We start from the raw sequence: 112,169 nt of genomic DNA on the forward strand, positions 1-112,169 counted from the left end.
CGCCTCACCCTTGGCGCCGGGCTAGAGAGTGACATGCTGCAGCTCTTCGAGCGCTTCGGCTGGTCCGGGCATGCGCCGGTTGCGCATGCCACACTCCATGCCACGGCCCATGATCCGCTATCAACGACTACCCTGACCCTATGACCGACACAGACGCCACACCCCGCAACGACGATTACGACTTTCGCTTTGGCGGCATCCGCCGTCTCTATGGCACGCTAGCCGCAGATGCCTTTCGCCGCGCCCATGTGGTGGTGGTCGGCGTCGGCGGTGTGGGAAGTTGGACGGTGGAGGCGCTGGCGCGGGCCGGCATCGGCAAGCTGACGCTGATCGATCTCGACGACGTCTGCGTCTCCAACATCAATCGCCAGCTGCATGCGCTTGACGGCACCATCGGTCGCCCCAAGGTCGAGGTGCTTGCCGAGCGCTGCCGGGCGATCCATCCCAGTATCGAAGTGATCGCCGACTGCGCCTTCGTCACTCCCCACAACCTGGCCGAACGCATCCCCGAAGATGCCGACCATCTGGTCGATGCCATCGATAACGTCGCCGCCAAGGCCGCGCTGATCGCCTGGTGCAAGCGCCGCAAGCTGCCCATCACCGTGACCGGCGCCGCTGGCGGCCAGAGCGACCCGACCCGTATTCGCATCGCCGATCTCTCACGCACCGAGCACGACCCCCTGCTGGCCAAGGTGCGCGCTCGGCTGCGCCGCGACCACGGCTTCTCGCGCAACCCCAAGCGGCGCTTCTCGGTGGAGTGCGTCTACTCCGACGAGCAGCTCGTCTACCCCGACAACAACGGCGAAGTGTGCCTGCAAAAGCCCGGCGGCAACGAGCCCACCCGCCTGGACTGCGCCAGCGGCTTTGGCGCGGCCACCTTCGTCACCGGCAGCTTCGGCTTCACTGCGGCGGCCCGGGTGATGGAGCGTCTGGCCCGCCGCGCCAGGCAAGCCGCCACGAATGAGACAGGAGAAGACGCGTGAACGACGCTGCACGCCCGGTTCCGGGCATCTATCGCCACTACAAGGGGGCACGCTATGAAGTGCTCGGCATCTCGCGTCATAGCGAAAACGAGGAGGAGCTGGTGGTCTACCGTGCGCTCTACGGCGACTACGGACTGTGGGTCAGGCCACTTGGGATGTTCTGCGAGGGTGTCGTGATAGAGGGCGAAACGCGACCGCGCTTCGCCTTGGAGATACCTTTCACCTGACACACCTCACCGCTCGATATCATCGGTGCGCATTCTGTCCGCTACGAAGCGCCCGCTTTGACCGATGAAAAAAAGGCACTTACGCTTTCCTTGAAAGACGCAGCCAAGCACACGAACAAGAATCGACCTCCCGCGCACCTGAACAGAGGTGCCTGATGGGTAACGATTTGGCAAGGAGAGCCGCCTATGCGGATCGTGTACATTGCTGGCGGGCTACTGCTGGCCGTGGCAGCAGGTGGAGCCGGTGTCGCGGCACTTGCCTGGCAGCCCGAAATCGATCCGACCCCTCCTCCCGAACGAACCACCTTCGATCCCGCGATGATCGCCGAAGGTGAAAGGCTGGCAGCCATTGGCAACTGCCTTCACTGTCATACCGCTCCTGATGGCAGACCCTATGCGGGTGGATATCCACTGGAGACGCCATTCGGCACGATCTACGGTACCAATATCACGCCCGACCCGGACACCGGGATCGGCAACTGGTCGGAAGCGGCCTTCCAGCGCGCCATGTCGGAAGGCGTGGATCGCTCAGGCCAACACCTCTATCCGGGCTTTCCCTACGACCACTTCACCCTGGTCAGCCAGCGCGACAACCAGGCCCTCTACGCCTACCTGATGACCCGCGAGCCGGTGCGCGCCGAGACGCCGCCGAACGAGCTGCCCTGGCCGCTGCGCTTTCGCCCGCTGCTGGCGGGCTGGAAACTGCTGTTTCTCGACGACGAGAGGTTCCGTCCGGACCCGGACCGCTCGGATGAGTGGAACCGCGGCGCCTATCTGGTCGAGGGGCTGGCCCACTGCGGCGCCTGCCATACCCCGCGCAACTTCCTCGGCGCGCGCCAGAGCGGCCGGCCCCTGGCCGGCGGGGAGTCGGAAGGCTGGCACGCCCCGGCCCTGAACGACGCCTCCACGGCGCCGGTGCCCTGGAGCGAGGAGAGCCTGTTCGCCTACCTGCGCGAGGGGCTTAGCACGAACCACGCGCAGGCGGCCGGGCCGATGGCCCCGGTGGTGCGCAACCTCTCCCTCGCGCCGGACAGCGACATCCAGGCGATGGCCCATTACATCGCCGACCGGATGGGCGCAGCGGAGGAGGCCGAGGCGGCCCCAGCGGCCGAACAGGTGCGCAACGCATCGCCGCCGGGGCAGGAGCGGGCCGCGACGCTCTATGCCGGTGCCTGCGCCACCTGCCACGAAGCGGGCGGCCCGCTGCGGTTCCAGACACAGATCAGCCTGGAGCGGGCGACCTCCCTCGCCCTGCCCGACCCGCGCAACGCCATCCAGGTCATCCTGCACGGCATCGACACGCCGACGCTCGAGGCGGAGCCGCTGATGCCGGGCTTCGCCAACGCCTTGAGCGACGAGCAGGTGGCGGACCTGACGGCCTATCTGCGCGCCCGCTTCACCGATCTGCCCGCCTGGGACGACCTGGAAGACGAGGTCGCCCGTGCCCGCGCCTCGGACGCCGAACAGGAGACCACATCGCGATGATCACCTTGACCGTGAACGGCCGGGAACACCGCATCGACGCCGATCCGCAGACGCCGCTGCTCTACGTGCTGCGCGAGGACCTCGAGTTGAACGGGGCGAAGTTCGGCTGCGGCCTGGGGCAGTGCGGCTCGTGCATGGTGCTGGCCGACGGCGCGCCGGTGATCTCCTGCGTCACCCCGCTGGCGGCCATGCAGGGTCGGAGGATCACGACCGTCGAGGACCTGGGCACCCTCGACGATCCGGGACCGCTGCAGCGCGCCTTCATCGAGGAGCAGGCAGCCCAGTGCGGCTACTGCATCCCCGGTTTCATGATCAGCGCCCAGGCGCTGCTCGAGCGCACCGCCTCGCCCACGGACGAGGAGATCGGCGATGCCCTGCACCCGCACCTGTGCCGCTGCGGCACCCACCTGAGGATCTTCAAGGCGGTACGCCGCGCCGCCCAGCTCATGCAGGCCGAGGGTGCGCGGGAGGAGACATCATGACCCGGCCCGCGAACGCCTTCTCCCGCCCGCTCTCCAGGCGCGCCTTCCTCGGCGGCGGCGCGCTGCTGGTCGGCTTCATGATGATGCCGGGACGCCTGTGGGCGCAGCAGGACGACGCTGCGCTACCCGGCTCCCTCGACGACGACCCGTTGCTCGACTCGTGGATTCGCATCGATGACGACGGCGCGATCACCGTCCTCACCGGCAAGGCGGAGCTGGGCCAGGGCATCAAGACGGCGCTGCTCCAGGTCGCTGCGGAGGAGCTCGGCGTCGGTCCCGACGCCATCGAACTGGTGACGCTGGTCACCGCCGACACCGCCAGGACGCCGGACGAGAGCTTCACCGCCGGCAGCCAGTCCATGCAGGACAGCGCCACCGCCATCCTGCACGCCGCGGCGCAGGTGCGCGGCATCCTGCAGGCGCTGGCGGCGCAGCGCCTGGGCGTGCCGGCCGAGGAGCTGCGTGCCGGGGGCGGCGCCATCGTGGCGCCGGACGGCACGACGCTCGACTACGGCGAGCTGGTGGCCGGGGGGCACCTGGAGGGGATCGAGGCACGCCCCGACTCGCCATTGAAGGACCCCGGCGACTATGCGTTGATCGGGCGCGACGTGCCGCGGGTCGACATTCCGGCGAAGGTCACCGGCGCGCCGGCCTACGTGCAGGACATGCGCCTGCCGGGCATGGTGCATGCCCGCGTGGTTCGCCCGCCGAGCTATTCCGCCCGTTTGCGCGAAGTCGAGACCTCCGAGGTCGAGGACATGCCCGGCGTGGTCGGCGTTCACCGCGACGGCAACTACCTCGCCGTGGTCGCCGAGCGCGAGTGGCAGGCGATCGTCGCCGCCCGCGTCCTCGCCCGTACCGCGCGATGGGACGAGGCGCGGAGCCTGCCCGACGAGACCGCGCTGTTCGAGGCGCTGCTCGCCCTTGAGTCGGAGGACGACGTGGTCCACGACCGGCGGGAGATGCCGGCCGCGGCGGAAAGCGTGCACCGGCTGGAGGCGGAGTACCGGCGCGGCTACCAGATCCACGGCTCGATCGGCCCCTCCTGCGCCATCGGCCTGTTCGAGAACGACGCGCTGACGGTGTGGTCGCACGCCCAGGGCATGTACCCGCTGCGCGAAGCGCTGGCCGAGATGCTGGGCATGCCGGAGGAGCGGGTGCGCTGCATCCATGTCGAAGGCTCCGGCTGCTACGGCCACAATGGAGCCGACGACGCCGGGGCCGACGCCGCGCTGCTGGCGCGCGCGTTTCCCGGGCGGGCGGTGCGCGTGCAGTGGATGCGCGAGGAGGAGCACTGCTGGGAGCCGTTCGGCCCGGCCATGCTGTCGCGGGTTCGCGGCGCCCTCGACGCCGAGGGCCGGATCGTCGACTGGGACTACGAGGTCTGGAGCAACGCCCACTCGACCCGGCCCGGCGGCGCCGGGGCGCTGATGCCCGCCTGGCACCTGGCGCAGCCGTTCGAGCCCGAGCCCCCCACGCCGATCCCGCAGCCGACCGGCGGCGGCGATCGCAACGCGATCCCGCTCTACGCCCTGCCCAACGCGCGCGTCACCCACCACTTCATCCCGCAGATGCCGCTGCGCGTCTCGGCGCTGCGCGCGCTGGGCGGCTACATGAACGTCTTCGCCCTGGAGAGCTTCATGGACGAGCTGGCGCGGGAGGCCGAGCTCGATCCCGTCGAATTCCGGCTACGCCATCTGCAGGACGAGCGGGCCCGAGACGTGATCGCGCTGGCGGCCGAGCGCTTCGACTGGGCAAACGGTGCGACTCTTCCATCCGGACACGGCCGAGGCTTCGGCTTCGCCCAGTACAAGAACCTGGCGGCCTACTGCGCGGTGGCGGTGGAGGTGGCGGTCGAGCGGGAGACCGGGACCGCGCGCCTGGTCCGCGCGGTCGCCGCCATCGACAGCGGACAGGCGGTCAACCCCGACGGCATTCGCAACCAGACCGAGGGCGGCATCATCCAGGCCACCAGCTGGACCTTGCTGGAGCAGGTCCGCTTCGACCGGACCCGCATCACCAGCCTCGACTGGAGCCGCTACCCGATACTGCGCTTCGACCAGGTGCCCGATCCCGACCGCGTCGAGGTGCATGTGATCGACCGCCCGGGGGCTCCCTACCTGGGCACCGGCGAGGCCGCCCAGGGGCCGACCGCCGGCGCCATCGCCAACGCGATCGCCGACGCCACCGGCGTGCGGCTGCGCGAGCTTCCCATCACCCGTCAACGCATCAAGGCGGCGATCGGTCCATGACGTCTCGATGCGCCATGCGGCAGCGTCCACCTGCTAGCGATTCTGGCCGCGATGCGCCCACCCCGTCATGCGCTTCTCCAGAAAGGCGAAGAGCTCGTACATCACCATCGCCATGGCGCTGATCACCACTAGTCCGGCAAACACCAATGGCATCCGCATCTGCGAACCGGCGCTCATCATCAGGTAGCCGATGCCCTGGTTGGAAGCCACCGTCTCCGAGACCACCGTACCGACGAAGGCCAGCGTGATGGCGATCTTGAGCGAGGCGAAGAAGTAGGGCAGCGAGCGTGGCAGGCCGACCTTGAGCAACACGTCCAGCCGACGCGCGCCCAGTACGCGCAGCACATCCTCGAGCTCCGGCTCCAGGGTCGCGAGCCCGGTGGCGACGTTGACCACGATGGGGAAGAAGCAGATCAGGAAGGCGGTGAGGATCGCCGGCACCGAGCCGATGCCGAACCACACTACCAGGATCGGCACGAAAGCGACCTTGGGTATGGCGTTGAAGCCCACCAGCAGCGGATAGCAGGCGTGGTAGAGAAAGCGCGACGAGCCGACGACGAAGCCCAGCGCCAGCCCCACCACCACGCCAAGGGCGAAGCCCGCCATGGTGGTCCAGAAGGTCTGCCAGGAGTGCACGCCGATGGGCCCGGCGAAGGTGACCAGTGCCTGGGCGGTGGCCCAGGGGCCGGGGAAGATGAATTCGGGCACGCCCATGATCCGCACGATCGCTTCCCAGATCGCGACCAGCCCGACGACGGCCACCCAGGGGGCGATCCGCTCACGTGTCCTTGGGGTCATGTCCGCCCTCCTCTTATCTCGCCTATCCTGGCACGCAGCTCGAGCACCAGTTGAGTGAAGGGCTCGCTGTAGGTCACCTCCAGCTCACGGGGGCGGGGCAGCTCAATCTCGCGACATTCCAGGATACGACCGGGGCGCTTGCTCATCACGTAGACGGTGTCGGCCAGAAAGGCGGCCTCGCGCAGGTCGTGGGTGACCAGCACCACGGTGAAGCGCTGCGCCTCCCACAGGTCGCGCAGAATGCACCACAGCTCCTCCCGGGTGAAGGCGTCCAGCGCCCCGAACGGCTCGTCGAGCATCAACAGGCGCGGCTCGTGGATCAGTGCTCGACAGATCGAGGCGCGCTGCTGCATGCCACCGGAGAGCTGCCACGGGTACTGGTCTTCATACCCCTCCAAACCCACGGTCTTGAGCAGCTGGCGGGCGCGCTCGCGAAACTCCTCCTTGCGCTTGCGGAACTGCGAGCGATACGGCTTGACGATCTCCAGCGGCAGCAGCACGTTGTCCAGCGTGGTGCGCCATGGCAACAGATTGGCATTCTGGAATGCCATGCCGCTAATCTTGAGCGGCCCGCTGACCGGCTCGCCATCGACCGTCACGCATCCTTGCGTGGGGCCGTGTAGCCCCGTACATAGCTTCATGAAGGTGGACTTGCCGCAACCGCTCGGCCCGACGAAGGCGACGAATTCACCCTCCTCGATATCGAGGGTGATCTCCTCGATGGCGTTGCCGCTGGTGTCGTAGGCCAGACTGACCCCATCGAAGCGCACGAAGGGCGTGAAAGCTGCCAATGTCGTCACTCCGAGCGCTCGGGGAAGATCATGCGCGCTTCCTGTTGAGGCAGGAAGCGTGAGGTAAAGACCTGTTCGGCCTCAGGGACGGCAGCCAGCCCGTAGGCATCGGCCACTTGTTGGATCGACTCGCGCAGGCGCGCCTCATCGACGGCACCGGCACCATTGGCACGCGCCTCCTCGGTATCGATGGAGCCCTCGATGGCGAGCTTGAGCCGCCGCGTCTCCATCTCCACATCGATCAGCCCATCGCGGGCGCGCACGTATTCGATGGCGGCGTCGGGATCGGCCAATGTCTCCTTCAACGCCCGGTTGAAGGCGCGCAGGAAGCCCTCCACTGCCTCGGGGTTCTGCTCGGCGAAATCCTGGCGAGCCATGATCGCGTTGCCGTAGAGCGGTACGCCGTAGTCGGGGAACGGCATGATGGTCAGCGCCTCCTCGCTCATGCCGCGCCCTTCGAGATTGAGCAGGCTGGTGAAGTAGAAACCGGTGATGGCATCCACGTCGCCACGCTCGAGCAGCGTCTCGCGCAGCGCCGGATCGACGTTCTGCCAGGTCACGCTGTCGGTATCGATGCCATTGGCGTTGGCGAAGATCCCCCAGGCCCGGTAGCCGGTATCGAAGGCCGGCGCAGCCAGGGTCTTGCCGACCAGATCAGCGGGCGTTTCGATGTCTCGATCCTTGCGTGCCAGTACCGCTGCCGGCGAACCGTCGTAGACTACGTAGACGCCCTGGATGCCCGGGGCATCGGGGTTCTCGGCGAGGAACTCGACCAGGGCGTTGAGATCGCCGAAGCCCATCTCGTAGGCACCGGAGGCGATACGATTGATCGCCCCGGCGGAGCCGCTGCCGGAATCGACCTGCACGGACAATCCTTCGTCGGCGAAATAGCCCCGGTCGACCGCCATCAGGAAGGGCGCCGAAGGCCCCTCGAAGCGCCAGTCGAGTTGGAAACGGATACGTGTCTCATCGGCATGCGACAACGAGGCGGAGCACAGGGAGAAGCCAAGCAGCCCGGCGATCAGCGCCTGGCGGGAACGGAAGCGACTCATGAAGAAGATCTCTACATTAGGTGGTCGCTTTTGTAATGCAGTTTTCTTGCCAATGTCTCGCGAAACACCAAACGTCAATCTTTGCGCGCCATCTTGGGGCACCGTACTCCGGGCGACACTACTCGGGACGCACTAAAATGGAACGCACAGAAAACAACAAGGCACCAATAGGATGCCTTGTTGTGTATGACAGTTAACTGAAAGGGTGCACGCTAGCCGGATGTATATCGCACCCGGCCATGCAGCCCATTAACGGATCACTCGTCGCCCGCTTCCTGCATCTGGCGCAACATGTAGTTCTCGATACCGACCTTGTCGATCAGACCCAGCTCGGTCTCGATGTGATCGATGTGCTCCTCTTCATCGGCGAGGATGTCGCGGAACATGTCGCGGGTGACATAATCCTTGACCTGTTCGCAGTAGGTGATCGCCTCGATATAGTCGTTGCGACCCTCGTGCTCGATGCGCAGGTCAGCCTCGAGCATCTCGCGCACGTTCTCACCGATGTGCAGTTTGCCGAGATCCTGTAGATTGGGCACGCCTTCCAGGAACAGGATACGCTCGATCAACTTGTCGGCGTGCTTCATCTCGTCGATCGATTCTTCGTACTCCCACTTGGCCAGTGCCTTGAGGCCCCAGTCCTTGTACATCTTGGCATGTAGGAAGTATTGATTGATGGCTACCAGTTCGTTGCCGAGGGCAATATTAAGGTAGCTGATAACCTTGGCGTCGCCTTTCATTGACGGTTCTCCTCAAGACGTGGTCATGACAAAACATAGACATGAGTGTCGCCTGTGTTGGCGACGACTGGAAGAGTATTGCCAAAAAAAGGGAAAAAGTCTAATAAAACAGTATCTTGGGACAGAGTCGCATTTGCCAGGAATTAGCGCCTGCCAATCGCAATAACTCAGAGGCAGGAACCTCGTACGAGGCGAGCCCTTCGATCAGACTGCGTAGGCAAGATTGCTGTCTGCAAAGGTCATCTCGGCACTGACCGCATCACGGGTAATCGTTTTACCCACACAGGCACATTTGCCGCACTGGGTGGCACAGCCCGTCTGCTCGCGCACTTCACGCCAGCTGCGTGCACCGTCGCTGACAGCCTCACGAATGGCCCGATCGGTTACACCCTTGCATAGACATACGAACATCACATCACCTCGCTACGCATCGCTGAGGTGAATGTAAATGATTCGCAGAAGCTCTTGCAATAGCGGGTTACGACTTTTTACGTTTTTCCGCCTTGGGCAGCACCACGACCTGGGTGCCGGAGGCAATATCCGACCAGCTACGACGCTGCGAATCGAACAGAACCCACCAGTAGCCGAGCCCAAACGCAGCGAGCGAGACCCCGGCCACCAGGAAGCGCACCAGGCACTGCGTCAGCGTCAGGCTGGTCCCCTCCGGCGTCTGGACGCGCAGGCGCCATGCCTGCATGCCCAGCGTCATGCCGGCACGCATCCAGAAGAAGGCAAAAAAGGCAAAGGTGACAATGAACAGCAGGCTGTGAAATAGCGGCGTCTCGTTGGCCTCACCATGATTGAGCGCCACACCGACGAAACCGATCATCATCCAGACGGCGACGATCAGCAGCAGGTCATAGAGCATCGCGGCAAGCCGGCGCAGCAGGCCTGCCGGCCAGGTATTGTCGAGTTCAGTGAAACGTCTTCGCATCAAATCTCATCCACTTCGGCGTAACAGATAGAGTCCCGTGCCTGCGGAGAGCAGGATCGGGACCAGTACCGCCCAGGCCGGCGAAAAGCCGAATACCATGGAGGCCGGTGCCAACAGGTCCTGCATGTACTTGAAGCACAGCCCAGTGATCACGCCATAGAACACACGCGTGCCGGCGGCCACGCTACGCAGCGGGCCGAACACGAAGGAGGCCGCCACCAGAACCAGCGACCCCATGGTCAGCGGCATCAGCATCTTCTGCCAGAAGAACAGCAGCGGCTGGGTGGCCTCCTGCCCTTGCGCGGTCAGAAAGCGTGCATAGGCCCATAGCTCACTGGGCGCCTGACTCTCTACCCTGCTCAGCAGTCGATTGAGCTGCTGGGGCGTCAGGTTGGTCTCCCAGCGCAGATGCTGGTAATGGCTTGCCTCGGTACGCTCCTCTTCGAAGCGGGTCATGGCGACATCCTCGAGCAGCCAGGCGTCCTCCCGCCAGACGGCCCGAGCAGCGCGGGAGGCAGAGCGCAACGTCTCGCCGTCGAACTCGTAGCGCAGCAGGTCCAGCACGGTATCGTCGGCGCGAATGGCGCCAAACCGATAGAAGGCATCGCCCTCGCGCTGCCATCCGCCATGCTGGGTCAATACCGCCCCCTCCCCCTGGAGCTGCTCGATCCGCCAGGCTGCGGCGTACTGCTCGGTGCGGGGACTGACGTATTCGGCGATCCACAGCACCACGATCACAACCACAATGATCGGCTTCATCACGCCCCACACGATGCGCGCCAGCGAGCGCCCGGCGGCACGCATCACCGTCAATTCATTGCTTGAGGCCATGGTGCCAAGACCGATCAGTGCCCCGATCAACACCCCTACCGGGGCATACTGGTAGAAGCGCCACGGCAAGCGCAGGATCAGGTAATAAAGAACATGAAAAGCGCCATAGTCGCCCTCCACGTCGCTCAGATCGTTGATGTAGGAGATCACCAGGTCGAGGCCCAGCAGCACCACCTGGACGACGATGATCGCCGCCAGGACGTTACGGGCGATATAGCGGTCGAGACGATCGAGCAGCATCAACGCATCCCCCTCTTCTGAGAGCGACTCGTCAGCCACAGCCCGAACAGTAGGTAGACGGCATGGATGGGCCACATGCCGATCGCCGGTGGGAGAGTGCCGCGCTCGATGGCATCGAGCGCCGCCAACATCAGGCTCAAATAGCTGATATGCAGAAAGATCGCCGGCAGCAACTTGGCGAAACGCCCCTGGCGCGGGTTGACCTTGGCCAGCGGCTGAGCGATCAGGGTCAGGATGAATACCGCAATCGGCATGCTGAAGCGCCACTGCAACTGGGCCTTGGCCGCCAGCGTATCGCTCTGCAGCAGACTGCCGGTGGTGGCATACTCCGTCGAATCGAGCTCGCGCATCTCCTCGGCTCGCGACAGGCGTACCGCATAGGTCTCGAAGTGCAGATGCTCTGCGTCGAAGCGCCCCGGCTCGACGCTGAAGCGCTCGCCATCGCTCAGCACCAGAAAGCGGCTGCCGGTTTCGCTATCGACGGTCTGGTACCCGCCTTGCGCACGCGTGACGGCGGCCTCCGGTGTCCCGTCGTGACGTTGCTGGCGCTCGCTGATGAAGACGCCCCGCATGCGGGTCTGGTTATCCTCGAGCCCCTCGATGTAGGCCGTCCGGCCACCACCAAAGTCCTGGAAGCGCCCTGGCCCCAGCACCGAGAAGTCGAGCTGGCTGCGCTGCTCCTCGAGCATGATGGCATTATTGAGCGCGCCAGCCGGCGTCAGCCACAAGCTGCACAGCGCCACCATTGTCGCCACCAGCGTGGCCGGCAGCAGGCTGATCTTCGTCAGCCTGCGCGGACTGATGCCGCAAGCCACCAGGACCGTGATCTCGCTATTGAGATAGAGCTGGCCGTAAGCGAGCAGGATACCGAGAAAGAATGCCAGCGGCAGAATGAGTTCGAGAAAACCCGGCAGGTGATAGAGCATCAGGGTGCCGAGAATGTGGGCAGGAATATCGCCTTCGGCAGCGTCGGTGAAGTAGCGAATGAAGCGACTGCCCATGATCACCAGCAGCAACACCCCCGCCACCGCAGCCATGGTCAGCAGGATCTCACGGGCCAGATAACGAAATATGATCAATCCACTCTCCCGGTACTCCTTGGCACGGCATGTGCCGATCTCCATGCAATGGCGAAGCGCTTTGCGTACACTGAAGTCATTCGGCAGCGGCCAACGCCGTGCCGGCATTATCCAGAATCCTCTTTCGCTTGTCTTGTGGAGACGTCATGGAATTCCCTGTTCAGACGGCCAATCCGGCCAAGGCCGAAGCGGCGTGTCTCGTGGTTCCGGTATTCAAGGATGGCGACCTGTTGCCGGTCGCCGCCAAGCTCGACGATGCCAGCGAGCGGCTGATTGGACAACTGATCGAGCGTGGTGACTTCACCGCCGAGCTGGGTAACGTGCAGATGATTCCCTTCGCCCCGGGGTTGAATGCCGAGCGCATGCTGCTGGTAGGGCTTGGCGCTCGCGGCAAGTGTCACGAGGGCAGTTTCCGCAAGGCACTGGATGCCGCCTTCGGCGAGCTGGCCAAATTGCCGGTGGGCGATGCCGCCGTTGCCTTTACCGATGTGCCGGTCCCCAACCGCGACAGCCAATGGAAAGCGCGCATGACGGCCGAAGCTGCACTGCGCGCCATCTATCGCTTCACCGAGTTCAAGTCCGAGCCAGCGCCTGCACCCAAGCTCGAGAGCGTGACGCTGCTGGTCAGCGAGAGCGGTGACGCCAGCGCTGCCAAGGAGGGGGCTCGTCTCGGTGCCGCCATCGGCGAGGGCATCAACTATACCCGCACGCTGGGCAACCTACCCGGCAACGTCTGCACGCCGCGTTACCTGGCCGAACAGGCCGAGCAGCTGGGCAAGGGCTCCCGGGGCGCGCTCAGCGTGGAGATTCTCGACGAGGAGGCGCTGGAGACGCTCGGTGCGGGCTCGCTGCTCTCCGTGGGCCGCGGCAGCGAGGAGCCGTCGCGACTGATCGTGATGCGCTACCAGGGCGCCGGGAGTGCCGACGAGGCGCCCCACGTGCTCGTCGGCAAGGGTATCACCTTCGATACCGGCGGCATTTCGCTCAAGGCCGGCGAAGGCATGGACGAGATGAAGTTCGACATGTGCGGTGCGGCCAGCGTGTTCGGTACCGTCAAGGCGGTGCTCGCCATCAAGCCCAGGATCAATTTGGTGGCCATCGTCGCCGCCGCAGAGAACATGCCCGATGGCCGCGCCACCAAGCCCGGCGACATCATCAAGACCCTCAAGGGGCTGACGGTGGAGGTGCTCAACACCGACGCCGAGGGGCGCCTGGTGTTGTGCGATGCGCTGACCTACGCCGAGCGCTTCGAGCCGGCAAGCGTGGTGGATATCGCCACCCTGACCGGGGCGGTGATCGTCGGCCTTGGCCACCACGCCACCGGACTGCTCTCCAACGACGACGACCTGGCGCTCGACCTTCTGGATGCCGGAGAGACCGCCTGGGATCGTGCCTGGCACCTGCCCCTGTGGGAGGAGTATCACCAGCAACTCGAGTCCAACTTCGCCGACCTGGCCAACATCGGCGGTCGTCCGGCCGGCACCATCACCGCCGCCTGCTTCCTTTCGCGCTTCGCCGACAAGTTCCCCTGGGCGCACCTGGATGTCGCCGGCACCGCCTGGACCTCCGGCAAGCAGAAAGGTGCCAGCGGTCGTCCTGTGGGACTGTTGACCCAGTACCTGCTGGATCGCGAAGCGGAGGCCCAAGTCGAGGTCGCCGACGACTGATTACGTAATGCCATGCAGGTGTTGCCTTTTTCTCTCGGCGACATTTACATGTGATGTGTCCTTAATGCCACGCACCGAGCCGGGACTCCCCGGCTCGGTGTTCCAATATTGCCCTGAGAGGTAGCGCCCCGAAAGAGGCCGCGTCCTGCGCTCAGGTGTAGCGGAGACCTAGCCGTGCCCACTGCGAATTTTGATCTGTTGCCGAATGCCCAGCCAATGGCGGCCGACATTCGTGCCGATATCCTCAAGAACCCCGGCTTTGGCCGCTACTTCACCGACCACATGGCCCATGTACGCTGGACCAAGGATGCCGGATGGCATGGCCATGAAGTACGCCCCTACGGCCCGCTGACCCTCGATCCCGCCGCTGCCGTGCTGCACTATGGCCAGGAGATCTTCGAAGGCATCAAGGCCTACCGCCATGCCGACGGTTCGATCTGGACCTTCCGGCCCGAGAAGAATGCCGAGCGTTTCCGCCGTAGCGCCCGTCGCCTGGCACTGCCGGAGCTTTCCGACGAGGATTTCGTCGGCTCGCTGCGCGCTCTGCTGACCCCGGATCAGGACTGGGTCCCCACGCCGGCCAGCGAGGCCGATGAATCGAGCCTCTACCTGCGCCCCTTCATGATCGCAAGCGAGAAGTTCCTCGGCGTGCGTCCCTCCCATGAAGTCGACTACTACGTCATCGCCTCGCCCGCCGCGGCCTACTTCAAGGGCGGCGTGGAGCCGGTCTCGATCTGGCTCTCCTCGAACTACAACCGCGCCGCGCCGGGCGGCACCGGTTTTGCCAAGTGCGGCGGCAACTACGCCGCCTCGCTCGCCGCTCAGAAGGAAGCCGAGGCCCACGGCTGCGGACAGGTCGCCTTCCTCGATGCCACTGAGAATAAATGGGTCGAAGAACTCGGCGGCATGAACCTATTCTTCGTCTATGCCGATGGCCGCGTCGTCACGCCGAGGCTCACCGGCACCATTCTCGAGGGGGTGACGCGGGATTCGATCCTGCAACTGGCCAAGGACGGAGGGCTGACGCCCGAGGAGCGCCCGATCAGCATCGACGAGTGGCGCGAGGGCGCGGCATCGGGCGAGATCACCGAGATATTTGCCTGCGGTACCGCTGCGGTGATCACCCCAGTCGGCGAGCTGGTCAGCGATGACGAGCGCATCCGGCTCAAGGGCGGCAACACCAACGAGGTGGCCAAGCGCCTGCGTACCAAGCTGCTCGACCTGCAGTATGGCCGCGGCGAAGACACGCATGGCTGGCTCACACGCCTGGCATAGCAACACGACTCATCTCTTCCAGGCACCGGCGGCTGTCCGCAGCCAAGGTCATTCGCCATGGATGGCGAATGCCGCGCCCAAGATGGGTCGCAACGCCTTAGCGATGCTCCGGCCCCGGGGCCTGACCGACAGGCAACGTCCAAGCAGGCCTAATATGACCCAGGTCGACTTCTACATCCTCCCCGACACGACGCTCGAAGCGCGCCTCGCCTTCGCCTGTCGGCTGGCGGAGACGATCTACCGCAAGGGATATCGTCTGCACCTGCATGCCGAAGACGAAGCCATGGCGCGTGAGCTCGACGATGTGCTGTGGACCTTCCGTCCCGACAGCTTCGTGCCCCACCGCCTGCTCGATGAGCCCGGCGAAGGCCAGCCGGCCGACGAGGTTCCCGACATGGTCACCATTGGCTGGCAGGGTCCGCCCGCCCCAGGCGCCCAGGCGATGCTCAATCTCGCCCCGGACATTCCCGAGTGGTTCTCGCGCTTCGAGCGCGTCGCCGAGATCATCAACCAGCATCAGGACGTACTCACTGCCAAACGCGACTGCTGGCAGACCTACAAGCAGCGTGGCTATTCGGTCACCGCTCACAAGCTCCCCGCCCAGCAAGGGTAAGCGCTCGCCATGACGCCCGCCGCCCCGGGCGCTATAATCGGGCCCATTTTCGATATTGCGTTCGTCGTGCGCGATTGGCGCGAACCTCGCCACCTGTCTTGCAGAGTCCAGAATCCATGGAAAAGACCTACCAACCCGAACAGATCGAAACCCGCTGGTACCAGCGCTGGGAAGCTGACAACCGCTTCGCTCCCTCCGGTGAAGGTACCCCCTATTCGATCATGATTCCGCCGCCCAACGTCACCGGCAGCCTGCACATGGGTCACGCCTTCCAGGATACCATCATGGATACCCTGATCCGCTGGCGACGCATGCAGGGCCACAACGCCCTGTGGCAGGTAGGCACCGACCACGCCGGCATTGCGACGCAGATGCTGGTCGAGCGCAAGGTCGCCGCCGAAGAAGGCAAGAGCCGCCACGACCTGGGCCGCGACGCCTTCATCGACAAGGTGTGGGAGTGGAAGCGTGAATCCGGCGGCCACATCACCCGCCAACTGCGCCGCATGGGCGCCAGTGTCGACTGGAGCCGCGAGCGCTTCACCATGGACGACGGCTTCTATCAGGCGGTACAGGAAGTCTTCGTGCGCCTCTACGAAGAGGGCCTGATCTACCGCGGCAAGCGCCTGGTCAACTGGGACCCGACCCTGCACACCGCCATCTCCGATCTGGAAGTCGAGAACCGCGAGCAGCAGGGTCAGTTCTGGCACTTCCGCTACCCGCTGGCCGACGGCGTCAAGACCGATGCCGGCCACGACTACCTGGTCGTCGCCACCACCCGTCCCGAGACCCTGCTCGGCGACACTGGGGTGGCGGTCAACCCCGAAGACCCGCGCTACGCCTCGCTGGTGGGCAAGTTCGTCGAGCTGCCTTTGGTCGGGCGGCGCATTCCCATCGTCGCCGACGAGCACGCCGACATGGAGAAGGGCTCTGGCTGCGTGAAGATCACCCCGGCCCATGACTTCAACGACTACGAGGTGGGCCACCGCCAGGGCTTGGCGCTGATCAACGTCTTCACCCAGGACGCGGCGATCCTGCCGAAGGCCGAGGCCTTCGACATCCAGGGCCGCCCGCTGCCTGAGATCGACCCCAGTCTGCCCGAGGCCTACGCTGGCCTCGACCGCTTCGAGGCGCGCAAGCGGATAGTCGCCGACATGGAGGCCGCCGGCCTGCTCGAGCAGGTGGAAACGGTCAACAACACCCTGCCCCATGGCGACCGCTCCGGCGACGTGATCGAGCCGCTGCTCACGGACCAGTGGTTCGTCGCCGTGGAGAGCCTGGCCAAGCCCGCCATCGAGGCGGTGGAGAATGGCGACATCCAGTTCGTGCCGAAGAACTACGAGAACATGTACTTCTCGTGGATGCGCGATCTGCAGGACTGGTGCATCTCGCGCCAGCTGTGGTGGGGTCACCGCATACCCGCCTGGTATGACGCCGAGGGCAACGTCTACGTGGCACGCACCGAGGCCGAGGCCCGCGAGAAACACGCTTTGGGTGACGATATCGTCCTGACCCAGGACGACGACGTGCTCGACACTTGGTTCAGCTCCGGGCTGTGGACCTTCGGTACCTTGGGCTGGCCGGAGAAGACCCCGGAACTCGCCACCTTCCATCCCTCGAGCGTCTTGGTCACCGGCTTCGATATCATCTTCTTCTGGGTCGCGCGGATGATCATGCTGACCCTGAAGTTCACCGGCGAGGTGCCGTTCAAGCAGGTCTATGTCCACGGCCTGGTGCGCGATGGCCAGGGACAGAAGATGTCCAAGTCCAAGGGCAACGTGCTCGACCCCATCGACCTGATCGACGGCATCGAGCTGGACACGCTGCTGGAGAAGCGCACCGGCAACATGATGCAGCCGCAGAAGGCCAAGGCGATCGCCAAGGCCACCCGCGACGAGTTCCCCGAGGGCATCGAGCCCCACGGCACCGATGCGCTGCGCTTCACCTTCCTGTCGCAGGCCACCACCGGGCGCGACATCAAGTTCGACATGGGCCGCCTCGACGGCTACCGCAACTTCTGCAACAAGCTGTGGAACGCCTCGCGCTATGTGCTGATGAATGCCGAGGGCCAGGACTGCGGGGCAGATGGAGCCGAGGACGAGCTGTCCCTGGCAGACCGCTGGATCGCCTCGCGCCTGCAGCAGACCGAGACCCAGGTCACCAAAGCGATGGAGGAGTTCCGCTTCGATCAGGCGTCGCAAGCGCTCTACGATTTCGTGTGGAACGAGTACTGCGACTGGTACCTGGAGCTCTCCAAGCCGGTACTGTGGGATGAAGGCGCCAGCGAGGCGGCCAAGCGCGGCACCCGCCGCACCCTGGTGCGTGTATTGGAGACGATCCTGCGCCTGGCGCACCCGATGATGCCCTATATTAGCGAGGAGATATGGCAGCGCGTGGCGCCACTGGCCGGCAAGGCCGCAGGCGACGGATCCGAGTCGATCATGAACCAGCCCTGGCCGCAGCCGGAGCAGGAGAAGATCGACGAGCAGGCGACCCGCGATATCGAGTGGCTCAAGGGGGTGATCGTCGCGGCGCGCAACATTCGCGCCGAGATGAACATTGCGCCGGGCAAGCCGCTCGAGGTGCTATTGACCAAGGGCAGCGATGCCGACCGCGCGCGCCTCGAGGCCAATCGCCCATTCCTGGCCAAGCTGGCCAAGCTCGAGAGCGTCACCTGGCTCGACGACCCGACTCAGGCGCCGCTCTCGGCCACCCAGTTGGTCGGCGACATGGAAGTGCTGGTGCCAATGGCCGACCTGATCGACAAGGAGGCCGAGCTCGCTCGCCTGGCCAAGGAGATTGAAAAGCAGGACAAGCTGATCGGCGGCATCGAGAAGAAGCTCGGCAACGAAAGCTTCGTTGCCAAGGCGCCGGAGGCGGTGGTCGAGAAGGAGCGCGGCAAGCTCAAGGAGTACCGGGCCGCCCGAGATCTGCTGGCCGAACAGCGCGACAAGATCGCCGCGCTCTGATTTAGCGGCCCGAAACCGCCGCGCGTTAATCAGCGGTCCGAAACCGCCGCAACCTGATGCAGCGTTTCGACACCGCCTCCGGCTCTTGCCGGCGGCGGTGCGCTTATCGGGCGTGAGTATCAGCGCCGCTGAAAAGCGCCCAGCACGCGGCTATCGCTGCCAAAGAACACTAGCCGGTCATGGTCGATCAAGTAGCGATAAGCGTTCTCCAGCATGGCCTCGACCCGCTGGGCCTTGTCCGCGTTAGGACATGCCATGCGCGTGGAGGCCAGGTTGCCGATCTGGATGCGATTGCCGTCGTCGAAACGCACCTCGCCATTCAGGGTATTGCAGCCATTGCTGCCGGTCAGGCGCGGCGCCCCGCCCCGCCCCGGCTCCACCTCGATATAGGCGGGCTGCTCACCTGACCAGCCCTCATCGGTGCCCAGCAGAATCACCTGCCAGCGAGGACCAATGACGGGCGAGGCCTGGCTCACCTGCCCTGATCCACGCTCCGGCGCAGGCGCGGGTGAGCTTGAACAGCCTGCCAGAAGTACCGCGAACGTCACTCCTACCATCCAGGGTCTTACCATCGTCATTCCTCTTCACCAAGGGCACGCGCGCTAGAGTGCCGTATCGCAAAGCGCTTGGCCAGCGCTCCGCAAACGCCTGAATCGGCTTTCTTTCCTTCCCGCCTTCCCGGTCCGGCGGCTGTCATTGTGACGGGCAGGATGGCAAAGTAGAGAACTTCCCGATACGCCTGCCAAGGAACCACCATGCTTCATGCCCTGCATAACGATGCACTCGGCAAACTTATCCTGCGCCTGTCGATTGGCGGCCTGCTGCTGCTGCACGGTGTCGCCAAGTTGCTCAACCCCGGCAGCCTGACCTGGATCGGCAATGCGGTATCCGCCCAGGGATTGCCGAGCTTCCTCGCCTACGGCGTGATCATCGGAGAGGTCATCGCCCCCTTGATGGCGATCATCGGCTGGCAGACACGCATCGCCGGCCTGTTGATGGCAGCCAACATGATCGTTGCGATCTATCTCGTGCACAGCCACGAGCTGCTCGCCCTAGGCGGTGCAGGTGGCTGGGCACTGGAGCTGCAGGGACTGTTCCTGTTCGGGGCGCTGGCGATCGTGTTTCTGGGCAGTGGCAGCACGGCTTATCGGCCGGATTGAGCAATCAGACCTTGGCCGCCAGGCGCTGGGCCACGCCGAGCTGCTCCAGACGCGCCTTGAGCAGCTCGGGAAAGCGCTTGAACCAGGTCTGGTTGAGTGGCGATGGGTGAGGCAGCGGTGCCAGCTCGAAGGTCGCCGCGCGGCCATCCTCGAGGGTGAGCGTGGTGGTGTGGCAGGCCTCGAAGCGATCGTCACGCCGCCAGAATGCTTCAAGCGCCTGGCGCACGTCGCGCGGCTGGTTGATACCGAACCATAGAAAGGCTTCGCGGCCCAGGGTGATCACGTCGCGGCCCTGCCAGTATTCGATCAGCAGTTCGGCCATCAGCGGCTGGAAGCGCTTCTTGACGGCCATCGACCAGGCCTTGTTGCCAGTCGGTTTGTAGGGCACGGTATTGGCCCAGAACACATGGCGCCCCACCTCTCGCGAGGCCTCGAAGTCGGGCAGCGGCTCGCCATGCATGGCCAGATAGAGCCCCTGACGCACCTTCTGCCCACCACTTCCGATGAACGGCTCGCCCCACTTCACCTCCTGCTTGCCCGGGTCGCGCCCGAAGAAGCCCACCGGAGCGTCGCGGGGGCCTAGACCGATGATCGGCTCGAGGGGATCCTTGTCGAACTCCCGATAGGTAGGGAGATCGGCGCCTTCGAGATGCTGCGCCTCGCGGCGAAACGCCTCGCGCATTGTATCGTCGAGCGGCATGTGCTCCTCCTTGAGCGAAGCTCCTTCTTGGGCGAAACGGCCTGGCTGTCACCAGCTGCCGGTATTCTCCATTGAAGCCCAGGGCTCCTGGGGCGGCAACGCCTCGCCTTCCTGCAGCAGCTCGACGGAGATGCCATCGGGGCTGCGCACGAAGGCCATGTGGCCATCACGCGGCGGACGGTTGATGGTCACGCCGTTGTCCTGGAGATGCTGGCACAGCGCATAGATATCGTCGACACGATAGGCCAGATGGCCGAAGTTGCGCCCACCGCCATACTCCTCGGGGTCCCAGTTGTAGGTCAATTCAAGCTCCGGTGCCTGGCGTTCGGTGCTGCGCGCCTCGTCCTGCGGTGCAGCAAGAAAGATCAGCGTAAAGCGCCCCTTCTCGCTCTCCTTGCGACGCACCTCCTTCAGTCCCAGCAAGTCGCAGTAGAAATGCAGCGAGGCGTCAAGATCACTGACGCGTACCATGGTGTGCAGATACTGCATGTCGTCGCTTCTCCCAGTCACTGTTGCATATAGCGCTGGAACACCTCGGGCTCCTCGCCCTGGCGCCAGCTGATCACCTCATAGTCATCGACACGACCGGTCTCCATGCCCGGCGAGCCATGCGGCATGCCCGGCACGGCCAGACCGACAATGTCGCTGCCCTCTTCGAGCAGGCGGCGAATGTCGGCGGCCGGCACATGGCCTTCGATCACGTAGCCATCGACCAGCGCAGTATGACAGGAAGCCAGGGCGGGCGGCACACCGTGCTCGGCCTTCACCGCGCGCATGTCGCGGGCATCGTGAGCATGCACGACGAAGCCCTCGGCCTCGAGGTGCTCGGCCCAGGCCGAACAGCATCCACAGTTGGGATCCTTGAACATCTCGACCATGGGTTCGCTGGCCCAGGAAGCGGTGGCCATCAAGGCGAGCAGCGAACCCGCCACACTACGACGAATAGAAGGGATCATGACAATCGACTCCAGAAACAGAAAAGCGGTAAAGGCATCATGGCAAGCCCGGCAAGGCTTGCCAATGCCGAAGCCTGGCAAGCGAGTAGCAATGAGGCATTATCATGATCTGGCGCAGCATTGGGCATTCCAGCATCATGCGTGACTGGCCCGTAAGACTGACAGGATAAGGAGATTGTTCCCCCATGGATTCGCTTACCCAGGCGGTACTCGGTGCCGCCGTGGGCGGGGCCGTGCTCGGCCGCCGCCTAGGACGCAAGGCGTTGCTGATCGGTGCCGCCCTCGGCACTCTGCCCGACTTGGATGTGCTCATCGACTACGGCGATGCCGTGGCCAACTTCACCGAGCATCGCGGCTTCAGCCACTCGCTGTTCGTGCTCAGCGGATTGGGTACGCTGCTGGCGGCACTGTGCTCGCGTTTCGCCCCGGCCCGAGACATCCCCTTTCGTCACTGGTGGCTGTTCTTCGTGCTTTGCCTGACCACCCACCCGTTGCTCGATGCACTGACCACCTACGGTACCCAGCTGTGGTGGCCGCTGGAGGTACACCCCAGCGGTTGGCCGGTCATCTTCATCATTGACCCGCTCTATACCCTTCCTCTACTGGTGGGCGTCATCGTGGCGCTGTTCACTGGCAATGGACGCCGGGCGCCGGCTTGGGGCCTGGCGCTCTCCTGCGCCTATCTACTCTTCGCGTTAGGCGCCAAGGCGGTGATCGAGAGCCGCCTGGAACCAGCGCTGGCCGAACGCGGACTCGACGAGGCCCCGCGACTGGTGCAGCCAAGCCCCTTCAATACCCTGCTGTGGCGGGTCACGCTCATCGAGGGTGACGATCATTACGAGGGGCTGATGGGTCTTTTCGATGGCGATGCGCCCTTGCAGCTGGAGCGTTTTTCCCGGGGGGCGCAATGGCAGGAGCAGGCCCTGGCGCTTCCCGCAGGCGAGCGCCTCGGCTGGTTCGCCGGCCCCTTCCTGCGCTACGAGGTCCATGACCATGGCGACACGCCGGCACTGGCCGCCACCGACCTGCGCCTGGGCTTTCCCGGCTTTCACCCGTTCACCTTCACCCTGGCCACCCGCGACGAGGAAGGCTGGCAACCTCAGTATACGGAGCAGCTCGAGCTCGATAGCGAGTCTCGCGGCGATCGCGACGCATTGACGCAACTGGCGCGGCGCATCTTCGATGCCGGACGGCGGTTATGCCTGGGCGAGCATGTCGAAGCCCGGTGGCATACCGAGGAGAGCTGCTAGCGAGTCATGGGTAGGTCAGGGTGCGATACCCTGCCCGCAGCCTCTGAGCGTTCTGCCGTCGATGCCGAGGGTGACGCGCACCGGGAAGGGATCGCCCTTCATGTCGTCGAAGCAGGCCCGCGCCTCGAGGCTCAGGGTGAAGGGCTGCGTGGCCTGGCCGCTGGTCAGCACCATGCGTCCTTCCTGGTTGTCGAGGGCCTCGACACGATAGGGCAGGGTCAGCTCCCGCTCGCCATAGTCGAGCAGCAGCGTGAGGCGTGGGGCATCGTGATCGAGACTCACCACCCAGCCCGGCTCGTTGCCACGTCCGTGGAACATCACCCCGGGCCGGTCGATGCGCGTCATGCTGCGCCTGGTCATATCGCGCTGGCAGGCGAGCCGCCCATTATTGCTCTCCACCAGTGCCTCCTCACCCCTGTTCCAGAAGCTCAGGTCGTCGACCACATAGCGCGCGCCACTGGCCACCACGGCGGGCGCGAGACGATAGGCTCCCAGTTGCGACCACAGTCGCAGCTCGGCATCCGCCTGGGCCGAGACCAGATCCTGCGCTGGCTGGCAACGCCAGGAAGCGAACTCCCCCGCCCCGCCGGCAAAGAAGACCGAGGGCATCAACGGTGCCGGTTCGTGCACGAGCGCCTCTATCTCCACCTCGTTTCCCTGCGGGGAGATCGCCAGCGCCGCGGAACTATCGACTACCGCTGGCTTGCCCTGCTCCTGCACGGGAGGCGCCGAGGCGCACCCAGTCAATAGCAGAATGCTGCCCATCACTATCCACGGGGCGGGGCGGCAGAGGCGAGGTTGGACAAGCGACGGCGGCATCGAGGGTTCCTTGTAGTCGGTCTAATCAGCGTCGGCCAAGCATAACAGCCGCCGGGGCGTTTGGCCCCGGCGGCTGGTCGAGCGCTCGGCTTGCGCCCTAGGCGTGACGGCGGCGCAGCTCCCTGGCTGCCTCGACCATGTTGGCCAGCGCCGGCTCGACTTCGGCCCACTGGCGAGTCTTGAGTCCGCAATCGGGATTGACCCATAGGCGCTCGACGGGAATGCGCTCCAGCGCTTTCTCCATCAACGCGACCATCCCGTCGATCTCGGGTACGTTGGGCGAATGGATGTCGTAGACTCCCGGCCCGATCTCGTTGGGATACTCGAAGCTCTGGAAGGCGTCGAGCAGTTCCATGTCGGAGCGCGAAGTCTCGATGGTGATCACGTCGGCATCCAGCGCGGAGATCGAGGCGATGATGTCGTTGAATTCCGAGTAACACATGTGGGTGTGAATCTGGGTCTCGTCACGCACCACCGCCGCCGAGAGCTTAAAGCACTCCACCGCCCAGTCGAGATAGCCCTGCCATTCAACGCGACGCAGCGGCAACCCCTCGCGCAGCGCCGGCTCGTCGATCTGGATCGCCTGGATACCCGCCGCCTCGAGATCGGCCACCTCGTCGCGCAGCGCAAGCGCAATCTGCCGGCAGGTCATGGCACGCGGCTGGTCATCGCGCACGAAGGACCACTGCAGAATCGTCACCGGGCCGGTGAGCATACCCTTCATCGGCTTGTCGATAAGCGTCTGGGCATAGGCGCTCCAGCGTACCGTCATGGGCGCTGGACGGCTAACGTCACCGAAGATCACCGGTGGCTTGACGCAGCGCGAGCCATAACTCTGCACCCAGCCGAAGCGGGTGAAGGCGAAGCCCTCGAGCAACTCCCCGAAGTACTCGACCATGTCGTTGCGCTCCGGTTCGCCATGCACCGGCATGTCCAGCCCAAGCGCCTCCTGGCGCGCCACGGCGTAGGCGATCTCGTCGCGCATCCGCGCCTCGTACTCCGCCTCGCCAAGCTCGCCGGCCTTGAGCGCCCGGCGCGCGTCGCGAATCTCACCGGTCTGCGGGAAGGAGCCGATGGTAGTGGTCGGAAACGGCGGCAGCTTGAGGTGCGTGCGTTGCGTTGCGGCACGCTGCGGATAGGCGCTGGTTCGCTCGACATCGTTCGCCGTCACCTGCCTTAGCCGTTCGGCCACGGCGGGCCTGTGAATGCGCGTGGAGCGGCGCCGCGCTTCGCTGGCTTGGCTCGATACTTGCAGTCGCGCATCGTCATCGGGGCTGGCGCGATTGTCGAGTAGCCGCGCCAGGCTCGCCACCTCGTCTAGCTTCTGGCGGGCAAAAGCGAGCCAGCTCTTGAGTTCGCCGTCAAGCTCGGTCTCCGCCTCGAGATCCACCGGTACGTGCAGCAGCGAACAGCTCGGCGCCAGCCACAGCCGATTGCCAAGACGCAGCCTCGCCTCGCCGAATGTCTCGCGCAGCACGGCCAGATCGGCGCGCCAGATATTCCTGCCGTCGATGGCCCCTATCGAGAGCACCTTGTAGCCGGGCAGGTGGTCGATGACCGTGGTCACCTGGCCGGGGGCGCGTACCGCATCGATGTGCAGCCCATCTACCGGTAGGCTCACCGCCAGTTGCAGATTGTCGCCAAGGCCACCGAAGTAGGTGGCTAGCAGCAACTTGACCGGGGCCGATTGCAATTTGCTGTACGCCACCTCGAAGCCCTGTTTCCAGGCCTGAGGCAGGTCCTGAACCAAGGCCGGCTCGTCGAGCTGCACCCACTCAACGCCTTGGCCGGCAAGCCTTGAGAGAATCTCGCCATAGACCGGCACGATCTCGTCGAGCAGCGTCAGGCGATCGAACTGCGGATCGTCACCCTTGACCTTGCCCAGCCACAACCAGGTCAGCGGTCCGGTGAGTGCGACCTTGACCGCATGACCGGCGGCCAGTGCCTCGTCGACCTCAGCAAAAAGACGCTCGCAAGCAAGCTGGAAGCGTTGACCGGCGTGCAGTTCAGGGACTAGATAGTGGTAATTGGTATCGAAATATTTGGTCATCTCGCAGGCGGCAGCCGGCGTTCCACTGGGAGCGCGCCCCCGGGCCATGCGAAAGCTGGTATCGATATCCACTTCGCCATCGACGCGACCGAAGCGCGCCGGCACTGCTCCCAACATCACCGAAACGTTGAGCACCTGATCGTAGAAGGCGAAGTCGCCCACCGTGACCAGATCGAGCCCGGCGTCACGCTGCGCCTTCCAATGCCGTTGGCGCAGCTCACGTCCGGTGAGTTCCAGAGCCGCCTGGTCAATGGCGCCCGCCCAGTAGGCCTCGGTGGCCTTTTTCAGTTCGCGATTCGCGCCGATGCGCGGATAGCCTAGTGTGTGAGCCAGCGTCATGATTTATATCCTCTAGGAATTAGCGAATAAAATTGGGAAAAATTTCTTCATAAGGATGCGATCAGTGTCGCTGGCGGTATAAAATGAATCAAACTAAATTAAATCATCATAATCGTGAGAATATCTAATAAATATGCTCGATTTACGCCATCTCCGCACGCTGATCGCCTTGCGTGATGCCGGCTCCCTGGTGGAGGCCGCCGAGCGAGTGCACCTGACTCAGTCGGCGCTGTCGCACCAGATCAAAGATCTCGAGGAGCGGGTCGGCAGCCCGCTGTTCCTGCGCAAGACACGTCCGGTGGAGTTCACCCGTGCCGGTCAGCGGCTACTTGCCTTGGCCGAGCAGATCCTGCCCCAGGTACGCATGGCGGAGCGTGACCTGGCACGCCTGGCCGGCAACGAGCAGGGACGCTTGCATATGGCCATCGAGTGTCACAGCTGCTTTCAGTGGCTGATGCCGACCATCGATCACTTTCGCGACCACTGGCCAGAAGTGGAGGTGGACATCCCCAGCGGCCACCATTTCGATCCACTGCCGGCGCTCTCCCGGGAACAACTCGACCTGGTGATCACCGCCGACCCGCAACCGCTCCCCGGGGTCGTCTATGAGCCGCTGTTCCGTTACGAAGGGTTGCTGGCCGTCGCCAAGCAGCACCCACTCGCCACGCGTCAATGGGCCACCCCCGAGGATCTGGCCGAGGAGACGCTGATCACCTATCCGGTGGAGCACTCGCGACTGGATATCTTCAGTCAGTTCCTCGATCCGGCCAGCGTTCGCCCCAAGGAGATCCGGACGGCCGAGCTGACCATCATGATGATGCAACTGGTGGCCAGCGGGCGCGGGGTATGCTCGCTGCCCAGCTGGGCACTTACCGAGTATCTGGAGCGCGACTACGTACGGGGTGTCATGCTCGGCGAGGAGGGTATGTGGAGCACGCTGTTCGCCGCGATCCGCGAAGAGAGTCGCGACGCGGCCTGGATGGAGGATTTTCTGCGCACCGCGCGGGAGACCTCCTTTGCGGTGCTGGAGGGGGTCAGGCCTGCTTGATGCTCATGGCGGGCGCCGGCAGCAGCAGGCTAAAACGCGCGCCGCCCAAGGTGGGGCTGTCGTCGACCATGATGCTGCCGGCATGCGAGACCATGATCTTCTGCACGATCGACAACCCAAGGCCATACCCCCCAGAGCGACGCGTACGGCTGTCGTCGAGGCGGGCGAAGGGTTTGAAAATCTCCTGGCGATGCTTCTCGGGAACCCCGGGGCCATCGTCCTCGATATCGACACGTACCGATCGCGAATCGCGATACAGGGCGATTCGCACTCGTGTATCGGCATGCCGGCAGGCATTGGCCACCAGGTTCTGCAAGGCGCGCTGCAAGTAGCGAGGCTCGGCGGGAATCTCGATCTCCTCGCCCGGTACCAGGCTCAACTCGAGATGACGATGCAGCGGTGCCAGCGCCTCCACCACTCGTCCAGCCAAGGCGCGACACTCGACCGGCTCGAGGGCAAGCTCCGTCCCCTGAGCCTGATCGCTGCCAAGCCGCGCATAGGTGAGAATCTCGTCGATCAGGCCATTGAGCTCCTCGATATCGGCATCGACCCCCGAGAGCTGCCGGCGCACCGGCTCGCTGTCGGTCATGTCCTCGACCATCTGCACCGCGAAGCGAATCCGGGCCACCGGAGTACGCAGCTCGTGGGAGACCGCACGGATCATCTCCTGCTGGGCACGCAGCAGTGACTGCACTTGTGTTGCCATGCCATTGAAGGCCATCCCCAGGCGGCCCAGAAAATCGCCGCTCTCGACCTTGACTCGGGTGTCCAGATGGCCGCCGGCGATGCGCGTGGCTGCGAGCTCGAGGCGTGCCATGCGCGCCTCGACGCCACGCACGATCAGGTAGATGGTGGCCGCCAGCACGACCAGCATGGCCACCAGCAGCAGCAATGACAGCGACAGCGGCATCGGTTCGAAGGCGGTGACCGGTCCGATCTGAACCCACTGGGCAGCCCCAACGTCATGGCGCAATTGCAGGTAGGCGGAGAGCGCCCAGTTTTCCGGTTGCAGACGCAGGATTACTTCGCCCTGGTAGAGCCGAGCCAGCTGACCGGAGTCGAGCACCTCGGGAGGCCGGTCAGTGAGGGTGACAGGCAGGGCGGTGCGCGACAGCGCCTCGACCCGTGCAACGCGCAGAGACTCATCCGCCAGCCATTCGCCCAGGCTTTCGGCCAGACCGCGCAGCTGCTGCTCGCTCAGCCCGCGCAACTCCGCTTCCAGCAGTAAAGGCTCACCGGGCAGGCGCTTGAGCAGACGCCAGCCTCGCTCGCCGCGCGGCGTGATCAGCACACGGCCATCGGCGAGCCGCGAGCGTTCGAAGTAGTTGAGCGAAAAGTGTTCGACCTCTCCCACTCTCAGCCCGATGTCCCAGCGATCACTATGCTGGGAAAGCCAGCTTGGGCGCGCCTCCTCGGGCTGCTCAGCCAACTGGCTGACCAGTAGCAGCATCGGCGCTTCGGCGAGTTGCTCGCGGTAATGTTCGCGGCGCACCTGATCGACCATGGCAAAGCCGGCCAATGCCAGGCTGAAGGTGGCTACCAGAGCCAGGGCCATCAGCATATAGGTTCGCAGGAAGGTGCTGTCGGCCAGCGGGCGCAACATCGCCATCAACCATCCTTGACGAAGAGATAGCCTTTGCTGCGAACGGTCTTGATGCGGTGGGGATGATTGGGATCATCGCCGATCTTGGGCCGGATTCGCGATACGCGCACGTCGATGGAGCGATCCTGCCCGTCATACTTGATGCCGCGCAGCTGAGAGAATATCTCCTCACGCGTCAATACCCGACCGGAGTGGCTCGCCAACAGCCACAGTAGATCGAATTCGGCACTGGTCAAGTCAATGCGAGCGCCTTCCAGCCAGGCTTCGCGGGTGGCGCTGTCGATCACCAGATTATTGAAGGTGAGCCGCGACTCGCCCACCGCTTCGCTGGCATCGCTTCTACGCATCAGCGCGCGCATGCGCGCCAGCAGCACCCGTGGCTGTACCGGCTTGGGCACGTAATCGTCAGCCCCCATCTCGAGCCCCAGCACCTGGTCCATATCGTCAGTGCGGGCGGTCAGCATGAGGATCGGGCCGGCATAGTCGGGGCGCGCGCGGCGGCAGATCGACAGGCCATCTTCTCCCGGCAGCATCAGATCGAGGATCACCAGATCCGGTTGCAGATCAACGATTCGCTCGACACCGCGAGCGCCGTCGGGCTCCAGCGAAACGCGAAAGCCATTTGCTTCGAGATAGTCACGTGTGAGGCCGGCGAGGCGCTCATCGTCCTCGATGATCAGTACATGATCCTGGTCATTGCTGTCCAAGCTATCGTCCATCCCTTTGTATGGTCCTTTCCTTTGGGCAAGCGCCCTTGAGTGGGCGAGTTACCGACGTTCGTCATCATCGGGCGTGGCAAGTGCCGACAAGGCTCGGCCAATATGCTCCGATCACATGCCCATCACACTCATGCTAGCGAATGATACCCAAAGATACCCGAAATAACCGAGCTTGCAGTGAGTGTTGCGCATTTCCCCGCTTGCGTGAAGCGAAACTCGATAAAAAATCGTGCAGGAATGGGCACTTCCGAGCGAGTCAAAGCATACCCAGGCCAACCACAAGATATACACAACGTTATCCACTCGATAAGCGGCTACGCCAATCGCCTCGTCGAGACGCTACACGAAACAAGGCCGCACGCTCAATTATCTCCATCTATGCGGCCTTCGCAGGCTAGGTCGGAGCGGACTCCATGAGCGAATCGCCCCGCACTAAGCGGGAATATTTACGTTCAGGCCAGCCTCAGCGGCGGCTCGGCAAGACCGGCAATACTCAACGGTGCGACGAACAGGGCGCGGGCCTTGGTATCGCGCGCGCTGGGCAGCGTCCATGCCCTCGCGAGCGGTGGTGATATAGAGCCGATCCAGTTGCTTGCCGCCGAACGCGGGACAGGAGGGCTGCGCTGTCGGCACTAGATTCGGCCCTCTTGCCCATGCTGAAGGGCCACAAGCTGCCGTGACGATCGACACGCCCGTCATTGGAGCGGGTCAGCGCATTGTCGGCGTCGAAATCGTATAGCGGCTCATGATATTTAGTGTGGGTATCGACACGCAGTAGCGAGCGCTCTGCGGCATACCAGAGCGGCCTCTCGCCAAGCTCGCAGCCGCTGGCCTGGGCACGCGTTGCCCACCGCCCACTCATGGGGCGAGCCCGGCGGCCCGCCAGGCACGCGCCAGCTCTCCGGCGCGCTCGCCGACCTGCTCGGCGCTCAGCCCAGGCGTGTAGAGGGCGGTGCCGAGCCCCGCTCCATGGACGCCGGCTCGTCGCCACTCGGCGAAATTGTCGGCCCCGATACCGCCTACTGCATAGAGCTCGGTGCCTGCCGGCAGCACCGCGAGCATCGCCTTCATGCCACTGATGCCGACCTGGGATGCGGGGAACAACTTGAGACCGCTGGCGCCGGCATCGAGCGCGGCAAACGCCTCGCTCGGGGTCACGATGCCCGGCATCGAGACCATCTCCAGGTCGCGGCTGGCACGAATCACCTCGACGTTGCAGTTGGGCGAGACCACCAGACGTCCGCCTGCGGCATGTACCTCGCGCACCTGGTCGACGCTCAGTACAGTCCCCGCCCCCACCAGAATGCGATCGCCATGATGATCACGGCAGTGCTCGCCGAGCAGGCGAATGCTGTTGAGCGGCTCGGGGGAATTGAGCGGCACTTCGATCCGGGTAATGCCGGCGGCGATGATCGCCTCGGCGATGATGACGATCTCACCCGGCGTGACACCCCGCAGAATGGCGACTAGAGGTAAGCTCATGGTATTTCCTTGGCAAGTGGGACGAAGGAGTCGGGCGCAAGGGGCGCCCTATCCATGATGGCGACGCACCCGGGCGAGGCCGGCCACGATCATCTCGGCGTTGGCGTGAGTGTGAACCGCGAATCCCAGGTGCTCGAGCGCCAGGCGATAGCGTCGACACAACGCCTCATCGCCGATCAAGTGGATGGCCTCTCCGTGTGAAAGCTCCCGGGTGGCCCCCGCCAGCTCAAGGCCCAGCACCAGCCCGGAGAGGCGTGCCGCAAGCACAGTGCTGCGCCTGTGGGCGGGCAATTGGCTGTCGAGCAGGTCGCGGGCACGTATGCCGAACAGCTCCGCACTCAAGCTCTCGGGGTGGCGGCAGGCCTCATCGATACCCGACAGATACGCTGCCTGGCACGCCTCGCCGTTGTCAGCCGCCTCTTGGGCCGGAGCGCGCACCGAGTGCGCCAGCACCGACGTCTCGCTGAGCAGCTTGTAAAGCTCGCCGCTCAGGTAAGTCCGAAAATGGCCCACCCGCCCGTTATCGAGATAGACCCATTTGGCATGGGTACCCGGCAGGCAGACGCTGCCACTAAGCCCCGGATGGCGCGATAGCAACCCTGCCAGTTGCGTCTCCTCGCCGCGCATCACGTCGAAGCGTCGCTCACCGTCGTCGTGCTGACTCAGGCCCGGCACGATCGCCACGTCAAGACGAGGATCGCGGGTGGCAACCGGCGTTAGCTGATGAGCGAGGTGCTCGAGCGCGCAACTGGCCGAGCCTTCGAGAGCGAGGTAGGCCGCCTCGACCCACCCCTGACGGGCCCCGGCCATGCCACAGACCAGCACTTGAGTCTGGCGACCTTCGGCAAGCCAACCATCGATCGTCTCCAGCAGTGCCGCCTCGAACTGCGCCGGCGCCAGGCTGAGCATACCGCGGGGCGCCGAGCGTTCAGCCATCACCCGGTCGTCGCCATCCAAGGCCCAGGCACGCAGGTTGCTCGACCCCCAGTCGACCGCGACCCAGTCGGCTGTGAGGGCAGGGGCAGTATTGGTCATGGGCGGCTTCTCTTTTGCATATGACACATCGCACTCATGGCATCCATCATTGCACTCACCACTCGGCGACGGAGCCATCATCATGGCTCCATACTGGATTGCGCCAGCGGTGGCCGACCTTGGCGCGCTCCTCGACAAAAGCCTCGTCGATCTCGACGCCAAGCCCGACGCCCTGCGGCACGATACAGAAGCCATCCTCGATGGCCAGCGCCGACTTATCGACCAGGTAGTCGAGCACGTCATTGTCCTTATTGTAGTGAATGCCCATGCTCTGCTCCTGGATGAAGGCGTTGTGACACACCGCATCCAGCTGCAGCGAGGCGGCCAGGGTCAGCGGTCCCAGCGGGCAGTGCGGCGCCAGCGCCACATCGTAGGCGGAGGCGAGACTGGCGATCTTCAACCCCTCGCTGATCCCCCCGCAATGGGAGAGGTCGGGCTGAACGATGTCGACCATGCCTTCGGTCAGCAGGTCGCGAAACTGGAAACGCGTGTGCAGCCGCTCGCCGGTGGCGATCGGCGTCCCCAGCCCTTGTGCGATGTGCTTCAGTGCCGGCAGGTGCTCGGGGGCGACCGGCTCCTCGATGAACATCGGATGGAACTGCTCGAGTTCGCGCAGCAGCGCCTTGGCCATCGGGCGATGCACGCGGCCATGGAAGTCGATACCGATCCCGATATCCGTGCCTACCGCCTCGCGGGCTTCCGCCACCCGGGCCACGGCTTCATCGATCTTGCGGTGCGTGTCGACGATTTGCATTTCCGGCGTGCCGTTCATCTTGAAGGCGGTAAAGCCCTTCTCGACCAATGCCTTGGCGCCCGCACCGACGTCGCTTGGCCTATCACCGCCGGTCCAGGCGTACATGCGGATATTGTCGCGTACCGCCCCGCCCAGCAGTTGATGCACCGGCACCCCCAGATCACGCCCCTTGAGATCCCACAAAGCCTGATCGATGCCGGCGATGGCCGACATCAGGATCGGACCGCCGCGGTAGAAGCCGGCCCGGTACATGATGTTCCATAGATGCTCGATACGGTGTGGATCCTGTCCGATCAGATAGTCGGCCAGCTCGTGCAGCGCCGCCTCGACGGTAGCGGAACGCCCCTCGATGACCGGCTCACCCCAGCCGTAGCAGCCTTCATCCGTCTCGATCTTGAGAAACAACCAGCGCGGCGGCACTTGCCAAGTCTTGAGTCGGGTTATCTTCATGAAACGGCTCCTTGTTGAGCGAAGGACAGAATATTGGGGAGATCACGGATGGCTGCCGCGACAGGCATCCGCCAGATCAGCGGCGGTGCGCTCGAGCACACGCTCGGTTGCCAGACGTGCCGCATCGGGCTGACGCAGTCGAATCGCCTCGAACAGCTGGCGGTGACGCTCGAGACTGTCCTCGAGCGTGGTGGCGTTGTGCTGGGAGTGATGAATCAGGGCAACGATGGAGGGACGCAACAACAGCCCCATCTGGCGCCAGACCAGGTTGTGACTGGCACGGTAGATCGCTTCGTGAAAGGCCACATCGTACTCGGCGTGCTCGTCGCGACGCCCAGGATCCGCAGCGCTCTCGCGCATCCCGATGAAGGCCGCTTCGATGCGCGACAGATCCTGCGCCGTGGCGGACAATGCCGCCAACTCGCTGACGCGGGGCTCGGCGGAGAGCCGGAAAGTATGCACTTCGCGCACCAGCTGCGGATGGGGTTCATCGAGGCTTGAGATCCAGTCGCTCATTAGCGGGTCGAGCAGATGCCACTCGACGATGTTACGTACGACCGTGCCACGCCCCGCCGTTCTTTCGATCAGGCCGCAACTGCTGAGGGCGGCCAGGGCATTGCGTACCCGGTTGCGACTGACCGAAAAGTGCTCGCACAAGTCCAGCTCACGGGGGAAGGTGTCGCCGCTGGCCCACTTGCCCGATAGGATGGCATGGGCAAGCGTAGTGGAGAGCGCGCTCGCCCCTCCGGTGTGAGGAGGAAGTGGCAGTTCCGATAATATGGACAAGATGATCTCCCTAATATCTGATTATACCCTATGTAATGTCAGACATTTTATTCAAGGAAACTTGTTCCGCCTATCGCTAGACATTGGTCTTGTTTTACTCCCGATCAGCCAGCCTGCCCGCTTCACTGCGCCATGGATTTTAGCGTCCAGGCTAGGTAGGCTCGTCACTCATGGACGTCGCAGCACATCAGGGAAGAGAGGTCATGGATCACCATGCAAGTGCTTAGGCAATTCTCAGCGGTTGGCCTGCTGGTCGGCACGCTGTTCTTCGCCTTTTCCCTCACCCCGAGCCTGCTCCCTCGCCCCCTGTACGCACAGGGAATCATCTCCGGCCTATCGCTGTTCGCCGGATATTCGATCGGCTACGTGTCACGCTGGCTATGGTGCTATATGCAACTGCCGGTGCCCGGGCCACGCATGGAGCGCATCGTCAAGCTGTCCGCGGCGGCCATCTGTACGCTGATCGCCGCAACCTTCCTGTGGCAGGCCTCGGCGTGGCAGAACTCGGTCAGAGCATTGATGGAGATGGACGAAGTCGAGGGCATACGCCCATTCAGCATTGCGCTGATCGCCCTGCTGCTGTTCATCGCGCTGCTCACGTTGGCGAGGCTGTTTCGCCGCACCTTCCGTTTCCTGTCACGCCGCTTTCAGCGTTTCGTCCCCCACCGGGTCTCCAATGTCATTGGCGTGATTGCGGCAGCCGCCCTGTTCTGGTCGGTGATCGAGGGGGTGCTGTTCACCCTGGCGCTACGAGCGGCGGACAACTCCTTCCAGCAAGTCGACGAGATGATCCAAGACGACCTGCAGTCCCCTGCCGACCCGATGCGTACCGGCAGCGCCGAGTCGCTGATAAGCTGGGAAGCGCTAGGCAGCCGCGGTCGCAGGTTCGTCACGGCGGGGCCTTCGGCGCAGGAGTTGAGTGCGTTTCTCGGTGAACAGGCGCCCGACCCGATTCGGGTCTATGTAGGGCTTAATGCCGCGGAGACCCCGGAAGAGCGGGCCAACCTGGCCCTCGAGGAGCTCAAGCGGGTCGGGGGATTCGAGCGCTCCCTGCTGCTGCTGGCCACTCCGACCGGTCGCGGCTGGCTGGATCCTGCCGCCCAGAACAGCGTGGAGTATCTGCACCGCGGCGATATCGCCACCGTCGCGGCTCAATACTCCTATCTGCCAAGCCCCCTGGCGCTGATCATCGAGGGGGAGTATGGCGCCGAAACCGCCCGCGCCCTGTTCGAGGCCGTCTACCGTTACTGGACGACCCTGCCCGAGGATGAGCGGCCACGCCTCTATCTGCATGGCTTGAGCCTCGGGTCGCTCAACTCCGATCTCTCCTTCGATATCTACGACATCATCGACGACCCCTTTCATGGCGTTCTCTGGAGCGGCCCACCGTTTCGCAGCGACACCTGGCGTGCGGTAACCCAGGGGCGCGACCCAGGCAGCCCAGCCTGGCTGCCGACGTTTCGCAATGGCTCGGTAGTGCGTTTCATGAATCAGCATCAAGGATTAGACTCCCCTGCGGGGAACTGGGGCGCGTTTCGCATCGCCTACCTGCAGTATGCAAGCGACCCGGTCACCTTCTTTGAGCCGAGTTCGCTATATCGCGAGCCTGAATGGATGCGCGAGCCGCGCGGCCCGGACGTATCGCCGGAGCTTCGCTGGTACCCGGTGGTGACCATGCTGCAGCTGCTGGCCGATCTCGCCATCGGCGTCGCCCCGCGTGGCTATGGCCATGAATACTCGGTTGCCGATTACATCGACGCTTGGGTGGCGCTGACCGAGCCGGAAGAGTGGTCCGATGCGCAGCTCGAGCGGCTACGCGAGCGGTTTGCCTCGAACAATTGAGCCGAACGGCCCGCTAAAGAATGGCTGCCGCGTTCAGCTGGGATTGATTCGCAACTCGACGAGGACTAATGTAGAGCTCTGAACCATCGACGGAGTGAGGAGGTTCATCCATGACCGACAGCAACGGCAAGAGCGTGATCAAGCGCGTCTATGTTCCCACCCATGTACGCGACCTGCCCAACGGGGAGAAACTCAAGGTCCCCGGGCACTACAAGTCACCTCCCCGCTGAGAATATGAAGTCCACGCCGTCCGATGCATCGGACGGCGTGGATTTTTCATCTGGCGTGACTGCCGACTGATCAGCTCAGCAGCACGGCTTCAAACGACAGACCCGGGCCGAAACCCAGCATGACACAGGGCCCCCTCGCCCCCTGCGCTCGCATACGCTGCAGCACGAACAGCACCGTCGGCGACGACATGTTGCCGTGCTCCGCCAGGATCTCTGACGAGACCCGACTCGCCTCTTCGGGAAGCTCCAGGGCCTGGGTCACCGCCTTGAGAATGTCCGGCCCACCCGGGTGGATCGCCCAGTGGCTGACGTCCCCAAGCGTCATGGCATGACCGGCCAGCCAGCCTTCGAGCCACTCGCGCAGCGAGGCACGAATCAGCCTTGGCACCTCGCTTGACAAGGTCATCTCGAAGCCGTGGTCGCCGACCGTCCAGGTCATGGCGCTGCCCGTGCCCTGGGCCAGCCGACTCTGTGTATCCACCAGTTGCCACTCATCGGCTTGATCCACAGCCGGTGCAAGAATCGCAGCACCCGCGCCATCCGCGAATAGCCCATTGGCCAACACTCGCTGAGGGTTCCAGCCATACTGGAAGTGCAGGCTGCACAGTTCGACACAGCACAGCAGCACGCAAGCGTCGGGCTGCTCACCAACTAGTCCGCTCGCCGCACGCATGCCATTGAGCGCACCATGGCACCCCATGAAGCCGATATTGAGCCGACCGATATCCGCTGACAGACCGAGACGCTGGATCAGCGCCGCATCGAGCCCCGGCGACACCATGCCGGTACACGAGACGGTCACCAGATGGGTGATCGCCGCCGGGTCGACGCCGCTATCCCCGAAGGCCGAGCGGCACGCCCGCTCCGCCAGTGGACCCGCCTCTTCCACGTAGCGGCGCAATCTTGCCGCGGTGGTCGGCCCTCGGGACTCGGGGGCCTCGCGCAGCGGAAAGAAGCGCTCGAAGCCCTGCGTCCCCTCTCCCGGACGTAGCAGCACGCTGCCGCGCGTTTGCACCTGGCTATGGCGATAGACACGCCGCAGCCAGGCCTGCTGGCGGCTGTCGCTGCAGCAGCGCGCCTGGGCGATGGCAATCGTCGTCTCCTGGTCGAGCGTCCCGGGCGGCGAGGCACACCCCACCCCCATGAGTGTTGAGCGAGTCATCTTCATCTCCCCTCCCTGGGGTCCAGCGCGTAGCGCCGGTTGAGCCATGACGTAAACGGCGCGACCATCCCCGGTGCGGCATTGGCCAGGGGCAGCATGGCCGCCACCAGCCATGGACGGCGCAACAGTGCCGAGATCACACGGCAGCTCCGCTGGCGCGCACGAATGACCTCGGCATGGCGTGCCGTCCACTCATCGACCAGCTCGCCTCTCCAAGCCTGTACAGCCTGCAGCGCCAACGGCTCGATGGCGGCGGCCCCTGCCACTGCCCAGCCCATCCCCTCGCCGGTGAAAGGCTCCACGTAACCCGCCGCATCGCCCAGAATCAGCACCCGCTCGGCTCCGAGCCGGGAGCGGCGGCGTGTCAGGTGCGGGGTGCCCTGCCACTGCGCCGCGCTGAGCGCATCGATAGGCGGAAAGGCGTTCTCGTCGAGAATCGCCGTTACCGCCGCAAGCGGACCACCGCTACGCTTTACCCAGTTCGGATCGAGCGCCGCACCGAGGTTGAGCCGGCCCTCCTCGACCCGCACCAGGCCAACATAGCCATGCCGCCCGCACGCCATGTGAATCGTTCCTTGCTCATAGAAGCCAGGCGCGTCGTCGACGGTGGCTCCCATGCCAATGCGAGAGTTCGTCGCGACTCGTAGCGCCGCTGCATCGTCCTCATGTAGCAGACGACTGCCCAACCCATCACCGCCGATGACCAGCCGCGCCGCCACCGTGAATCGCTTGTCCGCCTGGCGAAGCGCAATTCGGCGAACCCCGCCCCGCCCCTGCGCGTCACTCCCGACCGGCTCGAGGCGCGCATGCGTCATTGTGAGAAACGTCACCCCTGCCGCTTCGGCACGCTCCGCCAGCCGTGCATCGAGAAGGCGACGGCTGATGGCTCGCCCGCTGGGCAAGCCGACCAATGCCTGGTGCCGGCCACTGGCAAGTCGAAGACGCGAGAAGGGCGGGCCTGCGTGCCCCACCTCGCCCAGACCCGCGTCATCGAGCGCCTGCAGTGCCGCGGCACTGATGCAGCCACCGCAGGGCTTGTCTCGCGGCCATAGGGATTTCTCGACCAGCAGCACGCTCAGGCCACGGCACGCCAGTCGGTAGGCGGACACGCTGCCGGCAACTCCCGCACCGATCACCACCACGTCCCATTCGCGGGCCAGTCTCTCGAGACTCATCGGTGCATCCCGGGCGGGCGAGCCCAGTGGAGCAGGAAGCGGCTCGGCCAGTGGCGTGTGAAGGTCACCCCGTCGAGCCCCGCCTGCGCTGCCAGCGTACGCGCCTCAGGCAGCGTCAACGCGGCGCGCACCGATCGCATGCCATCCACATGCACCACCCGGGAGGCCGACAGCAGCCGTGTGCCCAGATAGGCGAGACCATAGCCGGCACGATTGCGGATCAGGTCACTGATGAGCAAGTGATCGGCGCAATCGGCAAGCTGTCCGAGTAGCGCCACGACCTGCTCGTCATCCAGATGGTGGAGGAATAGGGTCGAGGTGACGATATCGTAGTGGCGTGGAACCGGTTCGGTGAGCACGTCCAGCTCGAAGAAGGTGACCGGCACCTTGGCGCGTTGCGCCGCCTGGGCGGCGAAATCAAGCGCGGTGGGGCTGATGTCACAGCCCTCGACCTGCAGGTCGAGCCCGGCTCGACGTGCGCGGCGAACAAGAGAGATCGCCACATCACCGCCTCCGGTCGCGACGTCCAGTAGCGAGAGCGTCCGGCTCTGGCGAGTCTTGGCGATACGTGCAATGGATGGCCATAGCGCCGCCGCCGTTCGGCTAACGTTGTTGATGCGACGCAACCCGTGTAGCGCCCTCTGGTGAGCCCGATCATCGATATCGGGGTCATCCATCAACTCGCCTTCGAGTCGACGCCGTGCAAGCGACGTGATCATGTCCGTATGTCCGTCGTTATGGAGTGGTGGGCTATCCAAGCCCTGCATTCACTATCGTAACCTCTGCCGCTACGGTCAAGCCGCGTCATAAGGCAGACAGGTAGAAAACTAGGCAGGTACGAAGCGAAACGGGCAGACCCATGGCCTGCCCGTGTGCAAGATCGATACCGCGTCAGGCTATCCCTTTGGCCCCAACAGCATCCAGAGGATCAAGCCACCCAGGGGAAAGGCCAGCAGGATGACGACCCACAGCAGCTTGGCGATCGGCCCCGCACCGCTCTTGACCACCTTGACGATTGCCCAGACGACGATGATCAACCAGATCAGGCCCAACAAGCCGCCTACTTCAATTCCCATAGTGCATACTCCTTATGCAGTTCAACGGGTTAGCCACTCTAGGGAAGCATAGCTCGGGCTGGGATACAATCACGTTGCTGCGACCCGCCACCAGCTGGGCAGCATCGCCCGCACCTCGCCACGGGCGAAGCGGTCATCCATCAGCACCACCACCCCACGATCCTCAGGCCCCCTGATCACCCGCCCGGCAGCCTGTACCACCTTGGTCAGGCCTGGGACGCGATAGGTGTAGTCGTCGCCACGACCGAAGCGCGCCTGGAGACGCGCCTTGAGTTGCTCGTTGACCGGGTCGAAAGGCGGCAGGCCCAGCGTGGCGACAAAGGCACCGATCAGCCGGTCGCCGGGTAGGTCGATCCCCTCGCCGAAGGCGCCACCCAGCACTGCAAATCCGATACCTTGGCCGCCCGGCACGAAGCCGTCGATAAAGGCCTGTCGCTCGACCTCCCGCATGCCGCGGGTCTGCTCCCAGACGGGAATGTCCCCATGCCCCTCGCGAAAGTGCGCCAGCACCGCCTTGAGGTAGGCGAAGCTGCTGAAAAAGGCCAGGTAGTTACCCGGCAGGTGCCGATACTGAGCGGCCAGCACGGCAATGATCGGGGCGATGGAGGCGTCGCGCTGAGAAAAGCGGGTGGAGATGTCGCTTCTGATGCGCACCTCGAGCTGCTCCTCGGCGAAGGGTGACGCCACCTCGAGCCAGGGCGCATCATTGGGCAGGCCGAGCAGGTCGCGGTAGTAGCGAGCCGGGCTCAGGGTGGCAGAGAACAGCACCGTAGCGTGCGTGGCCGCCAGGCGCGGCGCGAGGAAATCCGCTGGCACCAGGTTGCGCAGGGTTAGCACTGCCCGGCCTCGCCCGTGGCGCATCACATCGAACAGCGAATGCTCGCCGAAGCGCTCCGCCAGCCGGCACAGATGCAGCGCCTCGAACAGAAATTCCTGCAGCGCCGAATCGGTGCTGGCGCGCTCGGCAAGATAGTCGCTGATCGCGGAAGTGGCCTGCTGCAGGGCATTGAGCATGCGCTGTGGGGGCTCGTCGAGCACCCGATAAGCGGGCACATCGCCAAGACCCACCGCCTCGTCATGGAGCTTTACTGACTTGCCAAGCTCGCTCCAGCAACGAGAGACCCGCTCCAGCGCACTCTTCAGCACGGCGGGAGCGCAGCGGCGCAACGCAGTGAGACGTTGCTGATCGAGCGTTGCGCTGAACATGCCACGAGCACGCTCGACGAGGTTGTGTGCCTCGTCCACCAGCACGCCGACACGCCAGTGGTTGAGCTGAGTCAGGCCATGCAACATGGCGTTGAGATCGAAATAGTGGTTGACGTCGCCCACCACCAGATCGCACCAGCGGGCCAACTCCTGACCCAAGTAGTAGGGGCAGACCTGATGGGCAAGCGCCACTTCGCGCAGCGCCTCGCGATCGAGCCAGCCTCGCGTCACGGCCGCCTGCCGCGCCACCGGAAGGCGGTCGTAGAAGCCGCGCGCCAGCGGGCAGGCATCGCCCTGACACGCCTTATCCGGATGTTCGCACGCTTTGTCGCGGGCGATCAGCTCCAGCACCCGCAGCTCGGCCTGTCCCGCCGCATCTCGGGGCGGCGCGTCATGCGGCACAAAGCCCAGCGTAGCGAGCGACTCGAGCGCCAAGCGACGCCCCGGGGTCTTCATGGTCAAGAAGAAGAGTCGATCCAGCGACTGACGCGGCATGGCGGTGAGCATCGGGAACAGCGTGCCGAGCGTCTTGCCGATGCCGGTGGGTGCCTGCAGCATCAGACAACGCCCGGTGCTTGCCGCCTTGTAGACGCTTTCCGCCAGCTCGCGCTGGCCCCGGCGAAACTGCGGATGGGGGAAGGTAAGCGACACAAGCGCGGTATCGCGACGCACGCGGTGCTCGGCCTCCTGCCGGGCCCACGCCAGGAATCGCCGGCACTGCTCGGCAAGAAACACCTCCAGCGCATCGCTGCTGGCCCGTTCGGTGAGCACGGTTTCGCGGCCACTGCCGATCTCTAGATAGACCAGCGCCAGGGTCACCTCCTCGAGCTTACGTTCGCGACACAGTAATGCCCCATAAAGTCGCACCTGTGCCCAGTGCAGGACACGCTGGTTACCGGCCATGCGGCGCAGGTCGCCTCGATGGGTCTTGACCTCCTCAAGGCGGTTGGCGATAGGATCGTAGCCATCGGCGCGCCCAGCGACGACGAGCACGTCCTCAGTCTCCGGGCCCGCTCGGTATTCGCCGGAGAGGGGCAATTCGGCGAGATAGGCCTCGCCGCGTCGCTCAGCGACCAGCAGATGCCCTGCCATCCCCTCCTGGGCGGTGGGTGAAGGGGTAAAGCGATGGTCCAGGTCACCGCTACGGGCGGTAAACTCACACAACGCTCGTACCGCCACCCGGTAGATCACGTCGTCGGCCCCACACTCGACGCCTCTTGCCAGCGCACGTGGCAGACCGTGACCGGGATGCCATGTTCTTGGAAGTAAGCCAGCCAGCGGCGCTGGTTGTCCTGCAGGCGATCCCCCGGCCCCTTGACCTCGATCAGCCGATAGCGCTGCCCCTCCGTTCGCGCAGGCCATAACTGGATCAGGTCAGGCAGCCCCGCCCGATTGGCCTTGAGATCGTCCAACAGTCGCGAAAACAGCGACTTCAGGTGGGCTGCCGGCAGACACGCCAGGGTATGCTCGAGCAACGACTCGTCGAGCACTCCCCAATGCACGAAAGACGACGCCAGGCCATGCTTGGCGCGGTAAGTGTCGCGAATGGTCTGTCGATAGCGACCATCGTCCAGCTCCGCCAGGCAGGTTGCGAATATCTCGCCACGCCGCGTCACGAAGTCCTCGCGGTAGAGGTCCGCCGGCGCCGCCTGAAAGGGATGGAAGAAGGCTCCCGGCAAGGGGGCAAAGATCGCCCGCCAGCACAGCAGGCCAAATAGCCCGCCGATCAGCGTATTCTCGACGTAACGCACCGGCGCCTGCGCATTGCCCAGATGCTCGCATACCGCCGCCTCGACACCCCCTGCCAGGGGTCTTGGCAGCGCCAGATCGAGCCGCTCGGTCTCGACCCCGGTTGCTTCCATTAGCTTGCAGGCAGGCAGCCCCAGGCGGCGGTGCAGCCTCGGCACGATGCGCAGGAGATGCTGCATTTCGGCTTCGCCACAGGAGGCGGCGAGGGCCTGCTCAGCGAGCATCAAGGCTTGGCGGTAGTTGCCGTGCCGCTCGAGCACCCGGACCTCCCGAACCCGCGCCTCGGGATAGGTGCAGCCGCGGTAGATCTCAAGCGCCATGTCACTCTCGTCACGCCTCTCCGCCTCGCGGGCGAGCTGGAACAGCAGCTTGGCCCGGCGTGATGCCAGCCAGGTATTGTCAGACGGTGGCGGGACGTCCTGCCACACCGCCTCGAGCGGCTCGGCGGCCTCGAAACGCTCGCGCAGCCGGTGCAGATGCAGATAGGCATCGACCTCCTCGCGGTGCTGGAAGGCCCGCGATTCGACATTGAACTCGACACGCTCGAAGCGCTGCAGCCCAAGCTCGGTCAGCACGAACTCCGCCCAGTCCTGACGCAGATTGCCGAAGAACATCAAGCGCAGTCGGTCGCTGGTCGCTGCCGATGTCAGAGCCACCACCTGATCCGGCGCCTGGGGCCACCAGCGTGAGAACGAACGGGGTTCGTTCAGCAAGGGACGAAGGGTGTCGAGAAGCACTGCCTTGGCGCTACTGGCGGAGAGGCCGGCGTCGGCAATGGCATCACCCAACGCTCGGTTGATCTCGGCCTTGGTCAGCAAGCGAAACAGTGTATCGAGATCGAGGGAGGGATCCTCCTCCACCCACCCCTGAGCGAAAAGCGGGGCAAGGGCAGTGTCGGTATCGCCAATTTCGACGTAGCTCAACTTGGCGGTGCGAAACTGGCTGCCCTTGCGCATGATCATGCGCACCAGCAGTGCCTGGGCAGGCTCGGGCAACTCATTGAATGTCGCGACGACATGGCACTCGCTCAGCAGGTCGCCGTAGCGCTCGGCAACCCAGGCCAGCACGAAGCGGAAGTTCTTGAGGTAGTAGAGCGGGTCGTCGAGCGACGCCGTGACCGGGGACGCGGCCGAAATACTGTTCATTTATCCATGATAGCAACTCTCACCCACCTCGGCGAGCATGCCGACAAGGCCTAATCGGGGGGGGGCGTCTTGCTCCAGCGCCGGCTGGGTTCACGCTTTTCGCCGAGCGTATCCGCCACATAGGCGCCGCGCTGGCCCATCGGCTTGGGTTCGCCGGTGGTGGTGTCCTTGCGTGTCTGACGCTCCATCTCGCCATTGAGCTCCCCCCCTACGAGCACGATCAGCGAGGAGATCCAGAACCACAACAATAGCACCACCACCGCTCCCAGCGAGCCGTAGATCTCGGTGAAGTTGGGGGCGAAACGCACATAGAGCGACAGCCCTACCGAAGCGATCAGCCACAGCAGCGTCGCCGTGACGGTGCCGACACTGGTCCACTCCCAGCGCGGCGCGGCGCGGGAGGGCGCGAAGCGATAGAGCGCCGCAATGACGAACATCATCACCAGCAGCAGCACCGGCCAGCGCAGCAGGTTGACCAGCGTCACGATCGGCCCCTCGAGCGCCAGGGTGCTTATCGTGAGCGGCACCAGGGCGATGAAGGCAATGGTCAGGGGCGGCATGACGATCAGTCCCAGGGTGAGCAACACCACGGTGAGCACCTTGCGCAGCAGGCTGCGATTCTCCTCCTCGCCATAGACGATGTTGAGCCCCATGATCAGCCCCCGTACGCCCTTGGAGGCGACGAACATGGCCACCACGATACTGATGAAAGCCGCGAGGCTGAGCCCGGCACCGGTATTGTCACTGATCTCGTTGGCCTGCTCGCGAATGATCGAGGCGGCACCCGGAGGAAGGAACTGCGTCAGCTCGCCGATCTGTCGAGCGATATCGAGAGGATCGAGTACCAGCGCCCAGACCGAGATGATCGCAGCGAGGGCGGGGAACAGCGACAGCAGGGCGTAGAAGGCCACTCCCGCGGCCAGCAGGGTGATCCGATCGTCCGACATTTCGTACTTGACCCGCCACAGGATGTCCCACCAGCCCATCCGCGGAATGTCGCTTGGCTGTTCGGCCTTTCGGCCTCGCCGTTCTCTTGCCCGCTCGTCTGCCACCCGCTTCTCCCGACTTCCCTTGATCATTGCCATGCACGTCCATCAGCGCTGGGCTGGCCTGAGCACCATCTCGGGACCGCGTATCTCGATATCGAAGCGGTTGAGAAAGCTCATTCCCAGCAGGGCGGTATCCCCGCCCATGCCGGGATTGATCGAGCCCCGCAGGTCGAGGGCCGTCAATCCCCCCAGGCTGACCTGATCGAGTTCGGTCAGAAACCCTTCGACCATGCCATTGGCGGTATGGAACGAGGCGCTGCGGCCAGGCTCGAGCCCCAACTGCTCGGCAAGCTCTGACGACACCGAGACGTAGGTAGCGCCGGTATCGATCAGAAACTCCACCGGCTCGCCATTGATACGCCCTGTCGCCACGAAATGACCGGACATGTTACGCTGCAGGGTCACCGGCTCGTCACCCTCCGTCAGGTGAACCAGGTTGGCGTTGGGGTTGCGCCGCTCCTCGAGCACGCCCTGAAACCACCAGGTCCCCATGGCCAGGGTCAGCATCCAGAATAGCAACATCATGCCAAGCCCGGCCCGCCGCAATGATTTGTCGTCGCTCATATCGCCCTCCGGCAGGCCAGCATCAGTGCTCATTAACCAGCTTAGCCTGTTGCAGCAGGCGCTTGGTGACAAGCATAGCGCCATGTTCACTGAAGTGAGCTATTCGACCATAGGCGCTGCGAATCATCCCGGCACGCTTCGGGGAAATGAGTGGTATAACGATGCATAGATTCTATACATAAGCCCTGACTGACGAGGTGCATGTGAGCGACGATACACTCTCAGCCGATGCTCTGGACACCGGCACACTCTATCGCCTTTTTACTGGCACCATTGCGCCACGCCCTATCGCCTGGGTATCGAGCATCGACAGCCGAGGCAATGCCAACCTGGCACCATTTTCATTCTTCAACGTCGCAAGCGTCGATCCGCCGATCCTGGCCTTCGCTCCTCTGCTCAGCGCTGGCGGACACGCCAAGGACACCACGCGTAATCTCGACGAAGTCAGGGAGTGCGTCATCCATATCGGTGGCGAGCGGCTGGCACAGGCCCTGAACGCCACCAGCGCTCCACTCGCGCGCGATGAGGATGAGTTCGTCCACGCCGGTTTGACCAAGGTCGCGTTTGGCGGCCTCAAGGTCCCGCGAATCGCCGAAGCGCCAGTGGCCTTTGGCTGCCGGGTACGCGAGGTGATGCACTTCGGCGACCGACCGATGGCGGGGAACCTGGTACTGGCCGAAGTGGTATTGATTCATGCCAGTGCCGACGTCTGGGACGGACGCCATGTCAGCATCGAGGCGCTCCAGCCCATCGGTCGAATGGCCGGCGCGGACTACAGCCGCTGCACCGATCTGTTCGCGCTACCGCGTCCGATCTAAACACCGTCTCGCTATTCGCCAGCAGCGGTCTATTCTCCAGCCAAGGTTCGGCGGATACGCGGCTGCCACGCCTCGGCGGTGCGTTGGCCGCGGCGCTGGTCCACCGCCAGGCAGATCAGGATGGCGACGGCGAACAACACCGCGCAGAGCAAGATCGAGGCCTGCAGCCCTACCACCGACTGCAGCAGGCCCAAGCCGACGATACCGAGCACGCCGGCCAGTTTGTTGGCCAGCCCCCAGAAGCCGAAGAACTCCGCGGACTTCTCGAGTGGCGAGAACAGCCCGACCAGAGCACGGCTGGCGGACTGGCTCGACCCCAGGCTAAGTCCGGCCAGGCACCCCACGACCAGAAACAGGTGCTGGGCCTGCCAGTCGAGCCCGAAGCTAGTATTGAGATAAGTCGTGACTTCAGGGGTCGCCCAGATCGCCAATATCGCCGCCACCCACAGCAGCAGGGTGCCGATATAGGTGACCTTGGCGCCGATGCGGTCCTGCAGGAAGCCGAACCCCAGCGCGCCAGCCGCGGCAGTGATCTGCACGATGATGAACATGATATTGCGGATCGACTCGTCCCAGCCGATCACCTGGGCGCCATAGATGAACGCGAAGGCGATGATGATATAGACCCCGGCCATCGAGAAGAGCAGCGAAATCAGAAACACCCCCAGGTCGCGAAACTTTCGCAGTTCCGCGATCGTATCCTTGACCCGCTGCAGGGCGATACTGAGATAGCGTTTGCCCGGCGGTAGAGGTTGGGGCTTGCCGCGCTCCCTGAGCCACAGGAAGGTAGGAATCGCCGTGATCAGGAAGAAACCCGCCGCAAAGGGACCCACCCAGCGGATGCGCTCGAAGTTTTCCGCAGTGGCCTCGCCCAGTACCAGCAGGGTGAAACCGGCGGCGAACAAACCGCCGATATAGCCCAGCGCCCAGCCGAAGCCGGAGATCTTGCCGAGATCCTCGGGCGGACCGAGATCGGGCAGGAAGGCGGCAATGAACGACTCCCCCATCGAGTAGGCGTAGTTGGAAAGCGTGATCAGCAGAAGCCCGAGCACCACATAGCCGGGCGCCACGAAGTATAGCATGGCCGTGGTGGCGACCGTGGCCAGGTAGCTGGCGAACAGGAAGCGCTTCTTGGCCGCGGCGAAATCCATCACCGCACCGCACACGGGCCCGCTGATCACCACCATCAGGTAGCTCACGGCAAGCGCCAGGCTCCATAGCAAGTTAGCCAGGCGATACTCATCGCCACGATCCCCGACAATAACGGTAGTGAACAACTCACCGAAGACCACGGTGATGATCAGCAGCGTGTAGGCCTGGTTGGCGAAATCGAACATCGCCCAACCGACGATTTCCCGACGCGACGCACGTGCTTGCATGATGACTCCCGTTTCTCTGGCCCGCGCGGCCTCTGCGAGGCATTTTCGTGCGAAGGCTTATATTGCCGATTGGTGATTAAAGCATCAAAAGCCTTTATATTGCTCGTCGACGACTACCTGGCGACTGCCGGCGGCCGTGATCGATCTCTCCTCTCTCGTACAAGGACTATCCCGTGTCCATGCGTTCCCTGTTTCGCACGCTCTCCTCCCTGGTGTTTCTGGCCATCGGCCTGGTACTCGGCTGGCTCGCGGCCGATCATCTGCAAAAGGAGCGTGAACCCGAGCTCGACCAGCCCCCCTTGGTCTCCTTGGGAGAGCGGCAGCGCGGCGAGATCACCTCGGCAAGCGAGCTCAACGGCAAGGATGGCAGCCGCTTCGAGCGCTACCGTATCTCACTCGCCCAGGATGCGCTTGTCGAGCTGGAGCTAGGGGGCGCACTCAAGGGTACGCTCTCGCTGTATGACGTCAGTGGACAGCTGCTCGCCACCTCTCCCGGTGACGCCACGACGGAGATGCCCACTCGCCTGCGCCAGCGAATTGCCGAAGAGGGCGAGTACACGCTGGTGGTCAGTGGCCACGACGCCCGCAGCTACGGGCCATTCCGGATCGATAGTCGCGAGATGCAAGCCCAGGACTCCGGCCTGCTGACGGTTCCCTCGGCAATCATTGGGTGGATGCACAACGCTGCCAACACCTATGAACTGGAGATCGAGGAAGCGGGTCTCTACAGCCTCGAGATGCGTTCCGACGAATTCGATGCCTATCTGGCGCTGACCGGCAACGACATCGACCTGAGCGATGACGACAGTGCCGGCAACCTCGACGCCCGTATCTCGAGCTATCTGCCGGCTGGCCATTACCAGCTCACGGCACGTACCGCCTATGACCGGGGCGAGGGCCTCTATAGTCTGGATATCGAGGCCCTCGAGCTTCCGGAAGGCGTCGATTTCCAGAACGGTGGCGAGCTTTCCGCGCAGCAGACGCTACAGGGCTGGTTCAGCAATTCGCCGCTCGAATACCGGCTGCAGATTGACGAGACCGCCATGGTCACCATCGACATGATGTCGGATGCCATGGATAGCTACCTGGAACTGAGCGGCGAGGGAGTTTCTCTCAGCGACGACGATGGCGGCGCAGGGCTCAATTCGCGCCTGCAAACACTTCTGCAACCGGGCATCTATACCCTGACGGCGAGAGGCTTCAATAGTGGCAGCTCGGGTCTGTTCACCCTTCAGACCAGCACCAGCGAGGTCGTCACCGAGGTCATCAATGGTGAGCTCAGCATTGGCATGACCATCGCCGGCCAGCTGGAAACGGGGGCGCGCAACTTCTACAGCTTCAATGTCGAAAGCGCTGGCGACTATACGTTCGACATGCAGTCGAGCGAACTCGACAGCTACCTGGAGCTGGAGGGCGACGAGGTCTACCTCACCGACGACGATGGCGGCGAAGGCTACGATGCCCGTATCCGCGCTCACCTGGAACCAGGTGAGTACCGCCTGGTCGCCAGGGCCTTCGACAGCTCGGCTACCGGCAGCTACCTGCTGAGTCTCTCTGCCGACGAGGAGTGACGTTCCCCGTCATTCCATGTTCACTCTGACACCAGGTGAGGCCGGTCCCTTGGACCGGCCTCATCATTTGCGGCGTAACAGCATTGAACCGCCTCCCTCGAATGGCATTCAGTTTCCTCGCCAATGGCCGATAGCACTGGTAAGTAAAGTCAACAAGACACCCCAATACATGGCGAAAACAGGCAGCGCCATGCTTATCGGCTCGCTGGGAAGGTCGATATGCAGGAAAACAATACATTTTTGGCTTGCAAGTGCAGGTGTCTCGCTGCTGCCGCTCTCCGCCATGGCGGGGCTGGATGAGCTTTCGTTCATCACCGAAGAGTACCCGCCTTACAACTATCTGCAGGAGGGCCAGCTCAAGGGGCTCTCCATCGACGTGCTGGAGGCTATATTCGCCTCCAGTGGCACTGCGCTCCAACGCGACACCATCCACTACCTTCCCTGGGCGCGTGGTTACGATACCGCTCTTTCCGAGCCCGGCACGGTGTTGTTCTCCACCACTCGCACCGAACAGCGCGAAGCGTTATTCGATTGGGTCGGCCCGATCGCCAAGGACAGGGTGACGCTAATTGCCCGGCGCGATAGCGGCATCCAGCTCACTGACATCGCCTCGCTGCAGACAAGCCCCTACCGCATCGCCGTGATACGCGAGGACATTGGCGCCCAGCGACTGGCTGAAGCAAGTATCGATGCCGGTCGCTTGCTGCCGGCCTTGACCAACCTCAGCGCACTCAACATGCTCGAACGTGGCCGGGTCGATCTGTGGGCCTACAGTGAGAACGTGGCGTTCTGGCTCATGGAGCAGCATGGTCTCGATACTCGGGAGTTCGAGTCGGTGCTGACGCTCAGCGAGTCCGAACTCTATTTCGCCTTCAACAAGCAGAGCGACGCACAACTGGTCGGCCACATGCAGCAGACCCTCGACGACCTGCGCCGCAACGGCAGGCTGACGGCAATCCTCGGCAATGGCATTACCTTCACCACCGAAGAGTATCCACCATTCAACTTCATGAATGAGGATGACCAGATCGATGGGCTGACCACGCGGGTGTTGCGTGCCGCCCTTGCGGATGCCGGGCTTGCAGTCACTTTTCGCCTGCTGCCGTGGGCGCGTGCCTACACCGAGGCGCGCCTGCGCGAGGATCACTGTGTTTACTCGACCACCCGTACGGCCGAGCGTGAACCGTTATTCTCCTGGGTAGGGCCGCTGGGCCTCAACGAGTGGTCGGCCTTCGTGCTCGCCGAAAGCGATATTTCGGCCACGTCATTGACGGAGCTCGAAGGGTTGCGCATGGGCAGTTTCCGCGAAGATGCGGTGGGGCAGTACGTGGCAGAACAAGGCCTGCCTGTGATGCTCTCGACCCAGGAGCGCGACAATATCCAGCGCCTCACGGCAGGCCTGATCGACGTGTGGGTCACCGGCGACCTGGCGGCACGCCAGATCGCCACCGAGGCGGAGGTTGCGCTGCGCCGCCTGTTCAGCTTCAAGCGGGCCGAACTCTACCTGGCTTGCCACCCCTCGGTGGATGACGCCTTCTTGAGCGCACTACAGGCCTCCCTAGACCGGCTCGCCGCCACCTCAGGGCTTGCCCGGATCGAGGACGAGCTGCTCGACGCACTGGGGATCGCGCCATGAGCTTGTCTTCGCGAAGAGTGATACGTCACTCCAGCCTGACCATCAAGCAGGCCGCGCTGACGCTGATCATCGCCGTGATGTTGAGCATCATCGCCGGTGCACTGGAGCTCGCCTGGAACGTGCGCGACATGCGCAAGGATATCAACGAGCAGACCTGCCACAACCTGGCGCTGATTCATGCCACTGCTGCCGAGGCCGCCTTTCAGCTCAATCCCGATCTCGCCGAGCAGGTTGTCGCCGGGCTGTTCGCCGCCGGTAGTGTGCAGCAGGTCATCATCCGCGACGACTTCGGTCGCATCATGGGGCAGCGCCAGCAGCTGCAGGAGGGCCAGACCAGCTGGCTCGTCCAGCACCTGTTCAGTGACATAATCGATCATCGCATCACCCTCGAGTATGACATGGGCCCAGGCAACCCGGCCGGCTCGGTGGGCGAACTCGAGCTGACCCTGGCGCTGGACAGCCTGGGACAGGCCTTTCTCGAACGCAGCGTGATGATCTTTTCACTCAGCGTACTCAAGGCCTTCGCCATCGCCGCGCTGGTGGTTGCACTCTTCCATATCTTCATCACCAGGCCCCTACTCAAGGTCCATAAGGCGATCGCCGCCACCGACCCACTCACACCCGGCGCATGGCCCAAACCCCGGCTGAAATATCACGACCAGGATGAGTTGGGTGAACTGGTGGAGAGTCTCGACGGCCTGCTCGGCGCCTTCCAGCACGGCCTCGATCAGCGCGATCAGCTACATCAGATCTCGACGCTGGATGGCCTGACCGGCATCGCCAATCGTCGCCGTTTCGACCTCTTCCTGAGCGAGGCGTGGCAGAGTACCTATCACAGCGGCCAACCCCTGTCGGTCATCTTTATTGATATCGATAACTTCAAGGCCTACAACGACCATTATGGCCATACCATGGGTGACGATACCCTGCGGGCCGTAGCGCATGCGCTGAGCATCGTCGTAACCCGACCCGGCGATCTGGTGGCACGTTACGGCGGCGAGGAGTTCGTCTGCGTGCTGACCGACACCGACCTCAAGGGGGCCCATGGCGTTGCCCTACGTATCAAGCAGGCGATCCTTGAGCTGAACATTGCCCATGACGGTCATGGCGAGCACGATCAGGTCACCGCAAGCCTAGGGGTCGCCAGCACCCGCCCGGCGCAAGGCGAGATGACCCTGGCGAGGCTGCTGGCGCTTGCCGATCAGCGGCTCTATCGCGCCAAGGATGAGGGGCGCAACAAAGTCGCCTGAAGCACCAGTCTTATGCGGGGCCATCGGGCTTCGGCTCGCGGTCCTGTTCTGGCTCCTGGACCTGGTTGCCACGCTCGAGCTTGTCGATCGCCTCGCCCCCCTTGCGTGACAGCGACTCCAGCCGCGAGATCTGCGCCTGCAGGGTCGGCAGCGCCTCCTGACGGTAGCGTGACAGATCGTCGATGGCGCCCATCACCTCGCCGAAGGCTTCCTCGAGCGTCTGCATGTCGAGCATCGCCGACGAGGCACGGGTCTGGATGTCCACCCCCTGCTGCCGGAGCGCGCGGGCGGTACCGCCGATGATCTCCGAGGTGGTGCTGTTCAGTGCCTCCACTCGATCCAGCACCAGGCGTTGATTGGCCAGCGCCATCGCCACGGTGACGGCCACGGTCAATGCCGACACGGTGACGTTGATGGCCCGATCCACCCCGCGCATCAGCTCGCGGTTGTTGCGGATGATCACCTCAAGGGCCAGCACACCCTGCTGGCTGACTGCCAGTTGCTGCTGAAGATCGACGATACGCTGGCGCAACGGAAACAGCAGCTCCTCCTCGATGAAGGCCCGCTGAGCATCGTTGACATCACGACTGGCGGCTGCCCTCTCCAGACGCCGATCGATCAGCCGGCCGAGCTCGATCTGGCGACGCAGCTGCGTCAGCGACTCATGCAACGAGGCTTGATCGTCGGAGAGCGTCAGGTTGTCGCGGCGCAGCATGTCGCGCCCACTCTCCAGATCGGCGATGATCGCATCGAGCGCCTGCTGGGCATTCTCGAACTTACGGAAGTAGCGCTGCAGGCGCGAGCCGACCCCGGGTAGACGCGCCATCACGCGATCGAGCCCTCCCGGTGCCAAGCGGTGCTGGCCGGGATCGAGATCGCGCATGCGACCCCGCAGGTTGACCAGTGCCTGGGCCACCGGCCCACCATCGTCGCCCTGGGTCGCCAGCTTGCGCAGCGGCGTCTGCAGCATGGCGCTATGATGCGCCGCCTGGCGCTGGATCTCGATGCCCATCTCGTCCACGGCACGCCGCTGGCGCTCCGCCGTGGTGATATCAGCGTCGCGCGCCAGCACCTCCTCGACGAAGGCGTCGGCCACGCCAACGAGCTCGTCATCCTCCTCGAACTCGCTCTTCTCCGTCGTCTCTTCTGCCAGGCGTTCGGCCAGCACCTCCACCGGTGGCAGGGACAGCCGGTTGGTGCCCGGCTTATCGTCGATCTCTCTCATCGGCTCGCTCTCTCACAGTTCATGCTCTCGATTCGTGAAGCCATGGCCACTTACTCGCGGCGGGCATAGCGGTCGGCCCTGCCGACGAAGTCACGCAGATCGGTCAGCGCCTGGTCGGCGGCGACCGAGGCCTGAGGACGGCCGGTCTCGATGCGCGCCATCGCCACTGCGGTATCGTCCAGCGCGGTCAATGCCGCCTCGTTACGAGCAGACAATCGCTTCAAGTAGCGCTCGGTCTCCTCGATCAGCTCCAGGCGTCGCTTCAGCGCCACGCGCTCGGCTGTCGATAGCTGCTTGCCTTCACGCGCCAGGCGGCGGCGTACGAAATCGCCATCGACGCCAGCCACTCCCCGCGCCTGGGACGCCATCGCGGTGAGATTGTCCACCGCACCAAAGCAGACCTCACTGATCAGCGTCCGCGAGCGCTCGAAGGCCAGCTCGCCACTGTCGAACCGATTGCCCAGCACACCCAATACATGCCGGTAACGGCTGTAGAGACGGTCGGCCTGGGTCGCCAGATCGCTGCGCTGGGCACCCAGCAGCGCCTGCTTGGCCCGCCACAGCGCCAGCACGACCTCGTCGGCATTGGCAGGAGGCTCGCTTGGGTCGAGTATCTCGACACCCGCTTCGCTTGACTCCCGGGCAAGGGCTGCCCGGCGTAGCGCCTCCTGCCTGGCGTGCTCGGCCTCGAACTTGCGTTGGCGACGCCTGGCGCGCCAGTCACGAAAGCGCCGCTCCAGGGGCAGCTCAACGGCGATCGCGCCCAGTCCCGCCAGCCAGCCCCACAAGCTGGGACCGAAACCGCCCCATAGCGAGGTTAGCCAGATCAGAAAGCCGATGAATGGCACCAGCAGCCAATAACGCCAGATGACCTGCAACCGGTTCGGCGACTCGCCGGGCATGGCAAGCGAAGGGTTGACCATCCCTGCGAGGAACCATGGCAGACAGGTGAGAAAGAGCCCATAGGCAAATCCTTGAAGAAATCCCAGCATAGATGACGTTGCCCGACCGTAGGGAAGGAAGCATGAGTGTAGAGGAACACGAATGGCGCAATAAAGCGCTGGACGCGTTTCCTCGCTGGATTCACTATCGCGACTTTGTTATTGGTTGATGTGAATTTCCAGGATTAGACATGACCATGACCCCGTCCGTTTCATCGCTCACGGACCCGGTTTCCACACCGGCCGCACTGGGCTTTCGCATGCCCGCCGAATTCGCCCCTCACGACGCCTGCTGGATGCTCTGGCCGCAGCGCCCGGATACCTGGCGATATGGCGCCAAGCCGGCGCAGAAGGCCTTCGTCGCCGTGGCGCGTGCCATTGCTGAAAGCGAAACGGTCTATGTCGGCGTCAACGACGAGCAGTACGAGAACGCACGCTTCCAGCTGCCCGAGTACATTCGCGTGGTGGAGCTTTCCAGTAACGATGCCTGGATGCGCGATGTCGGTCCCACCTTCCTGACCCATCCGGATGGCAAGCTGGCAATGGTCGACTGGGACTTCAATGCCTGGGGCGGCCTCAAGGGCGGGCTTTACTTCCCGTGGGACAAGGACCGCCGGATCCGCGCCAAGATCGCCGAGATGCTCAACATCGAGCGCTTCCAGGCCCCGGTGGTGCTGGAGGGCGGCGCCATTCACGTCGACGGTGAAGGCACCCTGCTCACCACCGAGGAGTGCCTGCTCAACCCCAACCGCAATCCCGAACTGGGGCGTGCCGAGATCGAGCAGGTGCTATTCGACTACCTGGGCGTGAAGAAGGTGATCTGGCTGCCCAACGGCTGCTACCTGGACGAGACCGATGGCCATATCGACAACCTGTGCTGTTTCATCGCCCCGGGTGTCGTGGCCCTGACCTGGTGCGATGACGAGAGCGACCCGCAGTATGCCATCTCCCGGGCCGCCCTGGCAGTGCTCGAGCAGAGCAGCGATGCGATGGGCCGCGACTTCAAGGTGCACAAGCTGCCCCAGCCGGGGCCACTGACCATCGCCGAAGAGGAGGCCAGCGGCATCGATCGCCTGAGCAGCTCGCACCCACGCCAGCCCGGCGATCGCATGGCCGCTTCCTACGTCAATTTCTATATCGGCAACACGGTAGTGGTGATGCCATTGCTCGACCCGGCTCATGACGATCAAGCCCTTGCCGTACTCGAGGAGGCCTTCCCCGACAGGCGCGTGATCGGTGTACCCGCCCGCGAGATTCTGCTCGGCGGAGGCAACATCCATTGCATCACGCAGCAGCAACCGCGTCCCTGATGCCAGGCGCAACGATACTGCTAGGACCTGAGAACATTGCCGAACATTGCCTGGAGCAACGATCCTCACTACGGTGATAAAGGTAAAGCCAAGGAAATGGAGGTAACCTATGACCCAAGGACGACTGACAAGCGCACTGGCAGTGCTCAGCGTGATGCTGCTGCTCGCTGGCTGCGGGACGGGCACGGGTGAGCGTGCCGCCAGCGGTGCTGGCGTAGGTGCTGCGGTAGGTGCCGGTGCTGGAGCCGCCACCGGCGGCAGTGCCGTGCGCGGCGCAGTGATAGGGGCAGGGGCCGGTGCCGCGACAGGTGCCGCCACCGACTCGGATGATCTCGATCTCAACCGTTGAGCGATAGTTGTGCTCCCTTGCAAAGCCCACCTCGGTGGGCTTTGCTGTTTCTCACGGTCTCAGCGACAGGTGCGAAAGCCGCGCATGCCGAAATGGAAATGATCGGCATGGGCCTGATTGTAATCGGGTCCCAGCACGTTGCCGAAGATATCGCAGGCGCCGTCGCGGGCCAGGCGCAGGAACTCGCCTGCCTCGCCATCTTCGTGCCAGTGATTGAGCAGCACGATGCGCCGTCCGTTGGCCAGCCTGAATGCTGCGACATCCAGCGCCTCGGCCGTGGCGTGCTCGCTGCGCCTCCCCCCCTCGCGGTGGTAGATGTTGCGACAGGCGAAGCTGCCGTAGTGCTCGACGCGGGAGACACGGCTGCCAAAGACCTCTTGAGCCGCCGGCTGCAACCGCTGACGCTCGAAGATCACCCAGGCGAGCGCCAGTGGGCAGGAGGCCACGAATGACGAATTGAAGCTCACCTCGCTGCTCTGCATGCGCACCACGTTCTCGAGCGGACAGCTCTCCACCGGGGTGTAGTCGGCCAGAGGCGTATAGGAGAGCTCTCCTCCGGGGGCCGTATCGAGTGCCGCCAGACACCCCTCGCGATCATCCGCGAGCTGCGTGAGCTTCCATTTGGTGATCGGCGTCAGCGGATCATCGACCGTCAGGGGCTCCCAGGGATGCCAATGACGTGGGATCTCGTCCTCGTAATACCATAATGCCAGGGCAGCTCCCCCCAGCAGCAGAAAAAAAACTAACGCACGCATGCCTGTCCTCACCCATCCATGGTTTCTCGTTCAGCGTAACGGCAACGAGGCGGCATACAAAGCCGCAGAAGCGACAGTGTTGCGATATCACCTGCTCATACAGTGCTACCTTAATAACAAACGCTGTTGAAAACGCTGCTAGGAAGAGTAAGCAAGACCCGCTTTTAAGGACGAAACACATGGAAGGATTCATCGATAGCATGGCCGGGCTAGTCGCTCGGATCAACTCAACCCTGGTTTGGCTCCCCAATTGGCTGGTAAGCGCCGTGGTGCTAGTCATCGCCGCCATGCTGACGCTGGGGCTGCACCGACTGCTGGTGCGCCTGATTCGGCGCGCACTCGGAGTACGGCATCCGTGGCTGCTCTCCATCCTCGCCCAGACGCGAGGCCCCACACGCCAGGCATTGGTGATGGTCGGCCTCTCCATCGCGCTGCGTGTGGCACCGCTGCCGCCCCAATTGACCGAGATGATGCAGCATGCGCTGCTGGTCGCCTTCATCATCTTGGTGGGCTGGACGGCATTGACCATCGTGCGGGTCGTCTCCGCGCTCTACCTGCGCCGCTACCGGATGGATGTCGAAGACAACCTGATCGCGCGCAAGCACTATACTCAGGTGCGCATACTGCGTCAGGCGGCGACCACACTCATCGTCATTCTCACCACGGCGCTGGCGCTAATGACGTTCGAGGCGGTACGCCCCTATGGCGTCAGCATGTTCGCCTCGGCGGGCGTTGCCGGCATCGTGGTCGGTTTCGCCGCACAGCCGGTACTGGCCAACCTGATCGCCGGAATACAGCTGGCCATCACCCAGCCGATCCGCATCGACGACGTCGTGATCGTCGAGAACGAGTGGGGAAAGATCGAAGAGATTACCGGCACCTATGTGGTAGTGAAAATCTGGGATCTGCGCCGTCTAGTGGTGCCCCTCTCCTACTTCATACAACAGCCGTTCCAGAACTGGACCCGTGAAGGCTCGGAACTCTTGGGGACCGCTTTCTTCTATCTGGATCATCGAACTCCATTCGACCGCCTGCGTACCAAGCTCGAGGAGATCGTTCGCGACTCCCCGCACTGGGATGGCAAGGTAATCGTCCTGCAGGTGACGGAAGTGAAGGAGTGGACCGTCGAGGTCCGTGCCTTGGTCAGTGCGAGAAATGCGGGGACCGCCTTCGACCTGCGCTGCGAGGTGCGCGAGAAGATGCTCGCCTTCCTGCGCGATCACTGCCCCGAGGCTCTCCCCCGCCACCGCGGCGAGCTGAGCCAGCCTATGCTCTCGGACGAGGCGATCAGCCCACCTCCCCGACCAGCGTCTCCCTGAGGCGAGGGCGGCGGATATGAGCGAGCCTGCGACGACATTCTGTGACATGCTATACATTTCGCACGCTTACGATCCGACGCCCTGAGTGAACATGTCCACGACCGCTTCCCGAACCGACGATAGCGACACGCTCCCCCTGTACCGCCAGCCTGGCTTCCTGGCCTTTCTCTCGGCCCGCCTGGCGGCGGTGTTCGCGATGCAGATCCAGGCGATCGTGGTGGCCTGGCAGGTCTATGACATCACCCGCGACCCCATGTCGCTGGCCTATGTCGGGCTTGCCCAGTTCCTGCCCATGCTGTTGCTGCTATTGCCGGCCGGCGATCTGGTCGACCGCTTCCCGCGCAAGCGCATCCTGCAGCTGAGCTGGGCCCTACAAGGGGTCTGCAGCGCTCTGCTGCTGTGGCTCTCGGCGGCTGGCAACGGCGAGGTCACGCTCTACTATTTTGTGCTGGCCCTGTTCGGCTGTGCCCGCGCCTTCACCGGCCCGGCCCTGCAGAGCCTGTTGCCCAATCTGGTGCCTCGCGCGCAACTGGCCCAGGCGATTGCCCTCAACAGCTCGATCATGAAGATCGCGGTGATCGGTGGCCCCCTGCTCGGCGGTATTCTCTATGCAGTCGGGGGAAGCCTGGCCTATGCGGTCTGCCTTGGGTGCTTCGTGGTGGCGCTATTGCTGCTGCAGGGAGTGGTGGTGCGTTATACACAGCCCCTCAAGACCCTGGAGACCACCGCCTGGCGGCGCTTCACTGCCGGCATTAGCTATATGCGCTCGCAGCCGATCATCCTCGGCGCCATCTCGTTGGATCTGTTCGCGGTGCTGCTGGGCGGGGTGGTGGCGCTGCTGCCGATCTATGCTCAGGAGATACTGCATGTGGGACCGGAAGGACTGGGGGCACTGCGCAGTGCGATAGCGCTTGGCGCGCTGCTGATGAGCCTCTACCTCGGGGTGCGTGGCATCAAGCGCCATACCGGCCTGGTGATGTTCATCGCGGTGGGCGTGTTCGGCATCGCCAACCTGGTATTTGCCTTCTCGACGCTGTTCTGGCTCTCCTTCGTTGCCATGCTGGTTGCCGGCGCCGCCGACATGATCAGCGTCTACGTGCGCATGACGCTGATCCAGCTGGCGACACCGGACGAGATGCGGGGCCGCGTGAACGCCGTCAATATGCTGTTCATCGGCTCGAGTAACGAGCTGGGCGAATTTCGAGCCGGCAGCATGGCGGCCTGGTTCGGTGTAGTGCCGGCCGCGGTGATTGGCGGGCTCGGCACCCTGGCGGTAGTCGGCGTGTGGGCGAAGGTCTTTGCCCCGCTACGCCAGGTGGATCGCTTCGACGATGCTACCGCCACTACGCCCCGCTTGCAGGAGGCGTAACAGCCCGCTCCTCTACTGCCGCTCTTCGGCTGCTGCCAGCAGGTTGTCGAAGGCATCGCCGAAATAGAGCTCATAGCTGTCCTGCTCGACATAGCCAAGGTGCGGGGTAGCGACCAGCCCCGGCAGTTCGAGCATGGGGTGCTCGAAAAGCGGCTCCTGCTCGAAGACATCGATGCCTGCCCGGCCCGGACGACCGGCACGCAGCGCCGCCTCCAGTGCACCGCTTTCGATCAGTTCGGCACGACTGGTGTTGATCAGCACCGCTTCGGGCTTCATGCACGCCAGATGCTCACCGGTGACGATGCCCTGTGTGCCCTCATTGAGGCGCAGATGCAGACTCAGCACGTCGGCGCGCTCAAACAGGTCACGCTGACTCTCCGCGGTGGCCAGCCCCGCATCACGCGCACGCTCGAGACTGCTCTCGCGCCCCCAGACCAGCACGTTCATGCCGAAGGCCTGGCCGTAGCCCGCCACCAGTTTGCCGATCTTGCCATATCCGAAGATCCCCAGGGTGCGGCCCTTGAGCCCCGTGCCCAGGGTACGCTGCCAGCGCCCCGCCTTGAGGTTCTCCACCTCTTGGGGAATATGCCGGGTCGCCGCCATCGCCAGGCCCCAAGTCAGCTCAGCGGCGGCATGCGGTGAGCCGGTGCCGACCAGAACCGTGACCCCGTGGCGCTCGCAGGCTTGCTTGTCGATATGTGCCGCCCCCCCGCCGGTCTGGCTGATCCATTTGAGATTGGGCAAGCGCACGAGCAACTCATCGGTGATGCGGGTGCGCTCGCGGATCAGTACCAGCGCTTCGGCATCACCCAGCCGCTCGGCCAGCGCATCGAGATCGGTCAGGGTATCGTTGAATATCGTCACCTCATGTCCGTCGAGCTTGCCGTAAGCATCCAGCGTGCGAACCACATCCTGATAGTCATCGGGAATCGCGATCTTCATTGAAGGAATCCTTGCCAACGAAAGATAAGCCACAGAGGTTATTAGCCTGCCGCCCAATATTGCCAGATAAATCCGTCGGACATCAGCGCAAACCACGTGATAGATAATCGTACGAATGATAGAAGCGGGCCACCCCAAGGTGGCCCGTGCTTCAGTACGAATCAATCGATGCGTTCAGCGCAAGTGCATCATGAAAGCCAAGCTTCCCACCGCCATGGCCAGGATCACGGCAATATCCACTGCCCGATTTAGCCAGCGATCGAAGGCCGCCGGGGGCGGGGCCTGCCGGCGTGGCGTGGCCCCGTGGGGCGCTGCGCGACGCATACCGCTATGGCGTGGCTTGAACGTAGGCATCGAGGTTTCACGGTCATTGGGTGAATAGGCTTAGGACTATCATATGTCGTCACCCTCCTGCTCGCCACGTCGCATGATCGAAGATATCAAGTATCGCGGGCGTTGATACGCCGGTTGACCACATTGGGAGCGCGTCTGAAACGCTCCTCCTCGCTGAGCATTTCCGCCTCGAAGGCGTCGGCACCTACCGGTGTCTCGCCATGGCGGCGATAAAGCGCCGTCAGCATCGCCTTGCGATCGGCACGCAGCTCCTTGATCAATACGAACACCATGCCATACAGGATGAAGGTGAAGGGCAGCGCCGAGAGCACCGAGGCCGACTGCAGGCCAGTGAGACCGCCGGCCGCAATCAGCGTGAGGCAGATCGCAGCGATCAGCACGCCCCAGGTCACGCGCTTGTGAAGCGGCGGATTGATGGAGCCATTGTCGGTCATCTGCGCCACGATATAGGAGGCCGAGTCGGCGGAGGTGACCAGGAAGATGAAGATCAGGCACATGGCGATGATCGACAGTACCGGCGTGAAGGGCATCAGCGCGAACATCTCGAACAGCGCCACGGTGATGTTGGCCTCGGTGGCAGCCGCCAGGCCGACATCGCCATTGAGCTCCATATTGAGCGCCGCACCGCCGAATACGCCGATCCACAGGCAGGCCAGCAGCGGTGGCACCACCAGCACGCCAAAGACATACTCCTTGATGGTGCGGCCTCGCGAGACACGTGCCACGAAGGTACCCACGAAGGGCGACCAGGCGATGACCCACGCCCAGTAGAAGATGGTCCATGAAGCGGCCCAGGTATTGTCGCTGTAGGGCGAGATACGCAGGCTCATGCCGATGAAATTCTGCAGATAGTCACCCAGGCCCAGGGTGATCGTCTCGAGAATCGCCAGGGTCGGGCCGGTGATCAGTACATAGAGCATCAACCCGATGCACAGAATCATGTTGAGATTGGAGAGGCGCTTTATGCCCTTGTCCAGCCCCGACCAGGTCGAGGCCATGTAGGCGAGAAACATCACGAACAGGATGATGAATTGCCAAAGCACGCCCTCGGGTATGCCGAATACCGCATTCAAGCCGCCATTCATCTGCAGCACACCCAGCCCCAGCGACGTAGCAACCCCCATCACCGTGGCCACAACCGCGAATACATCCAGAGCCGGCGCATAGGGCCGTGCCTTGGGGTACTTGGCAGTCACCGAGGAGAGCACCGAGGAGACCAGTCCCGCCTGCCCCTTGCGGAATTGAAAGTAAGCGATGATCAAGCCCACCACCGAGAACGCCGCCCATTGGTGCACCCCCCAGTTGAAGAAACTGTACTGGATGGCGTAGCGCGCCGCGGCTTGCGTCTCCGCCGTGACGTCGCCATAGGGTGGCTCGATATAGTGAAACATCGGCTCGGCCATACCATAGAAGACCAGGCCGACACCGAAACCGGCGGCCAGCAACATGCTGATCCAGGAGAAGAAGGTGTAGCTTGGCGAACTATCCTGAGGGCCCAGGCGAATCTTGCCGTACTTGCTGAAGGCCAGCACCAGCAAAAAGATCACGAAGCCGAAAACGGAGAAGAGATAGAACCAGCCGAAGAGTTCGGTAACGCGATTGAGTGCCGCTTCGGCACCTGCCCCGAAACGATCCGGAAAGGCAGCCCCAACAGCGACCAGTGCAACGATGATAAAAGCCGAAATCCTAAAAACCCGCTGCCCGTCAGTGTTGGCCATCGAATACTCCCTTATTCTGTATAGCCGCTGTATAAATAACCTAGCCTCTAGCAGTATCATCTGCCATATCGGTTAGCAACCCACAGCACCCCATCATGGGCTCATGGGCTCATGGGCTCGCCCGGGACGCCGTCCCCTCCATTTGCATTTCTTCCTCGGCGTCCCCATAACCAAGCCAATCGCAAGCATGCTACCAACCGATCATGGATATCTCATGAGCCAACTCGCCACAACGCCCCTCTCCGTTCTCGATCTGGCACCGATCCGCCAGGGTGCGAGCATCGCTGACAGCTTTCAGGAGACCGTCGGCCTGGCGCGCCGGGCCGACGAGCTGGGCTTCAATCGCTACTGGCTGGCCGAGCATCACAATATCGATGGCATCGCCAGCGCCGCCACGGCAGTACTTATCGGCCATATCGCCGGGCATACCTCCCGTATTCGCGTTGGCAGTGGCGGTATCATGTTGCCCAACCATCCACCGCTAGTGATCGCCGAACAGTTCGGCACGCTCGAGACGCTCTATCCCGGACGCGTCGACCTGGGGCTAGGCCGTGCGCCGGGATCGGACGGCGCCACCATGGCGGCCATGCGCCGCCATCCACAGTCGGGTGTGAGCGATTTTCCCGAACAGGTCGAGGAGCTTTGGGGGTATCTGAATGAGGCGCGCCCAAACCAGCGCGTCAAGGCGGTCCCTGGACAGGGCACCCGCGTCCCGCTCTGGCTGCTGGGTTCGAGCGGCTACAGTGCGCAGCTCGCCGCCCGCCTTGGCTTGCCGTTCGCCTTCGCCGCCCAGTTCGCCCCGGGCTACCTGTTCGAGGCACTGCGACTCTATCGCGACAACTTTCGCCCCTCCGAGGTACTCGCCAAACCCTACGCCATGGTGGGCATGCCGGTGATCGCCGCTGAGAGCGACGATCAAGCTCGCTTCCTGGCGACTACCGCTCAGCAGAAGTTTCTCAATCTGATCCGGGGCAAGAGCACCAAGGCGCTTCCACCAGTGGAGCAGTTGGACTGGTCGCCCCAGGAGCAGGCGATGGTAGGACAGAACCTTGGCGCAGCAGTGATTGGCGGCCCCGAAACGGTCCGCCAGGGGCTTGAGGAGTTTCTAGAGCGCACCGGCGCCGATGAGCTGATGCTCAATACCGACGTCTACCACCACCAGGATCGGCTGCGCAGTTATGAGATCGTGGCCCAGGTATGGAAAGGCTAGGAATAGGCGCTGGGGCGAGTCAGTTCGCCCCGCTTGAGGTCAAGCATGGCCGCCAACATGGCGTTGTTGACCTGTGCCAGGTCATATTTCGCCTCCGCGATATAACGTGACATCCGGCCCATCGAGCAGATGCGCTGTGGATATCTCAGCAACTCGCGAACCGCATGGGCGAGATCCTCGGCATCGCGTGCTCTTACCACTAGCCCATTGATACCATTCACCAACGGGCCGGGCTCGGCAAGGTCATCGCAGGCGATGAGCGCTCGACCACAGCCCATCGCCTCCAGCGCGATTCGCCCCGCCTTTCTACTGCTGCCAGGGAATATCACCACCGATGCCTGCTTGATCCAGGGTAGGGGGTCACAGGCATCAAGGATCTCAACCCCTTTTTTGCCCCACAGCGCCCGCTGCTCTTTTTCAAAAGAAAAATCTTCGAGAGAACCGCCTTCAAGAGAACGATCTGCGATAGCAGCGAGCTGGAATCTGACCTGGGGAAACTGGCACTTCAGTGCCATCGCAGCGGTCGCGAAGGCGCGCACCTCTTCAAGAGAGGTCGATGAGGCCAGGCACAGGAAGGTCGTCGGCTCGAGCGACACTGGCATCATGGAAAAATGCTTGAGGTCCACCCCGACACCATGAGTGAGATGAGTCTCCGTCATACGGCGGAAGATGCGGCTTTTCCTGAGCTCCTGAAGGTCGTCCGCGTTCTGACATATGACCAGCTGGCTCAAGCCGCCTATCACACCATACGAGGCGATTTTCAACCGGGAGGTTCGGCGAGACGCCACCGTTTTGTTCCCTGTCCGCGCCACCCCATTGACTAGACAGTAGACGTCGGATACTCGGGAAAAGCGGGCAGCGAGGCTGGCCACTAGCGATGTTCTGAGGGAGTAGGCGAAGACCGATGCCGGCTTGAGCCGGTGAATGAGCGCGACCAGAGGGAAGAAACGCAGCAACCGCTGTCTGGCATTTCCCATGAAAGGATCGCTATCGTAGGTCACGATACGCACGCCCTTATCCTTTAACGTCGATAATAATTCGTTTGGTGGACTCAACATGGCCACCGATTTCCCTTGCTCTACCAAGGAGAGCATCAAGGGGCTGCAGTCGCGTATGAGTAGATTTATCTCGTCAGCCAAGAAAAGTATATCGACATTGCATGCTTCATCCATGCTCGCATTAAGCGGAAGGATCGCTTGATTATCGTTATCCATACGTAATCACACCATAGCAATAACAAACCTTTCTTAAACCTCAAGAAAAGCTTGGGCCCTCTGGCACATTGCACCCCGTTGTACCGGCTGTGGGCATGCCTGCCCCACACCACCCAAAAGCTCACATATAAGCGCGCTCTCGATTATTATTTTTTATATTAACAATATTTAATAAAGAGGAATTTGATCGAGCGTCGCACTCGACTTATCTATTACTATCCACAAACCACATTGAAAGGCGATGACACACTCCATAAAAACACACCACGCATCAGAAAAATAATAAGCGAGGCGTCTAACTACACTAGGCGACTCATGTTTATTTCCGCCACTTTGCTTTAGCAATTAGCATTGGCTGAGGCCTTACATTAGAACTCTCATGCATCAAACCAGTTTCTATCGATGATGCAAAGCCAAGCGTAGACCACGCCAGATCCGACGCCAGCTAATTTTTCGTCTATTGAAAGGATGTGAGACTTGCCGCAGAGGGATAGCTGGCGCACGATAGTATTTGCCTGACTTAACAATGACTAAACGAGGCTTTGCATGGCCCCTCGCACTACTCCAGATGCCTGGCTCGATGCCGCCGGGACACTCTCAGGCATTCGTCGCATGGCTCCCATTTCACTGTTCGTGATTGCCTTTGGGCTAGCCTTTGGCGTTGCCGCCATGCAGCGTGGTCTCTCCGCCTTCGAAACCCTGCTGATGAGCAGCCTGGTATTTGCCGGCGCCTCGCAGTTTGCCGCCCTGGAGATGTGGGGCCCCCAGATCCCGCTCATCGCGCTGATCGCCTCGACGTTCGCCATCAATGCCCGTCATCTACTCATGGGCGCGGCCCTCTATCCCTGGCTTCGCGCCCTGCCACCTCACCAACGCTATGCCAGCACCGTACTCATGAGCGACTCCAACTGGGCCATGGCCGCCTCCGATCGCAGGCGTGGCGAGACCAATATCGGCATGCTGGTGGGAGGCGGCCTCGCGCTGTGGCTGGCCTGGATGATCGGAACGCTATTGGGAGTGCTCTTCGGCAGTGGCATTAGCGAGCCCGAGCGTCTTGGACTCGATGTGATCATGGGCTGCTTTCTGCTCTCCATGCTGGTCGGCGGGCGCAGCGACCGCTCGATGCTGCTGCCCTGGAGCGTGGCAGGGCTTGCGGCGCTGATGGCCCTATGGTGGCTACCGCCCCATTCGCATGTCATCGTCGGAGCACTGGCAGGCGGCATCGCCGGACTCATGCTGCCAGGCAAGCGCCAGGAGAGGAGGACATCATGATGCTTCCCCTCACCCCGTTGGGTGCCTTCATCGCCATCGTGACCATGGCGCTGATCACCTACCTCACCCGCGTCGGCGGCTTGCTCATCATGTCGCGCATCCCTATCGGCCCGCGTGTCGAGCGCTTCATCAACGCCATGGCCGGTTCGGTGCTGGTGGCAGTGATAGCTCCCATGGCCGTTCAAGGCGATGGTGCGGCGCGCCTGGCGCTACTGGCCACCCTCGGCACCATGCTGGCGACACGCAAGCCGCTGGCCGCCATCAGCAGCGGTATCGTGACGGCGGCACTGGTCAGGCTATGGTAAGACCAACGCAGTGAACCTTATCTGCATCGACCCCTCAAATACTTATGACACACATTCATGCGCCGGCAATTGCTGCCGGCCGCTGGAGGCTCAATGACCGACTCCCGTCGTGACAGCAATAACAACGCCGCCTGGCACGTTACCCAGCAGTGGCGCGAACGTGCGCAGCGCTCCCGGCCCAATGGCGGCATGGGAGGGCTCAGGCTGGTCATTACCTGGCTGATGTTCGGCGTGCTGATGATCGTGGGGACGCTACTGGGGCTGGTGTTTCTGCTGATCGGTTGGGCCATGCTGCCTATCCTTCGCTACCGCATGAAGAAACGCATGGAGCGCATGAGAGCACAGCAGGCCGAGGATATCTCGGGTTTTCGGGACGGATTTGATGGCGCCTCCCCTCGCACACAGGTGCTAGAGGGCGATTACGAGGTCAAGCGACGCGAGGTGCAGTAACCGCCGATCACCCCCTCGCTTGACCTGAGCTGGCGCATGAACTAGGAATTAGAGAAGCCCATCGTCTCTTTGGCCCGTATCAATCGATGAGAGCCAAAGATTGCAACCAGACAGAAAGGAGAAACGCCATGTGGACAAAGCCCGTTTATCAGGACATTCGTCTCGGTTTCGAAGTGACACTCTATATCGCCAATCGCTGACCATGTCATGATCCTCTGATCACGATCCAAGGCGCTCCGTTTTGCGGAGCGTCTTGCTTTGTCGGAAGGCTTTACTGAATACCGAGGAGCGAGTCATGCAGGTGTTGGTACTGGGCTCGGCCGCGGGAGGCGGCTTTCCTCAATGGAACTGCAACTGTTCGCTCTGCCATGGAGTGCGTCAGGGTACGCTCGAGGTCCAGCCGCGCACTCAATCCTCGATTGCGATCAGCAGCGACGGCGAACGCTGGCTTTTGTGCAATGCCTCGCCGGATATACGTGCGCAACTGGCCGCCAATTCCGAATTGCACCCCAAGCGGATACCGCGTGACAGCGGCATATCGGGCGTGCTGTTGATGGACGGGCAAATCGACCATGCCACCGGCCTGCTGTCGCTGCGCGAGGGGTGCCCCTTCGATGTGTGGTGCACCTCCAATGTCCATCAGGACTTGAGCACCGGATTCCCGCTGTTTCCCATGCTGAAGCACTGGAATGGCGGGCTGCGCTGGCGCCCCCTGGATATTGGCGAGGAGGTCACCGAAAGCGACTTCACCATCGATGCCTGCCCAGGACTTGCCTTTACCGCCGTGGCGCTGACCAGCAACGCCCCGCCCTATTCCCCCCGCCGCGGCTCTCCTACGCCGGGAGACAATATCGGACTCTTCATCGAGGATAGGCGAAGCGGCAACAGTCTCTTCTACGCCCCCGGCCTTGGCCAGCTCGACGAGCGAGTGCGTGGCTGGCTGGGCCGTGCCGATTGCGTACTGGTAGATGGAACGTTATGGCACGACGACGAGCTCAAGCGTGCCGGCGTCGGCACCGCCAGCGGCAGGGACATGGGTCATCTGGCGCTTGCCGGCGATGGAGGGCTGATCGCCGAGCTTCGCGGGCTGCCAGAGACGACCCGCCGCATTCTGATCCATATCAACAACACCAACCCGATCCTTGACGAGCGCTCCAAGGAGCGCGACACCCTGGCGCGGGAGGGAATCGAAGTCGCCTTCGATGGGATGCGGCTGGAGATCTGATTCCAGCACGCCGAAGGATCACGCAGGAGGAGCCACCATGACGAGCATCGTGTCGCCCCTGGCTAGTGCCAACGGAGAGGCTCTGGATCGCGAGGCGTTCCGTGAAGCCCTGCTGGCCAAGGGCGACTACTACCATACCCATCATCCGTTTCAGGTCGACATGACCGAAGGGCGCGCCACCCGGGAACAGTTACGTGGCTGGGTCGCCAATCGCTTCTACTACCAGATCAACATACCTCAGAAGGATGCCGCGCTGCTGGCCAACTGTCCGGACGCCGCAACCCGACGACGCTGGATACAGCGTCTGCTCGATCACGATGGCCATGACCACGACAGCGGCGGCATCGAGGCGTGGCTGGTGCTGGGCGAAGCGGTGGGGCTATCGCGGGAGGAACTCTGGTCACAGGAGCATGTGCTGCCTGGGGTGCGCTTCGCCGTGGATGCCTATCTCAATTTCGTGCGGCGTGCCGACTGGCGCGAAGCGGCGATCTCCTCGCTCACCGAGCTCTTTGCTCCCCAGGCCCACAAGAGCCGGCTCGATACCTGGCCCCAGCACTACCCCTGGATCGATCAGGCCGGCTACGGCTACTTCCGCAAGCGCCTCAAGGAGGCGCGCCGCGATGTCGAGCATGGCCTGGAATTGGCGCTGGATATCTGCACCACCGCCGTGTCACAGCAACGGGCACTCGACATCCTCCAGTTCAAGCTCGACGTGCTGTGGTCGATGCTCGACGCCATGACTCTGGCCTATCAGCTGGACCGCGCGCCCTACCACACCATCACCGATCGGCGCGTCTACCATAAGGGGCTTGCATGAACCCAAGCGATATCTATCGGCTCAGGCCCGGCTGGCGCCTACAATGGGAAGAGGCACAGCAGCGCCACGTCCTGCTCTACCCAGAGGGGATGGTACAGCTCAACGAAAGTGCGGGCGCCATCCTGCAGCGCCTGGACGGGAAGCGCAGCGTGGAGGCGTTGATCGAGGCGCTACACAGCGCCTATCCCCAGGCCCCGCGCGAGGCCATCGCACAGGACGTTCATGAGTTCATCGACGATGCCGCACGGCAAGGCTGGATTCACCATGAATGACTTCACCACGATGGGCGGTACCGGCGCTCCCCTGTGGTTACTCGCCGAGCTGACCTACCGCTGTCCGCTGCAGTGTTCCTACTGCTCCAACCCCTTGGACTTCGCCGCCCATCAGCAGGAGCTGACGACCGATGAGTGGCGCGACGTGCTGCGCCAGGCGCGCGCCATGGGCGCCGTACAGATGGGCTTTTCCGGTGGCGAACCACTGGTGCGCAAGGACCTGGAAGCATTGGTGCAGGAGGCCCGCGACCTTGGGTTCTACACCAACCTGATCACCTCGGGGCTAGGGCTCGACGAGGCGCGCATCAATGCGCTGCGCGATGCTGGGCTCGATCACATCCAGATCAGCCTGCAGGCTGCCGATGCCGACGTCGCCGCCGCGGTGGCCGGCTCGCGCAAGGCCCACGCCAAGAAGCTGAGCATGGCCCGCGCCGTCAAGGCGGCCGGCTATCCGATGGTGCTCAACGTCGTGCTGCACCGTCACAACATCGATCAGCTCGATACTATCATCGCGCTGTGCGACGACCTCGGCGCCGATGCCGTAGAGCTGGCCAACTGCCAGCTCTACGGCTGGGCGCACCTCAATCGTACCGGGCTTTTGCCGAGCGAGGCGCAGTTGCAGGCCGCCGAGGCCACCACCCAGCGCTGGCGCGAAGCGCTGGCTGCCAGAGGGCGCGACATGCGCCTGCTGTTCGTGGTGCCGGACTACTACGCCGATCGCCCCAAGGCGTGCATGGGCGGTTGGGGCTCGATCTTCATGACCGTGGCGCCGGACGGTGCCGTGCTCCCCTGCCACAGCGCCCGCATGCTGCCCATGCAGTTCCCCACGGTTCGCGATCAGCCGCTCAGGGAGATCTGGTATCAAAGCGATCCTTTCAACCGCTTTCGTGGCGATGCCTGGATGCCCCAGCCCTGCCGCAGCTGCGACGAGCGTGACAAGGACTTCGGCGGCTGCCGCTGCCAGGCTTTCCTGCTCACTGGAGATCCCGCGGCCACCGACCCGGTATGCTCGCTCTCTGCCGATCACCATTTGATCGAAGCCGCACGCCACGAAGCGGCAGGCGACACCCGCAGCATCGAGGAGCTGACACTGCGCAATGCCCGCGAGTCGAGGGTGTTCTGTCGCGAATGAGCAAGGTAGAAGCGCCAGGTCTTCCCCGCGAGAGCCGATATGCCATTCGGGAACTGGAAAATGGTCTTAACGTCATGGCCGTGGAGGTGCCAAGTGCCCGAAAGCTACGCCTTGTAGGCGCTGTCGATGCGGGCTTTTTCGACGAACCGGCCAAGTGCCGCGGCTTGGCTCATCTGCTTGAGCACGCGCTGTTTTTAGGCAGCCTTCCCCATTCCGAGCCTGGCGAGCTAGCCCGCTGGGTCGGCGAGCGGGGCGGACGCTACAACGCGCGTACCGAAGCGTACACCACCCACGTGCATCTATACCTGCCACCCGAGTGCGCCGACGAAGGGCTCGCTCGGCTAGTGGCGCTGCTCTACCGTCCCCTGCTCGATTCTTCGCTGATCGCCGCTGAGGTCAAGGTGTTGGATGCCGAGTTCCATGCCCGCCTTGCCGACCCCGCCTTGCACCGCCTGGCCGCGCTGGGCCGGTTCAGCGAGCCATCCCATCCCGCCCGCCACTGTCACGCCGGCCACCGTGCCAGCCTGGGCGAGGACGCAGGCCAGTTGAGCGCACGACTTGGCGAGTTTCATCGCCGCCACTATCACGCCGAGCGCATGGGTCTGGTCATGCTGGGACCTCAGACACTTGACGAGCAGCTAGCGCTGCTGGCGCGCCATGGCGCCTGTATCGGCAAGGCCACCACCTCGCCTCCCACGCGTCAGCCCTACTGGCGCGAAGCGCAGCTCGGCGCCTGGGTGCGCTGGTGCACGCCGCCAATAGGGGATAGCAAAAGTGATAACTCACACTCTCTCGAGCTGCTGTGGGCACTGCCTACCGAGCTCGTGCTGCGTCATGGTGGCTGGATCGAACACCTTCTCGGCATCCTCAATGACGGCACTCTTTCGGCCAATCTCGCAGCCTCTCTTTCTGTCCAACTGCACAATCGAGCGAGCCTTCAGGAGCTTGAGGCCACACTATCCTGGCAGGGTCCCCAGGCGTTGTTCGGCATTACGCTCGACTTGGAGGGGAGTGTAGAGCAGGACGCGATGACGGCGCTATACACCACCTGCCTGGCATGCCTTCAAGCCGCGCTGAAAGCGCTGAACGAACAGGATCCCCCCCCTCTCGCGTCGCCTGTCGATCTCGATGAGTGGCCCAGGGAACAGGCCTGCCGACTGGCCCAGGGTATCCCCTTGAGCACCAGCGTCGCTGCACCGTGCGAGCCCCTTCACGAGGCTCGAAAGGCTTTGGCGCACTGGCTGGCACCAAGGCGCTGTCGAATGCTGGAGCGCTGCTCCCCTGGCACACTTGGGCAACGAGCCGATGGCGATACCGAGGAGACAGGCACTCCGTTTCGTTTCTCCCCGCTCCCCGTTTTCGATGAGCCGCCGCCGCTTGCCTTGCGCTCGGCGCCACGCTTCATGCCCATGCAGCCCGACGCCATAACACCTCAGCCACCCGAAGCCAAACGTCATGGAATACCACAACGGCTCACGTCTCGTGAGCATCTGGCGCTGTGGTGGGGTGGGTTTGTAACCTCGCAGATGGACGATGCGATGGATACCTACTGCTGCCTGGGCTGGCCCGCACCGCCCATCCACCAGCATGAGCGCCTGATGCGCTGGCGAGCCAGCACCCTGGCACTGGCCCAAGCCGCACGCGCGCGCGGCATGACGCTGCGCCTGGGCGGCGATTCCCAGGGCGACTGGCTGATGACACATGGCAGCACCGCACCACTTCTCTCACTTGCCGAACAGGCCGTGGCTGCATGGCACGACTTGCCCCTCGCCGACAACGCCCCGTCCCAACCATCGCCTACCGCAGGATTGGTCGCCCAGCGTATGCTGGCACGGCTAGAAACACCCTCGCCGGCGCTGCGTCAGGCACACTCCTCGGCGCTGAGCTGCTGGATAGGGGAGCATATCGGGAGCGATCAAGCGCATCTTTGGGCCGAGCGGGTAAGAGTGCTCCTGCCCGACATCGAGCCCATGAGACTGCGCGGTGACCCAGCAAATAGTCGGGAACCCCAGCTCTCTCTTCCCCCCGTAGGCAAGGATTGGGCGCTACTGCTCGAAGTTCAGGGTGCAGATGAAAGCTCCCGCAGCCGCTGGCTGATGCAGCTGCTGGGGCAGTGTCATGATGCAGCGTTCTACCGTGAGATGCGCCAGCGGCGCGGCCTGGGCTATGTGGCGGCGGTACGCTATCGCGAGGCCGCGGGCTGGCCGCGGCTGGGCTATGTCGTGCAGTCGCCCCATGCCGATATCGACGCCCTGCGCGCCGCCATAGAGGCATTTCTCAATGCTCAGGCGCTGCGTCTGGCCAGGCTCACTTTCGATGAATTCAACTGCCTACGCCGAGGATTGCTGGCCCGTCAGGGGCCGCCTGAAACCATCGCCGAGGCCCTCGAGCGTACCTGGCAGGCGCTACGTCGCCATTCACGGGAGAAGCCGCTAGATACGCTGCCGCCTTGGGAAGAGGAGCAGATAGCACTCGAGCGGCTGATGCCGAGCGATATCGAGGCACACGCTCAGGCACTGGTGGCAGGAACCCTTCCGCGTCGTTGGTGGGAGCAGCGGCCGACTACTCCTTGAGCTGAGAGGAGGAGATGAAATTGGTGTCATTGAGCCGCTTCACTTGCTTGGCCAGCTTGCGGCGTTGCCATTTCGAGGCCAGCCGCCGTGTATCCCAGGAGGCAGGCACCAGGTTGCAATGACCGCTCCGATCTTCCAGTTTGAAAGTACGCTCGGCGCCGATGGGTTGATCCTCGGGCCCATAGATGGCGATCAGGCGGATCGTCAGGCTGTGAAACTCGAGCGACTCATCCTTGGGACGGTAGCCCACCATCTCGACCCCCTCATCGCGTGCCAGGCGAATAATCAGATCGGCATAGCTGCCGATATGGCGACAGCTCCCGGAAGCCATTGGTCCCTGTCGTGTATTGTCCTCGACCGGGCCGAAGGCGAGCGAAGCCTGATCGTCGTTGTCCTGCTTGCCTTCGTCGTCATTGAACTGTTCGAAGTCGGTCACGTCCTGGGTAATCGTGCCGCGCGATGTCGTTAGATCGGCAATGATGTACTGGATATAGACCGACTCGGCACTCATGTTGCTGATGATGCAAAGGCCGTTGATATCCTTGTTCTTGCCCCGGTTGATGATCAGCCGGGGCCGGCGCTGGCGGCGAAAGCCCAAGTAGAGCAATTGGGCGTAGACCAACCAGATGATCAGCGTGCCCACATTGGTGAATACCGTGAGCGCATCCGAATGTTGCGTTATCCAATCGAGCACGAAGCCTCCTTGTCTCGGTCACTCTTTCGGGCACGGTCTCCCGCCTGCGTCTTACAGCCTAGGTGACTCGCCACGGATAGGCTGTCATTTCCAATAAAAAAACCCCGCTGATCAACAGCGGGGCACTTGTAGCGACGAGGTGATGCTCAGGACGCCTTGCGACGATACTCGCGGTAGCGCGGGTACCAGAAACCCTGCTCGATATTCTCGCGCAGCAGGTCATCATCGCTCTTGAGCGCCACGCCATCCTCCTGGGCCTGCTTGGCCACATCGAAGGCGATCGCCTTGCTGATCTCGCGGATCTCGCTCAGCGGCGGCAGCAGGGCGCCTTCGCCATGCTTGACGATGGGCGAGCCGTTGGCCAGTGCATTGGAGGCCGCCATCAACATGGCATCGGTCACCCGGGAAGCGCCCGAGGCGAGCACGCCCAGACCGATCCCGGGAAAGATATAGGCGTTGTTGCACTGCGCAATCGGGTAGTCATGCCCATTGAGCGACACCGGCGCGAAGGGGCTGCCGGTGGCGACCAGCGCTTGGCCATCGGTCCATGCCAGCACGTCCTGCGGCGTGGCTTCCACCTTGGAGGTCGGGTTGGAGAGTGGCATGACCAGCGGCTGAGCGCAGCCGGCATGAAGCGATTCGATCACTTCCCGTGTGAACAGCCCGCGCTGACCGGAAACGCCGATCAATACCGTCGGCTTGGCGTGACGCACGACATCGAGCAAGGTCTTGTCGCCCCACTCCTCGACCGCCGCGGGGTCGTGGGCCAGACGCAGCTGGAAATCATACAACCCCTTCATGTCGCGGGTCAGCAGACCGAAACGATCGACCATGAAGACACGCGAACGGGCCTCGGCTTCCGGCAGCCCCTCGCTGCACATGGCCAGAATGATCTGCTCTGCAATGCCGCAGCCCGCCGAGCCGGCGCCGACGAAAACCACGCGCTGGTCGCTGACCTTCTCGCCCTTGGCCTTGCAGGCAGCCAACAGGGTGCCCACACATACCGATGCCGTGCCCTGAATGTCATCATTGAAGCAGCACAGCTCGTCGCGATAGCGTTCGAGCAGCGGCATCGCATTGGCCTGGGCGAAGTCCTCGAACTGCAGCAGCACCCCAGGCCAGCGGCGCTTCACCGCAGCGATGAAGGTAGCGATGAACGCGTTGTACTCATCCTGGGAAACACGCTGATGGCGCCAGCCCATGTACATGGGATCGTCGAGCAATGCCTGATTGTTGGTACCCACATCGAGCATGATCGGCAGGGTATAGGCCGGGCTGATGCCGCCACAGGCGGTATACAGCGACAGCTTACCGATGGGGATGCCCATCCCGCCGAGCCCCTGGTCGCCCAGCCCCAGGATACGCTCGCCATCGGTGACGACGATCACCTTCACCTTGTCCTTGGTGGCGCTGCGCAGGATATCGTCCATATGATCGCGGTCGGGGTAGGAGATGAACAGCCCACGGTGATTGCGATAGATGTTGGAAAACTCCTCGCACGCCTCGCCTACCGTCGGCGTGTAGATGATCGGCAGCATCTCCTCGAGATGCTCCTCGAGCAGGCGGAAGAAGAGCGTCTCGTTGTCATCCTGGATGGCGCGCAGATAGATATGGCGATCCAAGTCATTCTGACACGCCTGATACTGGCGATAGGCACGCTCGGCCTGCTCCTCGATCGACTCAACGTTCTGCGGCAGCAGACCCACGAGGTTGAACGCCATGCGCTCGGCCAGAGTGAAAGCACTGCCCTTGTTGAGCAGCGGCATGCCCAGCAGCGTCGGGCCGGCATAAGGAACGTAAAGCGGTCGTCTTGCAGGATGGGTCATCTTTCGTCTCACACTGTTGGCTTGGGAACCTTGGCGTTCTGGCGACGCTCAGGGCACATACTTTACCATGAGCGCAGCGTCATTCGCTCCATCATGCCCCATTAGCAGCTTCTGGCGACTGGCGTAGCGGGACCCGGGAAGAACAGCGGACGCAGCCTGACGCCCACCACATTGCCGGCAAAGGCCGCCACCATCCAGACCCAGCCATGCAGGCTGCCCGAGGCGATCCCGCTGAAGTAGGCGCCGATATTGCAACCGAAGGCCAACCGCGCCCCATAGCCCAGCATCAGCCCGCCGACCACCGCCGCCGCAAGCGAGCGCAGCGGGATGCGCAGGCTAGGCGCAAATCGTCCCGCCAGTGAGGCCGCAACCATGGCGCCCAGGATGATGCCGACGTTCATCACCGTAGTGATGTCGCTCCACACGCTCGCCTCCAGAGCGGCCGCGTTGGCCGGTGCCTGCCAGTAGCCCCAACTTGAGACCTCACCGCCGAGGAACTCGTAACCCTTGGCGCCCCACAGCGCAAAGGCCGAGGTGATGCCCCAAGGGCGCCCGGCAAGTGTCAGGGTGGCGAAGTTGAGCAGCGCCAGCGCCACGGCACCGAACAGCAAGGGCCAGGGGCCGGTGAGCCAGCGGCGATGACCGAGATTGACGCGGGGCACCTCCTCGAGCCGGCCATGTCGGCGCCTCTCCATCACTACGGTGAACGCAGCGATGGCAGCGAACAGCGTCAGGCTGACCGCAATACCACCCCCTGCTCCAAACGTCTCGACCAGCGAGACGGGTTCGAACGCCGGCTGGCTCTGCCACCAGGCGAAGTGAGCGCTGCCGATCACCGAGCCGACGATGAAGAACGTAAGCGTAACCAGCATGCGTGCATTGCCGCCGCCTGCGGTGAACAGCGTACCGGAGGCGCAGCCGCCACCCAGCTGCATGCCGATGCCGAACAGAAAAGCGCCGAATAGCACCGAGACGCCGATCGGCGAGACGAAGCCACTCACCTCCCGACCGAACAGGATATTGCTGCCAAGGGCGGGAAAGAACAGCACGACAGCGATGGTCAACATCACCATTTGCGCACGCAGCCCCCGCCCGCGTCGCTCGGTGATGAATACCCGCCACGCGGCGGTGAAGCCGAAGGCGGCATGATAGAGCACCAGGCCCAGGGCACCGCCAATCAGCATCAGACCGGTAAGGCGCCAGTCGAAGGCCAAGCCAACGGCTAGGGCGCCCAGGACCAGCAGCGCAACGGCAATCCAGGTTGTCGGCGCCGGGCGCTGCGACGACAGAGTGAGTTCACTCATGTGAGGCTCCAGAGAGGATACGCTTTCGCTTGGAAGCTAAAGCCTAGTAAAAGACTCAACTATTGTGAATTGGCAAAAAACCATCGCCATCATTGTCAGACTAAATGGCAACAACGCAGGAGGGCGCCCTACAGGCGCCCTCTCGTTCAATCAGCGTTCGGGACGCTAGACGAATCGAGCCAGTCCCACTGCCTGTCGCAGCTGATCCATGAACGGCGCTGCCTCGGCGCGGGCACGCTCGGCACCCTTCAACAACACCTGCTCGATGTGGCCCGGGTCCTCCATCAACGCCAAGTAACGTTCACGCGGCTCGCTCAGGTGGGCATTGAGGTACTCGAATACCTCGTTCTTGGCCTCCCCCCAGCCGATCCCATCAGTGTAGCGCTGACGCATCGCCTCGCTCTCCTGGGGCGTGGCGAAGGCCGAATAGATCTGGAACAGCGTGCAGCCCTCGGGGTCCTTGGGCTCGCCAGGCTCCAGTGAGTTGGTCTTGATCTTGCGCACCAGCTTCTGGAGCTTCTTTTCGGAGACGAACAGCGGAATCGTATTGTTGTAGCTCTTGGACATCTTGCGTCCGTCGAGCCCGCCCAACACCTTGACCTTGTCGTCGACCACGGCCTCGGGCTGGGTAAAGAACTCGCCCTTGTAGAGATGGTTGAAACGTCCGGCGATGTCGCGCGCCATCTCGATATGCTGGATCTGGTCGCGCCCCACCGGCACCTTGTGGGCATTGAACATCAGGATATCGGCGGCCATCAGCACCGGATAGCCGAATAGCCCCATGGTGATGCCCTTGTCCGGGTCCTGGTTGTCGGCGGCCTCGTTCTCGGCAACTGCCGCCTTGTAGGCGTGGGCCCGGTTCATCAATCCCTTGGCGCAGACGCAGGAGAGCATCCAGGTCAGTTCGGGGATCTCGGGCACGTCGGACTGACGGTAGAAGATGGCATTGTCGGTATCCAGCCCAAGCGCCAGCCAGGTGGCAGCGATCTCCAGACGCGACTCCTGGACCCGCTGCGGCTCCTGGCACTTGATTAGCGCGTGCAGGTCGGCAAGGAAGTAGAAGGACTGGACATTGGGGTCCTGGCTGGCGGCGATGGCCGGCTTGATCGCCCCGACATAGTTGCCGAGGTGCGGCGTACCGGTGGTCGTGATACCGGTGAGAACGCGTGTCTTGTTCATGAAATCGGACGGATCCACTAGGTGAATGGCATGTGGGGTCAGTTTACCGCGCCGCCCTGGCCAAGGCGACCGAGGCCTGTGACTCACTCTTGCGTGAGTGCGGCACCATAGGTCGTCACGTACTCGGCGGGCATACGCCGCGCACGCCCCGTGGAGAGTTCGATGCAGGCGAAACGCGTGCACGCGCGCAACAGCGTCCTGTCATCGCCAGGGCGCCTGAGCTGGAAGCGGCGCGTCAGCGTCAGGCGGCCGTCACACGCGACAATCCAAGTGGCGAGCTCGAGGCGCTCACCGAGAAAGGCCGGCGCAAGATAGTCGAGCTCATGGCGGTGTACCGCCATGGCACGGTCGAATTCGCGATAGCGCGCCATGTCGAGTCCAAGCTCGACGGAGTGCGCCCAGCTGATCGCCTCGATCCAGCGCAGGTACTCGATATTGTTGACGTGATCGAAATCGTCGATGGCGGACGCCTCGACCTTGATTGGCAGAATATACGGATGGGCCAGATCCCACTTCATGGGTTAGGTCTCCTCAGCGGCGCGACTCACCACAGTTCCAGCAGGTATCGAAGGCCCCTTCCAGGGTCTCGCCACATTGCGGACAGCACCAGTCAGGCAACGTTTCGCCACCTCCCCGAAGCGACTCGTGGATCAGGGAAATAGCACGCTCGGCATTGTCTCGGGCGACCCAGACCTCCGGTTCGCACTCCCCTAGCGGCAACTCGCCGGCACCACCGCCCAGCGTCATGTTGCGAAGTTCGGCGGGGATTTCGGCGCCACTCAACACATTGCGCACATGGCTGACCAGCAGCGCGTTGGCATGGGCGAAGACGCGAACGTAGCCAGGCGCCATGACGCTCAGTCGCGAAAGACGCGCACGCCGAGCGCCTTGAGATAGGCCGTTTCCGGGATCGCCGGATGCACCGGATGATCCCCGCCCTGATGTCCCTGATAGATCACCTGTCCATGGCGGTCCTGATGGCGCACCGCGCTGCGCACGCACTCCATCAGTCGCTCCGTGGCCAGATGCATCGAACAGGAGGCGCTGATCAGTAGCCCATCGCGACCCAGCAGACGAATCGCTTCACGGTTGAGCCGTGAGTAGGCTCGCTCCCCGTTGGGAATATCCTTGCGCTTCTTGATGAATGCCGGTGGGTCGAGGACGATTACGTCGAACTGTTCGCCATCGGCCTTGAGCGCGGCGAGCGCCTCGAAGGCATCGCCCTGGCCCACCGCCACCTGCTCGGCCAAGCCGTTGAGGGCAGCGTTCTCGGCGACCCGCTCCAGCGCGTCGCCCGAGGCGTCCACACACAACACTTCGCTTGCCCCATGTGCCGCCGCCTGCACCCCCCAGCCACCGACGTAGCTGAACACGTCTAGCACCCGCTTGCCGGCCACCAGACCATTGAGCCAGGCGCGGTTATCACGGTGATCATAGAACCAGCCAGTCTTCTGGCCATCGAGTACCGGCACCACGAAGCGCACGCCATTCTCCTCGAGCACCACCTGCTCGGGCAGCTCGCCCTTGACCACCTCCACCTGGGATTCGAGCTGCTCCTGACGCCGTCCGGAGGAGTCGTTCTTGAACACGATGGCACGTGGCGAGAGCACCTTGTCGAGCGCCGCGATCACCTCCTCGCCGAGATGCTCCATGCCCAGGGTATTGAGCTGCACCACCAGCACGTCATCGAAACGATCGACGATCAAGCCAGGCAGCAGATCGCCCTCGCCGTGCACCAGCCGATAGAAGGGCTTGGCATACAGACGCTCGCGCAGCCCCAACGCCTGGTTGAAGCGGTGGACCAGCAGCGAGCGGTCGAGCCGCACGTCCGCATCGCGCGAGACGACACGGGCGCAGATCAGCGAGTGGGGGTTGACGTAGGCCACCCCCATCGCTTTGCCGTTGGCAGCCTCGATCACCGCCTGGGCACCGGGCTCGAAGGTCTTGAGCGGCGTGGCCTCGATATCGATCTCGTTGGAGTACAACCACAGATGCCCCGCCTTGAGGCGGCGGTCGGCATTCTTCTTCAAGCGCAGGCGTTCGGTCACGGAACTCTCCGTCATGTAAACAGTGGTATGCCGTCATGGAAAACAGTGATATGGCATTCTAGCGCGCGCAGGCCCGCCCCGGCCAAGACCGTGCGGGCGACAAGCCGGAAACGGCAGTCGGCTCAGGTCTGACAGACCGCGCAGAACACGCTGGCGCGCTGGCCAAGTGTCACCAGCCTGAGCTCACCGCCACAGTGTTGGCAGGGCTGACCATGACGACCATAGACACTCAAGCGCTGGGCAAAATAGCCCGGTTCACCGGTGCCGCTGACAAAGTCGCGCAGGGTCGTCCCGCCCTGGGTGATGGCAGCGGTGAGCACCTCGCGCACAGCGACGGCCAGGCGCTCGTAGCGTTCCTGGGAGATGCGCCCGGCAGCGCGCCTCGGATCGATGCCAGCCAGGAACAGTGCTTCGCTTGCGTAGATGTTGCCCACCCCCACCACCACGGCGTTGTCCATCAGGAAGGGTTTCACGGCAATGCGACGCCCGCGTGACAAGGCGTGCAGCCGGCTGCCATGAAACGCAGGCGAGAGCGGCTCGGGACCGAGCCTTGCCAGGCGCGGATCCTGCTCGACGTTCCCCTTTAGCCAGTCGACGAAGCCGAAGCGGCGCGGGTCGTGATAGCGCAGGATGGCACCATCCTCCAGCACCAGATCGATATGGTCGTGCTTCTTGGGCACGTCGCCCAGCCGGGCGATGCGCAGGCTACCGGACATGCCGAGATGCCAGATCAAGGTGTCGCCCTCGCCCTGGGCACCTGACAGCGGCACGAGCAGGTACTTGGCACGGCGCCCAAGCGGGCCGATACGCGACCCCACCAAGGCGTTCTCGAGCCCTTCCGGCACTGGCGTGCGCAGGCGGCGCTGACGCACCACGACCTCGCGAATCTCGCGCCCTTCGACATGGGGCGCAAGGCCTCGGCGGGTAGTTTCGACTTCGGGCAACTCTGGCATGACGAAAATCTCGAAAAACCGATACGCAAGAACCCGGCGTTAACCGGGTTCTTGTGACAGGCTTGCGCCTGCGGCAGGAGCCTTCAAGCGAGATCGCGCAGCGATTTACTTGATCTTGGCTTCCTTGTACATCACGTGCTGACGGATCACTGGATCGAACTTCTTCATCTCGAGCTTGTCCGGAGTGTTCCGCTTGTTCTTGTCGGTGGTGTAGAAGTGGCCGGTACCGGCGCTGGACACCATCCTGATCTTGTCACGCATGATCCTGTCTCCCTAGGAAGGTCGTTTAGACGCTTTCGCCGCGCTTGCGGATATCGGCGATGACTGCCTCGATACCCTTCTTGTCGATGATACGCATGCCCTTGGAGGAGATGCGCAGCTTGACGAAGCGCTTCTCTGACTCCACCCAGAAACGGTGGGAGTGCAGGTTCGGCAAGAAACGACGACGCGTCTTGCGCTGGGAGTGCGATACGTTATTACCAGTCACCGGGCGCTTGCCGGTAACCTGACATACTTTGGACATGGAAGCCTCCAACCGCTTGGCCAGGTGTTCAGACCTGAGTGTTCAAAACCTGTCGGGCAAACCGGGCTGGCGCTAGGCTGACTACCGCCTCACAGCCCCCTTAATTTAACCCAAGGGAATTCAAAGGGAGCACTTTATACCAGACCCGCCCCTGAACGGCAAGCATCGACCGCTATAACCATCCACGCTCGGCGAACGAGACCACTTCCCCATCGCCGACGACGAAGTGATCGAGCACGCGTATCCCGAACAGATCCAGTGCCGTTCTGAGGCGCTCGGTGATGCGTCGGTCGGCGTCGCTCGGCTCGGCCACGCCGGAGGGGTGATTGTGAGCGAAGATGATCGCGCCGGCACCTAGCTCCAGTGCGCGCCTGGCCACCTCGCGGGGGTAGACGGAGGCACTGTCCAGGGTGCCGCGAAACAGCGACTCGTAGCGAATCACCCGGTGCTGGCTGTCGAGAAACAGGGCAGCGAACTCCTCATGACCAAGATGGCGAAGCTGCGAGGCGAAATAGGCCCGCACCAGCCCCGGTGAGGTCAGCGCGCCACCCCGCTCCAGCTGCGCCGCCAGGTGGCGACGCGACAGCTCGTGCACCGCCTGTAGCTGAACGTACTTGGCCTCGCCCAGGCCATGCTCGGCGCAGAAGCGCACGCGGTCGGCCTCGAGCAGCTGACGCAGCCCACCGAAGGCGGTGAGCAGATCGCGCGCCAGATCCACCGCCGAACGCCCCTTGACGCCCACCCGCAGGAAGATCGCCAACAGCTCGGCATCCGACAGTCCCGCCGGCCCGATCGCAAGCAACTTCTCTCTGGGCCGTTCACCCTCCGGCCAGTCACGAATCGACACGTAATTTCCCCCTGCGTTTGTTGTTATCGCCATGCTCCGTGATCGGCATGATTCGCTCGATGCATAGCGTATTCTACCCGCCTCGCCCGGCGCGGTCCTCCCTACGCAAAACGCCAGGCCAGTGGTAAGGTAGAGGCCTGTTTCGGCTCGGATAGTGCCATGACTAGTGCCATGACATCACTGCTCGACAAACGCATTCTGCTCGGCATCAGCGGCGGCATCGCCGCCTACAAGAGCGCGCATCTGGCACGGCTTTTGAAGAAGGCCGGGGCGGAGGTGCGCGTGGTCATGACCGAAGGCGCCCAGGCCTTCATCACGCCACTGACCCTGCAGGCACTGACCGGCGAAGCAGTGCATACCTCGCTGCTCGACCCCGAGGCCGAGGCTGGCATGGGCCATATCGCACTGGCTCGCTGGGCCGAGATGATCCTCGTCGCCCCCGCCACCGCCGATCTGATGGCGCGCCTGGCCACTGGCATGGCCGATGATCTGCTCACCACCCTGTGCCTGGCAAGCGGTGCCAAGCGGGTGATGGTCCCGGCCATGAACCAGGCGATGTGGCGTCACCCGGCCACGCTGCGCAACGCCGCCCAGTTAGAGGAGGACGGCTGGCGCCTGCTCGGCCCCGATGCCGGCGACCAGGCCTGCGGCGATGTGGGGCCTGGGCGCATGCTGGAGCCCGAGGCGATCCTCGCCGGGCTTACCCAGACGCCCGACGCGCAGGCGCTGTTCCCTGTCGATCAAAGGCCTGCCGCCGGGCTTGTGATCACCATCACCGCCGGACCTACCCGCGAAGCCCTCGACCCGGTGCGCTATCTCTCCAACCATAGCTCCGGCAAGATGGGCTTTGCGCTGGCCGAAATAGCGGCCAACCTCGGCGCCACGGTCAGGTTGATCAGCGGCCCGGTGGCGCTGGAAACGCCCCGCGGTGTCGAGAGGATCGCCGTAGAGTCGGCCTGCGAGATGCTCGCCGCAGCCAAGCGCGTGGCCGGCGAGAGCGATGTTTTCATCGGTTGCGCGGCAGTGGCCGACTACCGCGCCGAGCAGGTCAGCGAGCACAAGATCAAGAAGCGCGCAGCGGGAGAAAAGGGGCTGACGCTCAGGCTGGTCCGCAATCCCGACATCATCGCCGAAATCGCCGCCTCCACCCCGCGTCCCTTCATGGTGGGCTTTGCCGCTGAAACCCGTGACCTCGAGACCTACGCCGCCGACAAGCTCGAGCGCAAGGGACTCGACATGATCGTGGCCAATGACGTATCGCTGGCAGACCAGGGATTCGGTGCCGATCACAATGCCGCCCTGCTGCTGTGGCGCACGGGCGAAGGTGCCGCACCCGGACGGCGCGACATGCCCAGAAGCACCAAGCGCGAGCTCGCAGAGGCGATCCTCCACAGCATCCTCGAGCGCCTGCCCCTAGCCGGGGCAGGCGACGCTCCGCCCCGGCTAGGGGCCTGACAGGAATGACCATGTCCGACACAGCCGACACCCCTTCATCCGACGAACCCTTGCGGGCCCGCCCCACGCTCGCCGTCAAGATTCTCGACGAGCGGATACGCGACTACCCGCTGCCGCACTATGCGACCCATGGCAGTGCCGGCATGGACCTGCGTGCCCTGCTCGATGCACCGCTAACGCTTGAGCCCGGCCAGTGCCAACTGGTGCGCACCGGCCTTGCCATCCACATTGCCGATCCAGGGCTTGCCGGCCTCGTGCTGCCCCGCTCCGGCCTGGGCCACAAGCATGGCATCGTGCTCGGCAATCTGGTCGGCCTGATCGATTCGGACTATCAGGGCGAATTGATGATCTCGATCTGGAACCGAGGCACCACGCGCTTCGTGCTCGATCCCTTCGAGCGCCTGGCACAGTACGTGCTTGTCCCCGTGGTGCAGGCCGAGCTCGAGATCGTCGATGATTTCGACGAGAGCCTGCGTGGCGCTGGCGGATTCGGCAGCTCCGGCCGCCACTGATTGCACGATCGACATCATCAGCGACGATCATCACCACCGAGGCAGAGCCGATCTCTGCCCAAGCATCATCAACAGCGAGGGAATTGCGACATGACACAGGTACCCGCCTCCATCTTCCGTGCCTACGATATTCGCGGCATCGTCGATGACACCCTGACCGAGGAGGCCGTCGAACAGATCGGCCGCGCCATCGGCAGCGAGGCCGCCAAGCGCGGCGAATCGAAGGTCATCGTCGCCCGCGACGGGCGTCTCTCCGGCCCGCGCCTGCAGGCGGCCCTGACGCGCGGGCTCACCGCCGCCGGGCGCGACGTTGTCGACATCGGCATGGTGCCCACCCCGGTGCTCTACTACGCCACCCATATCACCGAAGGCACCGCCTCTGGCGTGATGGTCACCGGCAGCCACAACCCGCCGGACTACAACGGCTTCAAGATCGTGCTCGGCGGCGAGACGCTCTCCGGCGACGCGATCACCGCTCTCTACCAGCGCATCGTCGAGGGCGACCTTGAGAGCGGCGAAGGGAGCGTAAGCGAACAGGACGTACGCGAATCCTACCTCGAGCGCATCCTCGGCGACGTCAAGCTGGCCGGCCCGATCAAGGCGGTGGTCGACTGCGGCAACGGCGTGGCCGGCGAATTGGGGCCCAAGCTGGTCGAGCAGCTCGGTGCGGAGATGATTCCGCTGTTCGCCGAGATAGACGGCAACTTCCCCAATCACCACCCCGACCCCGGCAAGCCCGAGAACCTCAAGGACCTGATCCGCGAGGTCAAGGCCAGCGGCGCCGACATCGGCCTGGCTTTCGACGGCGACGGCGACCGTCTGGGGGTGATCACTCCCAAGGGCGAGCTGATCTACCCCGACCGGCTGATGATGGCCTTCGCCGAGGACATGCTGACTCGCAACCCAGGCGCCAAGGTGATCTTCGACGTCAAGTGCACCGGCAATCTGGCCCAGGTCATCGAGAAATCCGGCGGCACGCCGGAGATGTGGCGCACCGGCCACTCGCTGATCAAGGCACGCATGAAGGAGACCGGCGCCCTGCTCGCCGGCGAGATGAGCGGTCATATCTTCTTCAAGGAGCGCTGGTACGGCTTCGATGATGGCCTCTACGGCGCCGCTCGCCTGCTCGAGATTCTCTCCAAGCAGGAGATCGACGCCGATGCCTTCTTCGACCGCTTCCCCCAGGACCTCGGCACGCCGGAGCTGAACATCACCGTCACCGACGAGACCAAGTTCGACCTGGTCGAGCGCCTGGCCAACGAGGGCGACTTCGGTGAGGATGGCGTCAAGACCACCCTCGACGGGATTCGTGTCGACTACCCGGACGGCTGGGGCCTGTGCCGCGCCTCGAACACCACCCCGGTGCTGGTGATGCGCTTCGAAGGCAAGAGCCAGGAAGCGTTGACACGCATCCAGCAAAGCTTCGGCGCCGCCCTCAAGCAGGTCGCACCGGACATCGAACTGCCCTACTGACCCACGATCGCCGCGGTGTGCCCAGCACACCGCGGCCTGTCGAGTGCCTCACGAGACCCTTGCATGAGCGAACAGACACCACGCGACCCCCGCCAGGTGGTCGAAGTACTCTCCGAAGCCCTTCCTTACATCCAGCGCTTTTCCGGCAAGACCATCGTGGTCAAGTATGGCGGCAACGCCATGACCGAAGACACCCTGATCGACTCCTTCGCCCGCGACATGGTGCTGCTCAAGGAGGTCGGCATCAATCCGGTGGTCGTGCATGGCGGCGGCCCGCAGATCGGCGATCTGCTGGCCAAGCTCAAGATCGAGTCGCGCTTCGTCAACGGCATGCGCGTCACCGATGCCGAGACCATGGACGTGGTGGAGATGGTGCTGGGCGGACTGGTCAACAAGGGAATCGTCAACCTCATCAACCAGTGCGGCGGCAAGGCGATCGGACTCACCGGAAAGGATGGCGCCCAGATCATCGCCCGCCAGCTCAAGGTGAGCCACAAGACACCCGAGATGACCGTCCCCGAGATCATCGACATCGGTCATGTCGGCGAGGTCGAGCATATCTCCACGGACCTGATCGAGATGCTCGCCGAGCGCGACTTCATCCCGGTGATCGCGCCGATAGGCGTCGACGCACAGGGGCGCAGCTACAACATCAATGCCGACCTGGTGGCCGGCAAGGTGGCCGAGGCGCTGGGGGCGGAGAAACTGATGCTGCTGACCAATGTCGCCGGCTTGATGAACGCCGAAGGCGAAGTGCTCACCGGCCTCTCGACCCATGACGTGGATGCGCTGATCGAGGACGGCACCATCTACGGCGGCATGTTGCCGAAGATTCGCTGTGCCCTCGACGCGGTGAAGGGGGGCGTGAAGAGCGCGCACATCATCGATGGGCGGGTGCCCCACGCCACGCTGCTCGAGATCTTCACCAACTCCGGGGTCGGCACCCAGATCCTCGATCCCGAGGACCTTCCCGTCCAGGCATGACGCGACGGGTTTGCCCCGCCGCGAGCACGGCAGTAGGATGTGCGAACAATAGAATCATTAGAAGAACTATCATGACGCAGGTAATACCCAAGCAGAGCCGCCAGGAGCAGATCCTCCAGGCGCTCGCGCTAATGCTTGAGGAAGATAGTGGCAAGCGCATCACTATCGCCGCACTGGCCCGCCAGGTCGGGGTATCGGAAGCGGCGCTCTACCGCCATTTTCCCAGCAAGGCGCGCATGTTCGAGGGGTTGATCGAGTTCATCGAGGAGACCCTGTTCGAACGCATCCGACGTATCCTCGACGAGACACCGGAAGCGCTGCCCCGTTGCCAGCAGATCCTCACCCTGCTGCTGGCCTTCGCCGAGAAGAATCCCGGGCTGTCGCGACTGCTCGGCGGCGATGCCCTGACCGGCGAGACAGCGCGTCTGCGGCTGCGTATCCATCAGCTCTTCGAACGCCTGGAAACCCAGCTCAAGCAGATCCTGCGTGAGGCCGAGATACGCGAGGCCAGGCGCCCCGCCGTTCCCGCGGCAAGTGGCGCCAACGTGCTGATGGCGCATGTCGAAGGGCGTATTTCTCAATATGTGCGCAGCGACTTCCGTCGCCGGCCCACCGAGTTCTGGGAGGATCAGTGGCCGCTGCTCTCAGCCCAGTTGCTGGTCGATGTGCCGCATATCGCCCCGGCCAAGGTTTGTCCCTGACCCCTATACTCGCTTTCGCCGGCCGATAACCGCATCGTCAAAAACAAAACCCGGCGCATGGCCGGGTTTTCCTGTAGCGATCCAGGCGTCACGCCACCAGAGCGTCGCCGATCTGCAGCTTGATCTTGTTCATGGCGTTCTTCTCGAGCTGTCGAATGCGCTCGGCGGAGACGCCATAGACATCGGCCAATTCATGCAGGGTCGCCTTGGGCTCGTTCAGCCAGCGACGTTGCAGGATATCCCGCGAACGCTCATCCAGCGTCTCAAGCGCCCCCTGGAGCCGACGCGTGGAGTCCTCCTCCCAGTCGTTGTCCTCGATCTGGGTCGCCGGATCGTAGCGAGCGTCATCGAGGAAGAACACCGGTGCCTGATAGCCTTGCTCGTCGTCCTCGCCGGGCGCGGCGTCGAATCCGGCATCATAAGCCGTCAGCCGACCCTCCATCTCGCGCACCACCTCCGGCTTGACATCGAGATCCTTGGCAATGGCATCGACTTCGTCATTGTTCAGCCAAGCCAGGCGCTTCTTGGCGCTGCGCAGATTGAAGAACAGCTTGCGCTGCGCCTTGGTGGTGGCGATCTTGACGATGCGCCAGTTGCGCAGCACGAACTCGTGAATCTCGGCCTTGATCCAGTGCACCGCAAAGGAGACCAGGCGTACGCCCTGGTTGGGATCGAAGCGCTTGACGGCCTTCATCAGGCCCACGTTGCCCTCTTGGATCAGGTCGGCCTGGGGCAGGCCATAGCCCGAATAACTGCGCGCGATATGCACGACGAAGCGCAGGTGCGACATGACCAACCGGCGGGCGGCATCGAGATCGCTCTGCTCATGCAAGCGGAAGGCGAGCTCGCGCTCCTCCTCGACGGTCAGCACGGCGATACCATTCACTGCCTGAATGTAGCCATTCAGGTCGCGACCCGGCGATAGATTACCAAGAGGCTGAAGACTGGTGCTCATTGCAGATGTCTCCAAAGTTGCCTAATAAACGACAAACCATGATTAGTTGACTAACGACTATCTATTTCGATGGCTGTTTCGGCAAAAGGTTCCGCCAATAATGCTGGCGTCGCTGTTCCCTGCCATACGCTAACGTGGGCGGATTTCCGCCAGATGACGGCTCACCGCCATCCAGGCGCCCAGTAGGCCCAATAGTGTACTCGATGATAGCAGAATTGCCGAGCCCAGGGCGTCGAGTCGCGGCATGGCGAAATGCGCACCATAGCTCTCCGCCAGGGCCGTGACCGGTGCCGCCAACCATTCTCCGCCAAGGGTGAGCAGACCCCAGGCGAGCAACCCGCCGCCAAGGCCATACCAGGCACCGCTATACAGAAAGGGGCGGCGCACGAAGGCGTGCGTGGCGCCGATCAGGGTCACCACCTCGATCTCCTTGCGCCGGCTCTCCACCGCCAGGCGAATGGTGTTGCCGACGATCAGCAGCACCCCCAGGCCGAACAGCACGGCAAGGGCCAGAGCCACGCGCTGGCCAAGCTCCGCCAGGCGTCCTAAGCGCTCAAGCCAGGCCAGGTCGAGGCGCACCTCATCGACACCGACGACCGTCTCGAGATCTTGGGCCAGGTGGCGCACCGCATCGGGGCTCGAGTCCTGAGGGGCGACCACCACGCTTGCCGGCAGCGGATTCTCCTCGAGCCGCCCCAGGGCATCGCTCAGGCCCAGCGCCTGCTGAAACTCGGCCATGCCCTCCGAGGCCGTGATCAACCGCGTCGCGGCAACCCACTCGTGTGCCCCGAGTGCTTGCGCGATGCGCATCGCCTGCGCCTCTTCGACGCCGATATCGAGATAGACGGTGAGCGTGGCGCTCTCCTCGAGCTCAGCATCCAGCATCCGCGCACTATCCAGGGTCAGCCACAGCGCAGCCGGCAGCACCAGAGCGATGGCGATCGCAAGCATCGTCAACAGGCTGCCCAGTGGCTGATGCACCAGGCGGCGGGCACTGTCGACGCACATCGCCCGGTGATGGCGCGACCACGCCCGCATCCGGCTTGCCGTGCGGGTCTGGTGGCTACGTGCGCCACGCGGCACCGCACGGCTCTCCTGGCGGCTCATGTAGCCTCCTCATCGGCGACCAGCCGCCCTTCGCGCAGGCGCAGCACGCGGTGGCGCAGCCGGGCAATCAGCGCCAGGTCGTGGCTGGCGATCATCACCGTGGTCCCGATACGGTTGAAGTCCTCGAACAGCGCCATGATGTCGGCTGAGAGCTGCGGGTCGAGATTGCCGGTGGGCTCGTCAGCGAGCAGCAGCGAGGGCTTGTTGACCACCGCCCGGGCAATGCCGACGCGCTGCTGCTCGCCACCGGAGAGCTCGATGGGCAGCGCTTTCTCGCGGTGCAGCAGGCCGACCTTGTCGAGGGCCGCGCGCACCCGACGCGCCGCCTCGCGCGGCTCGACACCCTGGATCTCCAGCGGCAACGCCACGTTATGGTAGATCGAGCGATCGAACAGCAGCTGATGGTCCTGGAATACCACGCCGATCTGACGACGGTAGAAAGGCAAGTGACTGGGGTGCAGGCGCTCCAGGTCGTGGCCGGCCACCAGCACCTTGCCACGCGAGGGGCGCTCGAGCCGCATGATCAGGCGCAGCAGCGAACTCTTGCCGGCGCCCGAGTGGCCGGTAAGAAACACCATCTCGCCGCGCCCCACGCGAAAGTGGATGTTGGCCAGCGCCTCGAAGCGGCCGCCATAACGCTTGCCGACGTGCTCGAAAGCGATCATGACTCAGGGCGTCTCGTCGCCGCTGCTGTCGTCACGCTCGAACAGCGCCTTGACGAAGTCGCGGGCCTCGAAGGCGCGCAGGTCATCCGCCGTCTCGCCCACCCCGATGTAGCGAATCGGGGTGGCGAGCTGCTTGGCCAGGGCGAAGATGATGCCACCCTTGGCGGTGCCGTCGAGCTTGGTCAAGGTGATGCCGGTAATCGGCACCGCCTCATGAAAGGTACTGGCCTGAGCGAGCGCGTTCTGGCCGGTGCCGGCATCCAGCACCAGCATCACTTCGTGGGGCGCCGCCTCGTCGAGCTTGGCCATCACCCGGCGCACCTTCTTGAGCTCCTCCATCAGGTGGCTCTTGTTATGCAGCCGACCTGCGGTATCGGCGATCAGCACATCGACCTTGCGCGCGCGCGCCGCCGAGAGTGCGTCATAGATCACCGAGGCGCTGTCGGCGCCGGTATGCTGAGCGATCACTGGCACCGTGTTGCGCTCGCCCCATACCTTGAGCTGTTCGACGGCGGCGGCACGGAAGGTGTCGCCGGCGGCGAGCATCACGCTGCGCCCCTCGGCCTGGAAGTGCTTGGTCAGCTTGCCGATGGTGGTGGTCTTGCCCACGCCATTGACGCCGACCATCAGGATCACGAAGGGCCCCTCGCCCTTGGGCGGCAATTGCAGTGGCTTCGCCACCGGCTCGAGCATGGCCGCCAGTTCATCCTGCAGGGCGCGATAGAGCGCCTGGGGGTCCCTGAGCTCCTTGCGCGATACCCGTCCGGCCAGGCTGTCGATGATCTCGCTGGTTGCCTCGATTCCCACGTCGGCCATCAGCAACTGCGTCTCGAGATCCTCCATCAGCTCGTCATCGATCTGCTTCTTGCCCAAAAACAGATCGGCGATGCCATCGGAGAGATTGGCGCGGGTCTTGCCAAGACCGGCCTTGATGCGCGCAAACCAGCCACGCTTTTCGGCAGCAGCATCGGGCGCGTCCACTTCAACGCTGGCCTGCGCCGCAAGCAATTCGGGTTCGGGCATAGGCTCGGATTCAATCACCGGAGCCTTTTCGGGCTCAGCCGCAGCGTCGTAAGCCATTGCCTCCTTCGCCGCCTCGGCCTCGGGCCGCGTCACCTCCTCGGCCAGCTGATCGCGAGGCGTCTCGACCGGCGTTTCGTCCAGGCCACTCGTCGCGTCCCCCGGCACCACCTCGTCGCGCAAGGCCTCCCGCGCGCCGTCACGTTGCGGTGCATCGGGCTCGATTTCGACTATCGGCGAGTCGGCGGGATCATGCTCCACCACCACCTCGGCGGCATCGTGTGTCGGCGCAGGCGCGTCGGTCGCCTCGACGGTCTGGTCGACCAGCGGCTCCTGCACCTGGTTTTCCTGAGACTCGCGATCGCTCTCGTGTTTCTTCTTGCGCTTGAAAAATCCGAACATGGGGGTGATCTGACCTCGAGACCTGAAGAATCGGATCATCCTACCATCGCCCGCCATGACTGTGGATAAGCCAGCAGGTACAATTCGCCGACCATGACACGACGCCAACCCTCATCCCGTCCCCGCCGCCCAAGATCGGCCAACGCTCGCCATCAGGCAACCGGCCGCCTGCGCATCATCGGTGGCGAGTACCGCCGCCGCCTGCTGCCGGTGATCGACAGCCCCGGCTTGCGTCCGACCCCCGACCGGGTACGCGAAACGCTGTTCAACTGGTTGCAAGCGGCCACCTCAGGCGCTCGTGTCCTCGATCTCTATGCCGGCACCGGCGCGCTGGGCCTGGAAGCGCTCTCCCGAGGTGCCAGCGAGGCGGTCTTCATAGAACGCGCGCCAGACGTGGCAGCAGCGCTCGAGGCCAATCTGGCAACCCTGGGCGCCAATGGCCAGGTGGAGCGCCTCGATGCCATGCACTATCTGACCCATGCTACAGCAACCTTCGACGTGGTCTTTGTTGATCCGCCGTTTCGCCAAGGCCTGACCACTCCTGCCTGCCACACACTGGAAAGTCGTGGCTGGTTGAGCGATGACGCCTGGATCTACGTCGAAACCGAACAGGAACTGCCCCCAGAAGTGCCGCGCAGCTGGCAGCTCCATCGCGAGGTGCACGCCGGCGACAGCAGCGGCCGACTCTACCGGCGCAAGCCGTCGCCGCCAGGCGACGCTTGCTGAGCCTGACTCGGCGTCGTACGCTTCGCCCTGACATGCCCAAGGGCAGCCGCCAAGCCGCAAGTAATCAGGAGAACAGGATGAGCATCGAACTCTTCAATCAGCTCGAACAGAAAGTCAGCAATGCCGTCGAAGCCATCGAGATGTTGAAGATGGAAACCGAAGAGCTGCGCGAGGAAAATGCCCGCCTGAAGCAGGAGCATGACGAGTGGGAGCGCCGCCTGAACGCGCTGCTGGGCAAGTTCAACGAACTCGAAGGCGATGGTGGCGCCTGAGATAGCGGGACAATCCCTCGCTTGTCAGATGAGCGGACGCGACATCAGCAGGGCATCCTCGCGCTGCCCCGCCAATGCCGGATAATAACCGCGCCGGCGGCCATCCTCGACGAAGCCATGGCCCCGATAGAGAGCGATCGCTGCGGTATTGCTCTCCCTCACCTCCAGAAGCAGGCGCTCGCTGCCCCACGCTCTCGCCTGCTGCTCGAGGCGTACCAGCAAAGCGCCGGCAATGCCCTGTCGGCGCGCGGCCGGCGCCACGGTGATGGCCTGCAGCTCGGCATCGAAGGGTAGCCGACACAACACGGCAAACCCCAGCACGTATCCTTCGCCTGCCAGCGCCCCCCAGACATTCGTATCAGCATCGTCCAGGGCCTTGGCCAACTGCCCCTCACTCCAGGGGTAACGCTGCCCGAGTCGCTCCAGCGCGGCGAGCTCGGCCAGATACCTTCCATTCAACGCCTGCAGCGCTAGCCGCTGCGCCTCAGTCATCGTCCCGGCCATCCCCAATGGCATCGCCGACGGCACCAAACCAGGCGCTGCGCCATGTCGGCAGCAGTGCCATCAAGGCCCGCTTGGCCTGGGCATCGCCTCCCAGGGTAACCAGCGCCGGTCCCTGCCAGCCCGGTACATCGAGCAATGGGCAGTGTTCATCCTGCAAGGCCAGCACCTGCTCGAGCACCGGGTGGCGACCGAAGATCAGCAGGCGCTCGGGCCGCCATCCGGCACGCCGGCGCCCCTCGATAAAGGCGCGCAAGCCATCGCGCGCCTCCTCCAGCGGCGCGTCCACCGGCAGCTCGGCCATCATCGGCCAGCGGAATGCCTGAAAGACCGGTGCGCTACCGAGGGTGATCCCCGCCGCCAGCAGCAGGTTCTGCAGCAACCGCTGCATCTCGCCGTCGGGAGCCGCCTCGCCAGGCAGCAGTATCAGCCAGCGCCCCTCGAGCGCGGCCAGCTGCACCTCGAAGCGTAGCGCTTCGAGGGGTTCGGAAGAGGCGTTCGCCGCTGGGGCATCGACTGCAGGTGTCTCCGACGTTGACGAGGATGAAGCTTGGGGATCCTCCTCGCCGAGCAGCGCACGGGCCTTGCCACGCCGCGGCTTGCTTGGCGCGGAATCCCCCGTGGAGGCTGGCCGTGGGGTCGCCGGCGATGGCATCTCGAGCAGCGCATGCAAACGCTGGGTGGGCGGCTCGGCAGCGGCGGGCTCGGGCATCTCCCATTCGCAGCGTGGCGTTTCCCGCGCGTTGGGCAGGCGATAGCGCCCCACCCAAGCGGTCAGGCCCATCGCGTCGAGATACTGCAGCCGCTGCGGCTCGGTGGTCACGATCAGGCGCCGACGCCCCGGCAATTGGGTGAATCCGGGCGATTCTCGCCGCGTGCCTGCCACTCACCGGGCGTGTAAGGGTGTAGCGCAAGCGCGTGCACTGGCCCGGCCAGCTCCTCGGCCAGCAGTGCATAGATCTGCTGGTGGCGCTTGACCGGCATCATCCCCTCGAAACGCTCGGACACCAAGGTGACCTTGAAGTGCGTCTCGGAGTTGGGCGGCACATGATGCATATGGCTCTCGTTCTCCACCGTAAGCCAGGTGGGCGAGAGCGTCTTGAGCTTGTCTTCGATCTGTGCCTGGATGCTCATTATGGGGCCTCATGACGTCAATTGCTGTCGTGAATAGGGCTCCATTGTACTCCTTCAATCACGCTCCGGCGATGCTCGCTCCATCGCCTCGGCGCTTTTGTGCGCTGACGGAATTCGCCACACGCTGATCATCAAGGCTATCGCAGCGGCAATGCAGCCCAACCACAGCGACGACTGCACCGAACCGGCACCGGCGGCCAGGAACACACCCACCAGCGCCACGCCCAGTGACTGACCGACGGTGCGCGTGGTGCTCAGCACACCGGAGGCACTGGTGCTTCGCTCTCGCGGCACACTGGTCATCATTTCGCGATTGTTGGGCGGCTGGAACAACCCGAAACCGATCCCGCACAGCCCGATACGCCAGAGACTGTCGAACATGCTGGCATCGCTGTCGAGCAGCGCAAGCGACACCAATCCCAACAGCAGCGCCGTCAAGCCGGCACTGGAGAGTATGCCGGGGTTGACGCGATCCGCCAGTCGCCCGGCCATGGGCCCCACCAGCATGATGGCCAGCGGCCAAGGGGTGAACAGCATGGCGGTCTCGAGCGGCGAGAGCCCCCGCTCCTGCTGATAAAGAAAGGAGAGCGCGACGAAGGCCAGCCCCTGGCCAATGAAAGCCAGCCCGGAGGCGCTGACCGCAAGCGAGAAGCGCCGCTCGGCGAACAGCGACAGTGGCAGCAGCGGATGCGAGGCGCGTCGCTGGCGACGAATGAACAGCGTGATCGAAACCAGGCACAGCAGCGTCCAGGCCAGTACCTGCCATGGCGACATGCCATGACCAAGTCCGTCCATGGCGATGAAGAAGCTGCCCAGCATGACCACCGAATAGACCGCGCCACGCCCATCGAAGGCACCGCGCCGGCGCGGCTCCCGGGGCATGGCCCGCCAGGCCAGCAGCAATGAGCAGAGCCCGAGCGGCACATGCAGGGCAAATAGCCACGGCCAGTTAGCAAACGAGAGCACGATACCCCCCAGAGCGGGCCCTACCGCATAGCCACCCGCCACCACCAGGGCACTGAGCCCCAGGGCGCTGCCCAACAGGCGCGTGGGAAAGATCATCCGGTAGAGCGAAGGGCCAATGGAGAGCGTGGCGGCAGCCCCCAGTCCCTGCAGGGCGCGAAATGCCAGCAAGGGCTCCAGGCGAGTCGATAACGCCGCCCCGAAGGAAGCGATCACGAACACGGCAAGCCCCGCCAGATAAAGACGGCGCCGGCTGACCAGTTCACTGAAGGAGGCGAACACCAGCAGGAAGGCTGCAGTGACGATCTGGAACAAGTTGACCACCCACACCGCTCGCGAGGCCGATATCTCCAGATCCTGAGCAATGGAAGGCAATGCGATGTTGATCATGGTGGCGTCCATGACCGCCATCAGAGTACCCAACATCAGCGCCAGCACGGCGACACGGCGCTCGGGGCCCGGCAGACCGTCATCGCCGGGGCGGGTCTCGAACATTCGACTCATGAACACATCACCTAAAGCATAAGGACTGAAACGAGAAAACCGGCCTTGGCCGGTCTCGATGAATCATCAACGCATTTGCCGTGACGCCATATATAGCCTTCGGCACTCATCCCACTCTCAATTCACCGACTTGCCTTGCCGTCTCGATTTGCCACTGCAGCGATCTACTAAGATCAATCCTGGTCAGTCTCGAGCAATAGGGCATCGTCCATCTCGGCGATTTCCAGCGGCGCCTCGTCATCCAGATCGACCGCCAGATAGCTGTGCTCGACCTGCACGAAGCGCTGGAACAGCGTCCAGTCGAGGCGTTCGGGCCATTGCCGCTCGTCCTCTTCCCAGGCGCGCAACTCAGACTCCAGAATCTCCATGTAGCGCTCGCGCACGAACGCTTCGAGCGCCTCGGGCGTGTCCATTTCGGGAATCAGATAAACGGTGTTCTCACTATCGACGTCATCGAGTGTCAAGTCGTCGTCGCCTACCATCGGCTCCAGGCTATTGATCCAATCCAGGAACAGCTGGGTCGGCTTGACGCTCAGGGCGGAGCGGTTTAGCAGTTTCATCGGACTCTCCTCGACGTCGAAACGCTGATCATTATGGTCGCAAGCCCCGCCGGTTACCAATTATTCCGGCCGCATCGCCGGAAACAGCAGCACATCGCGAATCGACGGACTATCGGTGAACAGCATCACCAGTCGATCGATGCCGATCCCTTCTCCTGCCGTGGGCGGCATGCCGTACTCCAGCGCACGCACGTAGTCGGCGTCGTAGTACATCGCTTCCAGATCGCCGGCCTCCTTCTCCGCGGCTTGTTCGCGGAAGCGCTCGGCCTGGTCCTCGGCATCGTTGAGCTCCGAGAAGCCGTTGGCGATCTCGCGCCCACCGACGAAGAACTCGAAGCGGTCGGTGACGAAGGGGTTGGCGTCGTTGCGCCGCGCCAGCGGACTCACCTCGGCCGGGTACTCGGTGATGAAGGTCGGCTGGTCGAGCCTGTGCTCGGCGACCTCCTCGAAGATCTCGGTGTGCAGCTTGCCAAGGCCCCAGCTCTCCTTGACCTGGATGCCGAGTCGCGCAGCGACCGCGCTGGCGGCCTCGCGGCTGTCGAGGTCGCTCTCCTCGATGCCTTCGCCATGCTCGAGGATCGCCTGGCGCATGGTCAGCCGCTTGAACGGCTCGCCCAGTGCGTAGGTGGTACCCTGATAGACCAGCGTGGTGGTGCCGAGCACCTCTTCGGCCGCCTTTCGGATCATCTCCTCGGTGAGGTCGAGCAGGTCTTGGTAGTCGGCATAGGCCCAGTAGAACTCGAGCATGGTGAACTCGGGGTTGTGACGCGTGGAGAGCCCCTCGTTGCGGAAGTTGCGGTTGATCTCGAAGACCCGCTCGAAGCCCCCCACTACCAGGCGCTTGAGATAGAGCTCCGGCGCGATGCGCAGGTACATGTCGATATCCAGCGCATTGTGGTGGGTGATGAAGGGGCGCGCCGCCGCGCCGCCGGGAATCGGCTGCAGCATCGGTGTTTCCACCTCCATGAAGCCGCGGGCGGTAAAGAAGCGGCGGATCGAAGCGATCACACCGGCCCGCACCTCGAAGGCGCGCCGCGACTCAGGGTTCATGATCAGATCGACGTAGCGCTGACGATAGCGACTCTCCTGGTTGGTCAGGCCGTGGAACTTGTCGGGCAGCGGACGCAGGCTCTTGGTCAGCAGCTGAGCCTCGACCATCATCACGTAGAGATCGCCCTTCCCGGACTTGTGCACCGGGCCGCGTGCGGCAACGATGTCACCGATATCCCACCCCTTGACGTCGTCGAGCACTTCCTCGGGCAGCCCCTGCTTGTCGACATAGAGCTGGATCTGCCCGGAGACGTCCTGGATGACGATGAACGGCCCGCGCTTGCGCATGATGCGCCCGGCCACTGCCGCCTGCCGGCTCAGCGCCTCCAGCTCGGCCTTTTCCTTGTGACCCAGTTCGGCCTCGAGCTCCGCGGCCAGGCTGTCGCGGCGAAAGTCGTTGGGAAAGGCGCTCTCACCAGTGGCAGCGGCGCGCTCACGACGCGCCGACAGCTTGGCGCGCCGCTCGGCGATCAGGTGGTTCTCATCGTGCTGGGGTTGGTCTTGATTGGCCATTACGCTACCCGTTGAAAGTGGATCACAAGCCTTGCTTCAGACTGGCTTCGATGAACTGGTCCAGATCGCCGTCCAGCACCTTGTCGCAGTTGCTGGACTGCACGCCGGTGCGCAAATCCTTGATGCGCTGGTCATCAAGCACGTAGGAGCGGATCTGGCTGCCCCAGCCGATGTCGGCCTTGGAGTCCTCGGCCTGCTGCTTGGCGGCGTTGCGCTTCTGCATCTCATGCTCCCACAGTTTCGCCTTGAGCTGTTTCATGGCGAAGTCGCGGTTGGCGTGCTGGCTGCGCTGGTTCTGGCAAGCCACCACGATGCCGGTAGGCACGTGGGTGATGCGCACCGCCGAGTCGGTGGTGTTGACGTGCTGACCGCCGGCACCGCTGGAGCGATAGGTATCGGTACGGATGTCGGCCGGGTTGATCTCGACCTCGAAGCTGTCATCGACCTCAGGCGACAGGAACACCGAAGCGAACGAGGTGTGACGCCGGCCGCCGGAGTCGAACGGGCTCTTGCGCACCAGGCGGTGCACGCCGGTTTCGGTACGCAACCAGCCGAAGGCGTGGTCACCCTGGATATGCACCGTGGCCGACTTGATACCGGCCACCTCGCCTGCCGACACCTCGGTCAGCTCGGCCTTGAAGCCATGGTGCTCGGCCCAGCGCAGGTACATGCGCAGCAGCATGTTGGCCCAGTCCTGGGCCTCGGTGCCGCCGGAGCCGGCCTGAATGTCGAGATAGGCGTTGCTCTCGTCCATCTCGCCTGCGAACATGCGCCGGAATTCGAGCTTGGCCAGGCTGGCCTGCAGCCCGTCGAGCTCCTTCTGGACTTCGGCGACGGTTTCCTCGTCATCCTCCATCACTGCAAGTTCGAGCAGGTCGCGGCTGTCGGCCAATCCCTGATCGAGCTCATCGATGGTCTGCACCACCAGCTCGAGGGAGGCGCGCTCCTTGCCCAGTTTCTGGGCGTAGTCCGGGTCGTTCCAGACGTCGGGATTCTCTAGCTCGCGGGAGACTTCCTCTAGCCGGTCCTTCTTCTCGGCATAGTCAAAGATACCCCCTCAGGACGTCTGTCCGCTCGGACAGGTCCTTGATGAGGTTGTTGATCGGGTTGATCTCTAGCATGGGATGACGGCCTGAAGATGTGCTTGGGCGTAAAGACCGTCGCGCATAAAAGGCGACGGCGCTGAAAAGCCCACCATTGTAGCGAAACCCTCACCCGCCAGCCATCCCGCTCGCTGCTTCATAGAAAGCAGAAGCCCGGCCGAAGCCGGGCAACCCTTCCATGCGCGAGCATCAGAAGCGATAGGTGAGCTGGGCACCGAAGCCATGGGCCTCGTTCTTGTAATTGGCGGAGTAGTTGGCACCACCCACCCCATTCAACAGATCATTGCGAGATTGCTCGATAAACGTTTCCCGCTCGGTCAGATAGGAGTAAGCCACATCTACCGTCAGATCAGGCACAGGAGTCCAGCCGGCGCCGATGGAGAAGATACGCCGATCATCGGAAGGAATCCGCACGCTACGATGTTGATCGCTGGTTGGCGTATTGTCGAGTGTTACCCCTGCACGCAGCGCCCACTGATTATTGAGCTGATACTCGCCACCCACGGCAAATGCCCAAGCATTGGAGTAATCTTGAGTCTCAAGAGTAATCTGGTTGCCTTGACTGCCAGTGACAAGAATCTGATCGAAGCGGCTCCAGCGCGTCCAGGAAGCACCCGCCATCAATTTGAGATTATTGCTCATCTGCTGGGTGACAGAGAAATTAACGGTTTCTGGCGTGATCAGATCAAGATTGGCCGAATCAACAGCCACCACGTTACCCGCCGGATCGGTGGCCCTAAAATCACCCGTCAGGGTGTAATCCACCTTGGAGCGATAAGTCAGACCCAAGGTGGTTTCTGGTACTGGCTGGAAAATCACACCGAGATTATAACCCCATCCTTCATCATCGCCTTCGACACGCGAGTCGATATCACCAGCAGGGTTGAAATCGGCCGAGGTTGGCAACTGACGACGCAACTCTCCGTCGACCCGGTTATAGGTGACCCCAGCGCCCACGGCCCATTGCTCGTTGAACCGGTAGGAGACCGTTGGCTGGGCGCTGATGACGCGTACTTCCGTATAATCCCCAAAATAACGGCCTTGGAAATCGTTCTCGTAATCGGTCTTGGAGCCGAAGGGCGCATAGACTCCGAAGCCAAAGGCCAGACGCTCGTTGATGGGCTGAGCATAGAAGGCGAAGGGGACCAGAGTACCGGGGACCATGTCCCCCTCGTTACCGCCAGGAATAGACCCCACCGGGACCTGCATGCCGATTGGCGCCCCCCCTTGGGCAACACCGGCATCTACCGTCCTGTTGGCGGTTACATTGTTAATGTCGCTATTGACGTTGAGGTAGGTTCCCCCTGCAGTCAGTTGCGCCCGGTCGAGAAATGACATCCCCGCTGGGTTGCCGAACACGATGGTCGCATCGTTGACATTCGAGCTGCGACCGGCATGACCGTATCCCTGACCACTGACACTTTGCTCGTTGATCTGGTAACCGCCAGCGTTGGCCTGAACAGCGATAGTTGCGAAAGCAACGGCCACCGCGAGCTTATTAAATTTATTGTTTATCATTAAACATCCTGCTCCAGTAAGAAAACGCTGGATTGATGGGTGATGAGTGATTGCCCGGCTGGGCAAGGGCGTGCCTTTTCTTGGCCACGTGCCCACTCTTTTTGGCCTAAAGCGCCGCCATGTTCAAGGCCAAACGTTCGTTTTAATACAAAATCCGTTAATACTTTAGTATTGCAAGCGATTGATATTATGAACTTTCATCAACTTAGCCGCTACACATCAATGCGCATGAGAGATGGCTCGACCCTGCTTGACCATGGGGTAACCCATAGGTTTTACACTGAATTCACTTCCCTCCGACCCAAGAGGTCGTCATGAAAGTCAGTGAACTTGCCAAGCGCGCCGGGGTCACCGGCGAAACCGTACGCCACTACACACGTGAGGGGCTTCTGACCCCGCGCCGTCATCCTGACAATGGCTATCAACTCTACGATGGGCACGACCTGTCGCGCCTGCGCTTCATCCAGCGCGCTCGCACCTTGGGCTTCAGCGTGCGCGAGATCGGCGAGATCCTCGCCCATGCCGATCACGGCGACTCTCCCTGCCCGCTGGTGCGTGACCTGCTGGCGGCCCGACTGCCCCAGATCCGCGAGCGTATCGCCAGACTCCAGGCCCTGGCGGCACGCATGGAGCAGGCCCTCGATACTTGGTCCGACATGCCTGACGGCACGCCGAATGGGCATAGCCTTTGCCGCTTGATCGAAAGCTTTCCCGCACCCGTCGAAGCCTCGGACGAAGGGAAGTCCACGTCTCAAGGAGGCGAGTCATCATGAGCGTACATCACGAGCGTCATGTTCCGGGAATCAGTTGCCAGGGGTGCGTCGGCAAGATCCGCCGCGCCATCGTGACCGAAGACACGGAGGCGGAGGTCACCGGCTTTCCGCAGCAGAAGCGCCTGGAGGTCACCACCCGGCTCGATGGCGAACGCCTCGATCGGCTGCTCGAGGAGAGTGGCTTTCCCGCCGGTGAAATCAAGCTCCAATCCGCGTCGGCGACACCACAAGCCGAAGCAGCCCCCGCCTCGACCGCACGCCAAGCGCCACCCGTCACGCAGCGCCTGTCGCTCTCGGGCATGACCTGCGCGAGCTGCGTACGCAGCGTACAGGAGGCCTTGAGACGCACCCCCGGCGTGACGCGCGCCGAGGTCAATTTCGGTACCCATACCGCCCAGGTCAGCGGCACGGCCTCGCTTGATTCCCTCGTCAAGGCAGTGGCGGAGGCCGGCTACGGCGCCGAACCGATCGTCGACCTGCACCAGGCCCAGGCCACGCGCAGCGCCAACGATGCCGCCGAGTATCGCCGCCGCTTGCGCGGCAGTGCCCTGTCGCTTGCGCTTGCGGTACCGCTGATGGCCAGCATGTTCGTCTACCACCCGCATCCGGTGGGTACCGGCCGGCTGTTCTGGCTGGTGGTCGGCCTGCTCACGCTGGCCATACTGGCAGGGCCTGGCCGGCACTTCTTCGTCAACGCATGGAAGGCGTTCAGGCATCACCAGGCCAACATGGACACGCTGATCGCCATCGGCACCGGTACCGCCTGGCTCTACTCAATGGTGGTAGTGCTGTTTGCCCACTGGCTACCCGCCGTGGCCCACGGCATCTATTTCGAGGCCTCAGCGATGATCGTCGGCCTGGTGCTGCTCGGCAACGCCATGGAGCTCAAGGCCCGCGGTCGCACCAGCGAGGCGCTCAAGCGCCTGCTCGATCTGCAGAGCCGCACGGCCCGAGTGATACGCGACGGCGAGGAGCGCGAAGTGGCAATCGACGAAGTGATGCCCAGCGATCGCATCCGCGTGCGCCCCGGCGAGCGCCTGCCCGTGGATGGCGAAGTCGAAGAGGGCAACTCCCATATCGACGAATCGATGCTCACCGGCGAGCCGATTCCCGTGGCCAAGCGTCAGGGCGATGAGGTGAGCGCCGGCACCGTCAACGGCAAGGGCGGGCTCGTCTACCGAGCGACCCGCGTCGGCGCCGATACCCGTCTGGGGCAGATCACCGACCAGGTGGCCCGCGCTCAGAACAGCAAGCCGCCGATCGGTGCCCTGGCCGACAAGGTATCGAGCATCTTCGTGCCCACGGTGATGATCATCGCCGTGGCCACGGCATTGGTGTGGTTCAACATCGGCCCCGAGCCGCGCATGGTCCATATGCTGGTCGCAGCGACCACCGTGTTGATCATCGCCTGCCCCTGCGCGCTGGGGCTGGCCACACCGATCTCGACCATGATCGGCATCGGCAAGGCCGCCGAACATGGGGTACTGGTCAGAAACGGCGAGGCGCTGCAGACCGCCAGCCGGCTCACCACCCTGCTGGTCGACAAGACCGGCACCCTGACCCAAGGCAAGCCGAAGGTCACCGATGCCGAGTGGCTCGCAGGCGATACTCAGCGCGTTCTGCCTCTGGTCGCCGCCCTCGAGCGCGGCTCGGAGCATCCGTTGGCCACGGCCCTGCTTACCTATTCTCAAGAGCGAGAAGAAGCGGGTACCCCGCCCGCTGAAATCCGCGATTTCCAGAGCATCACCGGCGGCGGCGTGACGGCGCGCGACGCCGAGGGCCGCCTGCTGCGCCTGGGCAATGCGCGCCTGCTCGAGGAGGCGGGGATCGATCTTTCACTGGGCCGTGAGCGTGCCGAACGACTCGAGAAACAGGCGCGTACCGTGGTCTATTTAAGCGTGGGCGAGCAGCTGACCGCGCTGTTCGGCATCAGCGACCCGCTGCGCGCCGACAGCCTCGCTGCGGTGAAGCGGCTGCAGGGTGATGGCCTGCGAGTGGTGATGCTGACCGGCGACAACGCCCATACCGCCGCTGCCATCGCGCGTGAAGTCGGCATCGACGACTATCGCGCCGGGCTGATGCCGGAGGAGAAGCACGCCGAGATCGAGCGGCGCCAGGCAGCCGGCGAGATCGTCGGCATGGTCGGCGACGGCATCAACGATGCCCCGGCGCTGGCTCGCGCCAATGTCGGCTTCGCCATTGGCCAGGGCACCGATGTCGCCATCGAGAGTGCCGGCATCACCCTGATGCGTGACTCGCTGCACGGCGTAGCCGACGCCATCGAGATCAGCCGTGCCACCCTGCGTAACATCAAGCAGAACCTGTGGGGGGCTTTCGGTTACAACAGCTTGTGCATTCCCATCGCCGCCGGCGTCTTCTATCCCCTCACCGGCATGCTGCTCTCGCCGATGATCGCCGCCGCGGCGATGTCGCTCTCCTCGCTCACCGTGGTCAGCAACGCCAACCGCCTGCGGCTGTGGAAATCGAAGGAGTGCGCAACGCGCGAACGGGTCACGCCGTCACCTGCCGTGGAGGCCACCTTATGACCCTTATCGTCAACCTGATCGGCATGATAGTGATCGTGGCCATCGCCTGGTGGTTCTGGGGGACCGCCTAGGTGGAACCGCCTAGCCATTAGCTGATTGGCGAAGCGCGCGCCTCAACTCACGCCGATATAGCGGCCGGGCTTGTGGTTCAGGGCGATGATCATGTTGAGCGCCACGGCCCCCAGCACTGACAGTGCCACTCGATCCAGCGGCAGCACGAAGAAGGCGAGCAGCAGGATCAAGCCATCGATACCGAGCTGCACGTATCCTGCCCGCCATCCATAGCGGTCCTGAAGATAGAGTGCCAGGATATTGATCCCGCCCAGGCTGGTGCGGTGACGAAACAGCACCAGCAGGCCGATCCCCATCAGGCAGCCGCCGATCAGGGCACCATAGAGCGGATGGAGCGACTCGAGTACGATCCAGCGCGGCGTCAGGGCGGAAAACAGCGACACCAGGCCGATAGCAATGAAGGTACGCAGCGTGAACGACCACCCCATGCGTTTGATGGCGAGATAGTAGAACGGCAGATTGATGGTGAAGAACAGAATGCCGAAGCCAAGCTCCGTCCAGTATTGCAGCAGCAGAGCGAGCCCGGCGGTACTGCCGGTGAGCAGCGTGGCATGGGTGTAGAAGGTCACGCCCAGGGCAACGAACAGCGTGCCCAGCAGCATGGCCAGGATATCCTCATGGGGACGGTGCGGGTCGGCCTTGACGGGCTCGGCGGGTGAGGCGGACATCAGTGTTTCCTTGAACGGGCTGTAGCATTATTGGGATTATTGCAGCGGCTCGGCATGCTCGATCATCAACTGCAGTGTCTCTCGCCCCTTCCAGCGGTTGCGATTGAGCTTGTAGGCGCAGCGTAGCCGTGCCCCGAGCCCGAAGGCCGGCACCTCACCTGGGCTGAGGGCCCGAAACCAGATCGCACGCAGCGCCGCCCCACCGTGGGACAGGTCGAGCATCAGGTGGATCCCTTCGGCACCCACCACACGCAACGACTCGACCAGAAACTCCCCCTCGAACAGCGGGGCATCGAACTCGCGACCGTAGGGTGCCAGGCGCTCCAGCTCGTCGAGGGTGGCGAGCGATAGCTGCTCGGCGCTCAGCTCGCCATCGGTCCACACGCAGGGGTAGAGCTCACGGCCCAGCAACTGCTCCTCCACCGCGATCAGAAACGCCTCGCGAAACCGCCTCAGCTGCTCGACAGGCAACCCGATGCCGGCCGCACCGCGATGCCCGCCGAAGCGCGGCAGTGCCTCGGGGGCCAGATCGAAGGTGCGCTGCAGGGCCTGGCGCAGGTGCAGGCCCTCGATGGAGCGCCCCGAGCCGGTGAGCATACTCGGGGCCGCCGCTCGGGTCAGCACCAGTGTCGGCCGTCCGAACGCCTGCACCAGGCGCGAGGCGACGATGCCCTGCACGCCGGCATGTCCCTCCTCGAGATAGATCACCAGCGCCGGGGCGTTGGCGGCCAGTTGCGGCATGGCGAGGCGCCTGGCCTCCTCGGCCATGTCGGCCTCGATTGCCTTGCGCGACTGGTTGTCCTGATCCAGCACGTCAAGATGCTGGCGTGCCACCTCGTCGCTTGCCGCGAGCATGAAGTGCAGGGCGGCATAGGGGTCGTCGAGGCGCGAACGGGCGTTGATGCGCGGGCCCATTTGGAAGGCCAAGGTCTCGGCATCGAAGGGCACGCTGTCCACGCCAAGGCGCTCGGCCATGGCGCGCCAGCAGGCAGCCTGCATGCGATTGATCAAGGTCAGCCCGTGGGTCACCACCGCGCGGTTGGCGGCACTGCCCCCCAACGAGACACAGTCGGCCACGGTCCCCAGCGCCACATAGGAGAGCCAGGGCGAGAGCTTGGGCGTGGAGGGAGCCAGCACCCCCCATTCGACCAGCACAGAACGCGAAAGCGACATCACCAGCCAGGCCACCATGCAGCCGGCGATGGTGGCATCGGGATAGGTGCAGTCGTCGCGGGTGGGATTGACCGTGGCATAGGCCGATACCGGTGGTCCCTCGATCGGCAGCGCGTGGTGATCGGAGACCACCACATCGATGCCGGCCGCCTTGAGCCGGGCGATGCGCGGCTCATCAGAGCTACCGCAGTCGGCGGTGATCACCAGGCTCGGGCGTGGCGAAAGCTTGAGCGTACGCTCCACCAGCGGCAGGCTGATGCCGTAGCCATCATTGATGCGGTGCCCGATCAGGCTGTGCAGTCGGTGTGCCGGCACGCCGAACAGCTCGTTGAGGGTGCGCAGGATCACCACATGGGAGGTGATGCCGTCGACGTCGTAGTCAGTGAGAATGCCGATGTGCTCACCCTCCACCACCGCCTGGGCGATGCGTTCGGCAGCACGCCGGGCATCCGCCAGACGCTCTGGGTGCTCGAGATTCTTGAGGCTCGGCGTGACCAGTGGACCAAGTTCGCCGCCATAGTCGGCTAGACGCCCGGCCATGATCCGTGCCTGGAGCTCGCTGAGCCCCTCGCCCCGGGCAAGCACATAGAGCGCCTCGTTGAGCGGGCGGCGCTTGAGGCGCGTACGGTACGGGTCGCTGACGGCTGGCGTAATGACTTCCGCGTCCAAGGACACTCTCCCTGCAAGGACGCCCGGCCAGCCAGGCGTCAATGGATCCGAGTCGAGGGGGGTTACTTACGGCGATGCTCGGCGACGAAGGCCTGCACCCGCGCAAGCTCGGCGGGGAGTACCGTGTAGCGCTCCTCGCGCTCGAGCAGATCGTCCATGTGCGGTGGCAACGGCGCCCCCGGGAAGCCGGCCTTGACCACCGCATCGGCGAACTTCGCTGGGTGTGCGGTAGCAAGCGTGATCATCGGCGTGGTCGCATCGCTGCGCGCACGCTCGGCAGCGCGGTAGCCGGTGGCGGTATGCGGGTCGAGCAGTTCCTTGGTGCGCTGGTGCGCCTCGCGGATCACCTCGAGGATGGTCTCGTCATCCACGCTGTGGCTGGCGAACAGCGTCCGCAGCTTGGCCAGCGGCGCCTCGGCCAGGGCCGTAGGCTCGGCCTGGAAACGCTCGAGCAGTTCGCGCACGGCGTCACCATTGCGATCGTAGGCATCGAACAGCAGGCGCTCGAAGTTCGACGACACCACGATGTCCATGGACGGCGCCAGGGTCGCCTCGAGCTCGCGCTTGGAGAAGTCGTTGTCGGCAAGCGTGCGGTGCAGGATGTCGTTGGCATTGGTGGCGATGATGAACTGCTTGACCGGCAGTCCCATCTTGAACGCCATGTAGCCGGCGAACAGGTTGCCGAAGTTGGCCGACGGCACGCAGAAGCTGACCTGCCGGTGCGGCGCACCAAGCGCCACGGCAGAGGCAACGTAATAGACGATCTGGGCCATGATCCGCGCCCAGTTGATCGAGTTGACCGCCACCAGGCGCGTACCGTCGAGGAACGCCTGGTTGGCGAAGCTCGCCTTGACCATCGCCTGGGCGTCGTCGAAGTTGCCCTCGATGGCGATGTTGAAGACATTGTCGGCCAGTACCGAGGTCATCTGACGGCGCTGCACTTCCGAGACACGCTGGTATGGATGCAGGATGAAGATATCGAGGTTGTCGCAGTGGCGGCACCCCTCGATGGCCGCCGAGCCAGTATCGCCGGAGGTGGCGCCCATGATCACCGCGCGCTCGCCGCTCTTCTTCAGGAAATGGTCGAGTAGCCGCCCGAGCAGCTGCAGGGCGACATCCTTGAAGGCCAGTGTCGGGCCGTGGAATAGCTCGAGCAGGAAGTGATTGGCATCGAGCTGGTTGAGCGGCACCACCGCATCATGGCTGAACGTCGCGTAGGCATCGCGCACGATGTCGCGGAACGTCGCGTCGTCGATCTCGCCATTCACGTAGGGCCTCATCACCCGAAACGCGATCTCGGCATAGGAGAGCCCGGCCATCGCCGCCAGCTCATCATGGGAGAGCTGCGGCACGGTCTCAGGTACGTAAAGCCCGCCGTCGCTTGCCATGCCGGTCAGCACGACCTCCTCGAAGCTCAGTGCGGGCGCCTGCCCGCGGGTACTGATATAGCGCATCGCTCACTCCTGCTCGTCGAGGCTTTCGACACGGATCCGTGTCACCGTTCCGGCGATATCGGACAGCGACTCCAATTGGCGAATGGCATCGTTCATGCTCTTTTCGCGGGTACGGTGCGTCATCAGGATGATCGGCACCAGCTCCCCTTCGGTGGCTTCCTTCTGGATGATCGCCTCGATGGAGATGCCCTGTTCGGCCAGGATGGTCGCCACTCGCGCCAGCACCCCGGGGCGGTCCACCGCCAGCAGCCGCAGATAGTAGGCGGTGACGATCTCCTCCATCGGCAGCATCGGCAGGGCGTTGATCTCGTCGTGGATGCCGCTGAAGGCGAGATAGGGCACGCGGTAGTGATGATCGGTGGTGATGTCACGGGCCACGTCGAGCAGATCGGCGACCACCGCCGAGGCGGTCGGCTCGGCACCGGCACCGGCACCGTAATAGAGGGTAGGTCCCACGGCGTCGCCCATGATGGCGATGGCATTCTTGACGCCATTCACGTTGGCCAGCAGCCGCTCCTTGGGAATCAGCGTCGGGTGCACGCGCAGCTCGAAGCCGGCATCGGTGCGTTTTGAGATGCCCAGATGCTTGATGACGTAGCCCAGATTGTCGGCCTGCTCGACATCCTCCGAGGTGATCCGTGCAATGCCTTCGGTATAGGCCTTCTCGAACTGCAGCGGCACGCCATAGGCGATCGAGGCGAGGATGGTCAGCTTGTGGGCGGCATCGATGCCCTCGACATCGAAGGTCGGGTCGGCCTCGGCGTACCCCAGCGCCTGGGCTTCGGCGAGGACGTCCTCGAAGGCCCGTCCCTGGTCACGCATATGGGTGAGGATGTAATTGCCGGTACCATTGATGATCCCGGCCAGCCACTCGATACGGTTGGCCCCAAGCCCCTCGCGCAGCGACTTGATCACCGGGATGCCGCCGGCCACGGCGGCCTCGAAGGCGACGATCACGCCCTTCTCGTGGGCAGCCTGGAAGATCTCGTTGCCGTGCACGGCGATCAGCGCCTTGTTGGCGGTGACCACGTGCTTGCCATGGTCGATGGCGGTAAGCACCAGCTCGCGTGCCACGTCGTAGCCGCCGACCAGCTCGACCAGCACGTCCACGTTGGGGTTTCTGGCCACCTCAAAGACATCGGAGGTGGTCTTGACGCCGGTGGTGTCGCAGTCCGGATTGTCGCGACGCATCGCCACCTGCTCGATGACGATGGGGCGCCCAGCACGCCGAGCGATCTCGTCGGCGTTACGCGTCAGCACATTGAAGGTACCGCCGCCCACGGTACCCAGACCACAGATTCCTACTCTCACCGGTTTCAACTCGCTATCCCCTTGCTTGTGTCGAGCATGATTGGCCACCGCGTCGGCGGCTCATTACTATCTCATTGTTCGTTCAATTCCAGCATCTCGGCCAGACGCTCGGCGGGCACGTAGCCCGGCACCATGCGGCCATCGGGCAGGACGATGGCCGGTGTGCCCTGCACGCCGACTTCCATGCCCAGATGATACTGCTCCTCGACCGGATTGTCGCAGCCCGTCGCACTGTTCAGCGTCTCCTCGCGCTTGGCCGCGGTCATCGCCTCGCTGCGGTTCTCGGCGCACCAGATCTGTCTCAGGATACGCCCCCCTTCCGAAGCCATGCCGGCCCTCGGGAAGGCCAGATAGTGCACCTCGATGCCCATTTGGTTGAGCTGCGGCACCTCCTCGTGCAGACGACGGCAGTAGGGGCAGGTGGTGTCGGTGAATACCTGTACCACCGCATGGCTCTGCTCGCCCCGGAAGATCACCTTGTCGGCATCGGGTACCGCGGCCAGCCGCTCGGCCCGTTCGGCATTGCGCGTCTGCTCGGTAATGTTCACCAGCCCCTGCGGGCCATTCTCGAAGATATCGCCGACCAGAAAGTACTGACCCTGACTATCGCTATAGAAGGTTTCGCCATTCTCCAGGCGCACCTCGAAGAAATCCGGCAATGGCGTCTCACGTATGCTTGCGACCGGCATTCGCTCGCCATGCACTTGCAGCCGCTCGGCCAGTGCCTGGGCCGTATTGGCCTGTACACCGCCGGCCAGGGTAAAGGCGGAGAGCGTGAACGTGGCCAGGCTGCCTAGCAGCGGCGAAAGAACTCGTTTCATGATCAACCTCGAGGATGGTGTTCGGCATGCAGCGCTTCCAGGCGCGCCTGGGCGACATGCGTATAGATCTGGGTAGTCGACAGGTCGCTATGACCCAACAGCAGCTGTACGACACGCAAATTGGCTCCATGATTCAATAAATGAGTCGCAAAGGCATGGCGAAGGGTGTGCGGCGAGAGCGGCTTGTCGATGCCGGCCGTTCTGGCATGCGCCTTGATCCGGTGCCAGAAGGTCTGACGCGTCATGAAGCCGTCTTGGCGGCCCGGGAATAGTGCAGGGCGGGTGATATCGGTCATCAGCGCACCACGTCCCGCCCGTAGGTAGCGCTCGAGCCAGATCAGCGCCTCCTCGCCCAGCGGCACCAGTCGCTCCTTATCGCCCTTGCCCACTATTCGCACCACGCCCTGGCGCGGATTGATCGAGTCCATTCTCAGGCCGACCAGCTCCGAGACCCGCAGGCCGGCGGCATAGAGGATCTCGAGCATGGCGCGGTCGCGCAGCCCAAGAGACGTTGCGGTATCCGGCGCTTGCAGCAGCCGCTCGACCTCCGCCTCGTCCAGCGTATCGGGCAGGCTCGGATTCAGCCTTGGCAAGCGCACCTCGCTCAAGGGGTCGTGGTCGATATGACCATTGGCCAGCGCCCAGCGATAGAAGCTACGCAGGCTCGACAGCAGACGCGCATTGCTGCGCAGCTGATAGCCTCCAGCGCGACGCTCCTCCAGCCACTGGCCCAGCCGCACCGATGATGGCGCAAGCAAGCTCTCGCCTTCGCACTGCAGATGTCGCTGCCACGCCTCCAGGTCGCGTCGATACGCCTCGAGGGTATTCTCGCTGGCTCCTCGCTCGAGCCAGAGCGCATCGAGAAATATCTCGATGGGGCTATCGACGTTTGTGGGCATGAGTCACTCTCCAGAACAGCGATTCCCTGGATATCGAACCCAGAACGCCGAAACCCCGCCCCGCATGAGCGGCGACGGGGTTTCGTTGGGCATGCCCGGAGGCATGCAAGTGCTAGCGGCGCCTCGGCGCTTAGGCCAGCTTTTCCTTGATGCGTGCAGACTTGCCGCTGCGCTCGCGGAGGTAGTACAGCTTGGCCTGACGCACGTCACCGCGACGCTTGACTTCGATAGTGGCGACCAGCGGGCTGTAGGTCTGGAAGGTACGTTCGACACCGACACCGTGGGAGATCTTGCGTACGGTGAAGGCGGAGTTCAGGCCACGGTTACGCTTGCCGATCACCACCCCTTCGAACGCCTGAAGACGCTCGCGAGTCCCTTCCTTGACCTTGACCTGGACGATCACGGTATCGCCTGGGGCGAAGGCCGGGACTTCCTTAGACATCTGCTCGGACTCGATCGCCTGGATCACCTTGCTCTTGCTGCTCATGACTTATCCTCAATAGTTACGATGCCGCCGCTATCGGCTGGCCGTGATCCCGACGCTCGACCCAAGGCACGAGGCGGGAATCGATGGGTGTATGACACAGGTGCAACCGGCGCTTCACGCTCCAGGTTACCCTGCACCGCCGCCCTGATCCTCTGGTGACAGGGCGTATTCGGCGATGAACTCATCGAGCAGCATCTGCTGCTCTCGATCCAACGCCTTGTCCTGCAATAGATCGGGACGCCTCAACCAGGTCCGCCCCAGTGACTGCTTCAACCGCCAGCGCTTGATCGCCCCATGGTGACCGCTCAGCAACACTTCCGGGACCGTGCGCCCATCGATCTGCTCGGGGCGAGTATAGTGGGGGCAGTCAAGCAGCCCGTCGTTGAACGAATCCTCGACCGCCGAGTCCTGATGGCCCAGTACTCCTGGCACGAGTCGCGCCGCGGCATCGATCAGCACCATGGCCGGCAGTTCGCCGCCACTGAGCACATAGTCGCCGATCGACCACTCTTCGTCGATATCGGCCTCGACGATGCGCTCGTCGACCCCTTCGTAGCGTCCGGCGACCACGACCAGGGGTCCACTTGCGGCCAGTGCCTGCACGCCACGCTGATCCAGCACCCGCCCTTGGGGCGAAAGGTAGATCACCTTGGCTCTCTGACCGGTACTCGCCTCGGCCTTGGCGCGCGCAGCATGGATCGCCTGGCGCAGCGTCTCGACCTTCATCAGCATGCCGGGTCCGCCACCATAGGGGCGGTCATCCACCGTGCGGTGCTTGTCCGTGGCGTAGTCCCGGGGGTTGCAGAACTCGAGTTCCAACAGACCCTGCTTGACCGCTCTGCCCGTCACGCCATAACGGCTGATCGCGTCGAACATCTCCGGGAACAGTGAAACAACCCCAATCCACACGGCAACGTTTCCAGGCAATCGCCCTGCCGAACTACGGCAGGCGCTGCGCATCAAGACTCGCTCAGAATTCGGGATCCCAGTCCACCGTCATCATGCCGGCGTCCAGATCCACCTTCACTATGACGTCATCGGGCAGGAAGGGCAGCAGCCGCTCCTTGCCATCCGACGTATTACCGTCACCCCTGACCACCATCACGTCATTGGCGCCGGTTTCGAACAGATAGCTGACACGACCCAGATCGACGCCCTCTTGCGTGACGACCCGCAGGCCTTCCAACTGGTGCCAGTAATACTCGTCCGCATCGAGCGACGGCAGGGCATCCTTGGGCAACAGTATCTCCGCCCCGGCCAACTGCTCGGCCTGCTCGCGCGACGCCACCCCCTCGAGGCTCGCCACCAGGCCTTTGCCCTGGCTACGCCCCTGACTGACACGCCGTGAGAACACCTTGCCATTCAGGCGAAGCTGCCACTCGGGGTAGTCGAGAATGCCGTCCATCGGACTGGTGTAGGAGTACACCTTCAGCCATCCCTTGACGCCGTAGGGGCTGGTCAGCTTGCCCAGCACCACGTGCCGGTCTTCACTGACGACGTCCTGCGTCGTTGCCGATACGTCGTTGGTCATGACCATTACCACATTTACTCAGGGCTCACAGACAGGCTCAGGCCTGCTTGCGGGCTTCCTTGATCAGTTCGGCAACGCGATCGGAGACCTGCGCACCCTGGCC

111 protein-coding genes (2 of these 111 running past the window's edge) are annotated in these 112,169 nt (G+C 63.6%); 41 read left to right on the forward strand and 70 right to left on the reverse strand.

The features are described from left to right. From HJD22_RS03360 to HJD22_RS03385, 6 genes are all read left to right on the forward strand, one after another. Positions 1-144 carry the end of a pseudouridine synthase gene (locus tag HJD22_RS03360; RefSeq protein WP_248730095.1) on the forward strand. 642 nt of this gene lie to the left of the window's left edge, so only the last 144 of its 786 coding nucleotides appear in the window; its start codon lies off the left edge, out of view; the stop codon is at positions 142-144. Further along, positions 141-983 carry a tRNA cyclic N6-threonylcarbamoyladenosine(37) synthase TcdA gene (tcdA, locus tag HJD22_RS03365; protein WP_208654240.1) on the forward strand — a complete coding sequence of 281 codons (843 nt, stop codon included), beginning with the start codon at positions 141-143 and terminating at the stop codon, positions 981-983. Before HJD22_RS03360 ends, tcdA begins: the two co-directional genes overlap by 4 nt. Next, positions 980-1,210 carry a DUF1653 domain-containing protein gene (locus tag HJD22_RS03370; RefSeq protein WP_208654241.1) on the forward strand — a complete coding sequence of 77 codons (231 nt, stop codon included), beginning with the start codon at positions 980-982 and terminating at the stop codon, positions 1,208-1,210. Before tcdA ends, HJD22_RS03370 begins: the two co-directional genes overlap by 4 nt. 186 nt (positions 1,211-1,396) lie before the next feature. Continuing rightward, a complete protein-coding gene (locus HJD22_RS03375) occupies positions 1,397-2,695 on the forward strand; it encodes a cytochrome c (RefSeq protein WP_208654242.1) in 1,299 nt (432 codons plus the stop codon). After that, entirely contained in the window at positions 2,692-3,177 is a 486-nt protein-coding gene (locus HJD22_RS03380) for a (2Fe-2S)-binding protein (RefSeq protein WP_208654243.1), read from the forward strand. Before HJD22_RS03375 ends, HJD22_RS03380 begins: the two co-directional genes overlap by 4 nt. After that, a complete protein-coding gene (locus HJD22_RS03385) occupies positions 3,174-5,429 on the forward strand; it encodes a molybdopterin cofactor-binding domain-containing protein (protein WP_208654244.1) in 2,256 nt (751 codons plus the stop codon). The genes HJD22_RS03380 and HJD22_RS03385 overlap by 4 nt, the downstream gene beginning before the upstream one ends. A 33-nt stretch (positions 5,430-5,462) precedes the next feature. Here HJD22_RS03385 and HJD22_RS03390 read toward each other — a convergent pair whose 3' ends face one another. The 8 genes from HJD22_RS03390 to lptF form a co-directional block, all read right to left on the reverse strand. Further along, on the reverse strand, positions 5,463-6,227 hold the full coding sequence (locus tag HJD22_RS03390) for an ABC transporter permease (RefSeq protein ID WP_208654245.1): 765 nt from the start codon (positions 6,225-6,227) through the stop codon (positions 5,463-5,465). Beyond that, positions 6,224-7,018: an ABC transporter ATP-binding protein gene (locus HJD22_RS03395; protein ID WP_208654246.1), complete on the reverse strand. Its 795-nt coding sequence runs from the start codon at positions 7,016-7,018 to the stop codon at positions 6,224-6,226. Before HJD22_RS03395 ends, HJD22_RS03390 begins: the two co-directional genes overlap by 4 nt. A gap of 5 nt (positions 7,019-7,023) precedes the next feature. Then, positions 7,024-8,070: an ABC transporter substrate-binding protein gene (locus HJD22_RS03400; RefSeq protein WP_208654247.1), complete on the reverse strand. Its 1,047-nt coding sequence runs from the start codon at positions 8,068-8,070 to the stop codon at positions 7,024-7,026. A gap of 257 nt (positions 8,071-8,327) precedes the next feature. Continuing rightward, positions 8,328-8,810 (reverse strand): bacterioferritin, encoded by a 483-nt coding sequence (gene bfr, locus HJD22_RS03405; protein ID WP_208654248.1) that lies wholly within the window; start codon positions 8,808-8,810, stop codon positions 8,328-8,330. A gap of 204 nt (positions 8,811-9,014) precedes the next feature. Then, positions 9,015-9,221 carry a (2Fe-2S)-binding protein gene (locus tag HJD22_RS03410; protein WP_208654249.1) on the reverse strand — a complete coding sequence of 69 codons (207 nt, stop codon included), beginning with the start codon at positions 9,219-9,221 and terminating at the stop codon, positions 9,015-9,017. Positions 9,222-9,288: 67 nt separating this feature from the next. Beyond that, positions 9,289-9,744 (reverse strand): RDD family protein, encoded by a 456-nt coding sequence (locus tag HJD22_RS03415; RefSeq protein ID WP_208654250.1) that lies wholly within the window; start codon positions 9,742-9,744, stop codon positions 9,289-9,291. Between the two features lie 6 nt (positions 9,745-9,750). Beyond that, complete coding sequence (lptG, locus tag HJD22_RS03420) at positions 9,751-10,815, reverse strand: LPS export ABC transporter permease LptG (protein WP_208654251.1); 1,065 nt, start codon at positions 10,813-10,815, stop codon at positions 9,751-9,753. Continuing rightward, positions 10,815-11,894, reverse strand: coding sequence for an LPS export ABC transporter permease LptF (gene lptF / locus HJD22_RS03425; protein ID WP_208656752.1), 1,080 nt, complete (start codon positions 11,892-11,894; stop codon positions 10,815-10,817). Before lptF ends, lptG begins: the two co-directional genes overlap by 1 nt. 146 nt (positions 11,895-12,040) lie before the next feature. On the opposite strand from lptF, the gene HJD22_RS03430 reads away from it, so the two are divergent. From HJD22_RS03430 to HJD22_RS03445, 4 genes are all read left to right on the forward strand, one after another. Next, on the forward strand, positions 12,041-13,561 hold the full coding sequence (locus HJD22_RS03430) for a leucyl aminopeptidase (RefSeq protein ID WP_208654252.1): 1,521 nt from the start codon (positions 12,041-12,043) through the stop codon (positions 13,559-13,561). Positions 13,562-13,735: 174 nt separating this feature from the next. After that, positions 13,736-14,836: a branched-chain amino acid aminotransferase gene (locus tag HJD22_RS03435; RefSeq protein ID WP_248730086.1), complete on the forward strand. Its 1,101-nt coding sequence runs from the start codon at positions 13,736-13,738 to the stop codon at positions 14,834-14,836. 154 nt (positions 14,837-14,990) lie between these two features. Continuing rightward, positions 14,991-15,449 carry a DNA polymerase III subunit chi gene (locus HJD22_RS03440; RefSeq protein WP_208654253.1) on the forward strand — a complete coding sequence of 153 codons (459 nt, stop codon included), beginning with the start codon at positions 14,991-14,993 and terminating at the stop codon, positions 15,447-15,449. A gap of 116 nt (positions 15,450-15,565) precedes the next feature. After that, complete coding sequence (locus HJD22_RS03445) at positions 15,566-18,415, forward strand: valine--tRNA ligase (protein WP_208654254.1); 2,850 nt, start codon at positions 15,566-15,568, stop codon at positions 18,413-18,415. 119 nt (positions 18,416-18,534) lie between these two features. On the opposite strand, the gene HJD22_RS03450 is transcribed toward HJD22_RS03445, so the two are convergent. Further along, the gene (locus HJD22_RS03450) at positions 18,535-18,987 is read right to left on the reverse strand and encodes an META domain-containing protein (RefSeq protein ID WP_248730087.1); all 453 of its coding nucleotides are present in this window, start codon (positions 18,985-18,987) and stop codon (positions 18,535-18,537) included. Positions 18,988-19,170: 183 nt separating this feature from the next. Here HJD22_RS03450 and HJD22_RS03455 point away from each other — a divergent pair, with 183 nt between their 5' ends. Continuing rightward, positions 19,171-19,575: a DoxX family protein gene (locus HJD22_RS03455; protein ID WP_208654256.1), complete on the forward strand. Its 405-nt coding sequence runs from the start codon at positions 19,171-19,173 to the stop codon at positions 19,573-19,575. 4 nt (positions 19,576-19,579) lie between these two features. Here HJD22_RS03455 and HJD22_RS03460 read toward each other — a convergent pair whose 3' ends face one another. The 3 genes from HJD22_RS03460 to HJD22_RS03470 are packed head-to-tail and all read right to left on the reverse strand — an operon-like array spanning position 19,580 to position 21,231. Further along, positions 19,580-20,275, reverse strand: a complete 696-nt coding sequence (locus HJD22_RS03460) for a uracil-DNA glycosylase family protein (protein WP_208654257.1) — start codon at positions 20,273-20,275, stop codon at positions 19,580-19,582. Between the two features lie 48 nt (positions 20,276-20,323). Further along, the gene (locus HJD22_RS03465) at positions 20,324-20,764 is read right to left on the reverse strand and encodes a VOC family protein (protein WP_208654258.1); all 441 of its coding nucleotides are present in this window, start codon (positions 20,762-20,764) and stop codon (positions 20,324-20,326) included. A gap of 17 nt (positions 20,765-20,781) precedes the next feature. Continuing rightward, the gene (locus tag HJD22_RS03470) at positions 20,782-21,231 is read right to left on the reverse strand and encodes a DUF411 domain-containing protein (protein ID WP_208654259.1); all 450 of its coding nucleotides are present in this window, start codon (positions 21,229-21,231) and stop codon (positions 20,782-20,784) included. Positions 21,232-21,416: 185 nt separating this feature from the next. On the opposite strand from HJD22_RS03470, the gene HJD22_RS03475 reads away from it, so the two are divergent. Beyond that, positions 21,417-22,481, forward strand: a complete 1,065-nt coding sequence (locus HJD22_RS03475) for a metal-dependent hydrolase (RefSeq protein WP_208654260.1) — start codon at positions 21,417-21,419, stop codon at positions 22,479-22,481. 15 nt (positions 22,482-22,496) lie between these two features. Here the strand turns inward: HJD22_RS03475 and HJD22_RS03480 are convergent, their stop codons facing one another. Together HJD22_RS03480 and metE are read right to left on the reverse strand one after the other, a co-directional pair. Further along, positions 22,497-23,300 (reverse strand): MliC family protein, encoded by an 804-nt coding sequence (locus tag HJD22_RS03480; protein WP_208654261.1) that lies wholly within the window; start codon positions 23,298-23,300, stop codon positions 22,497-22,499. A gap of 97 nt (positions 23,301-23,397) precedes the next feature. Continuing rightward, positions 23,398-25,689: a 5-methyltetrahydropteroyltriglutamate--homocysteine S-methyltransferase gene (gene metE / locus HJD22_RS03485; protein WP_208654262.1), complete on the reverse strand. Its 2,292-nt coding sequence runs from the start codon at positions 25,687-25,689 to the stop codon at positions 23,398-23,400. Between the two features lie 133 nt (positions 25,690-25,822). On the opposite strand from metE, the gene HJD22_RS03490 reads away from it, so the two are divergent. Next, positions 25,823-26,737, forward strand: a complete 915-nt coding sequence (locus tag HJD22_RS03490; RefSeq protein ID WP_208654263.1) for a LysR family transcriptional regulator — start codon at positions 25,823-25,825, stop codon at positions 26,735-26,737. Here HJD22_RS03490 and HJD22_RS03495 read toward each other — a convergent pair. From HJD22_RS03495 to HJD22_RS03525, 7 genes are all read right to left on the reverse strand, one after another. Beyond that, positions 26,724-28,346, reverse strand: a complete 1,623-nt coding sequence (locus HJD22_RS03495; RefSeq protein ID WP_340163034.1) for an ATP-binding protein — start codon at positions 28,344-28,346, stop codon at positions 26,724-26,726. The two genes, HJD22_RS03490 and HJD22_RS03495, sit on opposite strands and share 14 nt — an antisense overlap. Then, positions 28,346-29,059 (reverse strand): winged helix-turn-helix domain-containing protein, encoded by a 714-nt coding sequence (locus HJD22_RS03500; protein WP_208654264.1) that lies wholly within the window; start codon positions 29,057-29,059, stop codon positions 28,346-28,348. The genes HJD22_RS03495 and HJD22_RS03500 overlap by 1 nt, the downstream gene beginning before the upstream one ends. A 493-nt stretch (positions 29,060-29,552) precedes the next feature. Next, on the reverse strand, positions 29,553-29,921 hold the full coding sequence (locus HJD22_RS03505) for an SMP-30/gluconolactonase/LRE family protein (RefSeq protein ID WP_248730088.1): 369 nt from the start codon (positions 29,919-29,921) through the stop codon (positions 29,553-29,555). Beyond that, a complete protein-coding gene (locus tag HJD22_RS03510; RefSeq protein WP_208654265.1) occupies positions 29,918-30,541 on the reverse strand; it encodes a 2-dehydro-3-deoxy-6-phosphogalactonate aldolase in 624 nt (207 codons plus the stop codon). Before HJD22_RS03510 ends, HJD22_RS03505 begins: the two co-directional genes overlap by 4 nt. Before the next feature lie 48 nt (positions 30,542-30,589). Beyond that, positions 30,590-31,576, reverse strand: coding sequence for a 2-dehydro-3-deoxygalactonokinase (locus HJD22_RS03515; RefSeq protein ID WP_208654266.1), 987 nt, complete (start codon positions 31,574-31,576; stop codon positions 30,590-30,592). 55 nt (positions 31,577-31,631) lie between these two features. Then, the gene (gene dgoD / locus HJD22_RS03520) at positions 31,632-32,780 is read right to left on the reverse strand and encodes a galactonate dehydratase (RefSeq protein ID WP_208654267.1); all 1,149 of its coding nucleotides are present in this window, start codon (positions 32,778-32,780) and stop codon (positions 31,632-31,634) included. 42 nt (positions 32,781-32,822) lie between these two features. Further along, on the reverse strand, positions 32,823-33,566 hold the full coding sequence (locus tag HJD22_RS03525; protein ID WP_248730089.1) for a FadR/GntR family transcriptional regulator: 744 nt from the start codon (positions 33,564-33,566) through the stop codon (positions 32,823-32,825). A gap of 213 nt (positions 33,567-33,779) precedes the next feature. Between HJD22_RS03525 and HJD22_RS03530 the strand changes: the two genes are divergently transcribed. Next, a complete protein-coding gene (locus HJD22_RS03530) occupies positions 33,780-35,408 on the forward strand; it encodes an alpha/beta-hydrolase family protein (protein ID WP_208654268.1) in 1,629 nt (542 codons plus the stop codon). Positions 35,409-35,708: 300 nt separating this feature from the next. Here HJD22_RS03530 and HJD22_RS03535 read toward each other — a convergent pair whose 3' ends face one another. The 8 genes from HJD22_RS03535 to HJD22_RS03570 form a co-directional block, all read right to left on the reverse strand. Next, positions 35,709-36,800 (reverse strand): type III polyketide synthase, encoded by a 1,092-nt coding sequence (locus HJD22_RS03535; RefSeq protein WP_208654269.1) that lies wholly within the window; start codon positions 36,798-36,800, stop codon positions 35,709-35,711. 2 nt (positions 36,801-36,802) lie between these two features. Continuing rightward, entirely contained in the window at positions 36,803-37,975 is a 1,173-nt protein-coding gene (locus tag HJD22_RS03540) for an NAD(P)/FAD-dependent oxidoreductase (protein WP_208654270.1), read from the reverse strand. After that, a complete protein-coding gene (locus HJD22_RS03545) occupies positions 37,972-38,694 on the reverse strand; it encodes a methyltransferase domain-containing protein (protein ID WP_208654271.1) in 723 nt (240 codons plus the stop codon). The genes HJD22_RS03540 and HJD22_RS03545 overlap by 4 nt, the downstream gene beginning before the upstream one ends. A gap of 177 nt (positions 38,695-38,871) precedes the next feature. Then, the gene (locus HJD22_RS03550; RefSeq protein WP_208654272.1) at positions 38,872-39,051 is read right to left on the reverse strand and encodes a PLDc N-terminal domain-containing protein; all 180 of its coding nucleotides are present in this window, start codon (positions 39,049-39,051) and stop codon (positions 38,872-38,874) included. 69 nt (positions 39,052-39,120) lie between these two features. After that, entirely contained in the window at positions 39,121-41,448 is a 2,328-nt protein-coding gene (locus tag HJD22_RS03555; RefSeq protein WP_208653562.1) for an ATP-dependent DNA helicase, read from the reverse strand. Further along, positions 41,445-43,151 carry a VRR-NUC domain-containing protein gene (locus HJD22_RS03560; RefSeq protein ID WP_208654273.1) on the reverse strand — a complete coding sequence of 569 codons (1,707 nt, stop codon included), beginning with the start codon at positions 43,149-43,151 and terminating at the stop codon, positions 41,445-41,447. Before HJD22_RS03560 ends, HJD22_RS03555 begins: the two co-directional genes overlap by 4 nt. Before the next feature lie 50 nt (positions 43,152-43,201). Next, entirely contained in the window at positions 43,202-44,230 is a 1,029-nt protein-coding gene (locus HJD22_RS03565; RefSeq protein ID WP_208654274.1) for a YihY/virulence factor BrkB family protein, read from the reverse strand. Between the two features lie 15 nt (positions 44,231-44,245). After that, complete coding sequence (locus HJD22_RS03570; RefSeq protein WP_208654275.1) at positions 44,246-44,764, reverse strand: TIGR02281 family clan AA aspartic protease; 519 nt, start codon at positions 44,762-44,764, stop codon at positions 44,246-44,248. A 203-nt stretch (positions 44,765-44,967) separates the two neighbouring features. Here HJD22_RS03570 and HJD22_RS03575 point away from each other — a divergent pair, with 203 nt between their 5' ends. After that, the gene (locus tag HJD22_RS03575; protein WP_208654276.1) at positions 44,968-45,582 is read left to right on the forward strand and encodes a flavin reductase family protein; all 615 of its coding nucleotides are present in this window, start codon (positions 44,968-44,970) and stop codon (positions 45,580-45,582) included. A 29-nt stretch (positions 45,583-45,611) separates the two neighbouring features. On the opposite strand, the gene HJD22_RS03580 is transcribed toward HJD22_RS03575, so the two are convergent. After that, on the reverse strand, positions 45,612-46,961 hold the full coding sequence (locus HJD22_RS03580) for an MFS transporter (protein WP_248730091.1): 1,350 nt from the start codon (positions 46,959-46,961) through the stop codon (positions 45,612-45,614). Between the two features lie 173 nt (positions 46,962-47,134). On the opposite strand from HJD22_RS03580, the gene HJD22_RS03585 reads away from it, so the two are divergent. From HJD22_RS03585 to HJD22_RS03595, 3 genes are all read left to right on the forward strand, one after another. Beyond that, positions 47,135-48,532, forward strand: a complete 1,398-nt coding sequence (locus HJD22_RS03585) for a hypothetical protein (RefSeq protein ID WP_208654277.1) — start codon at positions 47,135-47,137, stop codon at positions 48,530-48,532. A 169-nt stretch (positions 48,533-48,701) separates the two neighbouring features. After that, positions 48,702-50,168, forward strand: coding sequence for an ABC transporter substrate-binding protein (locus HJD22_RS17765; protein ID WP_248730092.1), 1,467 nt, complete (start codon positions 48,702-48,704; stop codon positions 50,166-50,168). Then, positions 50,165-51,418: a sensor domain-containing diguanylate cyclase gene (locus HJD22_RS03595; RefSeq protein ID WP_208654278.1), complete on the forward strand. Its 1,254-nt coding sequence runs from the start codon at positions 50,165-50,167 to the stop codon at positions 51,416-51,418. The genes HJD22_RS17765 and HJD22_RS03595 overlap by 4 nt, the downstream gene beginning before the upstream one ends. A gap of 10 nt (positions 51,419-51,428) precedes the next feature. On the opposite strand, the gene HJD22_RS03600 is transcribed toward HJD22_RS03595, so the two are convergent. After that, complete coding sequence (locus HJD22_RS03600) at positions 51,429-52,643, reverse strand: toxic anion resistance protein (RefSeq protein WP_208654279.1); 1,215 nt, start codon at positions 52,641-52,643, stop codon at positions 51,429-51,431. Between the two features lie 50 nt (positions 52,644-52,693). Beyond that, positions 52,694-53,635 (reverse strand): cobyrinic acid a,c-diamide synthase, encoded by a 942-nt coding sequence (locus tag HJD22_RS03605; protein ID WP_208654280.1) that lies wholly within the window; start codon positions 53,633-53,635, stop codon positions 52,694-52,696. Between the two features lie 140 nt (positions 53,636-53,775). On the opposite strand from HJD22_RS03605, the gene aguA reads away from it, so the two are divergent. Next, positions 53,776-54,894, forward strand: coding sequence for an agmatine deiminase (gene aguA, locus HJD22_RS03610; RefSeq protein WP_208654281.1), 1,119 nt, complete (start codon positions 53,776-53,778; stop codon positions 54,892-54,894). Positions 54,895-55,003: 109 nt separating this feature from the next. Continuing rightward, positions 55,004-55,243, forward strand: a complete 240-nt coding sequence (locus tag HJD22_RS03615; protein WP_208654282.1) for a hypothetical protein — start codon at positions 55,004-55,006, stop codon at positions 55,241-55,243. A gap of 59 nt (positions 55,244-55,302) precedes the next feature. Here the strand turns inward: HJD22_RS03615 and HJD22_RS03620 are convergent, their stop codons facing one another. Beyond that, the gene (locus HJD22_RS03620) at positions 55,303-55,998 is read right to left on the reverse strand and encodes an extensin family protein (RefSeq protein ID WP_208654283.1); all 696 of its coding nucleotides are present in this window, start codon (positions 55,996-55,998) and stop codon (positions 55,303-55,305) included. Positions 55,999-56,177: 179 nt separating this feature from the next. Between HJD22_RS03620 and HJD22_RS03625 the strand changes: the two genes are divergently transcribed. Together HJD22_RS03625 and HJD22_RS03630 are read left to right on the forward strand one after the other, a co-directional pair. Then, complete coding sequence (locus tag HJD22_RS03625; protein WP_208654284.1) at positions 56,178-57,317, forward strand: mechanosensitive ion channel family protein; 1,140 nt, start codon at positions 56,178-56,180, stop codon at positions 57,315-57,317. A gap of 91 nt (positions 57,318-57,408) precedes the next feature. Continuing rightward, a complete protein-coding gene (locus HJD22_RS03630; protein ID WP_208654285.1) occupies positions 57,409-58,686 on the forward strand; it encodes an MFS transporter in 1,278 nt (425 codons plus the stop codon). 12 nt (positions 58,687-58,698) lie between these two features. Here the strand turns inward: HJD22_RS03630 and HJD22_RS03635 are convergent, their stop codons facing one another. From HJD22_RS03635 to HJD22_RS03645, 3 genes are all read right to left on the reverse strand, one after another. Then, the gene (locus HJD22_RS03635; protein ID WP_208654286.1) at positions 58,699-59,628 is read right to left on the reverse strand and encodes a D-2-hydroxyacid dehydrogenase family protein; all 930 of its coding nucleotides are present in this window, start codon (positions 59,626-59,628) and stop codon (positions 58,699-58,701) included. 174 nt (positions 59,629-59,802) lie between these two features. Continuing rightward, positions 59,803-59,982 carry a hypothetical protein gene (locus HJD22_RS03640; protein WP_208654287.1) on the reverse strand — a complete coding sequence of 60 codons (180 nt, stop codon included), beginning with the start codon at positions 59,980-59,982 and terminating at the stop codon, positions 59,803-59,805. A gap of 86 nt (positions 59,983-60,068) precedes the next feature. After that, on the reverse strand, positions 60,069-61,700 hold the full coding sequence (locus HJD22_RS03645; RefSeq protein WP_208654288.1) for a BCCT family transporter: 1,632 nt from the start codon (positions 61,698-61,700) through the stop codon (positions 60,069-60,071). 214 nt (positions 61,701-61,914) lie between these two features. On the opposite strand from HJD22_RS03645, the gene HJD22_RS03650 reads away from it, so the two are divergent. Beyond that, positions 61,915-62,910 carry an LLM class flavin-dependent oxidoreductase gene (locus HJD22_RS03650; RefSeq protein WP_208654289.1) on the forward strand — a complete coding sequence of 332 codons (996 nt, stop codon included), beginning with the start codon at positions 61,915-61,917 and terminating at the stop codon, positions 62,908-62,910. Here the strand turns inward: HJD22_RS03650 and HJD22_RS03655 are convergent. Beyond that, positions 62,907-64,124 carry a glycosyltransferase gene (locus HJD22_RS03655; RefSeq protein ID WP_208654290.1) on the reverse strand — a complete coding sequence of 406 codons (1,218 nt, stop codon included), beginning with the start codon at positions 64,122-64,124 and terminating at the stop codon, positions 62,907-62,909. The genes HJD22_RS03650 and HJD22_RS03655 overlap by 4 nt on opposite strands. A 546-nt stretch (positions 64,125-64,670) precedes the next feature. On the opposite strand from HJD22_RS03655, the gene HJD22_RS03660 reads away from it, so the two are divergent. The 9 genes from HJD22_RS03660 to HJD22_RS03700 all read left to right on the forward strand — a co-directional run bounded on the left by HJD22_RS03660 (position 64,671) and on the right by HJD22_RS03700 (position 72,170). Continuing rightward, positions 64,671-65,396: an AzlC family ABC transporter permease gene (locus tag HJD22_RS03660; protein WP_208654291.1), complete on the forward strand. Its 726-nt coding sequence runs from the start codon at positions 64,671-64,673 to the stop codon at positions 65,394-65,396. Further along, positions 65,393-65,701, forward strand: coding sequence for an AzlD family protein (locus HJD22_RS03665; protein ID WP_208654292.1), 309 nt, complete (start codon positions 65,393-65,395; stop codon positions 65,699-65,701). Before HJD22_RS03660 ends, HJD22_RS03665 begins: the two co-directional genes overlap by 4 nt. Positions 65,702-65,794: 93 nt before the next feature. Beyond that, complete coding sequence (locus HJD22_RS03670; RefSeq protein ID WP_208654293.1) at positions 65,795-66,151, forward strand: hypothetical protein; 357 nt, start codon at positions 65,795-65,797, stop codon at positions 66,149-66,151. A 128-nt stretch (positions 66,152-66,279) separates the two neighbouring features. Further along, the gene (pqqA, locus tag HJD22_RS03675; protein WP_208656758.1) at positions 66,280-66,351 is read left to right on the forward strand and encodes a pyrroloquinoline quinone precursor peptide PqqA; all 72 of its coding nucleotides are present in this window, start codon (positions 66,280-66,282) and stop codon (positions 66,349-66,351) included. A gap of 95 nt (positions 66,352-66,446) precedes the next feature. Next, on the forward strand, positions 66,447-67,376 hold the full coding sequence (gene pqqB / locus HJD22_RS03680; protein ID WP_208654294.1) for a pyrroloquinoline quinone biosynthesis protein PqqB: 930 nt from the start codon (positions 66,447-66,449) through the stop codon (positions 67,374-67,376). A 37-nt stretch (positions 67,377-67,413) separates the two neighbouring features. Continuing rightward, the gene (pqqC, locus tag HJD22_RS03685) at positions 67,414-68,193 is read left to right on the forward strand and encodes a pyrroloquinoline-quinone synthase PqqC (RefSeq protein ID WP_208654295.1); all 780 of its coding nucleotides are present in this window, start codon (positions 67,414-67,416) and stop codon (positions 68,191-68,193) included. After that, positions 68,190-68,465, forward strand: coding sequence for a pyrroloquinoline quinone biosynthesis peptide chaperone PqqD (gene pqqD / locus HJD22_RS03690; protein WP_208654296.1), 276 nt, complete (start codon positions 68,190-68,192; stop codon positions 68,463-68,465). The genes pqqC and pqqD overlap by 4 nt, the downstream gene beginning before the upstream one ends. Continuing rightward, positions 68,458-69,597 carry a pyrroloquinoline quinone biosynthesis protein PqqE gene (gene pqqE, locus HJD22_RS03695; protein WP_208654297.1) on the forward strand — a complete coding sequence of 380 codons (1,140 nt, stop codon included), beginning with the start codon at positions 68,458-68,460 and terminating at the stop codon, positions 69,595-69,597. The genes pqqD and pqqE overlap by 8 nt, the downstream gene beginning before the upstream one ends. Beyond that, positions 69,594-72,170: an insulinase family protein gene (locus tag HJD22_RS03700; protein ID WP_208654298.1), complete on the forward strand. Its 2,577-nt coding sequence runs from the start codon at positions 69,594-69,596 to the stop codon at positions 72,168-72,170. Before pqqE ends, HJD22_RS03700 begins: the two co-directional genes overlap by 4 nt. On the opposite strand, the gene HJD22_RS03705 is transcribed toward HJD22_RS03700, so the two are convergent. The 11 genes from HJD22_RS03705 to radC all read right to left on the reverse strand — a co-directional run bounded on the left by HJD22_RS03705 (position 72,160) and on the right by radC (position 81,544). Further along, positions 72,160-72,864 carry a hypothetical protein gene (locus HJD22_RS03705; protein ID WP_208654299.1) on the reverse strand — a complete coding sequence of 235 codons (705 nt, stop codon included), beginning with the start codon at positions 72,862-72,864 and terminating at the stop codon, positions 72,160-72,162. The genes HJD22_RS03700 and HJD22_RS03705 overlap by 11 nt on opposite strands. Before the next feature lie 146 nt (positions 72,865-73,010). Beyond that, complete coding sequence (locus HJD22_RS03710) at positions 73,011-74,690, reverse strand: NAD-dependent malic enzyme (RefSeq protein ID WP_208654300.1); 1,680 nt, start codon at positions 74,688-74,690, stop codon at positions 73,011-73,013. A gap of 101 nt (positions 74,691-74,791) precedes the next feature. Continuing rightward, the gene (locus HJD22_RS03715; protein ID WP_208654301.1) at positions 74,792-75,994 is read right to left on the reverse strand and encodes a YeeE/YedE family protein; all 1,203 of its coding nucleotides are present in this window, start codon (positions 75,992-75,994) and stop codon (positions 74,792-74,794) included. A gap of 165 nt (positions 75,995-76,159) precedes the next feature. Next, the gene (locus HJD22_RS03720) at positions 76,160-77,173 is read right to left on the reverse strand and encodes a tryptophan--tRNA ligase (RefSeq protein WP_208654302.1); all 1,014 of its coding nucleotides are present in this window, start codon (positions 77,171-77,173) and stop codon (positions 76,160-76,162) included. Between the two features lie 83 nt (positions 77,174-77,256). Further along, the gene (locus HJD22_RS03725; protein ID WP_208654303.1) at positions 77,257-77,691 is read right to left on the reverse strand and encodes a thioesterase family protein; all 435 of its coding nucleotides are present in this window, start codon (positions 77,689-77,691) and stop codon (positions 77,257-77,259) included. 13 nt (positions 77,692-77,704) lie between these two features. Continuing rightward, the gene (locus HJD22_RS03730) at positions 77,705-78,025 is read right to left on the reverse strand and encodes a DUF2007 domain-containing protein (RefSeq protein WP_208654304.1); all 321 of its coding nucleotides are present in this window, start codon (positions 78,023-78,025) and stop codon (positions 77,705-77,707) included. Positions 78,026-78,030: 5 nt separating this feature from the next. Beyond that, the gene (locus HJD22_RS03735) at positions 78,031-79,236 is read right to left on the reverse strand and encodes a class I SAM-dependent rRNA methyltransferase (RefSeq protein ID WP_283101553.1); all 1,206 of its coding nucleotides are present in this window, start codon (positions 79,234-79,236) and stop codon (positions 78,031-78,033) included. Between the two features lie 107 nt (positions 79,237-79,343). Continuing rightward, complete coding sequence (gene mutM, locus HJD22_RS03740) at positions 79,344-80,174, reverse strand: bifunctional DNA-formamidopyrimidine glycosylase/DNA-(apurinic or apyrimidinic site) lyase (RefSeq protein WP_208654306.1); 831 nt, start codon at positions 80,172-80,174, stop codon at positions 79,344-79,346. 105 nt (positions 80,175-80,279) lie between these two features. After that, entirely contained in the window at positions 80,280-80,435 is a 156-nt protein-coding gene (gene rpmG / locus HJD22_RS03745) for a 50S ribosomal protein L33 (RefSeq protein WP_066451035.1), read from the reverse strand. 25 nt (positions 80,436-80,460) lie between these two features. Continuing rightward, positions 80,461-80,697: a 50S ribosomal protein L28 gene (gene rpmB, locus HJD22_RS03750; protein WP_208654307.1), complete on the reverse strand. Its 237-nt coding sequence runs from the start codon at positions 80,695-80,697 to the stop codon at positions 80,461-80,463. A gap of 172 nt (positions 80,698-80,869) precedes the next feature. Next, entirely contained in the window at positions 80,870-81,544 is a 675-nt protein-coding gene (radC, locus tag HJD22_RS03755; RefSeq protein WP_208654308.1) for a DNA repair protein RadC, read from the reverse strand. A 159-nt stretch (positions 81,545-81,703) separates the two neighbouring features. On the opposite strand from radC, the gene coaBC reads away from it, so the two are divergent. The 5 genes from coaBC (at position 81,704) to slmA (ending at position 86,669) form a co-directional block, all read left to right on the forward strand. Then, positions 81,704-82,999: a bifunctional phosphopantothenoylcysteine decarboxylase/phosphopantothenate--cysteine ligase CoaBC gene (gene coaBC / locus HJD22_RS03760; RefSeq protein WP_248730093.1), complete on the forward strand. Its 1,296-nt coding sequence runs from the start codon at positions 81,704-81,706 to the stop codon at positions 82,997-82,999. Between the two features lie 11 nt (positions 83,000-83,010). Then, the gene (gene dut / locus HJD22_RS03765; RefSeq protein ID WP_208654309.1) at positions 83,011-83,511 is read left to right on the forward strand and encodes a dUTP diphosphatase; all 501 of its coding nucleotides are present in this window, start codon (positions 83,011-83,013) and stop codon (positions 83,509-83,511) included. A gap of 90 nt (positions 83,512-83,601) precedes the next feature. Continuing rightward, positions 83,602-84,984, forward strand: a complete 1,383-nt coding sequence (locus HJD22_RS03770) for a phosphomannomutase/phosphoglucomutase (protein WP_208654310.1) — start codon at positions 83,602-83,604, stop codon at positions 84,982-84,984. A 63-nt stretch (positions 84,985-85,047) separates the two neighbouring features. After that, a complete protein-coding gene (gene argB, locus HJD22_RS03775; protein ID WP_208654311.1) occupies positions 85,048-85,968 on the forward strand; it encodes an acetylglutamate kinase in 921 nt (306 codons plus the stop codon). A 71-nt stretch (positions 85,969-86,039) separates the two neighbouring features. Continuing rightward, a complete protein-coding gene (gene slmA, locus HJD22_RS03780; RefSeq protein ID WP_208654312.1) occupies positions 86,040-86,669 on the forward strand; it encodes a nucleoid occlusion factor SlmA in 630 nt (209 codons plus the stop codon). Between the two features lie 88 nt (positions 86,670-86,757). Here the strand turns inward: slmA and rpoH are convergent, their stop codons facing one another. The 4 genes from rpoH to ftsY form a co-directional block, all read right to left on the reverse strand. Next, positions 86,758-87,624 (reverse strand): RNA polymerase sigma factor RpoH, encoded by an 867-nt coding sequence (gene rpoH, locus HJD22_RS03785; RefSeq protein ID WP_208654313.1) that lies wholly within the window; start codon positions 87,622-87,624, stop codon positions 86,758-86,760. A gap of 129 nt (positions 87,625-87,753) precedes the next feature. Next, the gene (ftsX, locus tag HJD22_RS03790; RefSeq protein ID WP_208654314.1) at positions 87,754-88,731 is read right to left on the reverse strand and encodes a permease-like cell division protein FtsX; all 978 of its coding nucleotides are present in this window, start codon (positions 88,729-88,731) and stop codon (positions 87,754-87,756) included. Continuing rightward, positions 88,728-89,396 (reverse strand): cell division ATP-binding protein FtsE, encoded by a 669-nt coding sequence (gene ftsE, locus HJD22_RS03795; RefSeq protein ID WP_208654315.1) that lies wholly within the window; start codon positions 89,394-89,396, stop codon positions 88,728-88,730. The genes ftsX and ftsE overlap by 4 nt, the downstream gene beginning before the upstream one ends. A gap of 3 nt (positions 89,397-89,399) precedes the next feature. Beyond that, positions 89,400-90,818 carry a signal recognition particle-docking protein FtsY gene (gene ftsY / locus HJD22_RS03800; protein ID WP_208654316.1) on the reverse strand — a complete coding sequence of 473 codons (1,419 nt, stop codon included), beginning with the start codon at positions 90,816-90,818 and terminating at the stop codon, positions 89,400-89,402. Between the two features lie 93 nt (positions 90,819-90,911). On the opposite strand from ftsY, the gene rsmD reads away from it, so the two are divergent. Then, a complete protein-coding gene (gene rsmD, locus HJD22_RS03805) occupies positions 90,912-91,544 on the forward strand; it encodes a 16S rRNA (guanine(966)-N(2))-methyltransferase RsmD (RefSeq protein ID WP_208654317.1) in 633 nt (210 codons plus the stop codon). A 77-nt stretch (positions 91,545-91,621) separates the two neighbouring features. Beyond that, on the forward strand, positions 91,622-91,816 hold the full coding sequence (locus tag HJD22_RS03810; protein WP_208654318.1) for a cell division protein ZapB: 195 nt from the start codon (positions 91,622-91,624) through the stop codon (positions 91,814-91,816). 24 nt (positions 91,817-91,840) lie between these two features. Here the strand turns inward: HJD22_RS03810 and rimI are convergent, their stop codons facing one another. The 8 genes from rimI to HJD22_RS03850 form a co-directional block, all read right to left on the reverse strand. Further along, positions 91,841-92,308 (reverse strand): ribosomal protein S18-alanine N-acetyltransferase, encoded by a 468-nt coding sequence (rimI, locus tag HJD22_RS03815; RefSeq protein ID WP_208654319.1) that lies wholly within the window; start codon positions 92,306-92,308, stop codon positions 91,841-91,843. Beyond that, the gene (locus HJD22_RS03820) at positions 92,301-93,140 is read right to left on the reverse strand and encodes a hypothetical protein (protein ID WP_208654320.1); all 840 of its coding nucleotides are present in this window, start codon (positions 93,138-93,140) and stop codon (positions 92,301-92,303) included. Before HJD22_RS03820 ends, rimI begins: the two co-directional genes overlap by 8 nt. A gap of 2 nt (positions 93,141-93,142) precedes the next feature. Next, complete coding sequence (locus tag HJD22_RS03825) at positions 93,143-93,451, reverse strand: BolA family transcriptional regulator (protein ID WP_208654321.1); 309 nt, start codon at positions 93,449-93,451, stop codon at positions 93,143-93,145. A 54-nt stretch (positions 93,452-93,505) separates the two neighbouring features. Further along, the gene (locus tag HJD22_RS03830) at positions 93,506-94,918 is read right to left on the reverse strand and encodes an MFS transporter (protein WP_208654322.1); all 1,413 of its coding nucleotides are present in this window, start codon (positions 94,916-94,918) and stop codon (positions 93,506-93,508) included. 173 nt (positions 94,919-95,091) lie between these two features. Next, positions 95,092-95,478 carry a hypothetical protein gene (locus tag HJD22_RS03835; RefSeq protein ID WP_208654323.1) on the reverse strand — a complete coding sequence of 129 codons (387 nt, stop codon included), beginning with the start codon at positions 95,476-95,478 and terminating at the stop codon, positions 95,092-95,094. Between the two features lie 60 nt (positions 95,479-95,538). Next, entirely contained in the window at positions 95,539-97,041 is a 1,503-nt protein-coding gene (gene lysS / locus HJD22_RS03840) for a lysine--tRNA ligase (protein WP_208654324.1), read from the reverse strand. A gap of 22 nt (positions 97,042-97,063) precedes the next feature. Beyond that, a protein-coding gene (gene prfB, locus HJD22_RS03845; protein ID WP_208654325.1) for a peptide chain release factor 2 occupies positions 97,064-98,162 on the reverse strand; the annotation gives its coding sequence in 2 pieces (ribosomal slippage) (positions 97,064-98,086 and positions 98,088-98,162; 1,098 coding nt in all). Between the two features lie 171 nt (positions 98,163-98,333). Then, complete coding sequence (locus tag HJD22_RS03850; protein WP_208656760.1) at positions 98,334-99,659, reverse strand: OmpP1/FadL family transporter; 1,326 nt, start codon at positions 99,657-99,659, stop codon at positions 98,334-98,336. A gap of 317 nt (positions 99,660-99,976) precedes the next feature. Here HJD22_RS03850 and HJD22_RS03855 point away from each other — a divergent pair, with 317 nt between their 5' ends. Together HJD22_RS03855 and HJD22_RS03860 are read left to right on the forward strand one after the other, a co-directional pair. Further along, on the forward strand, positions 99,977-100,435 hold the full coding sequence (locus tag HJD22_RS03855) for a MerR family DNA-binding protein (RefSeq protein WP_208654326.1): 459 nt from the start codon (positions 99,977-99,979) through the stop codon (positions 100,433-100,435). Beyond that, positions 100,432-102,981 (forward strand): heavy metal translocating P-type ATPase, encoded by a 2,550-nt coding sequence (locus tag HJD22_RS03860; RefSeq protein WP_208654327.1) that lies wholly within the window; start codon positions 100,432-100,434, stop codon positions 102,979-102,981. Before HJD22_RS03855 ends, HJD22_RS03860 begins: the two co-directional genes overlap by 4 nt. 113 nt (positions 102,982-103,094) lie before the next feature. Here the strand turns inward: HJD22_RS03860 and HJD22_RS03865 are convergent, their stop codons facing one another. The 10 genes from HJD22_RS03865 to rpsP all read right to left on the reverse strand — a co-directional run. Then, positions 103,095-103,721: a YitT family protein gene (locus HJD22_RS03865; protein WP_208654328.1), complete on the reverse strand. Its 627-nt coding sequence runs from the start codon at positions 103,719-103,721 to the stop codon at positions 103,095-103,097. 36 nt (positions 103,722-103,757) lie between these two features. Then, positions 103,758-105,434, reverse strand: coding sequence for a DHH family phosphoesterase (locus HJD22_RS03870; RefSeq protein WP_248730096.1), 1,677 nt, complete (start codon positions 105,432-105,434; stop codon positions 103,758-103,760). Between the two features lie 191 nt (positions 105,435-105,625). Further along, complete coding sequence (gene thrC / locus HJD22_RS03875; protein WP_208654329.1) at positions 105,626-107,017, reverse strand: threonine synthase; 1,392 nt, start codon at positions 107,015-107,017, stop codon at positions 105,626-105,628. A gap of 3 nt (positions 107,018-107,020) precedes the next feature. Beyond that, positions 107,021-108,337: a homoserine dehydrogenase gene (locus HJD22_RS03880; protein WP_208654330.1), complete on the reverse strand. Its 1,317-nt coding sequence runs from the start codon at positions 108,335-108,337 to the stop codon at positions 107,021-107,023. Between the two features lie 62 nt (positions 108,338-108,399). Then, complete coding sequence (locus HJD22_RS03885; protein WP_208654331.1) at positions 108,400-109,149, reverse strand: DsbC family protein; 750 nt, start codon at positions 109,147-109,149, stop codon at positions 108,400-108,402. Between the two features lie 2 nt (positions 109,150-109,151). Then, on the reverse strand, positions 109,152-110,048 hold the full coding sequence (xerD, locus tag HJD22_RS03890) for a site-specific tyrosine recombinase XerD (RefSeq protein WP_208654332.1): 897 nt from the start codon (positions 110,046-110,048) through the stop codon (positions 109,152-109,154). Between the two features lie 130 nt (positions 110,049-110,178). Beyond that, on the reverse strand, positions 110,179-110,535 hold the full coding sequence (gene rplS, locus HJD22_RS03895) for a 50S ribosomal protein L19 (protein WP_208654333.1): 357 nt from the start codon (positions 110,533-110,535) through the stop codon (positions 110,179-110,181). Between the two features lie 126 nt (positions 110,536-110,661). Next, complete coding sequence (trmD, locus tag HJD22_RS03900) at positions 110,662-111,444, reverse strand: tRNA (guanosine(37)-N1)-methyltransferase TrmD (protein WP_208654334.1); 783 nt, start codon at positions 111,442-111,444, stop codon at positions 110,662-110,664. A gap of 61 nt (positions 111,445-111,505) precedes the next feature. Continuing rightward, complete coding sequence (rimM, locus tag HJD22_RS03905) at positions 111,506-112,066, reverse strand: ribosome maturation factor RimM (RefSeq protein ID WP_208654335.1); 561 nt, start codon at positions 112,064-112,066, stop codon at positions 111,506-111,508. A 37-nt stretch (positions 112,067-112,103) separates the two neighbouring features. Further along, on the reverse strand, positions 112,104-112,169 hold the end of the coding sequence (rpsP, locus tag HJD22_RS03910) for a 30S ribosomal protein S16 (protein WP_208654336.1). 183 nt of this gene lie beyond the right edge of the window; 66 of the gene's 249 nt are visible here — the last part of the coding sequence; its start codon lies off the right edge, out of view; the stop codon is at positions 112,104-112,106.

It is taken from the genome of Halomonas sp. TA22 (assembly GCF_013009075.1).
GTDB lineage: Bacteria > Pseudomonadota > Gammaproteobacteria > Pseudomonadales > Halomonadaceae > TA22.

What these genes read in the sequence shown, in the direction of transcription:
- tcdA (WP_208654240.1), top strand. Translation starts at nt 141, where the DNA reads ATGACCGACACAGACGCCACACCCCGCAACGACGATTACGACTTTCGC.
- HJD22_RS03375 (WP_208654242.1), top strand. Translation starts at nt 1,397, where the DNA reads ATGCGGATCGTGTACATTGCTGGCGGGCTACTGCTGGCCGTGGCAGCA.
- HJD22_RS03380 (WP_208654243.1), top strand. Translation starts at nt 2,692, where the DNA reads ATGATCACCTTGACCGTGAACGGCCGGGAACACCGCATCGACGCCGAT.
- HJD22_RS03385 (WP_208654244.1), top strand. Translation starts at nt 3,174, where the DNA reads ATGACCCGGCCCGCGAACGCCTTCTCCCGCCCGCTCTCCAGGCGCGCC.
- HJD22_RS03390 (WP_208654245.1), bottom strand. Translation starts at nt 6,227, where the DNA reads ATGACCCCAAGGACACGTGAGCGGATCGCCCCCTGGGTGGCCGTCGTC.
- HJD22_RS03400 (WP_208654247.1), bottom strand. Translation starts at nt 8,070, where the DNA reads ATGAGTCGCTTCCGTTCCCGCCAGGCGCTGATCGCCGGGCTGCTTGGC.
- bfr (WP_208654248.1), bottom strand. Translation starts at nt 8,810, where the DNA reads ATGAAAGGCGACGCCAAGGTTATCAGCTACCTTAATATTGCCCTCGGC.
- HJD22_RS03410 (WP_208654249.1), bottom strand. Translation starts at nt 9,221, where the DNA reads ATGTTCGTATGTCTATGCAAGGGTGTAACCGATCGGGCCATTCGTGAG.
- HJD22_RS03415 (WP_208654250.1), bottom strand. Translation starts at nt 9,744, where the DNA reads ATGCGAAGACGTTTCACTGAACTCGACAATACCTGGCCGGCAGGCCTG.
- lptG (WP_208654251.1), bottom strand. Translation starts at nt 10,815, where the DNA reads ATGCTGCTCGATCGTCTCGACCGCTATATCGCCCGTAACGTCCTGGCG.
- HJD22_RS03430 (WP_208654252.1), top strand. Translation starts at nt 12,041, where the DNA reads ATGGAATTCCCTGTTCAGACGGCCAATCCGGCCAAGGCCGAAGCGGCG.
- HJD22_RS03440 (WP_208654253.1), top strand. Translation starts at nt 14,991, where the DNA reads ATGACCCAGGTCGACTTCTACATCCTCCCCGACACGACGCTCGAAGCG.
- HJD22_RS03445 (WP_208654254.1), top strand. Translation starts at nt 15,566, where the DNA reads ATGGAAAAGACCTACCAACCCGAACAGATCGAAACCCGCTGGTACCAG.
- HJD22_RS03450 (WP_248730087.1), bottom strand. Translation starts at nt 18,987, where the DNA reads ATGGTAAGACCCTGGATGGTAGGAGTGACGTTCGCGGTACTTCTGGCA.
- HJD22_RS03455 (WP_208654256.1), top strand. Translation starts at nt 19,171, where the DNA reads ATGCTTCATGCCCTGCATAACGATGCACTCGGCAAACTTATCCTGCGC.
- HJD22_RS03460 (WP_208654257.1), bottom strand. Translation starts at nt 20,275, where the DNA reads ATGCCGCTCGACGATACAATGCGCGAGGCGTTTCGCCGCGAGGCGCAG.
- HJD22_RS03465 (WP_208654258.1), bottom strand. Translation starts at nt 20,764, where the DNA reads ATGCAGTATCTGCACACCATGGTACGCGTCAGTGATCTTGACGCCTCG.
- HJD22_RS03470 (WP_208654259.1), bottom strand. Translation starts at nt 21,231, where the DNA reads ATGATCCCTTCTATTCGTCGTAGTGTGGCGGGTTCGCTGCTCGCCTTG.
- HJD22_RS03475 (WP_208654260.1), top strand. Translation starts at nt 21,417, where the DNA reads ATGGATTCGCTTACCCAGGCGGTACTCGGTGCCGCCGTGGGCGGGGCC.
- HJD22_RS03480 (WP_208654261.1), bottom strand. Translation starts at nt 23,300, where the DNA reads ATGCCGCCGTCGCTTGTCCAACCTCGCCTCTGCCGCCCCGCCCCGTGG.
- metE (WP_208654262.1), bottom strand. Translation starts at nt 25,689, where the DNA reads ATGACGCTGGCTCACACACTAGGCTATCCGCGCATCGGCGCGAATCGC.
- HJD22_RS03490 (WP_208654263.1), top strand. Translation starts at nt 25,823, where the DNA reads ATGCTCGATTTACGCCATCTCCGCACGCTGATCGCCTTGCGTGATGCC.
- HJD22_RS03495 (WP_340163034.1), bottom strand. Translation starts at nt 28,346, where the DNA reads ATGGCGATGTTGCGCCCGCTGGCCGACAGCACCTTCCTGCGAACCTAT.
- HJD22_RS03500 (WP_208654264.1), bottom strand. Translation starts at nt 29,059, where the DNA reads ATGGACGATAGCTTGGACAGCAATGACCAGGATCATGTACTGATCATC.
- HJD22_RS03505 (WP_248730088.1), bottom strand. Translation starts at nt 29,921, where the DNA reads ATGAGTGGGCGGTGGGCAACGCGTGCCCAGGCCAGCGGCTGCGAGCTT.
- HJD22_RS03510 (WP_208654265.1), bottom strand. Translation starts at nt 30,541, where the DNA reads ATGAGCTTACCTCTAGTCGCCATTCTGCGGGGTGTCACGCCGGGTGAG.
- HJD22_RS03515 (WP_208654266.1), bottom strand. Translation starts at nt 31,576, where the DNA reads ATGACCAATACTGCCCCTGCCCTCACAGCCGACTGGGTCGCGGTCGAC.
- dgoD (WP_208654267.1), bottom strand. Translation starts at nt 32,780, where the DNA reads ATGAAGATAACCCGACTCAAGACTTGGCAAGTGCCGCCGCGCTGGTTG.
- HJD22_RS03530 (WP_208654268.1), top strand. Translation starts at nt 33,780, where the DNA reads ATGCAAGTGCTTAGGCAATTCTCAGCGGTTGGCCTGCTGGTCGGCACG.
- HJD22_RS03535 (WP_208654269.1), bottom strand. Translation starts at nt 36,800, where the DNA reads ATGACTCGCTCAACACTCATGGGGGTGGGGTGTGCCTCGCCGCCCGGG.
- HJD22_RS03540 (WP_208654270.1), bottom strand. Translation starts at nt 37,975, where the DNA reads ATGAGTCTCGAGAGACTGGCCCGCGAATGGGACGTGGTGGTGATCGGT.
- HJD22_RS03545 (WP_208654271.1), bottom strand. Translation starts at nt 38,694, where the DNA reads ATGATCACGTCGCTTGCACGGCGTCGACTCGAAGGCGAGTTGATGGAT.
- HJD22_RS03550 (WP_208654272.1), bottom strand. Translation starts at nt 39,051, where the DNA reads ATGGGAATTGAAGTAGGCGGCTTGTTGGGCCTGATCTGGTTGATCATC.
- HJD22_RS03560 (WP_208654273.1), bottom strand. Translation starts at nt 43,151, where the DNA reads ATGAACAGTATTTCGGCCGCGTCCCCGGTCACGGCGTCGCTCGACGAC.
- HJD22_RS03565 (WP_208654274.1), bottom strand. Translation starts at nt 44,230, where the DNA reads ATGATCAAGGGAAGTCGGGAGAAGCGGGTGGCAGACGAGCGGGCAAGA.
- HJD22_RS03570 (WP_208654275.1), bottom strand. Translation starts at nt 44,764, where the DNA reads ATGAGCGACGACAAATCATTGCGGCGGGCCGGGCTTGGCATGATGTTG.
- HJD22_RS03580 (WP_248730091.1), bottom strand. Translation starts at nt 46,961, where the DNA reads ATGCAAGCACGTGCGTCGCGTCGGGAAATCGTCGGTTGGGCGATGTTC.
- HJD22_RS17765 (WP_248730092.1), top strand. Translation starts at nt 48,702, where the DNA reads ATGGCGAAAACAGGCAGCGCCATGCTTATCGGCTCGCTGGGAAGGTCG.
- HJD22_RS03595 (WP_208654278.1), top strand. Translation starts at nt 50,165, where the DNA reads ATGAGCTTGTCTTCGCGAAGAGTGATACGTCACTCCAGCCTGACCATC.
- HJD22_RS03600 (WP_208654279.1), bottom strand. Translation starts at nt 52,643, where the DNA reads ATGAGAGAGATCGACGATAAGCCGGGCACCAACCGGCTGTCCCTGCCA.
- HJD22_RS03605 (WP_208654280.1), bottom strand. Translation starts at nt 53,635, where the DNA reads ATGCTGGGATTTCTTCAAGGATTTGCCTATGGGCTCTTTCTCACCTGT.
- aguA (WP_208654281.1), top strand. Translation starts at nt 53,776, where the DNA reads ATGACCATGACCCCGTCCGTTTCATCGCTCACGGACCCGGTTTCCACA.
- HJD22_RS03615 (WP_208654282.1), top strand. Translation starts at nt 55,004, where the DNA reads ATGACCCAAGGACGACTGACAAGCGCACTGGCAGTGCTCAGCGTGATG.
- HJD22_RS03620 (WP_208654283.1), bottom strand. Translation starts at nt 55,998, where the DNA reads ATGCGTGCGTTAGTTTTTTTTCTGCTGCTGGGGGGAGCTGCCCTGGCA.
- HJD22_RS03625 (WP_208654284.1), top strand. Translation starts at nt 56,178, where the DNA reads ATGGAAGGATTCATCGATAGCATGGCCGGGCTAGTCGCTCGGATCAAC.
- HJD22_RS03630 (WP_208654285.1), top strand. Translation starts at nt 57,409, where the DNA reads ATGTCCACGACCGCTTCCCGAACCGACGATAGCGACACGCTCCCCCTG.
- HJD22_RS03635 (WP_208654286.1), bottom strand. Translation starts at nt 59,628, where the DNA reads ATGAAGATCGCGATTCCCGATGACTATCAGGATGTGGTTCGCACGCTG.
- HJD22_RS03640 (WP_208654287.1), bottom strand. Translation starts at nt 59,982, where the DNA reads ATGCCTACGTTCAAGCCACGCCATAGCGGTATGCGTCGCGCAGCGCCC.
- HJD22_RS03645 (WP_208654288.1), bottom strand. Translation starts at nt 61,700, where the DNA reads ATGGCCAACACTGACGGGCAGCGGGTTTTTAGGATTTCGGCTTTTATC.
- HJD22_RS03650 (WP_208654289.1), top strand. Translation starts at nt 61,915, where the DNA reads ATGAGCCAACTCGCCACAACGCCCCTCTCCGTTCTCGATCTGGCACCG.
- HJD22_RS03655 (WP_208654290.1), bottom strand. Translation starts at nt 64,124, where the DNA reads ATGGATAACGATAATCAAGCGATCCTTCCGCTTAATGCGAGCATGGAT.
- HJD22_RS03660 (WP_208654291.1), top strand. Translation starts at nt 64,671, where the DNA reads ATGGCCCCTCGCACTACTCCAGATGCCTGGCTCGATGCCGCCGGGACA.
- HJD22_RS03665 (WP_208654292.1), top strand. Translation starts at nt 65,393, where the DNA reads ATGATGCTTCCCCTCACCCCGTTGGGTGCCTTCATCGCCATCGTGACC.
- HJD22_RS03670 (WP_208654293.1), top strand. Translation starts at nt 65,795, where the DNA reads ATGACCGACTCCCGTCGTGACAGCAATAACAACGCCGCCTGGCACGTT.
- pqqB (WP_208654294.1), top strand. Translation starts at nt 66,447, where the DNA reads ATGCAGGTGTTGGTACTGGGCTCGGCCGCGGGAGGCGGCTTTCCTCAA.
- pqqC (WP_208654295.1), top strand. Translation starts at nt 67,414, where the DNA reads ATGACGAGCATCGTGTCGCCCCTGGCTAGTGCCAACGGAGAGGCTCTG.
- pqqD (WP_208654296.1), top strand. Translation starts at nt 68,190, where the DNA reads ATGAACCCAAGCGATATCTATCGGCTCAGGCCCGGCTGGCGCCTACAA.
- pqqE (WP_208654297.1), top strand. Translation starts at nt 68,458, where the DNA reads ATGAATGACTTCACCACGATGGGCGGTACCGGCGCTCCCCTGTGGTTA.
- HJD22_RS03700 (WP_208654298.1), top strand. Translation starts at nt 69,594, where the DNA reads ATGAGCAAGGTAGAAGCGCCAGGTCTTCCCCGCGAGAGCCGATATGCC.
- HJD22_RS03710 (WP_208654300.1), bottom strand. Translation starts at nt 74,690, where the DNA reads ATGACCCATCCTGCAAGACGACCGCTTTACGTTCCTTATGCCGGCCCG.
- HJD22_RS03715 (WP_208654301.1), bottom strand. Translation starts at nt 75,994, where the DNA reads ATGAGTGAACTCACTCTGTCGTCGCAGCGCCCGGCGCCGACAACCTGG.
- HJD22_RS03720 (WP_208654302.1), bottom strand. Translation starts at nt 77,173, where the DNA reads ATGAACAAGACACGCGTTCTCACCGGTATCACGACCACCGGTACGCCG.
- HJD22_RS03725 (WP_208654303.1), bottom strand. Translation starts at nt 77,691, where the DNA reads ATGAAGTGGGATCTGGCCCATCCGTATATTCTGCCAATCAAGGTCGAG.
- HJD22_RS03730 (WP_208654304.1), bottom strand. Translation starts at nt 78,025, where the DNA reads ATGGCGCCTGGCTACGTTCGCGTCTTCGCCCATGCCAACGCGCTGCTG.
- HJD22_RS03735 (WP_283101553.1), bottom strand. Translation starts at nt 79,236, where the DNA reads ATGACGGAGAGTTCCGTGACCGAACGCCTGCGCTTGAAGAAGAATGCC.
- mutM (WP_208654306.1), bottom strand. Translation starts at nt 80,174, where the DNA reads ATGCCAGAGTTGCCCGAAGTCGAAACTACCCGCCGAGGCCTTGCGCCC.
- rpmG (WP_066451035.1), bottom strand. Translation starts at nt 80,435, where the DNA reads ATGCGTGACAAGATCAGGATGGTGTCCAGCGCCGGTACCGGCCACTTC.
- rpmB (WP_208654307.1), bottom strand. Translation starts at nt 80,697, where the DNA reads ATGTCCAAAGTATGTCAGGTTACCGGCAAGCGCCCGGTGACTGGTAAT.
- coaBC (WP_248730093.1), top strand. Translation starts at nt 81,704, where the DNA reads ATGACTAGTGCCATGACATCACTGCTCGACAAACGCATTCTGCTCGGC.
- dut (WP_208654309.1), top strand. Translation starts at nt 83,011, where the DNA reads ATGTCCGACACAGCCGACACCCCTTCATCCGACGAACCCTTGCGGGCC.
- HJD22_RS03770 (WP_208654310.1), top strand. Translation starts at nt 83,602, where the DNA reads ATGACACAGGTACCCGCCTCCATCTTCCGTGCCTACGATATTCGCGGC.
- argB (WP_208654311.1), top strand. Translation starts at nt 85,048, where the DNA reads ATGAGCGAACAGACACCACGCGACCCCCGCCAGGTGGTCGAAGTACTC.
- slmA (WP_208654312.1), top strand. Translation starts at nt 86,040, where the DNA reads ATGACGCAGGTAATACCCAAGCAGAGCCGCCAGGAGCAGATCCTCCAG.
- rpoH (WP_208654313.1), bottom strand. Translation starts at nt 87,624, where the DNA reads ATGAGCACCAGTCTTCAGCCTCTTGGTAATCTATCGCCGGGTCGCGAC.
- ftsX (WP_208654314.1), bottom strand. Translation starts at nt 88,731, where the DNA reads ATGAGCCGCCAGGAGAGCCGTGCGGTGCCGCGTGGCGCACGTAGCCAC.
- ftsE (WP_208654315.1), bottom strand. Translation starts at nt 89,396, where the DNA reads ATGATCGCTTTCGAGCACGTCGGCAAGCGTTATGGCGGCCGCTTCGAG.
- ftsY (WP_208654316.1), bottom strand. Translation starts at nt 90,818, where the DNA reads ATGTTCGGATTTTTCAAGCGCAAGAAGAAACACGAGAGCGATCGCGAG.
- rsmD (WP_208654317.1), top strand. Translation starts at nt 90,912, where the DNA reads ATGACACGACGCCAACCCTCATCCCGTCCCCGCCGCCCAAGATCGGCC.
- HJD22_RS03810 (WP_208654318.1), top strand. Translation starts at nt 91,622, where the DNA reads ATGAGCATCGAACTCTTCAATCAGCTCGAACAGAAAGTCAGCAATGCC.
- rimI (WP_208654319.1), bottom strand. Translation starts at nt 92,308, where the DNA reads ATGACTGAGGCGCAGCGGCTAGCGCTGCAGGCGTTGAATGGAAGGTAT.
- HJD22_RS03825 (WP_208654321.1), bottom strand. Translation starts at nt 93,451, where the DNA reads ATGAGCATCCAGGCACAGATCGAAGACAAGCTCAAGACGCTCTCGCCC.
- HJD22_RS03830 (WP_208654322.1), bottom strand. Translation starts at nt 94,918, where the DNA reads ATGAGTCGAATGTTCGAGACCCGCCCCGGCGATGACGGTCTGCCGGGC.
- HJD22_RS03835 (WP_208654323.1), bottom strand. Translation starts at nt 95,478, where the DNA reads ATGAAACTGCTAAACCGCTCCGCCCTGAGCGTCAAGCCGACCCAGCTG.
- lysS (WP_208654324.1), bottom strand. Translation starts at nt 97,041, where the DNA reads ATGGCCAATCAAGACCAACCCCAGCACGATGAGAACCACCTGATCGCC.
- HJD22_RS03855 (WP_208654326.1), top strand. Translation starts at nt 99,977, where the DNA reads ATGAAAGTCAGTGAACTTGCCAAGCGCGCCGGGGTCACCGGCGAAACC.
- HJD22_RS03860 (WP_208654327.1), top strand. Translation starts at nt 100,432, where the DNA reads ATGAGCGTACATCACGAGCGTCATGTTCCGGGAATCAGTTGCCAGGGG.
- HJD22_RS03865 (WP_208654328.1), bottom strand. Translation starts at nt 103,721, where the DNA reads ATGTCCGCCTCACCCGCCGAGCCCGTCAAGGCCGACCCGCACCGTCCC.
- HJD22_RS03870 (WP_248730096.1), bottom strand. Translation starts at nt 105,434, where the DNA reads ATGGCCGGGCGTCTAGCCGACTATGGCGGCGAACTTGGTCCACTGGTC.
- thrC (WP_208654329.1), bottom strand. Translation starts at nt 107,017, where the DNA reads ATGCGCTATATCAGTACCCGCGGGCAGGCGCCCGCACTGAGCTTCGAG.
- HJD22_RS03885 (WP_208654331.1), bottom strand. Translation starts at nt 109,149, where the DNA reads ATGAAACGAGTTCTTTCGCCGCTGCTAGGCAGCCTGGCCACGTTCACG.
- xerD (WP_208654332.1), bottom strand. Translation starts at nt 110,048, where the DNA reads ATGCCCACAAACGTCGATAGCCCCATCGAGATATTTCTCGATGCGCTC.
- rplS (WP_208654333.1), bottom strand. Translation starts at nt 110,535, where the DNA reads ATGAGCAGCAAGAGCAAGGTGATCCAGGCGATCGAGTCCGAGCAGATG.
- rimM (WP_208654335.1), bottom strand. Translation starts at nt 112,066, where the DNA reads ATGACCAACGACGTATCGGCAACGACGCAGGACGTCGTCAGTGAAGAC.